The organism is Faunimonas pinastri (genome assembly GCF_900110915.1).
In the GTDB taxonomy this organism is placed as follows: Bacteria; Pseudomonadota; Alphaproteobacteria; order Rhizobiales; family Afifellaceae; genus Faunimonas; species Faunimonas pinastri.
The window spans coordinates 1-83804 of the sequence record NZ_FOFG01000016.1; the positions used below are offsets into that span (position 1 = coordinate 1).

Below are 83804 nucleotides of genomic sequence, written 5' to 3' on the forward strand. Positions count from 1 at the left end.
ACACTCCTCGATCCTGTCCAATAGCCGAGATGAGCCTCCGGATCGGGGGCTGCGGAAGCTTGGGTGCCGCGCAGGCGAGAACCGTAAGGCCCGGGCCGGAGCGCGGTTCGACGGGCTCCACCACGAGACAAACCTCAACACCTTACTCGCCGCAGCACGGCTCGACCTGTAGGCGAAGGTCCAGGGCCTGCTGGCGGAGGTTCATATGCACCCCACGGCAAAGCAACCGCTCTGTGCGACCCGGTGCAACAGTCTATGGTGGACATCGGGATCGGCGGTCGCGGAGGTTCAGGTGCCGCGGAGGCTAAGCCATCGCTCTGAGACCAGCCGGACCAGCTTTCCCGGCCCGAGCCGAACTTAGGGGCGAACCACCACTCCCGGTTCTCCTTTGCCCCTCGTCGTCGATCCATCGCTTCGGCCCGAGCACGCCCGCACGCCTGTGCAGCCATCGCCTCAAGCTCGCGAAATCCTGTCGCCCGTACTGCTATTGCCGCCTCTGATGGGCTACGATCATGCTGAAAGTCGGCGTGTCGACTTTGCCAAGAAAAGCAAGGGACGGAAATGAAGGCACTTGTTCTGGAGCGTGTTCGCGAGCTGTCGTTGAGGGACATCGACTTGCCGCAGGAACTCGGATCCAAGGATCTCAGGATCAAGATCGACACGGTGGGCGTCTGTGGCAGCGACGTCCATTATTATACGCATGGCCGCATAGGGCCCTTCGTGGTGAACGAGCCCATGGTGCTCGGCCACGAAGCTTCCGGCACGGTGACGGAGGTCGGCAGCGCCGTAACGAACTTCGAGGTCGGCGACCGCGTCTGCGTCGAGCCGGGCATTCCTGATCTGGAGTCCCGCGCGTCCAAGCTCGGGCTCTACAATGTCGATCCGAGCGTGAGCTTCTGGGCTACGCCGCCGGTTCACGGTTGCCTGACCGCGTCGGTCGTCCATCCCGCCGCTTTCACCTTCAAGCTGCCGGATAACGTCTCCTTCGCGGAAGGCGCGATGGTGGAGCCCTTCGCCGTCGGCCTGCAGGCGGCGGTCAAGGCGAAGATCGCGCCGGGCGACCTTGGCGTCGTCATCGGCGCCGGTCCGATCGGCATCATGGTGGCGCTTGCGGCCCTTGCCGGCGGTTGCAGCCGCGTGATCGTGGCGGATCTCGTGACGGAGAAACTGCAACAGGCGGCGCGTTATGCCGGCGTCATCCCGGTGAACATCCGCGAGAAGCCGCTGAAGGAGGCGGTTGCGGAGGCGAGCGACGATTGGGGCGCCGACGTGATCTTCGAGGCAAGCGGCAGCGCGCGCGCTTATGAAGGTATCTTCGACCTCGTGCGGCCGGGCGGCTGCCTGGTGCTGGTCGGCCTGCCGGTGGAGCCGGTGCCGTTCGACGTGTCGTCCGCGACGACTAAGGAAGTGCGGATCGAGACGGTGTTCCGCTACGCCAATGTCTTCGATCGTGCGCTTGCGATGATCGCTTCGGGTAAGGTCGACCTGAAGCCACTGATCAGCGAGACCTTCGCCTTCGACGACAGCATCGGGGCCTTTGAGCGCGCCGCGGAGGGACGCCCCGGCGACGTGAAGCTGCAGATCAAGCTCTAGAACAGGGGGTGGCCGGCCTCTGAAGGCCGGCTCACTCTCGCGCCGGCGAGCTTACCGGGGCCAGGGCGTCTCGCGGACCGGGGTTAGCGGTCCCTTGCCGGAGAACCATGTGATCAGATTGTCGACGACCAGCTGGCCCATGGCGCGGCGCGTTTCCGCCGAGGCCGAGCCGATATGCGGCAGCAGGACCACATGCTCCATCGCGATCAGTTCGGCCGGTACCTCTGGCTCGTGCTCGTAGACATCGAGGCCCGCGCCGAGAATGGTCTTGTCGGCAAGCGCCCGGATCAGCGACTGTTCGTCCACGACGCTGCCACGCGCCACGTTGATCAGCACGCCCTCAGGTCCGAGCGCGGCGAGCACCTCGGCGTTCACAAGATGCGTCGTCTCCACGCCACCAGGTGTCACCACGACCAGCACATCCACGGCAGCCGCCATCGCCACGAGGTCGCTATAGAAGCGGAAATCCACGTCGGCCTTGCGGGTGCGGCCGAAATAGGAAATCTCGACGCCGAAGGGCACGAGGCGGTTTGCGATGGCCTTGCCGATGCGGCCGAGGCCCATGATGCCGATCTTACGGTTGCGCAGCGTCGGCGAAAGGGCGAAGGGGCGCTCCGTCCATTTGCCCGCGCGAAGATAGCGATCGGCCTGCGGGATCTGGCGGAGCGTCGCGAGCAGCAGGCCGATGGTGAGATCGGCGACCTCGTCGCTCAGAACGTCAGGCGTGTGCGTGACCATCACGCCACGCCGGGCCGCTTCGGCAGCGTCGATATTGTCGTAGCCGACGCCGAAATTTGCAACGATCTCGAGATTGGGCAGGCGATCGAGGAACGCGCCGTCGATCTGAGTATGGCCGCCGCCGGTCGCGATGCCGCGAATGCTCGGCCCGATATCTCTGATGAAAGCGTCCCGGTCGGCGGCTTCCCAGGGGCGGTGCGCAGTGAAGGCATGATCGAGCTGATCCATGACATGCGGCAGCATGGGGCCGGTAATCAGCACATTGGTGTTCTTGTCGAGCATGGTTCCTCCCCGGTATTGCCCTGCGACTTCTAATCCGGCCTACCGGCTGCCGCTACCCCCGTCCTGAGCTTCCGAACGCGGCGGGTAGGGATGCGCGACCCCATGGATATCCTCCACCGTGCACGCGCCATCTTCTGTCGAAACGTAGTTCGGGCCGACCGGCACCTTGCCGTGGCCGCCCGGGATATCGAGCACGTAGGTCGGCTGGCAGAGCCCGGAGAAGCGACCCCGGAGCGCGCGCATGACCGCCTGTCCCTCGTCGATCGTGGTGCGGAAGTGCGACGTGCCGGGCGCGAGGTCGCCATGGTGGAGGTAATAGGGCTTCACCCGGTTCTCCACGAAGCGGCGCATCAGGAGGCCGAGCACCGCCGGGTCGTCGTTGACCCCGCGAAGCAGCACGGACTGGCTGAGCAGCGGGATGCCGGCATCGGCAAGCGTGGCGAGGGCGGCGCAGGCGGGAGGTGTCAGCTCGCGCGGATGATTTGAATGAACCACGACATAGATTGCCTTGCCCGCGATCCGCAGTGCTGAGGCCATCGCGGCGTCCACGCGGTCGGGAGTGACCACGGGAACGCGGCTGTGCCAGCGCACGACCTTCACGTGCTCGATGGTCGCCAGCCTTTCGCCCAGCTCCGCGATCCGGCGCGGGCTCAGGATCAGCGGATCGCCCCCGGTGATGACGACCTCCCAGATCTCCGGCCGGGCCGCGACATAGGCCAAAGCTTCATCCAGCGTCTCGTCGGAGAGCATCGTCGGCTGGCTCGGGCCGACCATCTCGCGACGGAAGCAGAAGCGGCAATAGACCGGGCAGACATGGACGAGCTTCAGGAGCACGCGATCGGGATAACGATGGACCAGGCCGGGAACCGGGCTATGCGGATGGTCGCCGATGGGGTCGTCGCGCTCCTCCGGCAGATGGTGGAGCTCGGCGGCGTCCGGCACGAACTGGCGGGCAATGGGATCGCCCGGATCGGCGGCGTCGATGAGATCGGCCATGGCCGGGCTGATGGACACGGCATAGCGCGCGGCGACGGCCTCCAGCGCCGGCAGCCGCTCGGGCGCGACGAGGCCGGCTTTCGCCAGATGGGCCGGGCGGCGAAGGGTCCGTCCCGTCACGTCGAACGGCCCGGCATCGCGTGGGAAGGAGTGGCGAGCGGTGTCCAGATCACCTGCTCGATGCGCGCGGCCCCGGTCGCCAGCATGACCAGGCGGTCTAGCCCGAGCGCGATACCGCTCGCCGGCGGCATGGTGGCGAGCGCCTGGAGAAAATCCTCGTCCAGCGGATAGCGCTCGCCGTAGATCCTCTGCTTTTCCGCCATGTCCGCCTCGAAGCGTCTGCGCTGCTCGGCCGCATCGGTCAGTTCGCCGAAGCCGTTCGCCAGTTCCACGCCGCAGGCATAGAGCTCGAACCGTTCCGACAGGCGCGGATCGCACCGTTTGCGACGGGCCAGCGCCGCCTCGCTCGCGGGGTAGTCGAGCAGGATCGTCGGCCGGCCGAAACCGAGATGCGGTTCGATCCGGTCGGAAAGGATACGGCTGAAGATGTCCGACCAGGTGTCGTCGGCAGCCGTGCGGATGCCGATCGCGGCGGCCGCTTCTGCCAGCCGCCCCGGTTCGGGGGCCGCGTCGGCGTGGGCGGGAAGCGTTGCCATCAGGTCGAGCCCGGCGAAGCGGGAGAAGGCCTCCGGCACGGGCAGGCGCTCCGGCTCGGCGAAGGGATCGGCCTCCCGCCCTCGAAAGCGGAAAACGTCGGCGCCCGCCGCTTGCGCCGCCAGCCGCATCAGCGCGGCGCAATCCTCCATCAGCCGATGGTAGGGCTCGCCGGCGCGATACCATTCCAGCATGCTGAATTCCGGATGGTGCAGGGCGCTCTGCTCGCGGTTGCGGAAAACATGCGCCAGCGTGAAGATCCGCTCCTCGCCTGCCGCCAGAAGCTTCTTGCAGGCGAATTCCGGGGACGTGTGGAGATAGAAGGGCGTGCGCGACGCATCGGGGCCGATGAGGTCGGCCTGGAAGGCATGAAGATGCGTTTCGTTGCCGGGCGAAACCTGCAGGGCCGCGGTCTCCACCTCGATGAAGTCCTCGTCCATGAAGAAGCCACGGAGCGCGTTGACGATCCGGTTGCGCGCCAGAAGGAAAGGGCGGCGGTCGGCATGAATATCGCGATGCCACCAGGGTGAAACAGAGGCCATGTCTTCTATCTCTTTACGCGTCGCGCCCTGCAAGAAGGCTGGTCATTCCGCCCGATATCACTATGGTGCGCCCAAACTGCCGGCGGTCCGGGCCGGCTCACAGACATATCGCTTATTGAGGTCAAGACGTGAAGGTTATCGCGAGCTCCATTCGCAAGGGAAACATCCTTGAGCTGGATGGCCAGCTTTTCACCGTTTTGACGGCGGAAAGCTTCTTCCCCGGCAAGGGCACCCCCACGACGCAGGTCGAAATGCGCCGGCTGTCCGACGGCGTGAAGACCGTGCAGCGCTACAAGACCACCGAGCAGGTCGAACGCGCCTATGTCGAGGAGCAGGAATACACCTACCTTTATCAGGATGGTGAAGCCTATGTCTTCATGAACCCGGAAAGCTTCGACCAGATTCCGGTGACCGGCGACGTGCTGGGCGACCAGGCGGTGTACCTGCAGGAAGGCATGGCCTGCCATATCTCCGTCTTCGAAGGCGTCGCCGTGGCGATCGAGCTGCCGCAGCGCGTCACCCTGGAAGTGACGGAGACGGAGCCCACCATGAAGGGGCAGACGGCGTCCTCCTCCTACAAGCCGGCGATCCTCTCCAACGGCGTCCGTTCCGCCGTTCCGCCGCATATCGCGACCGGCACGCGCGTCGTCGTCATGACGTCGGATGGTTCCTACGTCGAGCGCGCCAAGGACTGAGGCGCTCCTTCCCCGGGTTTTTGACAAGGCCGCTCCATTCGGGGCGGCCTTTTGCGTTTGGGCGATCAGCTTTCCGCTGTGTCGCGGGTCAGGCGGCGGAAACTGCTGGCCGTCGCGCCGCCCAGAGCGAGCGCCACGCCCAGCCAGAGCGCGACCTGTGTCTGGTTGTGCGTAAAGAGCCCGAAGATTCCGGCGACCAGCGCCGCGCCGACGGATTGCCCCACGAGGCGTCCCGTTGATTGCAGGCCACTGGCGCCACCGCTGCGGTTGCGCGGCGCGCTGGAAATGATCGCCTTGTTGTTCGGCGACTGGAAAAGGCCAAAGCCGAAGCCGGTCAGCGCCAGCCGCCAGACGATGTCCAGTGTGCTGGGATGCGCCGGCAGCAGCGCCGTCGCGGCAAGGCCGGCGGCCATGAAGGCGAGGCCGATGCCGCCGAGCTTGCCCGGCTCGAACCGGTCGGCGAGACGGCCGGCGATCGGCGCCATCATGGCGGTGGCCAGCGGCCACGGCGTCATCAGCAGGCCGGTCTGCGTGTCCGTCTTTCCCAGGACGTCCTGAAAGAAGAAGGGCAGGGAGACGAAAGCCAGCATCTGAGCGGAGAAGGAGCAGAAGGACGTCGCCATGGAGAGCGCGAAGATCGGCCGGCGCAGGAGATCCACCGGCAGCATAGGCGCTGGAAGGGAAAGCTGACGGCGAACGAAGACGATGCCGATCAGGATCGCCGCGCCGAGTTCCGCCAGCGGTATGGTGAGATCCTGATGATGGCTTAGCCCGTCGATGCCGATGATCAGCAGTCCGAAGGTGAGCGCATTGAGGATCGCGCTCTTCCAGTCGAAGCGATGACTGGAAAGGGGCGTCCGCGGCAGGGTCTTCGCGGCGATGATCAGCGCGAGGATGCCAAGCGGCACGTTGACCAGGAAGAGCCATTCCCAATGCGCGACGGACAGGATCGCCGCGGCGACGCTGGGCCCGGCCGCCGACGAGACGCCAACCACCAGTGCGGTGTAGCCCACGCCTTGCCCGAGCAGTCGCTGCGGGAAGATGAAGCGGACCAGCGCGATGTTGACGCTCATGATGCCGGCCGCGCCGAAGCCCTGCAGCACGCGCGCGAGGATCAGGAAGGTCAGCGAGGTGGAATTGGCGCAGAGGAACGATGCGAGGGTGAAGATCGCCAGGCCCGACCAGTAGATCCGCTTGTAGCCGAGGATTTCGCCCAGCGACGAAAGCGGCAGCAGCGAGACCGTGACCGCGAGCTGGTAGGCATTCAGAACCCAGATCACCTCCGACGAGTTGATCTGCAGGTCCTTGGCTATGGAGGGCAGGGCGACGTTGACGATCGCCCCGTCCAGCACAGCCATGGTCAGGGCGATACCGATCGTGAGGAAGGCGAGACCGCGCTGCGGATTGGGAATGCCGTCTTGCATGAACTTGCTTTTCGTCGGGAGGAACGGGGCGGGCCGAAGATGCCAGGCACGCCGGCAGGTATATCGGTAGCGCCCCCTTTGTACAGACGCGAATGACGGAGCTGCGAGCGGCTTTTCGTCCCGCAGCTGTCCTCTACCGCCTCAATTTTGCATAGCAGCAATCCGCCCATGAGCTTGCTGCGCTGCAACGGAAAATCTATACATGGGGCTCGCCCTTATAGGGCGTTTCCTCCCTAGACTTAGGGCCGCCGGTGCAAACCGTGCGGCCTCTTTTTTTGTCTGTCGTTCAGGCGCGCCGTGTCTGATTGCCGGGCGGGATGACGGGCTTCAGGCCGGAGGTTCAGGCTCGCGTCGTCCGTCCTGCTCACGGTCGCGGCGGTGCGGCGGCATCGGAAGGCCGGGGGAGCACGCCCCGCCGCTGCGGTGGCGCTCCTGCGAAATACCCCTGGCGCCGACCCGGTCAAATGCACGAGAGCGCCCGGCCAGCATGTTCCGCCGCGTCAGTCGACCGTGTCTTCCGCGTTGCTGGCGATCGCCTCCGCCTGGCGGCGGGTCGCGGTCCGGCTCTTCTTCTGCTGCTTGTGGCCGCTGATGTCGGCACCCGCATTGCGGGGGAACTTGAGGTTCCAGTAGGTCGCCAGCAGAGAAATGGCCGTCACGGTCAGGAAGGCCGCGGAGAAATCGGATGGCACCGGGCGGGGATGATCGTTGACAAGCGTGGAAAGGTGAAGCGCGGTCGCCGCGACGCAGATGCCGAAGGACAGCATCAGCTGCTGGAACGTCGTGTAGAAGCTCGTCGCCGAGCTTATCCTGGAGGCCGGGATCTCGTCATAGGCGACGGTGTTGTAGGCCGTGAACTGGAACGACATGAAGAAGCCGCTGACCAGCAGCACCGCGAAAATGACCGAGGACGGCCAGTCCGGCCGGAAGGCGGCGCAGACGGCGTAGCAGAGGCTGGCGATCACGCCGTTCACCACCAGCGATATCCGGAACCCCATCCGCCTCAGGATGATCGGAGCCATGGCCTTCATGCTCATGGAGCCCATGGCGGTGGCAAAGGTTATGAGGCCGCTTTCCGCGGCGGAGCGACCGAAGCCGATCTGCATCATCAGGGGCAGGAGGAAAGGATGCGCACCCTGCGTGATGCGGGTGAGCGAGCCGCCGATCACCGAAAGATTGAAGGTGCGAATCCGCATCAGCGAAAGATCGAGGATGGGCTCCGGGTGTCGCCGTGCGTGCAGCACGTAGAGGATGCCGCTGACGAGGCCGACGCCGATCAGGATCGCGATGTCGGGGCCGCCGCCGTCACGGCTTCCCATCTCGAAGCCGAAGAGCAGCGAGCCCAGCGATACGCCAGAGAGCACGAGACCCAGGAAATCGAAGCGGCCCGGCTTTTCCTCGCGGATGTCCCCGATGAATATCGAAACCAGCGTGATGCCCAGAACGCCGATCGGGACGTTGATGTAGAAAATCCAGCGCCAGTCGAGATAGCTGACGATCAGGCCGCCGACCGGCGGACCAATGATCGGGCCGATAAGGGCCGGAACGAGCAGCCAGGACATGGCGGAGATCATGTCGGACCGCGCCACGCTTCGCAGCAGCACGAGGCGGCCGACCGGCATCATCATGGCGCCGCCGAGCCCCTGAAGGAATCGCGCGAAGACCAGGAAGCCCAGGCTCGGAGCCTGCCCGCACAGGATCGAACCCAGCGTGAAGATGGCGATCGCGATGCGGAAGACGTTCTTGGCGCCGAACCGGTCGGCGATCTTGCCGCTGGCGGGAATGAAGACGGCGAGGCTGAGGAGGTAGGAGGTGAGCGCCACGCTCATATGGGCGGCTGTCACGCCGAAGTCCCGCGCCATGGTGGGCAGGGCCGTCGCGAGCACCGTGGCGTCGAGTTGTTCCATGAACATGGCGCTGGCGATGATCAGCGCGACGGTGCGGAAATTAGACTTTTGTGCAGGCGCTGCGACGGCGCTGAAGACTTGCTCGGACATGATCACCAGCCGCTTCCACGTCGATCGCCGGCGCGGGAGACGAAACGAACGAGGTCGGTCCGGGAGGGCCGATCAATAAGGGGACAGAACCGATATAGGGTGCTTCGTACCTGCGGCAAAGCGCATATCGCACAGGCCTGTCATGTCTTTGCCGGGGGTTCTCCGGCCTCGGTGGCGTGGGCCGGCACGAGAATGGCCCGGAAGCGGCCGTCTCGTCGCAGGAGGTGCCAGAGCGTGCCCGTCAGATGCAGGGCGAGAAGGGCTAGAAGCACGCGCGTCAAGATCACGTGAAGCGTTGCGGCCGTTGGTGAGTGACCGGCCGCCCCGGTGCCGAACACCGGCAGCAGCAGCACGGTGAAGGCCAATCCGCGTTGCGTCCAGCGCGCCAGAGTTTCGCGAGGCGTTCCCGAGGTGGGGCCACCCTCCAGAGAACGGCCGCGCATCTGGAAGAGCAGCATGGCCGCAAGGAAGAACAGCGTGATGCCGCTTACCATGTGAAGCGCTTCCTTCAACTGCTCGCCGAAGGGGATGATGGGGTCGCCCTGGCCGGAAAAGGCCTGCCACAGGAGGCGCATGGAGGCTCGCGTAAACCATTGCACGAGAAGCAGCGCGGCGATGGACCAGTGAAGCGCGATCTCGGCTCCGCTGTAGCCGCGGCCGGACGAGCGCGGCGGGCATTGGCCGGTCAGGCGCATCTCGGCGTCTCCGCGACATGGAAAAGCCGGCGCCTCGTGGAAGCGCCGGCCGGTTCGGGTGGCTCCGCCCGGTCCGGGCGGAGCATGTGTCGGTCCTCAGGCATGCGCCGGGTTGTTGCCCGGTTCCGCCGGAGGCGCTGGCGGGGAGGGCGGCGCCGTCGGCTTGCGTCGGCGGGCGAGCCGTCCGCGGATCAGCACGAAGAACAGCGGCACGTAGAAGATGCCGAGCGTCGTTGCCGCCAGCATGCCGCCGATGACGCCGATGCCGATGTCGTTCTGGCTGCCCGAACCCGCGCCGGTGCTGATCGCAAGCGGCAGCACGCCGAGGATGAAGGCAAGCGAGGTCATCACGATCGGACGCAGGCGCAGGCGTGCGGCCTCCATCGCCGCATCCACGACGCTCTTGCCCTTTTCCTGCTCGTCCTTGGCGAATTCCACGATCAGGATCGCGTTCTTCGCGGCAAGGCCGATGGTCGTGAGCAGACCGATCTGGAAGTAGACGTCGTTGGAAAGGCCGAACACGGTCGCCGCGACGAGTGCGCCCACGACGCCCAGCGGCACGACGAGCATGACCGAGAACGGAATGGACCAGCTCTCGTAGAGCGCCGCGAGGCAGAGGAAGATGACCAGCAGCGAGATCGCGTAGAGGGCAGGTGCCTGGCTGCCGGACAGCCGTTCCTGATAGGACAGGCCCGTCCATTCATGGCCGAAGCCGGCGGGCAACTGGCCCATCAGCTTCTCGATCTCGTTCATCGCATCGCCGGAACTCACGCCCGGTGCCGCCTGGCCCTGGATCTCGACCGCGGAGATGCCGTTATAGCGCTCCAGCCGCGGCGAACCGTAGGTCCACTTGGTGTTGATGATGGCCGAGAGCGGCACCATGCTGTCGCTGGAGTTGCGAACGTACCACTTGTTAAGGTCTTCCGGGTTCATGCGCGACGTCGCATCGCCCTGCACATAGACCTTCTTCACCCGGCCGCGATCGGTGAAATCGTTGACGTAGCTGCCGGCCCAGGCCGTGGACAGGGTGGCGTTCACGTCGGAGAGCGACAGTCCGAGAGCGCCCGCCTTGGCCTGGTCGATATCGACCTGGAACTGCGGCGTGTCGTCCTGACCGCCCGGACGGACGCCGGCCAGCATCGGGTCCTTCGCCGCCAGCCCGAGGAGCTGATTGCGCACTTCCATCAGCTTCTCATGCCCTGCACCGTTCTGGTCCTGCAGGTAGAAGTCGAAGCCGTTGGAATTGCCGAGGCCCTGCACGGCGGGCGGGGCGAGAGCGAAGATCTGCGCCGTCCTGATCTGCGAGAAGGCACCCATGGCGCGGGCGGCAATGGCCTGCGCCTTCTGGTTGGGTTGCTTGCGGACGCTCCAGTCCTTCAGCTTCACGAAGGCGAGGCCGACATTCTGGCCTGTACCGCCGAAGCTGAAACCCGCCACGGAGAAGACGGCGTCGACGTTATCCTTTTCCTTGTTCAGGTAGTAGTCGCGGACCTGGTCGATTACCTTCAGCGTCTGCTGCTGGGTGGAGCCGACCGGCAGCTGGATCTGCGTCATCAGGATGCCCTGGTCTTCCTCGGGGAGGAAGGAGGTGGGCAGACGGACGAACAGGAAACCCAGCACCACGACCAGGATCACGTAGAGAAGGCCGAAGCGCCAGGGCCTGCGGATGATCCCGCCGACGCCGCTGTGGTAGCCGCGGTTCGTCGCCTCGAAGCCGCGGTTGAACCAGCCGAGGGGGCCCCGATGCGTCATGTGCTCGCTGCCCGACTTCAGCAGCGTGGCGCAGAGCGCCGGCGTGAAGATCAGGGCGACGATGACGGACAGCGCCATCGCGGAAACGATGGTGAGGGAGAACTGTCGGTAGATGACGCCGACGGAGCCGCCGAAGAAGGCCATCGGCACGAACACGGCGGAAAGCACGAGGGCGATGCCGATCAGCGCGCCGGTGATTTCCTCCATGGATTTCGCGGTGGCTTCCTTGGGCGACAGCCCTTCCTCGCCCATCACGCGCTCGACGTTTTCTACGACCACGATGGCATCGTCGACGAGCAGGCCGATCGCCAGCACCATGCCGAACATCGTCAGCGTGTTGATGGAGAAGCCGGCCGCCGACAGGATGCCGAAGGTGCCGAGCAGCACCACGGGCACCGCGATCGTCGGGATCAAGGTGGCGCGCAGGTTCTGCAGGAACAGGTACATGACGAGGAAGACAAGCACGATGGCTTCCGCCAGCGTCTTCACCACTTCCTCGATCGAGAGCTTCACGAAAGGCGTCGTGTCGTAGGGATAGACGACCGTCAGACCCTTCGGAAACGACTTCGAAAGGGTCTGGATCTCGGTCTTGACCGCGTCGGCCGTATCCAGCGCGTTGGCGCCGGTGGCGAGGTTCACGGCGAGACCCGTTGCGGGCTTGCCGTTGAACTCGGCCGTGGCGTCATAACTCTCCGCGCCGATCTCGATGCGGGCAACGTCGCGCAGATAGACCGAGGAACCGTTGCTGGCCGTGCGCAGGAAAATACCGCCGAACTGATCCACCGTCTGCAGACGGCTCTGCGCCGTGATGGTGGCGTTCAGCATCTGCTCCTTGGTGGAGGGCGTGCCACCGAGCTGGCCGGCGGAGACCTGCGTGTTCTGCGCTTCCACCGCCGACGTGATGTCGCTCGGCATCAGCCCGTATTTCTCCAGCTTCATCGGGTCGAGCCAGATGCGCATGGCATACTGGGCGCCGAAGACGCGGAGATCGCCCACGCCCTCCACGCGGCTCACCGGATCCTGGATATTGCTGGCGATGTAGTCGGCGAGGTCGGTGGCATCCATGCTGCCGTCCTCGGAAACGAAGCCGGCCACCATCAGGAAGGCGGAGGAGGACTTCGTGACCGTGACGCCCTGCTGCTGCACCGACTGGGGCAGGAGGCTTGTCGCCAGCTGCAGCTTGTTCTGCACCTGCACCTGAGCGATGTCCGCGTCGGCGGCGCTGCTGAAGGTCAGCGTGATGCTGACGCTGCCGCTGGAATCGCTGGTTGACGACATGTACTGAAGGTTGTCGAGGCCCTTCATGTTCTGCTCGATCACCTGGGTGACCGAGGTTTCAACGGTCGCCGCGGACGCGCCGGGATAGGTCGCGCTGATGCGCACGGTCGGCGGAGCGATCGTCGGATATTGCGCGATCGGGAGACGGAGGATGGACAGCGCACCCGCCAGCATGATCACAATCGCGATCACCCAGGCGAAGATCGGCCTGTCTAGAAAGTAACGGACCATGGAGTGGCTTAGCCCTTCGAGGCTGCGGGAGGCTGCGAAGCCCCGGGCTTGGAATCGGTGGAATCGGTGGCGTTGTCGGCTGCCACTTCCTGTGCCTGAACGGTGTCGCCCGACCTGACCTTCTGCAGGCCTTCCACGATGACGCGGTCACCGTCCTTGGCGCCGCTGTCGACCAGCCAGTTGGTGCCGATCGTGCGGCTTACCCGGATGGTCCGCTGCTCGACTTTGTTGTCGGCGGTGACGAAGAGGGCGGTGGCCAGGCCACGCGGATTTCGGGAAACGCCACGCTGCGGAATGAGCAGCCCCTTGTCGTTCACGCCTTCCTGCACGATGCCGCGCACGAACATGCCGGGCAGCAGGATGCGGTCGGGATTGGCGAAGGTCGCGCGAAGCGAAACGGTGCCGGTGCTCTCGCCGACGGTGACGTCGGTGAAGCGCAGCGTACCTTCCTGATTGTAAAGCGTGCCGTCGTCCAGCCGGAGCTGGGCCTTCACGTCATCGTTCTGGCGCTGGAGCTGGCCGCTCTCGAATTCGCGGCGCAGGCGCAGGATCTCGCTCGCCGACTGCGTCACGTCCACATAGATCGGATCGAGCGCCTGGATGGTCGCCAGCGCCGTGGTCTGGTTGGCGGTCACCAATGCGCCCTGCGTCAGCGATGAGGTGCCGATGCGGCCGGAGATCGGGGCGGTGATCTTGGTGTAGTTCAGGCTGATGCGCGCCGTTTCCAGATTGGCCTTGGCGGCGGCGACGTCGGCATTCGCCTGCTCGGCGGCGGCGGACGCGTCCTCGATCGTCTGCTGGCTGACGGCGTTGGTCGTGAGCTGCTTGTAGCGGTTCGACTTGGTCTGCGCGCTGGAGAAGACAGCCTGCGCCTTCTGCTGCGCCGCCTCGGCGCTGTCGAAGGCCGCCTGATAGCTGGACGGGTCGATCTGATACAGAACGTCGCCTTCCTTCACCTCAGAGCCTTCCTCGAAGAGGCGCTTCTGGATGATGCCGTTCACCTGCGGGCGAACCTCGGCGATCAGGCTGGGGGACACCCGGCCGGGCAGTTCGGTCGTGATCTGCACGCGCTGCGGATGAATGGTGACGACGCCGACCTGCTGCGTATGCGCTTGCTGCTGGCCGCCGGCCTGCTGGTCCTTCTTCTGGCAGGCCGCGAGCGACGTGGCGAGGAGCAGGGCGGCAGCACTCCAGACGGCTGACCTTTTCAACGACATCATGTAGGTGGCTCTCCGGGCCCGAGCGTGTGTCCCGATTATCGCAGCAACCCGGAGGTTCGTACGAGGGAAAACTCGGCGGCTGTTTAACAGGAAACGATCTCGTTTCCTTTAATAGTGGTCTGCGCTATCTTTGCAACCGGCAAGCTCAAGAGCCGCCGCTCACAAGCGCGTGCGATACAATAGAAAAATACGACATGGTGGGGAAATGACAAATCCGGATGACGATCCGGCTTCACGGAGCCGGCGTCCACGGCTTTCCGATGAAGAACGGGTCGGTCAGCTCACCGCCGCGGCGCAGGTCGTCTTTGCCGCCAAGGGCTATGGCGAGAGCACCATGGAGGATATCGCGCGCGAGGCCGGGATGGCCAAGAAGACGCTTTATCGATTTTTCGCCACCAAGGGCGCCGTTCTTTCCGCCCTTCTGGAATGCAAGAATCCGGCGGGCAAGGGGCCCGACCTCAGTGAACATGGGGCAGACGGCGAGAGCCGGCTTACCGCCCACCTCTCCGACATCATGAACGTGGTGTTCTCTCCCTCCAACGTCACCCTGCTGCGCGCCCTGATCGGCGACGCGCATATCGAGCCGGAGGGCAGCGACGCCTTCGCCCGAACGATTCTGGAGCCCGGCCCGCTGGATCTCATCCGGCTCCTGGAATTCATCGCCGAGCGCGAGTGCTGGCAGATCGCCGATCCGCGCGAGGCGGCGGACCAGCTGCTTGCGCTCGCATTCGGCGGGCTGCACTTCCGCCTTCTGTTCTCCGACCGGTTCAGGTCGGAAATCCCTGCCGCGAAAGCGCGCCTGCCGCGGATCGTGGCGACCTTCGCCCGCATGTATCGGCGCGGCTGAGCGGTTCACGCCATTTTGGGCCGCGATCGGCCGATCGCTCGAAAGGGCCCCTTACGTCGCCACGGGTTTTCTGCGAGTCTGGCGATCGGCCAAATCGGAGGAAACCATGAAGTCCCGTCTCGTGGCGGCAACGTTCGCCTTGCTTTTCGTGAGCGCCTCGCTCGGCGCCGGCACGGCCGGTGCGCAAACATCGCCGGTCACCAGCCGCCCGGCTCCGATCATGGGAATGCAGACATCCCAGGGCACCGATAATGACAGGACGACCCGGGACAGCTTCATCAGCGGCGACGGCAGCGTGAAGCGCATGGCCGCTGCGGCCCTCCGTCCGACCGAGCGCGGGACGGTCCATCTCGCCCACACGATGGACGGCCAGGACGACAGCGAACTCGGCCGATAGGCCGCGCCCCCTTCTGGTAAAGGGCCGGGCGACACGGCTCGGCCCTTCGCTTTAACTCGGATCAGGCCCCGGAATCAGGCGGTTCCGGTCAGGCGGTCCGGGTAGCGCGGTCCTGCTGTCCCGCTTCGGCGGCAAGGGAATCGCGGATTTCCGCCAGCAATTCGTAAGAACGCAGCCGCTTGGCATGGTCGTAGATCGGCGCGGTGACCATGATTTCGTCCGCCGCCGTCTCCCGGATAAAGGCGGACAGGCCGCGCTTCACCGTTTCCGGCGACCCCACGAAGGCACAGGTCAGCATGCGCGAGGCCTGCGCCTTTTCCGACGGTGACCAATAGCTCTCGATATCGTCGATCGGTGGCTGCAGCTGGCTGCGTGCGCCGCGGAAAAGGTTGGCGAACTGCTGCTGGGCGCTGGTGAAGAGATAGCGCGCTTCCTCGTCCGTCTCGGCGACGGTGACGTTGGCGCCGACCATCGCATGGGGCTTGGAAAGCTGCTCGGAGGCCTCGAACCGCTCGCGGTAGACCTCCAGCGCCTGATACAGGGCGTCTGGCGCGAAATGCGAGGCAAACGCATAGGGCAGGCCGAGCATGGCCGCGAGTTGCGCGCCGAAGAGGCTGGAGCCGAGGATCCAGAGCGGCACGTTCGAGCCGCCGCCAGGCACCGCCTGCAGTGTCTGGCCGGGCTGAACCTCGCCCAGGAAGGCCTGCAGTTCCAGCACGTCCTGGGGGAAATTGTCGGCCGTCGCGGGGTCGCGGCGCAGCGCGCGGAGCGTGCGCTGGTCCGTGCCGGGAGCGCGACCGAGACCGAGATCGATACGACCGGGATATAGCGCTTCCAGCGTGCCGAACTGCTCCGCGATCGTCATTGGAGCGTGGTTTGGCAGCATGATGCCGCCGGAACCGACGCGGATGGTCTTAGTGCCCTCAGCGACATAGCCGATCGCCACCGACGTCGCGGCGCTGGCGATGCCCGGCATGTTGTGATGCTCGGCCAGCCAGAACCGGTTGTAGCCCCATTTCTCCGCATGCTGCGCCAGATCGCGCGCATGATGCAGCGCGTCGGCTGGCTTGGCGCCCTGCACGATAAAGGCAAGGTCGAGGATGGAGAACGGGATCATGTAAGCCTCCGGCCATGCCCCTCGATGATCTCCGCAAGGAGGTCTGTATCTCGGGGCAGGTTACAGTTCGTAACCATCTGGGATGGTCAGCCGGGCTTTGCAATAGCCTCCAGGAACAAGCGCGAAACTCAACCCTTCACCGCGCCGGAGGTGAGGCCCGCCACGATATGCTTCTGCGCCGCGAAGAAGACGATGATCGTCGGCAGGATCGTCAGCGTCACGAAGGCGAGGATCATGTTCCAAGCGCTCGTATATTCGCCCTGATAGAGCATGATGCCGAGCGGCCAGGGATACTTGCTCTCGCTGTTGAGCAGGATCAGCGGCAGCAGGTAGTTGTTCCAGCTGGTGACGAAGGTAACGATGCCGACGGTGGCGAGGATCGGCCGGGACAGCGGCAACGTGATCGACCAGAAAAATCGGATGTAGCTGCAGCCGTCCATCAGCGCCGCATCCAGAAGTTCCTCGGGGATCTGCTTGAAGAAATTTCGGAAGAGCAGGATGCTCATGCCGAGCCCGAAGGCCACCTGCGGCAGCGCCACGCCCCAATAGGTGTCGAGCAGGCCGAGATCGCGGATCTTGATGAAGAGCGGCAGGATCGCGGTCGCCGCCGGAAACATCAGGCCGAGCAGGAAATAGCTGAGCAGGAACTCCGAGCCGAAGAACTTCACCTGCGCGAAGACGAAGGCCGCCATGGAGGCCACCGCCAGCGTCAGCACCACCGTCATGCAGGCGATGATCAGCGAATTCAGCTGCATCTGCCAGTAACGGCCGCTGGCGAGGATCTGGCCGTAAGCGTCGAAGTTCCAGTGCCGGGGCAGGCCGAACGGATCGGTGCGGAGTTCGCCGACGCTCTTGAAGCCACCAAGCGCCGTGGCGACCAGCGGGATCAGGACGATGCCCGCCATCAGGATCAGCACGCCATAGACATAGATCGGGCGGAGGTTGAAGGGGCGGCGCGACGTGTTAACGCTACTCATTGCGCATGAACGCCTTCTTGTAGCCGAACGCGAAGATCACGCAGATCAGGAACAGGGTGACGCCGACCGCGCTGCCGAAGCCGATCCGCATGCGGGTGATCCCGTAGGAATAAAGATAGGTCACCATGGTCTGCGTGGAGTCGGAGGGGCCGCCCCGCGTCATCGGCATGATCAGGTCGAAAAGCTGCATCGAGCCGATGACGGAGAAGAACACCGTCAGCACGATGGTGGGTTTCAGCAGCGGCAGCGTGATGCGCCGGAACATCTGGCCCCGCGTCGCCCCGTCGATCTCCGCCGCCTCGTAATAGGAGCGGTCGATCGATTGCAGCCCGGCGATATAGAGCATCATGTGAAAGCCGAAATACTTCCAGACGATGACGACGATGATCGCGTACATCGCGAGATTGCGGTCGGCGAGGAGGTAGACCGACTGAAAGCCAAGCCCGTGCGCCAGCGATGCGACGAGGCCGTAATCGCCGTCATAGACGAACCGCCAGATCATGCCCGCCGCGATTTCCGCCAGGACGTAGGGCAGGAAGAAGATCATGCGGAAGGCAACCGCGCCGCGAATGCGCTGGGCCAGCAGCGTCGCGAGCCAGAGCGCCAGCGGCAGCTGCACCACGAGCGAAACGACGATGATGAGGACGTTGTTGGTGAGCGCCGTTCGGAACGCGTGCTGCTTCAGAAGCAGCAGGTAGTTCCGCATCCCCACGAAATGGTCGGGCCTGCCGTAGCCGTTCCAGTCAAAGAAGGAATACCAGCCGGCCTGAAGGATCGGGATTACCACGAACAGGGTGAAGAGCAGCAAGGCCGGCGGCAGGAAGAGCACAAGCACCGTCCAGTTGCTGCCGATCCTGCCCTGCCGCGCGGAAAGCGACCGCCCGCCTAGCGTCCCCTGCTTGATTGTTTTCGGAACCGCGTCGCTGAAGGCCATTCGCCTGCTCCAAGCCGAACCGGATGAACGGCGGACGGTGCGGCCGTCCGCCACGATCGGAGATCGTTCGCGCGATCAGTGCTCCATCGCCCAGGCGTCCTGCACGGCCTGGGCGGCTTCCTTCGGCGTGGTCGCGCCGGAAGCGAGGTCTGTCGTGACGTCGTTGACCACGCGGCCGACATTGGGACCGAGGAACTGGTCGTAGAAGATCTGGTGATAGGTGGAGTGGGTGAGGTCGTCGGCGATCTTCTTGTAGATCGGGTTCTGCATCTCGTCCGACGCGCCCTTCATCACCGGGATGAAGAAGCCATGGTTGGCCATGTATCTCTCATGGTCGAGCGTGACGAAGAACTTCAGGAAATCCACGGTTTCGGGCGGGGCGTTCTTCGTGACGAGCCAGCCGTTGACGCCGCCAAGCGTATCCGTGGGCTTGCCCGCTCCGTTCTTGACGGCCGGGAACTCCATCATGCCGAGATCGGCATCGGAGATGCCCTTGCCATTGGCCGCGCCAGACTTCTGGCTGGTGTAGAGCCAGTCGCCCATCAGCTCCATCGCGCCCTTGCCGTCGCCAAACTGGCCGTAGGCGTCGGGGGCGGTGGCGCCGAGATAACCGGGCTGGAAGGGCTGCAGGTCGGTCAGTTGCTTCATCATCTCGCCTGCCTTGACGAAGGTCTGGCTGGCGAAGCCGTCGCCCTTGCCGGCCATGGCGTCCTTGAAGGCCTGCTCGCCGCCGATGCGCAGCGCCAGGTCGGACCAGTAGAAATGCAGCGGCCACTTGTCGGCCCCGCCGGCGATGATCGGGGTGATGCCGGCCGCCTTGATCTTCTTCACCGCCGCGAGGAAATCGTCCCAGGTCTTGATGGTGGTGGGATCGACGCCGGCCTTCTGCATCAGCGGCTTGTTGTAGAAGAACGCGACTTCCGAGGCGAGGTGAGGGATGCCCCACTGCTTGCCGTCGCGATTGAAGGCGGTCCAGAAGGTCGGGTTGAACTGGTCGGAATAGCTCTTGTCGACGTCGGCCGTGATGTCCTTGATCACGCCGGCCTTGATCTGCTCGTCGAGAACGCCGCCGCCCCAGGAATAGATGATGTCGGGCGCGGACTTGGACTGCAGCAGCGTGGTGAGCTTGGCCTTGTAGGCCTCGTTCTCCAGGTACTGCATGTCGATCTTCACGCCGGGATGAGCCTTCTCGTACTCATCCGCCACCTGCCGCCAGTAGGCGACGATAGGCGGGTTTTGCTCCAGATGCAGCCAGTGGACCGTGGTATCCGCCAGCGCCGCCGTGGAAACCATCAACGTTCCGGCCAGCATTCCGGCGATCGCGCCGACATGGGCCAGCGTGCGAACGGCGCGTCGGCGCCCCAAGCTCTTCAGCATGCGTTCCTCCCGGGCAGCCGCATCGAGGCAGCTTTATTTTTGTATGCGGATTTAAGCTGTCCCTAAGTTTCCGGCCTGTCAAGCTGGGCAGATCCGGCTTCTTCGCTGCGTGTGCGCTATCGCGGTGCAGCAATCCACCGGATTCGGAGGAAATTTCGGCAGGCGATCCGTGGCCGCATCCGGCGCTTGACAGAGGCCGCATCCGGCGAATTTATTACGTGGCCGGGATTAATGATCCTGCCCGGCAGCCAGCAGGTTCCTGAATGAAGACGGCCGACCCCGAACTGATGCGGGCGATCAATCGCTTCCACGTGCTGGATACGATCAGGCGGCATGGGCCGATCGCGCGGGTCGAGATCTCGGAGCGGACGGAGCTCAGCGCGACCACCGTCTCGCAGATCACCGGCCTGCTGATCGAGGAGGGCCTGATCGCGCCCCGGCAGGTGGGCGATATCAGGAGCACGGCGCGGGGCCGCCCCCGTGTGATGCTGGAGCTCAACCCGGACGCGGCGCGTGTGGTCGGCGTGAAGATCGGCGCGCATCGCATCGTCGCGGTCGTCACGAACTTCCTGGGCGACGTGCTGGCGAGCCTCACCTTGCCCGTGCGGGTGGAAAGGCAGCCCCCCGGCGTCGTCGCCGACCTGGTGGAAGACGCGATCCGGCGTTGCGTCGCCGATGCGAGGCTGTCGCTCAAGGAGATCAACAGCGTCTGCGTCAGCCTGCCCGGCGTGGTGGAGCATGGCAGCGGCCTGATCCGCTACAGCCCTGTGCTGCGCAAGTCGCCGACGGGGTTGCGCGATGCGCTGCTGGCCCGCCTCGACCTTCCCGTGCTGATCGAGAGCGACGCCAATGCGGTGACCGTCGCCGAGCACTGGTTCCGCCTCTGTCGCGACCTCGACAACTTCCTCGTCGTCACGCTGGAGCAGTCGATCGGCCTCGGCGTCATGCATGAAGGACAGATCTATCGCGGCGCGCGCGGCATCAGCTTCAATCTCGGCGACCTCGTGACCTCGTCGCCCGGCAGCGCCGCCATCTCGCGGCTGGCCGATTTCGCCGCCGAGCCCGCCATCCTCGCGTCCTGCGGCGAGGACCCGCAACTGATCGACGCCGCACGGCTCGGTCGCGGCCTCGCGCATCTGATGGGGAAGGGCGGCGTGCTGGAAGCGGAGCGCCCGTCCTACCGGCAGGCGGCGGCGACGGCGGGCCGTGCCATCGGGCTCGCGGTCGCCAATCTCGTCACGCTCTTCGCGCCGCCTCGCGTGGTGCTGGTCGGCAGCAGCCTGGCGCTCGGCGAGGATCTCGTCGGCAGCCTGCGGCAGGCCCTGGCGCGCGCCGTGCCGCCTTACCTTTCCGACGTGACGGAGCTCGTCACGGACGACATGGACGACAGCGCCTGGGCGCGGGGCGCTGCGGCGACCGCGCTTCGGGAACTCTACGGCGCCCCTTGGGGCACCACAGGACCCGCCAGAGGTCCGGCCCCCATCAATCATCAGGAGGAAACCGCCCCATGGACAGGGTCGCGATTGGAATAATCGGCTGCGGCAACATTTCGGGTGCCTATCTCAAGGCCGCGCAGGGCTTTCCCGTGCTCGATATCCGGGCCGTCGCCGACGCGATGCCGCAGGCGGCAGAGGCGAGGGCCGCCGAGTTCGGGCTGAAGGCGACCGGCGTCGACGAGCTTCTGGCCGATCCCGCGATCGAGATCGTGCTGAACCTGACCGTCCCGAAGGCCCATGTCGAAGTCGGCCTGCGGGCGGTCGAGGCGGGCAAGCACGTCTATTCCGAAAAGCCGCTCGGCATCGCGCTTGCCGATGCGCGCCGGCTGGTTGAGCGGGCGAAACAAAAGGGCGTCCGCGTCGGCTGCGCGCCCGATACCTTTCTCGGCGGCTCGCACCAGACGGCGCGTCGGCTGGTGGACGAGGGGGCGATCGGCCAGCCTGTCGGCGGCACTGCGACCTTCATGTGCCCCGGCCACGAGCGCTGGCACCCCAATCCCGCCTTCTATTACGAGGAAGGCGGCGGTCCCATGCTCGACATGGGACCTTATTACATCACCGATCTCGTCAACCTGCTGGGGCCGGTGTCGCGTGTCGCCGGCCTTGCCACCACGCCGCGCCGCGAGCGGGAGATCGCCAGCGAGCCGAAGCGCGGCGAGCGCATCCCGGTTCATGTGCCGACGCATGTGACCGGGCTGATGGAATTCGCCAACGGCGCGGCCGTGCAGATCGGCATGAGCTTCGATGTCGCCGGCCACAAGCATGTGCCGCTTGAGCTCTACGGCACCGAGGGGACGCTGATCGTGCCGGATCCGAACTATTTCGGCGGCCAGATCCAGGAGATGAAGAAGGGCGGCGAGTGGACGGATGTCGCGACCCACATGCCCTATGCCGACGGCAATTACCGCAGCATCGGGCTCGCCGACATGGCGCACGCGATCCGTGGGCATCGCCCGCATCGCGCCAATGGCGACCTCGCGCTGCATGTGCTGGAGGTCATGGAAGCCTTCGGTCGCTCCTCCGAAGAGGGGCGCCACATCGCCATCGAAAGCCGCCCCGAGCGGCCGGAAGCACTGGGCCGCAATCTCGTCGACGGCCGCCTCGGCTGAGCCGCCGCTCAAATCAAGGGAGGAAAGCATGCAGCAGGAAGCGTTGATCGTCTGGGGCGGCTGGAGCGGGCACGAGCCCGAGCAGGGCGCCCGCGTCGTGGAAGGCATGCTGAAGGAGGCGGGCTTCAAGGTCTATGTGGAGAACACGACGGAGGCCTTCGCGGATCCCGCCATCCAGGACATGAGCCTAATCGTCCCGATCTACACGATGTCGAAGATCGAAAAGGAGGAGGTGGCGATGCTCACCAAGGCCGTGGAAGGCGGCGTCGGTCTCGCCGGCTGGCACGGCGGCATGGGCGACGCCTTCCGCGAGGCGGTGGACTACCAGTTCATGGTCGGCGGCCAATGGGTCGCGCATCCCGGCAACATCATCGATTATCGCGTGGACGTGACCCGGCCCTACGACCCGATCATGCGGGGCGTCCAGAGCTTCCCCTACCATTCCGAGCAATATTACATGCATGTCGACCCCTCCAACGAGGTGCTCGCCACGACGCGGTTTTCCGGCGAGCATGCCTGGTGGATCGACGGGGTGGTAATGCCGGTGGTGTGGAAACGGAAGCACGGCAAGGGCCGCGTCTTCTATTCCTCGCTGGGCCACGTGGCGTCCGAGTTCGACGTGCCGGAAATGCGTACGATCTTCCAGCGCGGCATGCTCTGGGCGGCGCGCAGGCCGGAAGAGCAGGGCGAAACGGCGCGGGCCGCCGAGACCGTTCCGGCTGCCTGAACCCCGGCGTCGGCGGTGCGCGGCCTAGTAGCTGCCGGCCGCCGCCGTCCCGCCGCCGACAATGGCGATGCCGTTGCTGGTGCCGATGCGGGTGGCCCCGGCCTCGATCATGCCAAGCGCATCGTCGCGGTTGCGCACGCCGCCGGAAGCCTTCACGCCGGCGCGGTCACCGACGGTCCGCCGCATCAGGGCGATATCCTGCGCGGTCGCGCCGGACTTGCCGAAGCCGGTGGAGGTCTTCACGAAATCGGCTCCGGCTTCGACGGAGAGCCGGCACGCCGTTTCCTTTTCCGCAACGGTCAGGAGGCAGGTTTCAAAGATCACCTTGAGCACGCGCTCGCCGCACGCCTGCTTCACCGCCGCGATATCGGCGCGCACGCGGTCGAGGTCGCCGTCCTTGAGGCCGCCGATGTCGAGCACCATGTCGATCTCGTCCGCGCCGGAGGCGATCGCGTCCCGCGTTTCCGCCACTTTCGCGACCGTGCTCATGGCGCCCAGCGGAAAGCCGATCACCACGCAGGTCTTCACGGCAGAGCCCTGCAGCCGTTCCGCGACTGCCCTGGCATGCACGCCGTTGACGCAGACGGAGAAGAAGCCGTGCTCGACGGCTTCGTCGCAGACGCGGAGAATGTCGGCGCGAAGCGCGTCGGGCTTGAGAAGCGTGTGATCGATGAAGCGGGCGAGAGCGCCCGCGCCGGGTGAAATCTTCTGGAGCATTCGGGTCCCTGGGGATCGCTGACGCGGCACGGATCGGTGCTGCGCCGGACCGATCTACAGGTTCCCTCGCTGACAGCCAACCTGAATGGTGCAGTGCGGGATAAGGCCGCGCGACAAAGGTCGGCGCGGCAAACTTCGGCGGTCAGCGCGTGCGGTTTGTCGTCTGCGCGATGGCGTTAAGGCCGCGAAGCGCCTCGGTGGAATAGCCGGTCTTGGCGACGGCCATGAAGATCTTCTGGGCGTCGCGGTAGCGGCCGAGATGATAATAGGACCAGCCGCGCACCATCAGGAGATCGTTCTGCTCGGGCGCGTACTGGGCGCGGTTCTGCAGCGCGATGATCGCCTCGTTGTAGCGTCCGTCCTGGTAAGCCGACAGCGCGCGCTGCGTGATGATCGCGACGGAAAGCTCGGTCCCGCGGTTGCCCTGCAGCGGCACGGCGGAGGCCGCGACGGCGGCTTCGCTGGTCAGGCCCTTGCGGAGGTAAGCCAAGCTCTTGCCGTAGGCGGCGTCCTGCGCCGTCTGGCCGCTGCCGGTGCGCATCGCCACGTCGAAGGCCGCGATCGCCTCCATCGGTCGGCTGAGCTGCATCAGGCACCAGCCCTGCGTCAGCGCCGCCTGGGCGGAAAGCTTGCCGGATTCCGCGCTGACGGAGCCGCACTGGCCGCCGGAAGGCGTGGCGGCGCCGGTCTGCTGAGGTTCGGGAGCGACCGTTGCCTGGGCGGAAGCCTGCTGGACGGGTTCGCGACGCGCCGGGCGACGCTCGACCGCGACCTCGTGGGCCGTTTCCAGAGACGGAGCGGCGGCGGAGGACGAGGGGGCGGAGGACGAGGGGGCGGATGCGCCCCGGCGACCGCGCGGGGCGGGCGTAGCCTGCGGCGCGAGCGCGGCGATGCGCGGCGACGTAGCCCCCCATTGCCGGATCATCGCGTCGAGCTTGGCCGTGTCCCGCCGCTGCTGCGCGCAGAGCGCCAGGCCGTAGGCGGAGGGCTCATCGTCCGGCTTCCATCCCAGAGCCGTGGTGAACCAGACTTCCGCGGTTGCCACCTGGTTGCCGTTATAGGCGTACCAGCCGAGCGCCTGCGCTCCCTGCGCATCCTTCTGCTGCACGACGAAGGGCGCCATGTGCGCCAATGTCTCGGCGTTCAGCGCAACCGGCGGATCGGCGGTCAGCAGTGCCGTGATCACGTCGGCATAAGCCTTGCGATTATCGTCGGAGCGGTCGTGCCATTCATAGGCGACCGGCTCGGCTTCCTGCGCACGACCCAGCGCGGTGAGGCTGCGGACATAGCCTTCCGCCGCCTTGGGGCTGTCGTTGCGTTCGCGCGCCAGCTTGAAGAAGTCCAGCGCATCCTGCGGCTGGTTGTGGCGATAGAGATACCAGCCGGCGAGCAGCGCGTCGTCGGCGCTCTGGCCGTCGCGGGCGAGACGCTCCACCCGCTTCACATCGTCGGCGGAGACGGTGATGGAGGGATCTTCGGCCGCCTTGCCGACCCGACGGCGGGCGAGATCGTCGCGGATCGCCTCGAATTCACCCTGGCCGTTGGCGTCCTTGTGTTCGTACTGCAGAAGTCCGTTGACCATGTCGTCGGGCAGCAGCGCGAGAGCCTTCTGCATGGTGGCGAGTCGCTCGGGCGGATTGGGGCAGCTCTTCAGGATGTAGATATAGGCGTCGCGCGCCCGGTCGTTGCGGTTGGTGCGCGAGAAGGCTTCCGCCACGCGCCAGAGCGTGTCGACGTCGGCGCAGGTGAGAAGCGCCGGGTTCTGGCTGGCCAGCGTGATGACCGAGCCCCATTGACCGGCATCGGCGGAGTTCGCGATGCGCTGGCGGGCTTCCGCCGCGTCGAGCCGAGCGATCAGGTCCGCCGGCGGCTTCCAGTTGGGATCGGCCGCACTGCGAGCCGCGATGGCGCTGCGCACGTCGCCGTATTTGCCGGCGGCGTAGAGCTTCCACATGCGGTCCAGCTCGGGGTCGCCCACCTGGGCCGGCTCGTTGAAGTTCGTCGGCGGCACCCAGTTGGGATAAAGCGCGCGCAGGCGCGCGATTTCGGCCCGCAGCCGCTTCTGGTCGCCTTGCTGGGCGAAATAGCGCAGGGCGGTTTCGTCGACCTTGGGCCCCCCCGCATTCTGGGCGGCGTTGCCGGCAGGCGATGAGGCGAGATTGCCGTTGGCGGCGGGCGCAGTCGCCGGGGCGGTCGGCGCAGGGGACGTCGTGGAAGCAGCGGCCTGGAGAGTGGAGGGGGAGGCGCCGGGCAGCGCGCCCTGCGCTTCCGCATAGCCGAAAATCGGCGCTGCCGGCCGATGGGTCGCCTCGGGGCTGTGCGTCAGCACCTGCTGCGCCACCGCCAGAGCCGAAGCCCCCATCGCTGCCGCCAGCAATGTCGCCTTCAGAGACATTGTGGATAGGCTTGCCCGACCAGCCCCAGGCTAAGCAGCTGAAGCGTGGACGGGTAATAATTGGTGGGTTGGAACTGGCGCAGATCGTCGGGGATGCGCGTGCCGTTCAGGGCGCACGCCATCAGCGCCGGGAGAATGCGGTATCCCGGATCCGTCAACATGGCGGCGGTCTTCCCCGTCTGGAGATTGACCACTGCCGGCGTTCCGGAATTTACCTGCATCCAGTTCCGTCCAATGGCAGACAACCTCTGCGAATCCGCTGATCCGCTCCGCAAGAGGTAAAGAGGTATCCTTAACGAATTGTAACCGAACTGGATGGGGAAGCCACTGGCGGGGGCGGGTGATCCCCCTTTGAGGGATATCCACTCGGATGGCATCGCGGTCGGTCCGAAGCGGGATTTCCCAATCAAATCAAGGCCGGAGGCCGAAAGCGCGGCCCAATCCGTGTCCGGATCGAGCTCCGCGAGGACCGGCAGCGCCTCGAACACCCAGTAAGAAAGGTTAACGACGGGGCCGTCGGCCCGCTCCTGGGGCGTAAACCCTTCCACGCCGGGCAGAAGGATCGTGCGGCCGCCGATCTTGCGCACGACGTTCTTGCCGATCGCCTTCGCCAGCGTCTGCGCCGCCTGAAGGTAGCGCTGATCGCCCCAGGCCCTTCCGGCGAGCGCCAGCGAGTAGGCGATCAGGATGTCGCCGTCGCTGGCGTCGTTCACGTCGGTCACGTGCGGCGTCTTCGAAGGCTCCCAGCGCCAGGCGGCGAGGCCGTCGTCCCGGATCATCAGTTCGGTGAGGGTGAACGTCCAGATCCGCTCAAAGGCGACCCGGTCACCGGCGGAGAACGCCAGCAGCAAGCCATAGCCCTGGCCTTCGCTGTGGCTGATGCCGCCATTCGCATCGTCGACGATGCGGCCGCTCTGGTCCACGAAATGGGACTGGTAGGACTGCCAGTCGGCCGGGCTCACCGTGCCGGCCGGCGAAATCGACGCTGCCGAAGCAAGGGGAGAGACCACAGCCATCACCAATGTCGCGAGAAGAAAGCTGAGGCGAAATCGCATGTCGGTGTCCTGATTAAGTGCGCCTGCCCATCAGTTTCAGCAGCGCCGCCGTCGAGATTCCCAACACCACGCAGAATCCGGCGAGCACGAGAGCATAGGCCACGATGTTCATGGAAAGCCAGTTTGCGGCGATCAGGCGGAGATTGCTGAAGCCGAGGGGCTGCGTCGGCAGGAAGATGTACGAGGCGACGGGCAGCACGTCCACGCGCCGGGTGGAGGTGCGGTAGGCGGTGAGGCGGCCGCCGACCTGCGACCAGAGATCCGGCGCGGTGATCTCGGCGAGGCCGCCGACGAGCTGTTCCTGCGTGCCGGCCGTGATCAGTGTCCACGGCACGGTCCGGTCGGGATTGAGACCCTGCGCGATGACGAGCGTCGTCTGCGGCGAGGGCTGGAACGGCACGATCGGCGGAGCGCCGAGCCGCAGCGACGAGGCCGAGATGTCGAAGGTCTGCTTGAACCAGTTCTCGAAGCGCGTGATGCTGCCGATGATCGCCCCGCCATTCACCTGGCCTTGCCAGCGCGCCAGGATATCGGCGTTGCTGGTGCCGGAAAGGGCGCCTTGGTTGGCGGCGGTCTGCCCGTTGCCCTGCTCCTGGCGATTGCGGAAATCCTGCAGGACGGAATCGTAGGGTCGGGCTTCCGGCGAATTCGGCACCGAGGCGGGCGCAGCCGGCCACGACGCGCGGGCGCTTTCCGCAACGCCGGCGACGGGCAGGATGCCCTGCGGCAGCTGGCCGGCCGAGCCGAGGAAGATGGCGGGGCGGTTGCCGACCGCATTGGCACCCACGGAGCTGTCGACCGAGAGCACGCGGCCGGCGTCATGCGCCATGCGCGCAAGCAGGGTCGCCGCCGCCGAGTAGCTCGGAAGATCGTGCCGACCGAGCACCAGCGCGATGGAGGACGCGGTGAGATTGTAGGGAAAGGCGGTGCCGGAAAGGCCGGAGAGGTCCGGCGTACGGCCGATGCGCGCGAAGTTCGGCATGTCGAGCGAGGTCGTGTTGAACAGCACGAAGCGGCTGTCGCCGGGCAACGTCGCGCCCGGCGCGCATTCCTCGTCGGATTGCGTGCGCAGGATCGCCTCGATCGCGATCTGGTTCAGGCCGGGCTTGAAGTTGCGCAGCGGCACCTTGACGGGGAAGTGCCGGAAAATGCCCCCGCCACTGGAGGTGATCGGTACGGTGGAGGCGATCTGCCCGTTCACGTAGATGTCGACATGGCTGCCCGGCAGCACCGCGGCCGTATAGGCCGCGTCCAGGTGGACAAGCGTGATGCCGTAGGCCTGCGCGTAGAAATCGGAGGGAACGCCCACCGCGAACTCCGTCCGGAAGCGGCGACCGGAGAATTCCTGCGTCGGCACTTCCACGTCCGCCAGGCTGACGCTGCCCTTCTGGGCGATGAACGGCGCATCCGGCGCCTGATAGGGAGCCGTGTCCAAGGCGTTGCGCGGCGCGCCGATGGGGCGCGAAACGCCGGCCGCGAGCTGTTCGATGCCCGCGTCGATGTCGGACCAGTTCGGCCCCGATATCACCAGCGCTTGTCCGCCGAGGCGCGGCTCGTCGACATAGCCGATAAAGGAGTGGGCGCTGGCTTCGGCCGGAGGCGAGGACAGCAGGTTGCCGATCTCCGTCCCGGTGCCGACGACGACGTTCAGCGTGCCGGGTCCGCCGGGCGCCGGGAGAGTGCCGGTCACGACCACCACGGGATGCGGAAAGCGGGCCCGCAGCGATATGGCCTGCACGGTGCGAAGCAGGCGGTCACCGACCACGGGCTGCTCGCCGCTCGGCGCGATGATGCGCACCGTGGTGATGCCGTCGGCATCCATGCCCACGGCTGGGAGGTCGTCCAGCGTCCGCAGCGTCTGGGTGCGGCCGCCGTTCAGGACCAGTCCCGTGCTCTTGGGGTCGATGTCGGTCCACAGATCGTAGGTGGAGGGGACGGTGCAGTCGGTCCGGTGGCGCTGCGTCGCCTGAAGGCGGACCGTGTTCGGGCCGGAGCGCAGCACGTTGCTGCCGACATGCGCGGTCAGCTTGGAAATCCCGTTGCCGGACGCCAGCGGCGTGTCGAGCACCTGCACGTCGTTGATCAGGACCTGGAGGCGGGAGGCCTCCGGCATGTCGAAGATGGCATTCTGGTAGCCGATATTCAGGTCGGCGCCCTGTGCCGCCTCGTCGCCGGTCAGGAACACAGACCAGGCTCGGGAAGCGGTCTCGCCGTTCAGCCGCAGCTTGGGATCGGGCAGGATGAAACGGTTGATCGCAGTGGCCGAACCGGGGGCGCCGGTCCGGGCCGGCACCGCGTTTCCAGCCGGCGCGTTCGGACGTGGCGGGACCGCCGATTGCATCGGGATCGCCGACGGGGCAGGGGGCGTGCCGGTCGCCGTCGGGAATGAGGGCTGCGGCGCGGCGGGCGTCGGCTGCGCCTGCGGCGCAAGATTGAACGGCTGCGCGGCGGTGCTGTTCGGCGCGAGCTGGAACGGTGCGGAGGGCGCCGCCATCTGTCCGCCGGACTGGGCTTGCGCCGGGGCCTGAGAGGGAGCCGGAGAAGAGGATGGGGCCGCTGAGAAGGGCGGCGTGGCCGGCGTTGAGGAAGGCGACGGCTGGAAGGGCGGCGTGGCCGGTGTCGCGGAGGGCGACGCCTGGAAAGGCGGTGTCGCGGAGGGGGCCGCCGCCGGAGGGGCAGTCGTCGATGGCGCGATCGGGGCCGGCGCGGACTGCTCCTCCGGCGTCATGTCGAAGGGCGTCGCCGTCTGTGCCGTCGCCGTGCCGCCGATCGGAGCCGCGAGCGTGCCGGTGAGGGCAAGCAGAAGCGCGGCGACCCTGGGTCCGCGTCCTGCAGGGAAAGTCGAGCGCATCATTTGCCGGCAGTCGCCGCCGAAAGAGCCGGGCTTTGCGCCGGCTTGGGGCGGCGGAACAGGTAGGAGAGCCCGCGCCCGGTCTGGTAGATCGATGTGGTCAGGAACCACCAGGTGCCGCGCAGGACGCCCACATTGGTGCGCCGCGCCTCCTGGATCTTGGTCCACTGGTCGGCATTCGCGAAGACCAGGTCGGCGATCAGCTGGCGGTGCTGCGGCGTCGTCGGCATGAACTGGCAACCCAGGATCAGCCCGCCTTCCTCGTTGAAGGTATTGCGGATCACCATGGGCAGCGTCTTCACCTCCAGCGAAGAAAGGGGCTCGAAGGTGATGGACGCCGCGGCGCCCTTGACGACGTTCTGCAGATGGCCGACGGCCCGGACGCGCGCGCCGCCGATGGATACGTTCTCCACCATGGCCGGGATGGTCTGCTCGCCGAAATGGAAGCTGCACCGGCGCTGCACGTCCACGCGGTGGGACAGGCGGCGCGTGCTGCGCTCGGAAACCACGCCCAGCGAGCAGCCCGCCATGATCAGGTTCAGGATGTTCCAGGCGCCGACGACGATGGTGACATCGGCCTTGTAGGGCTGCTCGATGATCCGCCACACGGTCGCGGCGACGCCGACCAGCAGCACCGCGAAGATGATATAGAACGGCTTGCCGATCTCCGAGATGCGATCCTCGGCCAGCGACTCGCCCTTGGCCGTCACGTTGAAGGTCGGCTTGCGCGGGTTCGCGACCACCGAGAGGAGGGCCGGGAAGAGATAGACCGACTGGATGAACTCGTAGAGCTCCGACACCCAGGGCCAGCGGAACCGGCCGTAGAGGTAGTTCTGCATCAAGAGGTTCACGATCATATACGAGAAGGTATAGGCCATGAACTCGGCGCCGGAGGCCGTGAAGATTTCCAGCGAGAAGAAGAGGTAGAAAAGCGGCGCGATGAGGAACATCAGGCGCGGCAGCGGGAACAGCCAGAACAGCGTGCTCGACATGTAGCAGAGCCGCTGCCAGAGGTTCAGGCCGCGCTTTCCCGGGGGGAAGCGGAAGCGCAGGATCTGCATCATGCCCTGTGCCCAGCGGGTGCGCTGGCCGATGAACGACGCGAAGGTGTCGGGCTGCAGGCCGGCGATCAGCGGCTTGTCGACGTAAAGCGAGTGCCAGCCGCTGGAATGCAGCTCGAGCGCGGTCTCGCAATCCTCGGTGATGCTGATGCCGCTGAAGCCGTTGGTCTGCTCCAGCGCCTCGCGCCGCAGCAATGCCGCGGAGCCGCAGAAGAACGAAGCGTCCCACTTGTCGAGCCCGCGCTGGATCAGGCCGTAGAACATCTCGTTCTCCGACGGCATGAACTCGAAAGTCTGAAGGTTGCGCTCCAGCGGGTCGGGATTGATGAAGAAGTGCGGCGTCTGCACCAGGAAGAGCTTGGGATCCTGGGCGAAATAGCCGATCGTCTCCTGCAGGAAGCTGCGGGCGGGCGAATGGTCGGCGTCGAACACCACCACGATGGAGCCGTGCGAATGGTTCAGGCCGTTATTGAGATTGCCGGCCTTGGCGTGTTCGTTGCGGGCGCGCGTCAGGTAGGTGACGCCCAGTTCCTCGGCCAGCGCCGTCAACTCGGCCCGGCGTTCCTGCGCGGCCACCGCCGTCGCCACGTCCGGTGAGTTGCACTTCTGGTCCGAGCCGCCGTCGTCGAGGAGCCAGACCTTGAACTTGTCGGTCGGGTAATCCATCGCCTTGGCCGCCGCCAGCGTCATCGTCAGGAGCTCGGCATCCTCGTTGTAGGTGGGCACGAAGATATCGACGAAGGGAATGTTCTCGGGGTCGATCGGCGGCGCGACGCGCTTCGGCAGCGGGCTGGACACGACGAAGAGGCTGACGAACAGCATGAAGACGCTGTACATCTCGCCGCAATAGAGCATGAAGCCCGGAATGAAGTTCGCCGGCTCGTTCAGCGGCGGCAGCGTGCTGGTCGTGCGCCAGTAGACGTAGCGAAGGACGATGGCGGTGCCGAGGGCCAGCGCGATCAGCCGGAAATTGCCTTCCGGCTTCATCATCTTGAGGATGATCATCGTGGCGACCACGAGGATGCCGATGATCAGGTGGGCCTGCAGGTTGATCGGCAGGGTGATGATCAGCATCACTGCGGCGGCAGCGAGTGCCCAGAGCAATACCAGCGCTGCCTTCTTCATCCGTTCAGCCCCTAGTGAGCCTGGGCCAGAGCGGCACAGGAAACACGCGATATTCGAGACGGTGAATAGGACCGGATTAGCTTAACGGTCGGTGTTTAACTGAAATCACGATCGGTTTTGGTATCGAAATTCTTATTGGCCCCCCACATTGGAGGGGGGAAGAGGTACAACGGGATAATTCTGCCCGGCCGGCGCGCGGCCCGTCAATGCGGGGGAGGGTGCGGCAGATGCGGCAGGCGCGGCGGTTCTGGGCGCCGTTGCCCGCGGCGCTGTCGTCCTGGGTGCTGTCGTCCTGGATACGGACGGCCGAGCCGGGGCCGCGGCGGTGGCCACCGGCGCCATCGAAGCGGGGACCATCGCGGCCGGAGTCGGCGGCAGCGGTGCGGCGAACATGTCGGCAGCCGGAGCGCCGACACCGGCAGGCGCGATCGGCGTCGGAGCTGCCGGCATGATCGGCGGATAATTGCCATGCATGGTGCCGGGAGCGGGTGCCGCCGCCTGCGGCATCACCGAGCCCGTCGTGGGCGGCACCGGCACGATCGGCGCCTGCATCGCCGGCGCCGGCGCGCCGGGTCCCATGGGCGTCATCATGCCGGGGGACGGCGTCATCGTCTTGGGGTCCGGCGTGGGCTCGGCGGGTTGCGGCCGCGCGCGCCGCACCGGCTGCTCGTCGCCATGCACCGTGTTGGCCGGCAGGCGGATCGTGGAGGTCGGCATTCCGGGCGCGGGCTTGGCCGTCGGGTAGACGCTGGCGCCGGCCACGCCGAGTTCGGGCGCGGGCGGCAGCGGCGAACCGTAGGGGTTCCAGGTCGGCGACAGGAAATAGGCGTTGATGCTGTAGCCGTACATCAATTGCAGCAGCGAGATTTCCGTGGCGCCCGGCTCGCAAAGCCGCACGCGCACGGCGACCGAGCCCTGGCTGGTGAAGGAGCCGGTCACCGAGCCCACGCGCTGCCAGGCGAACATGCAGAGTTCACCGCCGCCCGGCTGGCCCAGCGCATAGCCGAACGGGCCGTACTGGTTCTGCACGTAGTTCGGCGACTTCGTCATCGCCACGTTGGGCAGCAGGCGCCGCATTTCCTTGCTGATCGAGGACGGCGACAGCCGGTCGTCGGTGGCGACGTTCTCCGCGCTGGTACGCTGCGCCACCGGGCCGAACACCGTCACCTCGATGACGTTCTGTCCGGGAAAGCGGGAGCGGGTGGTCAGCGCGATTTCCTGCGTCAGCGCATTCGCGTTGCGGCGCTCGATCACGCCGACGATGCCCGGACCTCCCGGGGGCGGGGAAATATAAGCCTGGGCCGGCTGGATCTCGATGGCCTGATGGGCGATCTCCGGGTCCTGCGCACCGGAGGCGCAAGCTCCGAGCAGGCCGGCGGCGACCGCGACCGGCAGAAGGCGGCTCGCAGCGGAAAGGCGGCTCGGCGAGAAGTTCTTCCGTGTCATTCGAGCCGTCTGCTCCGGCGCTTTCTTGTTCTCACCCGGAAATCTGCACAAGGCCGGGACTCACGAAGCGAATCCCGCTTCGAATCAGTTCCCCAGATAAGCGCTGCTGCGGCATCAAAAATCAACTCGCATGCTGCCGTCGGCGATTGGGCGTTGCAGATGCACCACAGGTTGAGAGAAGTTGATTTTGCGACGGTTCTTCTTGGCGCCGGCGGAGGCTGATCTGTCGCGCCTTCGGCGTCCGCTCACCGGCGATGCCGTCTGCCGGCCTCAAGATGGGAGCGGAACAATCGCCATTTGTTGAAGCGGTTCTCCGTCGCACGTTTATCCATCTCATTGACTTTAGAACCGCTCGAAAATACGGCTTAATAGATTGCGGGCTACGGGGCCCGCTCCTGCCTTCGAAGGAGGGTATTCATGAATATGGAACTCTCGCGGCGCAGCTTCTTGAAAGTTGCGGGTGCGGGCGTTGCAGGAACGACTCTCGGGTCGATGGGCTTCGGCGATGCCGAAGCGGCGGTTGCGGCGCATGTGCGTCCGTTCAAGCTCGCAACCACGACCGAGACACGCAACACCTGTACTTACTGCTCGGTTGCCTGTGGCATCCTGATTTACTCCAAGGGCGACGTCCGCAAGGGCGAAACCGCCGTCATCACTCATATCGAGGGCGATGCGGATCACCCGACGAACCGCGGCACGCTCTGCCCCAAGGGCGCGGCGCTCAAGGACTTCGTCCACGCCCCGACGCGCCTGAAGTATCCGATGATCCGCAAGGCGGGCACGGACAAGTTCGAGCGCGCTTCCTGGGATCAGGCGCTGGATCGCATCGCCCGTCTCATGAAGGACGACCGCGACGCGAACTTCATCGCGAAGAACGAGAAGGGCGTCCCGGTCAACCGCTGGACGACCGTCGGCTTCCTCGCCGCTTCCGCAACCTCCAACGAGACCGCTTACGCGACCTACAAGGTCGTGCGCAGCGCAGGTATCGTAGCATTCGATAATCAGGCGCGCGTCTGACACGGCCCCACGGTGTCCAGTTTGGGCCCAACATTTGGCCGTGGCGCGATGACGAACGCCTGGACCGACATCAAGAACAGCGATCTTGTTGTCGTGATGGGCGGCAATGCCGCAGAAGCGCATCCTTGCGGATTTAAATGGGTCACGGAGGCGAAAGCCCACCGCGGCGCGAAGCTTATCGTCGTGGATCCGCGTTACACGCGCACCGCGTCGGTGGCGGACTATTATGCTCCGATCCGGCAGGGCACGGACATCGCGTTCCTCAATGGCGTGATCAAGTACTGCATCGACAACGACAAGGTGCAGTGGGAGTACACGAAGAACTTCACGAACGCCGCCTACATCGTGAAGGACGGCTTCGGATATAAAGACGGCCTGTTCACCGGCTACGACGAGACCAAACGCGACTACGACCGGTCGTCGTGGGACTACGTCATCGGTGACGATGGGTTCGCGGTGGTCGATATGACGCTGCAGCATCCGCGCTGCGTCTGGAACCTGCTGAAAGAGCACGTCTCGATCTATACGCCCGAGATGGTGGAGAGAATCTGCGGCACGCCCAAGGATAAATTCCTGAAGGTGGCCGAGATGATGGCCGAGTGCTCCTCGCCGACCAAGAACATGACGTCGATGTACGCGCTCGGCTGGACGCAGCATTCCAGCGGTTCGCAGAACATCCGCACCATGGCGATGCTCCAGCTCATCCTGGGCAATATCGGCGTGCGCGGCGGCGGCATGAACGCGCTTCGCGGGCATTCCAACATCCAGGGCCTGACCGATATCGGTCTGCTGTCGCACCTCCTTCCGGGCTATCTCAATATCCCGACCGAAAAGGAAGTCGACTTCCCGACCTATATGAGCACGCGCGGCTTCAAGCCTCTCCGGCCGGGCCAGACGAGCTATTGGCAGAACTACAAGAAGTTCTTCGTGAGCTTCCAGAAGGCGATGTGGGGTGCTGCGGCGACGCCGGAGAACAACTTCGCCTACGACTATCTGCCCAAGCTCGACGTGCCGGCCTACGACGTGCTCCGCATCTTCGAGATGATGGATGAGGGCAAGGTCAACGGCTACTTCTGCCAGGGCTTCAACCCTGTGCTGGCCTTCCCCAACCGGGGCAAGATCACGCGGTCTCTGTCCAAGCTGAAGTGGCTGGTCACCATGGACCCGCTGGAGACGGAAACGTCTCACTTCTGGGAGAACCACGGCGACTACAACGACGTCGACACGGCTTCCATCCAGACGGAAGTGATCCAGCTGCCGACCACCTGCTTTGCGGAAGAGGAGGGTTCGCTCACCAATTCCGGCCGGTGGATCCAGTGGCATTGGCCGGCGGGTTCGCCTCCGGGCGAAGCGCAGCACGACAACTGGATCATGGGGCAGATCTTCCTGCGGATGCGCGAACTCTACCGCAAGGAAGGCGGCGCGTTCCCGGATCCGATTCTGAACCTGTCGTGGGACTACGCCAACCCGCAGGAGCCGACCGCCGAGGAACTCGCCAAGGAGATCAACGGCCGGGCGATCACGCAGCTCACCGATCCCACCGACCCGACAAAGGTGCAGGTCGAGGCCGGCAAGCTGCTCGTGAACTTCTCGCAGCTTCGCGATGACGGCTCCACCTCGTCGGGCTGCTGGATCTATTCCGGCTGCTGGAACGAGCACGGCAACAACATGGCCCGCCGCGACAACCACGATCCGGACGACACCGGCGCGTACCTCAACTGGACCTTTGCCTGGCCGCTCAACCGCCGCACGCTCTATAACCGGGCTTCGGCGGACATGAACGGCAAGCCTTGGGATCCGGCCCGCAAGATCATCGAGTGGGACGGCTCCAAGTGGTCGGGCTACGACGTGCCGGATATCGCTCCGACCGCGAAGCCGCAGGATGTCGGGCCGTTCATCATGAACCAGGAAGGCGTTTCCCGCCTGTTCGCCCGGGGCCTGATGCGTGATGGGCCGTTCCCGGCGCATTACGAGCCGTTCGAAACGCCGATCCCCAACGTGCTCAACCCGAAGATCCGCGGCAATCCGGTTGCCCGCGTGTTCCAGAATGATGTGAAGCAGTTCGGCACGGCCGACGAGTTCCCCTATGCGGCGACCTCGTACCGGCTCACCGAGCACTTCCATTACTGGACCAAGCACAACCCGGTGAACGCGGCGCTCCAGCCCGAATTCTTTGTCGAGATCTCCGAAGAACTCGCCAAGGAAAAGGGCATCGAGCTGGGCGGCTGGGTTCGCGTCTGGTCCAAGCGCGGGTCGATCAAGGCGAAGGCCGTGGTCACCAAGCGCATCCGGCCGCTGATGTGCGACGGCAAGGCCGTCCATGTGGTGGGCATTCCGCTGCACTGGGGCTTCATGGGCGCGGCGAAGAAGGGCTTCGGCCCGAACTCGCTCACCCCGTTCGTCGGTGACGCCAATATCGAGACGCCGGAATACAAGGCGTTCCTCGTCAACATCGAGCCGACCACGGCGCCGGTGGGGGTCTGAAATGATGGATAGTCCTCGCACGGCGGTCAGCAATCCGCCAATCCAGCCGATGGACAGCAACCTGGGCGAGCGCGATCTCATTCGTCGCTCGGCCACGGCCAGCCTGCCCAAGCCGGAACGTCAGCTGACGCCCGTCGCCAAGCTGATCGACGTCTCCAAGTGCATCGGCTGCAAGGCGTGCCAGTCCGCCTGCATCGAGTGGAACGACACGCATCCCGCCGTCGGCGAGAACGTGGGCGTCTACACCAACCCGCATGATCTCTCCGAGAACATGTTCACGCTGATGCGGTTCACCGAGTGGGTGAATCCCGAGACCGACAATCTGGAGTGGCTGATCCGCAAGGACGGCTGCATGCACTGCTCCGACCCGGGCTGTCTCAAGGCCTGCCCGGCCCCCGGCGCGATCGTGCAGTACTCCAACGGCATCGTGGATTTCGTCCATGAGAACTGCATCGGCTGCGGATATTGCGTGAAGGGTTGCCCCTTCAACATCCCCCGCATCTCCAAGACGGACCGGCGCGCCTACAAGTGCACGCTCTGCTCCGACCGCGTCGCGGTCGGGCAGGGGCCGGCCTGTGCCAAGGCATGTCCGACCCAGGCCATCGTCTTCGGCACCAAGGAGGACATGAAGAAGCACGCGGACGAGCGCATCGCCGACCTCAAGTCGCGCGGCTACGCCAATGCGGGCCTCTACGATCCTCCCGGCGTCGGCGGGACGCATGTGATGTATGTGCTGCATCACAACGACAAGCCGCATATCTATGCCGACCTGCCGGACCAGCCGAAGATCTCGGCCGTCGTCCAGTCCTGGAAGGGCGTCACAAAATATGCCGGTCTCGCGGTGATGGGGCTGGCGGCTGCCGGCAGCATCCTGCACGGTATCCTCGGCAAGCCGAACCGGGTGACGGATGAGGATGAGGAAGGCGCGGAGAAGCTGACGTCCAATCCGTCCGCGACTGATCCGGGTGCCGACGGCCACCGTCCGGAGGAACGCGTCTGATGAAAGCCGAACGCGTACAGCCCGGCGATGCGATCCATCCCGGCAATCCGATCACGGTGAACCGATATGGTCCGGCCGCTCGGGCGAACCACTGGATCACGGCGGTGTCGCTGATCCTGCTGGCTCTCTCGGGCCTCGCCCTCTTCCACCCTTCGCTGTTCTTCCTGACCGGCCTCTTCGGAGGCGGCCAGAACACGCGGGCTTGGCACCCCTATATCGGGGTGGTTCTCTTCGTCAGCTTTTTCATCTTCTTCGCGCAGCTCTGGCGGGCCAACCTGCCCACCAGGACCGATGTGCAATGGCTGTCTCATGCCAAGGACATCATCGGCGGGCACGATGAAAAGCTGCCGGAAGTCGGCAAGTACAATGCGGGCCAGAAGTTCATCTTCTGGGCGATGGCGGGGCTGATCCTGCTCCTGATCGTCACCGGTGTGATTATCTGGGACCAGTATTTCGGCGCGGCGACGGCGGTGCAGACCAAGCGGTACGCGGTGCTGATCCATTCCATCTGCGCAGTGCTGATCATCTGCGTCTTCATCCTGCACGTCTATGCCGGCATCTGGACGCGGGGTACGATCCGCGCCATGACGCGGGGAACGGTGACCGGCGGCTGGGCATACCGGCACCATCGCAAGTGGCTCCGCGACCTGGCGGGCCGGGGCCGGCAAACGCCCGCAGAATGAGCCGCCCGCCGGCGACCGGCGCGGCATGACAAACGACAGGGGCGTGGCCGGTCCGGCCCGCCCACCGAGGTAAGATGTCCGATACCCATACGATTCAGCCCGATCCGTCCGCGATCGGGGGGGTGCCCAAGGCACCCTTCGCTTTGCTTCCCGACGCCTCGCGCCTGTTCGCGCGCCGTGCGGAACGCTTCGACGGCCTGGCACCAGGCAGCGACCTTGCTGCCTATCTCCATTTCCTGGCGGAGATCAGCCGCGCGCAGTCCGACATCGCGAACGACCTGCCACCTGCCGAGCCTATCCTGGCCGAGGTGACCGAACGGTCGCGAACCGGGCAGATGCCGCCGATCGACCGCTCTTCGGTGTCCGGCGGACAGGTCCGCGCCACGCTGCGCGCCCTCTTCGAGAAGGCGGACGCGATCGAGAAGCCCGAACAAGCCGCCACGGCGCTCGCCGCTCTCCGGCAGGCCGACGACGCGACGCTCGACACGCTGATCCGCGACGCGCTGTCCGACGCCATTCCGGTGGAAACGCTGGCCGCGAACCTCTTCGTCTCCGCCGGTCTGCAGGTCCACATGGCGCGCTGGGCCGGCGGTGCCGATGCCACCCGTCTGGTGCCCGTCAGCGTCGGCGTCTGCCCCGTCTGCGGCGGCAAGCCTATCGCTTCGATGGTGGTCGGCGTGATGGGAGCGGAAGGCGCGCGCTATTGCGTCTGCTCCTGCTGCGCCACGCAGTGGAACGAAGTGCGCGTGAAATGCGTGACCTGCGGCTCCACCAAGGGGGTGGGCTACCGTTCCGTTGCCGAGGACGACCGCGACGCGACCGTGAAGGCCGAGGTCTGCGACGAGTGCGGCAGCTACGTGAAGATCCTCTACGCGAACAAGAACCCGTCGCTCGATCCCGTCGCGGATGACGTGGCGAGCCTTGGCCTCGACCTCCTGATGCGCGACACGGAATACCGCCGCGCGGCGTTGAATCCCTATCTCCTGGGCTACTGATCCGGTGCGCTGGATCGAGCACCTGGGGCGGGTCGCGCGCGAGGCGGCAAGCCGGGTCACCTCCGCCGCGAGCCGAAGGGAAGACCCCGCCGCCGACGATCCCATGGCGCAGGCGGTGGAGGCGTCCAGGCGCGGCGATTACCAGACGGCCCTCGCGCTGTGGGAGCCCATGGCGCGGGCGGGCCATGCGCGCGCGCAAAGCAATATCGGCGCCTGTTTCGCGGAGGGGCTCGGCGTCGAGCAGGACTTCAAGCTGGCTCTGGGTTGGCTGACCGTGGCGGCCGAGGCCGGCGATCCGGTCGGCCAACGCAATCTCGCCGCCCTTTATTTCCGCGGCGACGGCGTCGAGGCCGACGATGCCCGGGCCGAGCAGCTCTACCGGGCCGCCGCCTCGCAGGGCGACGGGCCGGCGCAGGACATGCTGAGCTGGATGCTGCTGGAAGGCGAAGCCACGCCGGGGCGCATCGACGAAGCCCGCCACTGGGCGCTTTCCGCCGCCGATGCCGGCATTGCCAGCGCCATGACGCGCCTCGGCATGATGCATCACAACGCAATCGGCTTCGATCGGGATCCGGTCCGGGCGGCCCATTGGTGGCGGCAGGCGGCGCTCGGCGGCGATGCCGACGGGCAGGCCATGCTCGGCGCGTCGCTGCATCTCGGCAACGGCATCGGTCGCGACGGCCGCGAAGCGTTGACGTGGCTCCTGCGGGCGCAGGCCGGCGGTAGCTCGCTCGCCGCGCCGTTCCTCGAACCCGTCCGCAACACGCTGACGCCCGGGGATATTGCGACCGCCGAACAGGAAGCGACGCTTCCGCCGGCCCTCTCCGCGAGGGGACGCGCGGCATGATCGTCGGCACCGCCGGGCATATCGATCACGGCAAGACCTCGCTGGTGAAGGCGCTTTCCGGGGTCGATACGGACCGGCTGAAGGAAGAGAAGGCGCGCGGGATCACGATCGACCTCGGCTTCGCCTATGTGCCGGCGGGGGAGGGGCATGTCCTCGGCTTCGTCGATGTGCCGGGCCACGAGCGCTTCGTGCACACCATGCTGGCCGGCGCCAGCGGCATAGACATGGCGCTCCTGGTGGTTGCGGCCGATGACGGGCCGATGCCGCAGACGTCGGAGCACCTGGCCATCCTCGATCTGCTTGGCGTCGAGCGCGGCATCGTCGCGCTGAGCAAGGCGGACCTCGTTTCCCCCGAGCGGCTCGCCGAGGTGACGGCGGAGATCGACACGCTGCTGGAGCCGACAGGACTCGCAGGTTCGCCCGTCGTCCCGGTTTCCACGCTGACCGGAGAAGGCGTCGCGGAACTCAAGGCTCGTCTGATCCAGGCCGAACAGGATTTCGTTCGGGCGCGGACCGGGGGCCGTTTCCGTCTTGCCGTCGATCGTTGCTTCACTCTGCAAGGCGCTGGAACCGTGGTCACCGGGACGGTGCTCTCCGGCGCGGTTTCCGTGGGCGACCGCGTGCTGGTGAGCCCGTCGGCGCTGCCGGCGCGCGTCCGGTCGATCCACGCGCAGAACCGGCCGGCCGAGCGCGGCGTGGCGGGGCAGCGTTGCGCCCTCAATCTCGTCGGCGAGGCGATTTCCAAGGAGGCGATCCATCGCGGCGATGTCGTGCTGGATCCCGCCTTGCACGCGCCGACCGATCGTATCGACGCCGACCTTCGCGTGTTGCCGTCCGAGCGCAAGGCGATCGGGCACTGGTTCCCGGTTCGCCTGCACCACCACGCGGCGGAAGTCGGTGCGCGGATCGCGCTCCTGGGCGAGCATTCCGTGCGTCCGGGAGGCACGGGCCGCGTCCAGCTCGTGCTGGACACACCGATCGCCGCGACGGTGGGCGACCGTTACGTCATTCGCGACGTGTCCGCGCAGCGCACGATCGGCGGCGGACGTCTTCTGGATCTCCGGCCGCCGGCCCGCAAGCGCCGTACGGCCGAACGCCTCGCTCAACTCGATGCGCTGACCGCCACCGATCCCGCCGCCGCGTTGTCGGCTTTGCTCGATATCGCGCCGTTCTGGGTGGACGTGACCACCTTCATGCGCGACCGCGCGCTCTCGGAGGAGCAGTCCGCGACGCTGCTGGCGGCGGTCGCGCCGCAAACGCTTCCCGGCGACGGACGCGTCATCGCGCTTTCGCCCGCGCAATGGCAGCGCTTCTCCGCAACGGCCACGGAAACGCTTGAGCGCTTCCACGCCGAGGCGCCGGACGTGCAGGGGCTCGGCCGCGAGAAGCTGCGCAGCCTTGCCGATCCCAAATTGCCGCCCGATGGGGTGGCCGCCGCGCTGCAGATGCTGGCGCGGGCGGGCCTCGTTTCGATCGAGGGCGCCTTCGTGCGTCTGCCGACCCACGAGGTGCGGCTGACGGAGGCAGACGAGGAAATCTGGCGCGAGCTTTTCGGCCATCTCGGCGATGGCGAGCGCTTCCGGCCGCCCCGGGTGCGCGACCTTGCCGGGCTGCTGGCTGTTCCGGAGGGCAATGTCCGCCGCGTGCTGAAACTTTGCGCGCGCCTCGGCCGCGTGGACGAGATCGCGCACGACCACTTCTTCCTGCGCGCCACCACGCGCGAGATGGTGGGCATCGCGATGGATGTCGCGGGAAAGACCCGGGAAGGGCAGTTCAACGCGGCGCTCTTTCGCGACCGCATGAACAATGGCCGCAAGGTCGCGATCCAGATCCTGGAATTCTTCGACCATGCCGGGCTGACGCTCCGCCGGGGCGATCTCCGTCGCCTGAACCCGCAAGCGCTGGATCTCTTCGGAGCAACCGAGGCCGTCGGCATCGAGCGATCCGCCCTGCCGCACGGGCAGGAAACAACGAGGCCCGACCCATGAGTGCCCCCGCCGAAACCGATTTCGACGACTGGCTGATCGAAACCTTCGACAATACCGGCTCGTTCACGGTGCTGATTGTGCTGCTGGGTATCGGAGAAACCGAGGTCGCGTTGCTGCGCTCGGCCTATCTTCACGTGATCGGCAACGATCCGCGCTGGGCCGACATGGTTGCGATGTTTTCCGGTGCGGGCGTCGAGTGGAACGGCGCCGTCTTCTTCCGTGCGGGGGAGGAGGGACTGGTGGAGGACGGGGAAGCGAAGCGCCGCCTGGCGTCGCTCGTCCGGCACCTCCACGAAGACCGGACGATCATTCGAGATGGCGAGTTCTTCAATCGCGACGGACTGCGGCTTTCGCTGGAGGAGCGGGTCACGCACTGAGCGCGACCCGGAATTCGGCGATACGGCTCAGCAGCCGGAGTTCTGGGCGGGCTTCGGCTGCGATTGCGTAGGGTCGAGGCCCGTCGCTGTTTCCGCGTGGGCGTTCGGGGAGTCCGCGCTCGCGCCGGAAGGCGTCGTGCCGATGAACGAGCCGCCCGTGCCACCGCTCCAGCCGGTCGATCCGGCATTGCCCGGTTTCGTGCCCGAGTCGGCGCTTTGGGAAGGCTGCGTCGCCGGCTCGGTCGCCTTAGCCTGTCCGCAGGCGCTCGGCTTCTTCAGCGACTGGTCCGAAACAGGCTGTTGCGCGAAAGCGCACGTCGCCGCGGTAAGGGCCGTCATGAACACCAATGTACCGATCCGCAGACGCATCTGAGTTCCTTTCGTTTGAGAAGGGAACGTGGCCTCCGCGCGCGGGTTCCGCGCGCATGTGTAGGCCGGGGGCGGTGCGCGGCGATCCGGTAGCGGAATGCGGAAAGGCCGCCCCGGGGGCGGCCTTTCGGTGAGAGTTGTCGCCCGAAAGCGCGGGAAGGAAGCTACCAGCGGTAGCTGGCCTTGAGGTAGGCCGTGCGCCGGTCGCCGTAGCTGCACACCGTGGCGCTGCTGCAGGCGGAAACATACTTCTTGTCGAGGATGTTGTTGACGTTGAGCGCGATGCCCCACTTGTCACGCTGGTAGCGGATCGCCGCGTCGAACAGCGTGGCGTCGGGCACTTCCAGCGTGTTGGCCGTATCGGCGTAGGACTTGCCGATGTAGCGCACGCCGCCGCCGAAGCTCACGCCCTCGAAGCGGCCCTTCTGCAGGGTGTAGTCGAGCCAGAGTGAAGCCAGCGTATCCGGGACGACCGTGGGCCGCTTGCCGATGATGGACGCATCCGGATCGTCGGTGACTTCCAGGTCGTAGGCCGTGATCGAGGCGATCGCCTTCAGCCCGTTGGTCAACTGGGCGACGCCCTCCGCTTCCACGCCGCGCGAACGCACTTCGCCGATCTGCACGGTGTTCAGGATGTTGTTGGGGTCGGTCGTCTGGGTATTGGTGCGGGTCAGGTTGAACGCCGAGACCGTGATCGAGCTCTTCGAGCCCGGTGCCTGGTACTTCAGGCCGGCCTCGTACTCGTCCGCCTCCTCAGGCTTGTAGGCCTGGCCGTAATAGTTGGTGCCGATTACCGTATTGAACGCATGCGAGACGCTGACATACGGCGTCAGGCCGTTGTCGAAGAGGTAGGCAAGCCCGGCGCGGCCGCTGAAAGCTCCGTCGTCATTGCTGTAGCCGGTGCCGGTCAGGCGGTTGTCGACATCGGTCCAGAGATGGTCGTATCGGCCGCTCAGCGTCAGGAGCCATTTGTCGAGCTTGACCTGGTCCTGCACGTAGGTGCCGAGTTGCTGAAGCTCGTAGCGAGTCTTCAGGTAGGGCGTCGTGGAGAAGGCGTCGGAGCTGTACTGCGGATCCGCCGCGCTGATCGACGTGCCGAGGCCCGATCCCTGCTTGTCGTCCAGGTGGTAGTTCCGATAGTCGAGCCCGAAGAGCAGCTTGTGGGTCAGCGGACCGGTCGCGAAATCGACCTGCGCCTGGGTGTCGGCGGTGAGGAAGTTGACCTCCGGCGTCGTGCGGAAGGCATAGCGGCCGAGCTGGTACGTATTGGTCGGGTCGGTGAGATCGGAATTGACGTAGCCGTAGGGCGCCAGTTCCTGCTCGACGATCTTGAGGTGCGAATAGCGAAGGTTCTGCCGCACCGTCCAGTTGCCGTCGAACTTGTGCTCGAACTCGTAGCCGATCATCTCCTGCTGGCGATAGAACTTGTCGTAGTTCTTCTCGCTATAGAAGAAGTCGCTGGCGATCCGGCCAAAAGGTGCGCGCTTCACCGTGCCGTAATAGGGCAGGAAGCCGCTCGGATGATTGACGTCGTCATGCTCGTAGGAGCCGAGCAGCGTCAGCGTGGTGCTGTCGTTCGGGCGGAAGGTGACGGCAGGCGCGATATAGCCGCGGAAATCGTCGGCCTTGTCGGTCTGCGTGCCGCCGCCATGGATGAGGCCGGTCAGGCGATAGGACCAGACGCCGTTCGGATCGGCCTTTCCACCCATGTCGAAAGCGCCATAGGCGTTGCCGTTGGAATTCACGCCGGTCTCGACGTAGTGCAGCGGCTCCGTGGTCGGGTGCTTGCTGACGAGGTTGATCAGCCCGCCCGGCGAGCTGCCGCCGTAGAGCACGGAAGCGGGGCCGCGCAGCACTTCGATGCGATCGAGGCCGAAGGGTTCGTTCTTGAAGCCGGCAAAGGCGTAGCCATATTCCGCCAGCCCATCGCGGAAGAGGCTGTCCTGACCAACCTGGAAGCCGCGAATGAAGAGCCATTCGGTGCGGGGATCCGGCCCGTAGGTCTGGGCGCGGACGCCGGCGGTGTAACGCAGGGCCTCGTCCAGCGACTGGGCCTGCCGGTCCTCGATCTCTTCGCGGCCGAGCACGGCGATGGACTGCGGCACTTCCCGGATCGGCGTGTCGGTCTTGGTCGCGACCGCGCTCTGGCTGGCGACATAGCCGGGCACCGGACCCTTGGCCGTCTCTCCGGAGCCCTGCACCTCCACCGTGCTGAGCTGGATCGTGTCGCCACCGGCCGCCGCCGTGTTGGCGTCGGCGGTGTCCTGGGCCCAGCCGGTGGCGGGGATCGTCAGCAGCGCTGCTCCGGACAGAAGGGCCAAACCGAGGCGGGGTGAAGCTCTCATTTTTTCAAAACTCCCAGGCGACACCGACCCTCTCTTTGGAGCGAGTCTAAACCTGAACAAATACATCAAGTTTTCGGATAGTGGGGTCTGGAGGCTTCGACAAGGTGGCGCGAAAGGTTGCCGGGAACTGTTGCCGGAATCACACTCTCCGGAAACGGGACGTCCCGGTCGCGGGCCGATCGTCCGCGAGATCGTCGTTGGCTGACCCGACCCTGGTTGGGTCGGGGCTGCGATTTGCCGCGCCGTTTCGAGGCATTTCGGCTGGAAAGGGCAGCCATCAGGCTTAGGTTAAAGGGTTCAACAACGGAGGAACCGGGTGAACCTGCCACTCACGCTTGCCAATCTCGCCGGCACCGTAGCGCTGCTTCTGTGGGGCGTGCACATGGTGCAAACGGGTGTGCAGCGTGCGTTCGGCGCGCGCCTCGGACAATTCCTGGCAAAGGCGACGAAGAACCGCCTCGCCGCCTTCCTGGCTGGCATGGGCGTCACCGCCATCCTGCAGAGCAGCACGGCGACGGGCCTGATGGTTACAGGCTTCGCCGCGCAGGGGCTGGTCGATCTCGTGCCGTCGCTGGCCGTCATGCTGGGTGCCAATGTCGGCTCGACGCTGATCGTGCAGGTTCTTTCCTTCAATGTCAGCGAGATCGCGCCGGTGCTGGTGCTGATCGGCGTGCTGATGTTTCGCCGGGGGACTGCCGGCACGCACGATCTCGGCCGTGTCTTTATCGGACTCGGGCTGATCCTGATGGCGCTCGGCCAGTTCCTGCAGCTGATCGAGCCCTACGAGGACCTGCCGAGCCTCCGCATGCTGCTGGGCGCCGTGGCCTCGCAGCCGCTGCTCGACGTCGTGCTGGCGGCGGGGCTCACCTGGGCGGCGCATTCCAGCGTGGCGGTGGTGATCCTCGTCATGTCCTTCGCGGCCAAGGGTGTCGTTCCGCCCGAGGCAGCCTTCGCGCTGGTGCTCGGCGCCAATCTCGGCACGGCGATCAATCCGGTGCTGGAAGGAGCGGCCGGCAACGATCCGGCGGCGCGCCGCCTGCCGCTGGGCAACCTGCTGAACCGCTGCGTGGGCGTGGCGCTGGCGCTTCTCCTGCTGCCCACGATCTCGCGGTGGATGGTGAGGATCGAGCCGGATGACGCACGCTCGGTCGCCGACTTCCACACCGCGTTCAACGTCGTGCTGGCGGTGGTTTTCCTGCCGATGCTCCGGCCCTACGCACGAATCCTCCGGCGCTGGTTGCCGTCGCGCGTCGATGCTGCCGATCCGGCGAAACCGATCTATCTAGACGCGTCGGCCCGCGACGTGCCGTTCCTGGCCCTCGGCGCCGCCGCCCGCGAGGCGTTGCGGCTCGTCGATATCCTTGAAACCATGCTGCAGGGCTTTCGCGACGCCATCGACAAGCCCGACCGTCGCCAGATCACCGAGGCCAAGCAGGTCGACGACATCCTCGACAGGCTGAACAGCGCCATCAAGCGCTATCTCGTCTCGCTCGACGTGGAGGCACTGGGCGAGGAGGACCTTGCCCGGCTGAACCAGATCCTCGTCTTCTCCACCAACATGGAGCAGGCGGGGGATATCGTGGATCGCCATCTCCTCGGCTTCGCCAGCCGCAAGCTGGAGCGGGGCCTGTCCTCGTCGCGCGAGAGCCGCGAGGAACTCCTGGCCATCGTCGATCGGCTGCTCTCCAACCTGCGGGCCGCCGCCACCGTCTTCATGACCGACGACACGCGCGCGGCTCGCCTCCTGGCCGACGAGAAGCGGGCTTTCCGGCAGATCGAGGCCAGGGCAACAAAGGCGCATTTCGATCAGCTGAAGTCCGGCAACGACGGGAACGTCGAGGCGAGCACGCTGCATCTCGATCTCATGCGCGACCTGAAGCAGGTCAACGCGCACCTCGTGGCCTCCGCCGCCTATCCGGTGCTGGAGCGCCACGGCGATCTGCTGCCCAGCCGGCTGAAAAAGACCTAGTCGGCGGGACAATTCACCGCTCATCAAGGGAAGGGGTGCGAACGTCACGAAAGTGTCATAAAGGCTAGTCGCCCAAAGACGCCCGGAGGGGTTGGATGAACTGGTTCCGCAAACTGCTGCCGAAAGAGGATCGCTTCTTCACGCTTTTCGAGCAGCATGCCCGGACGGCCACCGAAGCTGCGAAGACCCTTGAGGCCCTGCTTGCCGGCGGCGAGGAAGTGCCCCAGCGCTGCCGCGAGATCGCGACGATCGAGCACAAGGCCGACGATATCACCCGCGAGGTGATCCTGGCGATCCGCGCGAGCTTCATCACCCCGTTCGATCGGGGTGACATCAAGGACCTGATCTCGCGGATGGACGACGCTGTCGACCAGATGCACCAGACGGCCAAGGCGATCACGCTGTTCAAGACGCGGGAGTTCGAGCCGGAAATGCGGGAGATGGGCGCGGCCATCGTCGCCTGCGCCCGCCTGCTGGAAGAGGTGATGCCGCTGCTCTCCGCGCTCAGCCGCAATGCCGCGCCGATCAGCGACCTCTGCCTGCGGATCTCCACCCTGGAGGGGCAGGCCGACGATGTTTACGACCGCGGCATGAAGGCGCTCTTCAAGGACGGCATGCCGGACGCGATGAACTACATCGTGCGCAGCCAGATCTACGATCACCTGGAGGAGGTGATCGACCATTTCGAAGACATCGCCGACCAGATCCAGGGCATCGTTGTCGAGCATGTCTGAGCGCGGAGCCCACGCCGCATGAGCCTGACCGCCAGCATGCTGCCCATCATCGCGCTGATCGCCATCGCGCTGCTGTTCGATTTCCTGAACGGGCTGCACGATGCCGCGAACTCCATCGCCACCGTGGTGTCCACCCGCGTGCTGCCACCCAAGGCCGCCGTGTTCTGGGCGGCCTTCTTCAATTTCGTGGCCTTCCTCGTCTTCGGCCTGCATGTTGCGGATACGCTGGGCACCGGCATCGTCAGCATGGGCGTCCTGGACAGCTATGTGCTTTTCGGCGCGCTGATGGGGGCGATCGCGTGGAACCTGCTCACCTGGTGGGCGGGCATTCCTTCCTCCAGCTCCCACGCGCTTGTCGGCGGCCTGCTGGGCGCCGGCATCGCCAAGGCCGGGTTCAGCGCGATCGTCTGGAACGGCGTGCTCAAGACCATCGGCGCCATCGTGCTGTCGCCGGCGCTGGGCTTCTTCCTGGCGCTGCTGCTCGTTCTGGTGGTGACGTGGATCGTGGCGCGCCGGACCCCTTTCGCGGTGGACCGCAGCTTCCGCGTCCTGCAGTTCATCTCCGCCGCCCTGTATTCCCTCGGCCACGGCGGCAACGACGCGCAGAAGACGATGGGCATCATCGCGGGCCTGCTCTATGCCGGCGGCTTCCTCACCGGCCCCTTCCACGTGCCGCTCTGGGTGGTGCTCGCCTGTCAGTCGGCGATGGCTTGCGGCACGCTGTTCGGCGGCTGGCGCATCGTTCGCACCATGGGATCGCGCATCACCGACCTCAACCCGATGCAGGGTTTCTGCGCGGAGATCGGCGGCGCGATCACGCTGTTCCTCGCGACCTATCTGGGCATCCCCGTTTCCACCACGCATACGATCACCGGCGCGATCGTGGCTGTCGGCGCGGCGCGGCGCACGCGCGCGGTGCGCTGGAACGTCGCCAGCAGCATCGTCGTGGCCTGGGTGGTCACCATCCCCGCCGCTGGTCTGGTCGGCGCCCTGTTCTACGCAGTCGCCCGGCTCTTCGCGTAAACGTCCAAGCGGGGCTGGTCTTTGCCCTACGCCTCGCGGGCCAAGGTGTCGCCTTGGCCCGCACGGTTTCATCGCCTAAGTGTTTCCGACCGTCCTTCCGGGCGGATCCTTGCAGTGTGACGGGCCGAACCACGGAATGTCGGAAACCTCGTTGGAGCGCGCGCGCGCCGGAAAGACCGGTCGGCCTTCCCGCCAGACGTCGCTGGAGCTGACGCAGCGGATTCTGGATGTCGCGACCGCGATGTTCCTGGAATGCGGCTATGGCGCCTCCAGCGTCGACACGCTGGCGGCCGTCGCGTGCATTTCCAAGCGCACCTTCTACGCTCGTTTTCCCTCCAAGGCGGATCTCTTCGAGGCGGTGATCGTCCGCTACATCAACGATCGGCTGTCCGGTTTCGAGAGCGAGATCGTTGCCTGCGACGACCTGCGCCAGACGCTGACGGACATCGCGACCGGGCTCCTGAAACGGACGCTGACGCCCGAAACCATCGCGCTCGATCGCATGATCACGGGGGAGGTGAAGCAGTTCCCGGAACTCGCCCGCACCCTCTACGACCACGGTGTCGTTCGCGTCGCCGGGGCGGTGGGGCGGGTCATCGAACAGGCGATCGGGCGGGGCGAGATCGCGGGCGGGGAGGTGGATTTCCTCGCCATCTCCTTCATCGACCTCACTGTCGGCCCGGCACTCCGTCGTGCCAGCCTCGGTCTCGAACCGGCGATCTTCAGCGACAAGAACGAGGTGCATGTCCGCAAGGCGGTCGACCTCTTCCTCAATGGCTGCCGCCGGCAGAGCGGCGAGCCCTGACGCGCGGCGGCGGAAACGATCGCTGGCGGCTTTCAACAATCGAGCGGGATGACAGACGAGTGGACGTGACCGGTAGCCATGGTGTCGGGGAGGACGCGCGCGCCGCGCTGCTGGAACTCCTCGTCTGGCGGCGAGACGTGCGGCGCTTCAGGACGGACCCGCTGCCATCGGGCGCATTCGAGCGGCTGGTCGAGACCGCCTGCCTCGCGCCCTCCGTCGGGTTGAGCCAGCCTTGGCGTTTCGTGCTGGTGGAAGCGCCGGAAAGGCGCCGTGCCGTCCGCGCTTCATTCGAGGCGTGCAATGCGGAAGCCTTGTCCCGCCAGAGCGGCGAGCGCGCGGCGCTTTATGCCGGGCTGAAGCTCGCCGGCCTGGACGAGGCACCGATCCAGTTCGCCGTCTTTGCCGACCGCGCCACGAGCCAGGGTCACGGCCTCGGCCGCATGACCATGCCGGAAACAATCGATTATTCCGCCGTGATGGCGCTCTACACGCTCTGGCTCGCCGCGCGAACGGAGGGGATTGGCCTTGGCTGGGTCTCCATCCTCGACCCGGTGGCGGTTGCCGCCGCGCTCGACGTGCCGGCCGGCTGGAGCTTCATCGGCTATTTCTGCCTGGGCTACCCCGTCGAGGAAACCGACGTCCCCACGCTGGAGCGGGACGGCTGGGAACGGCGCTGCGATCCCCGGGCCGTACTCGTCCGGCGCTGATGGGACGGGTCAGTCCTTCGGCAGGATCAGCCTGGTGTCGCCGGGTTCGTGCCCCTGCAGAACGCTGGTCTCCTGCTCCGTCCGGAAGAGGGTCCATGCCGCGATGAAGAGCGCCGCGATCAGCGGCCCGATCACGAAGCCGTTGATGCCGAGCAGCGACATGCCGCCGACCGTGGAGATCAGCACGACATAGTCGGGCAGCTTGGTTTCCTTGCCGACCAGCGGCGGCCGCAGCAGATTGTCGACGAGGCCGATCACAGCGACGCCCACGAAGATCAGGATGATGCCCTTGATGTAGGATCCCGTGACCAGCAGGTAGAGGGCGACGGGCGCCCAGACGACGGCCGCGCCGATGGCCGGCAACAGCGACAGGAACGCCATCAGCACGCCCCAGAGCAGGGCTCCCTCGATGCCGATCAGCCAGAAGGTGACCCCGCCGATCACGCCCTGGACGACGGCGATGATGACGTTGCCCTTGACGGTTGCCCGGACGACGGCGGCGAACTTGCCGAGAAGCTGGTTGGTGTACTCGTGGCTGAGCGGCATCGAAGCGCGAATCGCGCGGCTGATCCTGCGCCCGTCGCGAAACAGGAAGAACAGCAGATAGAGCATGATGCCGAAGCTCACCACGAACTGAAGCGTGTTCTGTCCGATGCTGAGCGCACGTCCCGCGACGAGCTGGCTTGCCTGCATGGCAGCGGAGGAGAGCTTCTCGCGCACGATGCCGAGATCGACGCCGGCATCGTTCATCCAGCCCTTGATGGATTCGGGAATCGCGGCCTGGAAGCGGGTGAAGTACTCGCCGAAATCGATGTTTCGATCGTGCACCTTCTGCACCACCGTGACGCCTTCCTGGACCAGCGAGGTCATCAGCACCGCGACCGGAATGATCGCCAGAAGGATGCAGACGAGCACGCTGAGGAGCGCCGCCACGTTGGCCCTTCGCGGAAGACGGTTTTCCAGCGCGCGATGCATCGGCTGAAAGATGATCGCCAGGATCACAGCCCACAGGACGGCGCTGTAATAGGGCAGCAGCAGCCAGCCGAATGCGACGGTGATGACCGCCAACAGCAGAAAGAACGCCTTGCGCTGGACCGGAATGTTCATGGTTCTCCTTGCGACGACCTGCAAACAGCGCGCGTGCCACCATGTTCCATCGGACGACGTTTCGATCAACCGAATGAATCACGAACAATGTCGCAGGGGCGCCCGACGGTCGATCCGTCGCCGGGCGCTCGGCCTAATGGTCAGAGGTCGTTTTTCTCGTCCGGCAGTTCGTGACCGCGGCGCTGGAGAATGCGATCCGCGACGGGGACCATCCCGAAGGGCACCAGAAGCACGGAAGTGCCCGCGATGGCACGCGAGCCGGTGACCAGCCAGAGGCCGGAGCAGATGATCGTGGACAAGAGGGCGACGAGCATCACGCCCCTGGCAATATAACCCATCGGGTTCTCCCGGTTTTCACCGGGCGCAGATGGCCGACCTGCGACAATCTGTCAAGCGTGCCTGTCGCGGGCTCGATGGGAGAAGGGCTTTAGACCGCCGGTCGCGGGATCGGCGGTCTTTCCTGACCGACCGTCGCCGTCTCAGGCGCGGTCAGTCTTGTTGCTCACCGGCGGTGCAGGCCGGCCCCGCAATCGCCCGAAACATGGCCGGCGGAAGAGCCCGGTCGGTCGAGCGCCTGGGCGAGCTGCTGGCGCAGATCCTCAAGATGATTGAGTGCCAGTCGTTCCTTCGCGGTCTTCGAGGCCACGGCCAGACTATGTCTTCGCACTGCGTTGAGCTGGTCGAGATTCGTCTTCAGCATGAAAAAACCTCCCCGATAGGCGGCATGGGGATAAGCTTTCTTGTCGTTTGCCGCACAGGTTCAATTCGTGAGGAGCCAGCTTGTTCCTCTTGTATGAGGCGGCGTCCCCGATTGCGGTTTATTCTCCCGGCTGAGGTCGGGTGAGTGCTTCGCGCCCGGAGGCGCTGTCCCGCCCGACCATTCTCTCCGTCCTGAGGAAATCATGTCCATCGACCCGCAGCAACAGAAACCCCCGCCGATCGAGCCGACGATCCGCACCATCGCCATGCCGGCCGACACCAATCCGGCGGGAGACATCTTCGGCGGCTGGCTGTTGGCGCAGATGGATTTCGCCGCCGGTGCGGCCGCCGCGCGCCGGGCACGTGGGCGCTGCGCCACGATCGCCATCGACGCGATGACGTTTCTGCGGCCGGTGCTGGTGGGTGACGAGGTGAGTTTCTACGCGGAAATCGTCAAGGTCGGGCGAACCTCGATGCACATCAGGGTCAAGGCCTGGCGTCGCGACCGCGAAAGCGAGGAAACGGAACAGGTGACGGAGGGTACGTTCACCTTCGTGGCGATCGATTCCAGCGGGCGACCTCGTCCGATCGAGTCGGAAGGCGGGAATAACTGACGATCCAGCCGGCGGGTTCTCCCGCCGGCGATGTCAGGTGGATCAGATCCACTGCGAGGCTTGCGCCTCGTCCGGCACCTTGCCCTGCGGCGTCATGCCGTCGACCACGTGGGGCAGCATGCGGGAGAGCTCGGAGAGAACTTCCTGGTGAGGCACGCCGGTCTGGCGCGAAAGTTCGTCCACCGTGTCGCTGCCCAGCGCGTCGTTCAGCTGTGCAGGTTCGAGCTGACGGTTCTCGCCGTTGCCGATCCAGGAATTCGCCACGTCGCCATGGCCGCTCTGCTGCAGTTGCTGAAGCAGGCCGCCGAGACCGCCGGCAATGACGGGACCGGACATGCCGCCGGAACCGTTCAGCACCTGGCCTAGGATGCTGCCCAATCCGCCACCGCCACCGCCACCCAGCGCGCCGCCCAAACCTCCGCCAAGCCCGCCGCCGGGCTGCGCCGAGGCGCCCTGATTGCCGAGACCGCCGAGCAGGCCCCCCAAACCGCCGAGACCGCCCTGGCCGCCTGCCGCGCGTGCGGCGAACATGGCCAGCAGCAGCTTGACGAGCTGGGAGGACATGCCGCTCCCACCGGCCTGGCCCGGAGCCTGGGCCTGGCCCTGAGCCTGGCTTTGCCCTGCCGTGTCATAGCCGGTGCTCTGGCCGAGCCCGGAGCGGTTCAGCGCGGAGCCGATGACGTCGTCGAGAAAACCCATCTGCGTTCCCCTTCAAAAGAAAAAGGGCCCGCCTCGAAAGGCGGACCCGCTTTGTGCCGTTACGATCAGCGCTTGGTGCGGCCATCCGTGTCGATGATGGAATTGCCGCGCTCGTCCTCGACCTCCACCTCGGTGTGACGAACCGTGTCGGATACGGTCTGCGTCCGCTGGCCGACTTCCTTGTTGATGACGAGTTCCTCGCGAACCCGCGCATCCTTGGCGATCACGGCCTCTTCGGCGCGCTCTTCAACCTCGATGGTGCGATCCTTGAAGAGCTGCTCGTCGCCGGTGAGCGCGCGGTCGACCGCACGGCGCTCGACGCTGACGCGTTCGTCGCGCAGGGAGACTTCCTCGTTGACGGGCGTTTCCACGACGTAAGAGCGGACGCGGACGCGACCGTGGCTGACGTCGCGCTTGCCGACGCGGAGCTCTTCCTCGACGATCGGGATCACTTCCTCGCGGCCCGTCGCCAGCGTATCGGAGCCGTACGCGGCGACCGTATCGGAAGAAGCGTAGCCGGCGACCGTGTCGGACGCGTAGCCGCCGGTCAGCGACGAAGCGGTGCCCGTGGTGCCGACCGCGGCCAGCGTGTCGCTGCCGAGCGTGTCGCCGGAACCGGTGTAGCCGGTGCTGGTGCCGGGCAGGCGGCCCGTCTCATAGGCGCCGGGGGTCGTGTCCGACCAGCCTTCCGAGCGCCACGACTGGGCGCGCTCGTCGATATCGACGCTGCCTTCGTCGTCCAGAATGTCGAGCGCCCGCTCGTAATCGGCGTCGGTGGTGGCGACGGAGACGACGTAGCCGCCGCGGCGCAGACCCTCGCTGTAGGTGCGGGTGTCTTCCTCCGGCAGGAACAGATCCTTCAGGGATTCCCAGAAGCCACGATCTTCATCGGCGGCGCGGGTGGTCGTGCCCGTTGCGCCGCTTTCGTTGCCGGCAATCAGGCGTACGCTGGTGAAACCCTCCGAACGGAGCTTGCTGACCGCATCGTTGGCGTGGTCGCGGGAATCGAAATAGGCCGTAACCGTCCGGCTGCCGCCGCTGCTTGCTTCATACGTCATGGCTGGTCTCCTCGTTTGATTGTGTTGGTCGAACCTGGCGAAAGGCTTGCCGCATCGTCGCCGTTCTGTTCGTCGCCTGCCGTCCGTTCCACCGTCGCCGTCTGCCTGCGCAAGGTAACGGGCACATGGACTTCTTCTCTGGTGGCAACCCGACGGATGTGCAGCTCTTCCTTCAGGACGAGCCGCTTCTCCACGAAAAGGACTTCTTCCAGGATGGGCACGATGGTGACGTCGCCCTCCGTCCGCAGGGACGGGGCCTCAGTCACGACCCTGTCGATAGCCACGCGCGTGACCTCGACTTCTTCCCCATGCAGAACCGCACTCGCGATGTCGTCGAAGGACTCGACCCGGGTTTCCACCCGGACCTTGCCTGAAACCACTTCGCGGGCTTCGACATGTGCCTCCTCTTCAAGAAGAGGCACGACAAGATCCTGTCCCTCCGGCGAGCCGCCGGTCGGGTCGTTGGGTTGCTGCATGTTTACCTTTCCGTCGCCGCAGCCAAACGTCGGAAACGAAGGCCGGTTCCGTTATTTCGCAGTCGAACAAAATGTTCTTGGGTGCGGGCCGGAAAAACTCTGGTCCGGCAATCAAAACGCGAAAGTTGCCGAAATATGTCAGTATTGGGGCGGGACTGTTTCGGGTGTTTGTTCGCTCCGAGCGAGGGAACTGTCGGCTCGGGGCGGAGTGGTGCCGCGAGCGGTTTGCCGCGAGGAAAGTTTGCCTGCTACATTCCTGTTCGCGGGGCAGGTGGAAATTTCCTGCTTTGTGCTAGAAACGTCGCTGACGGATAATGCACCTCGGCGGCAGTGTGCTGCGGCTGGAAAGCAACCTGGTGGAGAGCCCTGATTTGTCTGATTCGGCTTTGTCTGATGCAACCGGCAACGAACCCGCCGAGGCACCGACACAGGGACGGCCGGACGTGGCCGTCTGCATGCTGGATCGGGACGGCTTCGTCGTCAGCTGGAGCAAGGGCGGCCAGCGCTTCACGGAGCAGGATCCCGACGGGATCGTCGGTCAGCCCTTTTCCGCTCTTTTCGCCGAGCGCGACCGGCAGGCGGGACTCCCGGGGACGATCCTGCAAAAGGCGCGTGAGAGCCACTTCGAAGGGGAAGTCTTGCAGCAGCGCCCGGAAGGCGAGGGTTTTCGGGTTCGACTGACGGTCGAATCGACCCGCAGCGCCGGCGGGGATGTCCTCGGCTTCGTCGTCGTCAGCCAGGATCTGACCGCCGGGGCGGCTATCCAGGAATCGCTGCGCCAGAACGAGGAGCAGTTCCGCCGGCTGGTGCAGAGCGTCACCGACTACGCCATCTACATGCTGGACCCCGAGGGTTACGTCAGCAACTGGAATTCCGGCGCCCAGCGCATCAAGGGCTATGCGCCCGAGGAAATCGTGGGGGAGCATTTCTCCCGCTTTTATACCGACGAGGATCGCAAGAACCGGCTGCCCTGGCAGGGTCTTGCCACCGCGGCGGAAGCCGGGCGCTTCGAGAAGGAAGGCTGGCGGGTGCGCAAGGACGGCTCGCGCTTCTGGGCGCATGTCGTCATCGACCCGATCCGCGACGACGACGGCAACCTCCTGGGGTTCGCCAAGGTCACCCGCGACATCACAGAGCGCATGGAAGCGCAGCGCGCGCTGGAAAAGGCGCGTGAGGCTTTCTTCCAGTCGCAGAAGATGGAGGCGCTGGGGCAGCTCACCGGCGGTGTCGCGCACGATTTCAACAATCTGCTCGCGGCCGTGCTGGGCAGCCTCGAGCTTCTGAAGAAGCACATGCCCGAGGAGCCCCGCGCGACGCGGCTCGTCAACAACGCCATCCAGGCGGCCGAGCGCGGCGCGACGCTGACGCAGCGCATGCTCGCCTTTGCGCGACGGCAGGAACTGAGCCTGGAGGCCGTCGAGATCGACGCGCTGGTGAAAGGCATGATCGAACTCCTGGAGCGTTCGCTCGGTCCCTCCGTCACGATCCGCGCCAACCTCCCCTCCGGGCCGCTTTTCGGCAAGGCCGATGCCAACCAGCTGGAACTTGCGATCCTGAACCTCGGGGTAAATGCCCGCGACGCCATGCCGGATGGCGGCCTGATCGATATCGACGTGCGCGAGGAAGAGGGTGCCGGCGTGCCCGACGCGCTCAAACCCGGCCGTTACATCTGCATCTCGGTGGCCGATACGGGCGAGGGGATGGACGAGGCGACGCTGGCGCGCGCGACGGAACCGTTCTTCACCACCAAGGGCATCGGCAAGGGCACCGGCCTTGGGCTTTCCATGGTGCATGGCATGGTTGAACAGTCCGGCGGCAGGCTGATCCTGAGGAGCGACAAGGGCAGGGGGACGACCGCCGAGCTCTGGATACCGCGCTGGAGCGAGGGCGCACCCGGGCAGGGACAGGTCGATCGGGCGCTCGCGGTGGAGGTGGCGACGAAGCCCTGCACCGTGCTGGCGGTGGACGATGACGGCCTGGTGCTGCTGAACACCACGGCCATGCTGGAGAATCTCGGCCACACCGTCTTGCCGGCGAGTTCCGGCCGGCAGGCGCTGAACATCCTGAACGAGCGGGGAAATGTCGATCTGGTGATCACCGATCACGCCATGCCCAGGATGACGGGCAGCGAACTTGCCAGCGAGATCCGCGCTCGCTCGCCGGAACTGCCGATCATTCTGACGACAGGCTACGCGGAGCTGCCCAAGGGAGCCAATCTGCGGCTGCCGAAGCTGATGAAGCCCTTCAGCGAGGCCGCTCTCGCCCGCGCCATCGCTGACGTCATGAACGAACGCCCCGCAGCCGCCGCCCCCAACTGACGGGGCGCGCGCTTTATTTCAGGGCGTGCGTGATCAGACCCGACAGATCCTCCGGCCTGCGGCCGGCGAAGTTGGCATATTCCACCAGCACGGCCTCGTGCGTCATGAGGAATTCCAGCACGCCCGGCAGGAAGGCCGGAAGCGTCGCCGCCTGCCGGATATGCTCCGGCGTCAGCCCGCTTTCGGAAAGGAACAGCTCAAGGAGCTGCGGGTCGGCCGCCAGATAGGTGAGGACCTCGACCGCCAGCGCCTCGGCTTCCGGGCCGAAGCCCCTCGGCCGGGGTAAGCCGGTCGTCCGGGCCTCTCCGCCGTCGCCGGACTGAGGGAGGACATCGTCATAGCCGGAGCCTGACGGAACCTCCTCGCCGTCCAACTCGGGCGGCAGGTCGCCGGTGCGGAAAAGCACCTCCGGCTCGTCCCAGCTTTCGCCTTCCATGCTGCCGGTCAGGCCGAGGGCAACGGCGCCTGCCTTGCGGGCGCCGAGCCTTTCGGCCGTGGCGATGGCAGCTTCCGCCGTCGGGTGCGTCTTCTGCGGATCGGCGACGAGCCTTCCGCCCTCGCGGCGGAAGGTCTGGCTGATGAAGAGGGTCGTCTCGCTCATGAGCCCTGTCTAGGACGCGCGCGGCACTCCCGTCCACTTCCGGATGAGGGAAGCGGAGCGCTCATATTGCACGACCGCGTGGAAGGGTTCGCCCAGCACGGATGCGGCCCGCCAGGGCCAGCGCGGATCGGCAAGCAGCGCCCGGGCGACCGCCACCATGTCCGCCCGTCCATCGGCGATGATGCTCTCGGCCAGCTTCGGGTCGTCGATCATGCCGACCGCGCGCGTGACGATGCCCGCCTCGCGCTTGATCTTCTCGGCGAATTCGACCTGATAGAGCGGGCCGACCGGAATTTTGGCGTCCGGCGTGTTGCCCGCGGTGGATGCGTCGATATAGGCGACGCCCTCGGCCTTCAGGGCCTTCGACACAGCCACGGATTCCTCCGGCGTGAAGCCGCCGTCGACCCATTCCGTCGCGGAGAGCCGCGCGCCCACCATGAAGGACGGCGACACGGCGGCGCGGATCGCCCGGGCGATCTCCACGATCAGCCGCATCCGGTTTTCCAGCGAGCCGCCCCACCGGTCGGTGCGATGGTTGGAGAGCGGCGACAGGAATTCGTGAATGAGGTAGCCATGGGCACCGTGGATTTCCGCGAACTCGAAGCCGGCGCGTTCCGCCCGGCGCGCGGCCTCGGCGAACCGGCCGATCAGTCGCTCGATCCCGGCCTCGTCCAGCGCCTCCGGCACGTGCCAGCCCGGCGCGAACGGCAGCGCGGAGGGCGCGACCGTCTGCCACGCGTCCTGTTCGGCGGAAAGCGGGCCGCCGCCTTCCCACGGACGCTGGGTCGAAGCCTTGCGTCCGGCATGGGCAAGCTGCACGCCGAAACGGGCGCCGGGCGCTGCCACGCGGCGCGCCGCGGCGAGCGTGCGCTGCACCGTCGCCTCGTTCTCATCGCAGTAGAGACCGAGATCGCCATAAGTGATGCGGCCGCGCCGCTCCACCGCTGTCGCCTCGACCGTGATCATGCCCGCGCCGGACATCGCGAGGTTCATCCAATGCTGAAGGTGCCAGTCGGTCGCCGAGCCATCGGCGGCGGAATACTGGCACATGGGCGCCACGGCGATGCGATTGGGAAAAGACAGGCCGCCGACATCGATCGGCGAGAAAAGAGCGGAAGGCATTGAGGCTCCAGGCGTCTGAGGCGCGCCAGGATCGGCGCTGCCCATGCGGAAGAATGGTCGGACCGGCAGGCCGGCTGGCCTGATCTGGACTGCTCCGGCCGGGAGGGCAAGCCGGTGCGCCCATCCGACGCGTCCCGCTGGAGCGAGCCAGTGGCTAGCGGCGCAGGCGGGACTTCAGTGCCCAGAGACCGGGATTGAGCAGCGCGTGCAGGAAATGCAGGCGCTGAAAATAGCCGTTGATCGAAACCCGCGGCAGCCCGTGCCGGGTGCCGGTCGCCGCGATGAAGCCGGGCCGTGTGGTGAAGGAGGCGAGGAAGCCGGCTTCGGCCGCCAACTGCGCCTCGCGCTCGCCCGCCGCCCCCACCGAGCCATAGGGGAACGCGATGGCGATGGGCCGCGCGCCCGTCTTTGCCTCGATCCGGTCGGCGCTGACCACCATCTCCCGCGTCGCTTCCTCCCGCGACAGCCGGGCGAGCGTCGGATGCGTCAGCGTATGCGCGCCGATGGTGCAGAGCGGATCGGCGGCGATCTCGCGGATCTCGTCCCAGGTCATGACGAGGCTGCGGACCAGAGCGCCGAGATCGACGCGATGGCGCGCGGCAAGGTCGATGATCGCGCGGCGGCGTTCCCCTTCAGGCAGGTTCATCAGCCAGCCGCTCCAGGCGCGAAAGGCAGCGTTCTTTTCCGGCAGGCTCCGGGACGGCATCTCGCCGGCAGGCGCTTCGCCCGGAACGGGCACGGCATCCGCCTTGGCGATCACCGCTTCGGCGGCTTCCCACCAGAGCGGCGCTTCCGCATCGGCGTCCGCGAAGCCTGTACAGACAAAGATCGTGAACGGCGCCCGATGGCGGCGGAAGACCGGCCAGGCATGAACCATGTTGTCGCGAAAGCCGTCGTCCAGCGTGATGGCGATCCGCCGCGCGGCGGGCGCGGCGGGGCGGGTGATAATCTCCTCGACGGAGACGAACTGCCAGCCTCTTGCCTTGAAGTCGCCGATGAAGCGGTCGAGAAATTCCGGGGTGATCTCCAGCAGCGTCTGCGGCGCGAAGCTGCCGGCCGGAGGCGCCGGGCGGACATGATGCAGCGTCACCACGAAGTCGCTGCTGCCGGGTATCTTCAGCCAGCGATGCGCCCGGACCAGGCCGAGGCCCGTCAGTGCAAGCCAGAAGAGGCGGTGACGCGTTTCCATTCTTCCCCGAGCGATCCGACGGCAGACAATATGCACGAACGATAGCGCCTGCGCGATTTCCCTTCGATTAAGATTACAACCCTCCGCTGGTTGCTTTGTCGCCGGATTCGCCGCAACTCTTCGGCAGGATAGCAGCTTGTCCTTCGGGGAGGGGGCGATATGCCGTCGGCAGCCCGAGCCGGAGTGACAGGCCCTGAACACGATCGAAGCAGCAAGGGTGACCTCGTCGCCGGGAGCGCTGATCCTTGGCGGTGCGCTGGGAAGCCTTGGCGCGATCCGCAGCCTTGGCCGAAAGGGCGTTCCGGTCGCCTACGTCACCCATGACAACCGGCTGCCGAAATTCTCCCGATATGTCCGGCTCTTCTCCGAATGGCCGGGTCCGGAGTATCCTGACGCACTCGAGGCGCTGCTGGGCCTCGCGGAACGCCATGGCCTGAAAGGCTGGGTCGTGCTCGCCGGCGCGGACGCGGAGATGCGCTTCCTGTCGCAGAACCGGGAGCGATTGTCGGCCGTCTTCCGGGTGCCGACGCCCTCCTGGGACGTGGTCCGCTGGGCCTATGACAAGCACCTGACCTACGATCGCGCCGCGGAAATCGGCATCGGCTACCCCCGCAGCTTCTATCCCCGAAGCCGCGCCGAGCTGGACGGCATCGAGTGCCGCTTTCCGGTGATCCTGAAGCCGACCCGGCGCGAGGCGCGCAATGCCTTCACGCTGGCCAAGGCCTGGCGCGCCAACGATCCGAAGGCGCTTCGTTCGCTCTATTCGCGCGCGGTGGAACTGGTCGGGGCTGACGCCATCGTCATGCAGGAGATGATCCCCGGCGGTGGTGAGGCGCAGTTCTCCTATGCCGCGCTCTGGCAGGACGGCGAGGCGCTCGCCTCCATGGTGGCGGTGCGGACGCGGCAATATCCCATGGAGTTCGGCTATACGAGCAGCCTCGTGCGCTCGGTCGAAAACGTCGACGTGGAGGAGGCGGCTAAGCGGTTTCTCCGCTCGCTCGACTTCAGCGGACTGGTGGAGATCGAGTTCAAGTACGACGCCCGCGACGACACGTACAATATCCTCGACGTGAATGCCCGGATCTGGAACTGGATCTCGCTGGGCGACGCGGTCGGGATCGATTTCGCCTATCTCGCCTGGCGCCAGGCCATGGACCTGCCGGTAGAGCCGGTCCGCGCCGAAGGGGATGCCGTCTGGCTCCACGCGTCGCGCGACGTGGCGGCCGCGCTGCAGGAACGTGGGGCCGGTCTTCTGACGTGGAAGAGCTACCGGCGGAGCCTCGCCGGCAAGCGCGCGTTCGGCGTCTTCGCCGCGGACGATCCGCTGCCGGCGATCGTGGAAAACCCGATGCTGGCCGTCCGGCTTCTCACCCGTCGCGTGCCGATCATGCTCGGCACGCTGCTTCGCCGGGGCGAGCAGGATGATGAGGATGCTCCGAAGGCGGACAAGCGCGCCCCCGGAGCATAGATATCAGCTGTCCTGAACTTCGACGGCGGCAAGCGTCATCATGTTGAGGACGCCGCGCGCCGTCACGGACGGTGTCAGGATGTGGGCGGGCTTGGCCGGCCCGAGCAGGATCGGACCCACGTGCAGCGCGTCGTCCATGACGCGGATCAGGTTCAGCGCGATGTTCGCCGCATCGAGCGACGGGAAGACCAGCAGGTTGGCGTCGCCCGTGAGGCGGCTGGACGGCATCACCCGTTCGCGAAGCTCGGTGGAAAGCGCCGAATCGCCCTGCATCTCGCCATCCACCTCAAGATCCGGCGCGATCCTGGAGAGGATCTTCACGGCTTCGCGCATCTTGCGGGCGCCTTCCGTATCCAGCGAGCCGAAGTTGGAGCTGGAGAGCAGTGCCGCACGCGGCTTGATGCCGAAGCGCGAAACGTGCCGCGCCGCCTGAACGGTGGTTTCCGCGATTTCCTCCGCGGTCGGGTTCTCCGTCACATGCGTGTCCGTCAGGAAGACGGTGCCGTAGGAGGAGAGGAGCAGGGAAAGACCGGCGAAGTGGCGGACGTTGTCGGCGGGGCCGATCACGTTGCGGATGTCTCGGAGATGCCGCTCGTAACGCCCTTCCAGCCCGCAGATCAGCGCGTCGGCTTCGTTGCGGCGGACGGCCAGCGCCGCAATCACGGTGGTGTTGGTGCGAACGGCCGTGCGTGCCGCCTCGGGGGTGACGCCGCGCCTTCCGACGAGGGCGAAATAATCGTCCACGTATTGCCGGTAGCGCGGATCCTCCAGGGGGTTCACCACCTCGAAATCGCGATCAGGGCGGATCTTCAGGCCGAAGCGCTCCGCCCGGCTTTCGATCACCTGCGGGCGGCCGATCAGGATCGGCACGGCAAGATCGTCCTCCAGAGCGATCTGCGTGGCGCGCAGCACGCGCTCGTCCTCGCCCTCGGCGAAGATGACGCGGCGCTTGGAGCTCTTCGCCGCCGAGACGATCGGCTTCATGACGAGGCCGGAGCGGAAAACGAAGCGGCTGAGCCCGTCGAGATACGCCTCGAAATCGGTGATCGGCCGGGTCGCCACGCCGCAATCCATCGCCGCCTGCGCCACTGCCGGCGCGATGCGCAGGATCAAACGCTGATCGAACGGCGTCGGGATCAGGTAATCCGGCCCGAAGGTATTGGCGACGCCGCCATAGGCCTTCGCCACGATTTCGGAGGGTTCCTCACGCGCCAGCGCTGCGATGGCGTGGACGGCCGCCATCTTCATTTCCTCGGTGATCTGGGTCGCCCCGACATCCAGCGCTCCGCGGAAGATGTAGGGGAAGCAGATGACGTTGTTGACCTGGTTGGGGAAGTCGGAGCGCCCGGTGCAGATCAGCGCGTCCGGTCGCGCTTCCTGCGCGTCCTTCGGCATGATCTCGGGATTGGGGTTGGCGAGCGCCATGATCAGCGGGCGCGGGCCCATGCGCTTCACCATCTCGGGCTTCAGCACGTTGGCGGCGGACAGGCCGAGGAAGACATCGGCTCCCTCGATGACCTCGGCCAGCGTCCGCAGCTCCGTTTCCTGCGCATAAACCGACTTCCAGCGGTCCATGGACGCTTCGCGGCCCTTGTAGGCGACGCCATCGATGTCGGTGATCCAGATGTTCTCGCGCTTGACGCCGAGAAGCACCAGCAGGTTGAGGCAGGCGAGGGCGGCGGCGCCCGCGCCCGAGGTCACGACCTTGATGTCCTCGATCTTCTTGTCGGCGAGTTCCAGCCCGTTCAGGATGGCGGCGCCGACGATGATGGCCGTGCCGTGCTGGTCGTCGTGAAAGACCGGAATGCCCATCCGGGCGCGCAGCTGCGCCTCGATCTCGAAACATTCCGGCGCCTTGATGTCCTCAAGGTTGATGCCGCCGAACGTGGGCTCCAGCGCGGCGACGACATTGACGACGCGGTCGATTTCCGTTTCCGCGATCTCGATGTCGAAGACGTCGACGTTAGCGAACTTCTTGAAGAGGACCGCCTTGCCCTCCATCACCGGCTTGGAGGCCAGCGGTCCGATATTGCCCAGGCCGAGCACTGCGGTGCCGTTGCTGACGACCGCGACGAGGTTGCCCCTCGCGGTCAGGTCCAGCGCGGCGCCGGGATCGGCGGCGATCACGCGGCAGGGTTCGGCGACGCCGGGCGAATAGGCCATGGCGAGGTCACGCTGGTTGGCAAGCGGCTTGGTGGGCTGGATCTCGAGCTTACCCGGCCGGGGATAGCGATGATAGAACATCGCGCTCTCGTTGATCGAGAGGCCGTCGGGATCGTTTCGCTCGGACATTCTGCTGTTTCCTCATTCGCGAAGCACGATATCTGCGGGTTCCGCTTCGCTCTTCCCTGGACCTAAACCCGGTCGGAATCGTGTCGCAACGATTTTCCGCTCGATCGGCGCATTGTTCGTCGGGAAATGATCTGAAGGATTGAGGAACATCTCTCGGGGGCCGGCGTTTTCCCCCCGACAAAAACAGGAGGGCGTTATGCGCTTTAAGATCTTGGGTGCCGTTGCAATTACCGCTGTTCTCGCCGTTCCGGGCGCGGCCCTCGCCGCTTCGGGCACGACAACGGGCGTTGTAGGCGGCGCCGCGACCGGCGCGGTCGTGGGCGGCCCGGTGGGCGCGGTTGTCGGCGGTGTGGCCGGCGGCGTCGTGGGCCATCGGGTGGACGAGCGCAATCACCGCCGTGTCGTGCACAAGAAGCGCGTGATTCATCGCCGGGGCGCCACCTCGACGACCACGACGACGACGACCCGCTGAGACGATTTCATCGAGGGTTGAGCGAGGGGCGGCCGAAAGGCTGCCCCTTTTGCGTTTGGCGTCGCCTCGAATGTTTCCCGATGCCGCGAAGTTGAGGGCTTGTGCCCCGGCGCCCGAGGATCGTTTCCCGGGTCACGGAGTTCTGCTGACGACGGATTCCGCGGATGCGGGATGCGTCGAATTCACCGTCGAACTCAGCGGAACAACACGATGACTCCGGACGAACGCACGCTTCTCGGAAACTTCCTGCAGGATCTTCAGCAGACGCGGAACGTTGCCAAGGATTCCGAGGCCGATCGCATGATCTCGCAGGCCGTGCAGAGCAACTCGGACGCGGTTTACCTGCTCGTCCAGCACTCGATTCTGGCGGATCAGGCGCTTCGCGTAGCCCAGAATCGAATCGCCGACCTGGAAGCCCAGACGCGCAGCGGCTCCAATGGCGGCGGAAGCTTTCTCGGAGGCGGCAATCCCGGGAGCAGCCCGGCCGGCGGACGGCCCAATCCCTGGGGCGGCTCCCGCGACAACGGCTACGATCAGGCGCGTAATCCCGCTCCCGGTTACAGCCAGAACTCGCAGGACGGGGGATACGGGCAACCCGCGAGCCAGGCTTATCAGCCGCAGCAGAGTCGGTTCGGCGGCTTCTTCCAGAACGCGGCGGCCACGGCTGCGGGCGTCGCGGGTGGCGCGTTCCTGGCGCAGGGCCTTTCCAACATCTTCGGCGGCGGCCATGGAGGCTTCGGCGGGCTCGGTGGCATGGCCGGATTCGGCGGTGCGGGGCTGAACGCGCAGCCGAACGTCGAAAACGTCACCATCAATGAATATGGCGACCAGAATTCCGGCGCCGATTACGATCAGGGTGTCAGCGACGCCAGCTACAGCGACGATTTCGGCGATGATGGCTTCGACGACGGCAGCGGGTTCGCCTGAGTGGCAAACGAATAGCCGAACTCGGTTTCGACGTTCTCGATCAGAGCCGACAGCAACGCGGAAAGAATTGCCAGGGGTTCGGTCCTGCCGTTTCCCTGGCTGGAGCGCCGCTCGCGCGCCGAGGCGATCCAGACGCGGCAGCCTTGCGCGTCCGGCATATAGGATTGCCAGCTCCAGCCGGGAAGCGACTTCGCCAACTCGGCGAGCACGATCTCCGTGCTTTCCGTGATGGCGGGGGCAATGCGCCAGCCTTCCTCGCCATCGATGAAATAGCGGCCTTCCAGATGCGTCAGGATAGAGCCGGGCTTGCCGCTCAAGGCGAGGCAGAGTTCTGCATCAAGTATTCGACTCGGGGCGGAGGACTGTTGAACGCGCTGACGAAGATCGCGCAGGAGCCGTGGCATGAAGGGACTCCAATGTCCAACGAGAGTAAGGCGGCCCAACCTCTGGCCTCAACCTTGGGCACAGGTAGGAATAGCCGAGGCATTGTTGGCCTGCAACCAAGGCTTGTCATTTCGGCTGAAACTCACCCGGAATTTTGTTTCCGCAGGTCAGCTTCTTTGCTTTGGCGCAAACGAACTCGCCGCACCGCTGCTTTGGCAATACTCCGGGCAGTATCGTGCGCCGAGACCCACAACCATTGCGTCCGTGCGGCGGCCCGGTCGGGACTGACGATCAGGGTTCGGTAATGCTCGCGGGAGGCGAGGCTCGCCTCCGGCTTCCACAGCAGTTCCAGGATCCGGCTGTCGGCATCGCAGACGGGGTCCACCCGGTTCACCGACGCATCCTCGCACCAGCGGTCGGAAGCCTTCAGCAGGATGTGCTTGCCCGGCGAGAATCGCGCCAGCTCCTCGTCGAATGCGATTTTCCAGGGAATGGCCAACCCGCCCGTCTCCAGCCGGATCAGGCATGCGGCGGGCCGGTCGCCGGCCCACAGGGTGTCGAGGGAGACGAGACCGGCAGCGGCTCCGCCTCGCACGACCTCGGCGGCGAAGCGGAGGATCGCGGGATCCTGCGCCATGGCGGTGCCGTTGCGGCCTTTCCAGCCGAATTGCTCCAACGCCGCGAAGATCCGGAACGCTTCTTCAGCGTCCGCAACGGAGGTCGCGGTGGTGAGCCGGACCGTCCCCTCGCGGTCGAGCGTACGAAGCTGCTGGTTCAGCTTCTTGCGCCTTTTGCGCGGCACCAGCGCCACGCTCGCAACTTGCCGGTTTTGCGCGGTGAAGTTCAGCACTGGCCGCATTCGGTCCGCGGTGCCGAGCAGGGTGGCGTTCCCGCCTGCCGTCGCCTTGCGGAGCGCGTCGGCAAATGCACCGGCGACCGGAAGTTCGGGAATGGCGAGCGACCGCAGCCCAGCCGTTCCGATGCCGTCGATGAGGTCGGAGACGACTGCCTGCCCCTGTTCCCTGTCAACCAGCGGGGTACCCAGTGGCGCGAAGGGGTGCGTCCAGACAGAAGCCCAACGGAGTGGCGCGATCGAAGCTCGCTGCACGACCGGAGCGAAGAAGCTCAGCCGCTCGCGCGAGCCGATCAAGGCGAGGGAAACGTGGCCGTTGCCGAGCGCCTCGATGGCGGGTCCGAGAAACTCCGGCATGAAAAACGGGTTGGGCGCCAGCGCTCGGGCGGCGAGGTCATGGACCGCGGCGGCGTAGGCGGGCAGGCTGGTGGCCGGCTGGAGACGCAGCCCGGCGCTACCCGCCGGACAGGTCCTCGATACGGTCGTGGTTGCATTCTGCGCCATGCCGCGAGTGCCAGCCTTGCTCCTGTCGGTTCCTTCAAAGTGGGATTAATGTTTCCGTTCGCAACACAAAGGTTCGGCAACCGGACGTTAACCCTACGCCGGAGGCGGGACGCAGGGCGGACTGCCTCGACGGGCGCAACGAGAAAGAGCGGAGGAATCGTTCATGGAAGCAAGCCGGCGGCTTGATCTGCGCGGCCTGAAATGCCCGCTTCCCGTGCTGAAGACGGGCCGAGCGGTCCGCGACCTGCCGGCGGGCAGCCGCATCGAGGTGCTCGCCACCGATCCGATGGCGGCGATCGACATTCCGCATTTCTGCCGCGAGCAGGGCCACCGGTTGCTGGAACAGACGCGGGAAGCGGATCATCTCCGCTTCCTCATCGCGGTAGGCGAGGGCGCTGCCTTCAGTCCGCCTTCGCGGGATGGCGAGGCTTCGGCTTGACCGGAGCCTTGGGCTTGGCGACCGGCTTCCGCGCCGCGGCATCCTTCTTGCCTGGAGCCGCCCTGGATTCGCTCTTGCCGCTGTTGGCCAGCGTCTTCACCGGGCCGCGCGTCGGCTTCGGCGTGTTGTTCAGCACCGAGCGGCCCTTCTTTGTCGGGCCGAGCTTGCCCACATCCACCGGCAGGCCGGCGACATCGCCGGATTCCATCAGTGCCTTGCCCTGGATCGACTGGGCCTGAAGCGAGCGGGCCGGGGCCTTGGCGCTGATGGCCGGCGTCGTCGCTTCGGTGGCGGGAGCCGCCGTCGTGCCTTCGATGGAAACGGGGATCGAGGCGAACTGGCCACGCGGCCCGAGCTTGAAGCGGGGCAGGGCCGCTTCGCTCTGCGGCATCTGGCCGTTATTGGCGACCTCGTCGGCGGTTTCCAGCACGGTTTCGGACGGCGTCGTGCCCTTCTTGCCGGAGCAGATGATCTCGCTCATATCCACGGGCGTCGTATAGTTCATGCCCGAGGAGACGGTTTGCAGCGTCGTGGAGGTCAGCGGCAGGGCATTGCTTCCGTTCAGGGCCTCTTCCAGGAGCCCGGCGGCTTCCTCGGCGCGCGCAAGGCCGCCGCTGGCCCCGAATACGACCGCCATGGCCTCGTGGCCGTTGCGACGGGCCGTGCCGATCAGGTTGAAGCCGGAGGCGCAGATGAAGCCCGTTTTCATGCCGGTCGCGCCGGGATAGCGCTCCACCAGCAAATTGACGTTGTGGATCGTGCGCTTGCCGAACTGGATCGACGGAATGGAGAAATAGCCCCGGTACTGCGGGTACATCAGCGCGATGGCGCGCGTCAGTACCGCCATGTCGCGGGCCGTGGTGTAGTTATTGGGATCCGGCAGGCCGTTCGGGGTCGCGAAATGCGTCCGCGTCATGCCGAGGCGCTGCGCCTCCTCGTTCATTCGGGCGACGAACTGTTCCTCGCTGCCGCCGACGGATTCCGCGATGGCCACCGCCATGTCGTTGGCCGACTTGACCAGCATCATCTTCAGCGCGTTGTCGAGCGTCAGCTTGGTGCCGGGCTTGAAGCCCATCTTGCTCGGCGGCTGCGCGGAAGCGTTGGCCGACATGACGACCGGCGAATCCCGCGTAACCTCGTGGCGTTGCAGGGCCTCGAACACGACCAGCGTCGTCATCAGCTTGGTGGTGGAGGCTGGATACCAGGGCCGGTTCGCATCGTGCTCGGCGTAGATCCGGCCGGAAACCAGGTCTGCGAGGATGTAGGGACCTACGAAACTGTCCTGGGCGGCAGCGGAGCCGATCCCCGACACGGCCGACAGGAAGAGTACGGCGGCGGCAGAAACGCGGCGCCATCCGGAAACAGCAGGGAAAGGCAAGCAGGACCCCTTTAAGGTAAGGCAGTTCTGATACCTCATTCGGAGGAGTTTTTGCAGACGTGTTTGTCTGCGTCCCATCCGCGCGGCCAGGCCCCGATTTCCGCCAGCAGCTTGCCGGCGTTTTCTTTCACGTTCGTTGCACGAGCGGTGAAGATCCGGCCCCGCGCATTGCCAGAGCCGTTGTCGGACGGGTAGCTTGCGCCTCAATGGAGCAAGTCATGCCTGTCATCAATCGTTTTGCCGAACTGCACAGAGAGATCACGGAATGGCGGCGGGAATTCCACCGTCGCCCCGAGCTTCTCTATGATGTGCAGGGTACGGCGGCCGAAGTGGCGGCGAAGCTGCGGGAATTCGGCTGCGACGAGGTGGTGGAGGGCGTGGGCCGCACCGGCGTCGTGGCGGCGATCCGGGGCGATCGGACGAATTCCGACCGGGTGATCGGCCTGCGCGCCGACATGGACGCCCTGCCGATCACCGAGATGACGAACAAGCCCTGGGCCTCCACCGTGCCGGGCAAGATGCACGCCTGCGGCCACGACGGCCACACCGCGATGCTGCTCGGCGCGGCGAAATACCTGGCGGAGACCCGCCGCTTCGGCGGCACGGCGGTGCTGATCTTCCAGCCGGCCGAGGAGGGCGGGGCCGGCGCCCGCACCATGATGCAGGACGGCCTGATCGAGCGCTTCGGGATCCAGGAAGTCTACGCCATGCATAACTGGCCGGGCCTGCCTGTCGGTCATTTCGCGACGCGCAGCGGGGCGATCATGGCCTCGGCGGACCAGTTTACCATCGAGATCGCCGGGCGCGGCGGCCATGCGGCCAAGCCGCACGAGACGGTCGACCCCGTGGTCGTGGCGACCCACATCGTGCAGGCGCTGCAGACGATCGTCGCCCGCAACCTCGATCCGCTGAAAAGCGCCGTCATCTCCGTGACGACGATCCACGCCGGCGAGGCCTTCAACGTGATCCCGCCCAAGGTGACGATGACGGGCACGGCCCGCGCGCTGGATCCCCTAGTGCGCGACCTCGTCGAGCGGCGCATGCATGAAATGGTGCCGGGGCTGGCGGAAGCCTTCGGCGCCACCGGGACGCTGAACTATCGCCGCGGCGATCCGGTGACGGTGAACCATCCCGAACAGACCGAAATGGCCATCGCCGTGGCCTCCGAGATCGCCGGTCGGGACAATGTGCTGGAGACGCCGCCCAGCATGGCGGGCGAGGACTTCGCCTACATGCTGGAAGCGCGGCCGGGTGCGATGGTGTTTATCGGCAACGGCGATTCCGCCGGCCTGCACCATCCCGAATACGATTTCACCGACGCCGCCATCCCCTTCGGCTCGTCCTTCTGGGTGCGGATGATCGAGACGCTGATGCCGGCCGCCCAGGGCATCGCAGATGGGGGCGCCGCGCGTCCCGCCGCCGGCTGGCGGTGATGGAACCCGGTCGGAACCTGATCAGTCCCGGCTCAAGGCGCGCGGATCGATGCTTTTCTGCATGAAGACGCGCCGATAGCCGTGTTCCTCGGCCCGGTGCGTCTCGCGGTAGCCAAGGCGCGCGTAGAGGGCGATATTCTCCGTCATCGCCTCGTTGGTGTAGAGCCTGATCGTATCCAGGGAGAGGGCCTTTGCCGTCTCTTCGGCGAAATCCAGCAGCGCCCGGCCGTAGCCGCGTCCCTGAGCATCCGGATGCACGGCGATGTTGTCGAGGAGCATGGTTTGCCGTTCCGGAACGAGCACGACGAAGCCCATCACGCGCCTTTCGCATTCAAGGACCGAGACCAGCTTTCGGTCGATCAGCCCGGCATAGTCTGCGGTGACGGGTCCCGGCTCGCGACCGATGCGGGCCGTGTAGATGGCATAGGCCGCCACGGCGATGTCCGTGATCGCCGCAACGTCACCTCTGGTGGCGAGGCGAAGGCCGGCGATGCTCGGCACCGAAGTCACGCGAGCGGCCGGTTGGTCCGGCCGCTCGCTTCGCGTTGGAAAGGCGTCAAACCCGCTTCAGGCCGCGCACGTCGCGGACGGCCCCACGGGCGGCGCTGGTGGTCATCGCGGCATAGGCCTGCAGGGCCGCCGAAATGCGGCGGTTGCGGCCGATCGGCGTCCAGGCGTCGTCGCCCTTGGCTTCCATCTCGGTCCGTCGGCGGGAAAGCTCGGCGTCCGGCACATCGAGCCGGATGATCCGGTTCGGGATATCGATGACGATGAGATCGCCTTCCTCCACCAGCGCGATGGCGCCGCCTTCCGCCGCTTCCGGCGAGACGTGGCCGATGGAAAGACCCGACGTGCCGCCGGAGAAGCGGCCGTCGGTGACGAGCGCGCAGGCTTTGCCCAGGCCCTTCGACTTGATGTAGCTCGTGGGGTACAGCATTTCCTGCATGCCGGGGCCGCCGCGCGGGCCTTCATAGCGGATCAGCACCACGTCGCCAGCGCCGACCTTGCCGCCCAGAATGCCTTCGACGGCGCTATCCTGGCTTTCGAAGATGCGGGCCGGACCGGTGAACTTGAGGATGCTTTCGTCCACGCCTGCCGTCTTCACGATGCAGCCGTCTTCCGCGATGTTGCCGTAGAGCACGGCGAGTCCGCCATCCCTTGAGAAGGCGTGGTCGATATCGCGGATGACGCCATGCTCGCGGTCACGGTCGAGATCGGGATAGCGCCGGTCCTGGCTGAAGGCGACGACGGTCGGAATGCCGCCCGGCGAAGCGCGATAGAAATTCTGCGCCAGTTCGCTGTTGGTGCGGCTGATGTCCCAGCGGTCGATGGCGTGGCCGATGCTTTCGCTGTGCACGCAAGGCAGGTCGCGGTGAAGCAGGCCGCCGCGGTCCAGCTGGCCGAGAATGGCCATGATGCCGCCGGCGCGGTGCACGTCTTCCATGTGGACGTCCGACTTGGCCGGCGCGACCTTGCAGAGGCAGGGCACCTTGCGCGACAGCTGGTCGATATCCGTCATCGTGAAGGGCACTTCCGCTTCCTGCGCGGCGGCGAGCAGATGCAGCACGGTGTTGGTCGAGCCGCCCATGGCGATATCCAGCGTCATGGCGTTCTGGAACGCCTCGAACGTCACGATGGAGCGCGGCAGCACGGTCGCGTCGTCCTGCTCGTAGTAGCGACGGGCGAGATCGACGATGAGGTGGCCGGCTTCCACGAAGAGGCGCTTGCGGTCGGCATGGGTGGCGACGATGGAGCCGTTGCCGGGCAGCGACAGGCCGAGCGCTTCCGTCAGGCAGTTCATGGAATTTGCCGTGAACATGCCGGAGCAGGAGCCGCAGGTTGGGCAGGCCGACCGCTCGATGGCGAGGACTTCCTCGTCGCTGATGCTCTCGTCCGCGGCCGCGACCATGGCATCGACGAGGTCGAGCGACCGGATCTTCTCGCCGAACTTGACCTTGCCGGCCTCCATCGGGCCGCCGGAGACGAACACGACGGGGATGTTGAGCCGCATGGCCGCCATCAGCATGCCGGGCGTGATCTTGTCGCAGTTGGAAATGCAGACCATGGCGTCCGCGCAATGCGCGTTGACCATGTATTCCACGCTGTCGGCGATGATCTCGCGCGACGGCAGGCTGTAGAGCATGCCGTCATGACCCATGGCGATGCCGTCATCGACGGCGATCGTGTTGAATTCCTTCGCGACGCCGCCCGCCTTCTCGATCTCGCGCGCGACCATCTGGCCGAGATCCTTGAGATGGACGTGCCCGGGTACGAACTGAGTGAAGGAGTTTACGACCGCGATAATCGGCTTCCCGAAGTCGGCATCGGTCATCCCGGTGGCGCGCCAGAGGCCGCGAGCACCGGCCATGTTGCGGCCGTGGGTCGTCGTACGCGATCGATAAGCAGGCATGTCGTTGTCCTTGGGTAACCCGGGCGAGCGCGGTTATGCCCGCTTGATGTCCTGCCCGGGGTTCGGCGCCTCCCGGCGCGAACGCGCCACATAAGTCATTTCGCGGCTGTTTGGTAGGGGAAACTGGTTCGACCGCCCCGCGCGATCGTGCAACGCAGGGCACATCCGCGCCTTTGACGGTGGACGGCACCGTTCGGCAGCCTTACGTAATGGAGGACGACAGCGTCGCCATGTCGCCTGCCGCCATTTCATGCAACGATCGAGCGACACCATGCTCCAGAATGCGCGCGGCCGGCCCGTCACGACCGAGGAAGAGATAGAGCGTTTCGAGGATCTGCCGAGCGACGCGCTGATCCCGGACGAGGACGACGGGCCGGGCGGTTATCTCCAGCGCGGCACGCCGGCCTATCGCCGGGCCAATCTGGCCTTGTTCGCCGCCGGCTTCTCCACCTTCGCGCTGATGTATTGCGTGCAGCCGCTGATGCCCGTCTTTTCCGAGAACCTCGGTATCAGCCCCGCGGCCGCCAGCCTGTCGCTCTCCGTTACCACCGGCGTGCTCGCCTTCGCCATGCTGCTGGCCGGCTCGATCTCGGAAGCGCGCGGGCGCAAGAACCTCATGACGGTTTCCCTCCTGGCGGCCGGCGTGCTCACGCTGCTGGCCGCCTTTGCGCCGAACTGGGGCAGCTTCCTTGTCATTCGCGCGCTGGAGGGGCTGGCGCTCAGCGGCGTTCCCGCCATCGCCATGGCCTATCTCGCCGAGGAAGTGCAGCCGGAAGGACTGGGCGCCGCGATGGGACTCTATGTCGGCGGCACGGCTTTCGGCGGCATGGCCGGCCGTGTGCTGACGGGCCTGATGGTGGATGCCAGCGGCTCCTGGCGCGTCGCCATCGGCGGCATCGGCATTCTCGGGCTGATCGCGGCGCTGGCCTTCTGGCGCCTGCTGCCGCCCTCGCGCCATTTCGTGGCGAAGCGGGGCAGGGGGCTCTCGCCTTTCGTGACGTCGTTCGCCGGGCTCTTTCGCGACGCGGGGCTTCCCTGGCTCTTCCTCAGCGGCTTTATCCTGATGGGAGCGTTCGTCACCGTCTACAACTACACGGGCTATCGGCTGATGGCGCCGGAGTTCGGGCTCGGTCAGGCGGAAGTCGGCGCGATCTTCCTGATCTATCTCCTCGGCATTCCGTCCTCGGCATGGTTCGGCGTGCTCGGTGGCAGGATCGGTCGCGGGCCGACGCTGATCGCAGCCGTCGTCCTGATGCTCGCCGGGCTGGGACTGACCACGGCGCATGGCCTTGTCCCGGTGGTGCTCGGCATCGCGGTCTTCACGATCGGCTTCTTCGGCGGCCATTCGCTGGCCAGCGGCTGGGTCGGCGCGCGCGGCAGCGCCTCCCGGGCACAGGCGTCGTCGCTTTACCTGTTCTCTTATTATGCCGGCTCCAGCCTGATCGGGGCCTATGGCGGCACGCTGTGGTCGGCCGATGGCTGGCGCGGCGTCGCCACGCTGGTGGGTATCGTGTTGCTGGTGGGGTTTGGCGGGGCGATACGGCTCGCGCTCCTGAAGCGCGAGCCGCCTAAGTTCGCCTGAGCTTAGCGCTGGACGAAGATCTGCTGCGTCTCGGCGTAGCGCGCACCGGCGACCGCCGTTTCCGGCACGGCACGGTCGATCGCGGCGACCTCGTCTTGCGTCAGCCTGATATCGGCAGCCGCGGCGTTCTCTTCCAGATAGGCGATGCGCTTGGTGCCGGGGATCGGGATGATGTCCTCGCCCTGATGCAGGAGCCAGGCGAGCGCCAACTGGCCGGAGGTTGCGCCACGCGCATCCGCAAGCTGCTTCAGCGTTTCCACCAGGGACAGGTTCTTTTTCAGGTTGTCGTCGCTGAACCGGGGAAGATTGCTGCGGAAATCGTCACTTCCGAAGCCTGAACGGTCGGTGACCGCACCGGTCAGGAAGCCGCGGCCGAGCGGGCTGAACGGCACGAGCGCAATGCCCAGTTCGCGCAGGGTCGGCAGCACCTCCGGCTCCGGATCGCGCGTCCAAAGGGAATATTCGCTCTGCACGGCGGCGATCGGATGCACCGCGTGGGCGCGGCGGATCATCTCGGCAGGAGCTTCGGAAAGCCCGAGATGGAGCACCTTGCCCTCGCGGACCAGCTCGGACATCGCTCCGACGGTCTCTTCGATCGGCACGGCCGGATCGACGCGATGCTGGTAGAAGAGGTCGATGTGATCCGTGCCGAACCGCTTCAGCGAAGCTTCGGCCACCGCCTTCACGTTTTCCGGACGGCTGTTGAGGCCGGCGATACGGCTCAGCCCCGAAGCTTCCGTTTCCGGCAGGATGCGGAAGCCGAACTTCGTGGCGAGCACGACCTGATCGCGACGGTCGCGGAAGGCGCGGCCAAGCAGTTCCTCATTGAGGTAGGGGCCATAAACCTCCGCGGTATCGAAGAAGTTGATGCCGAGTTCCAGCGCGCGGTGCAGGGTTGCGAACGAGGTCGCCTCGTCGGAGGCGGTGCCGTAGGCCCAGCTCATCCCCATGCATCCAAGCCCGATCGCGGAAACCTCGGGGCCGTTGCGGCCCAATTTGCGCATCTGCATATGATTCTCCTGATTGTCGCCGGAAGATGCGGCAGATCCCTTGATCTGATAAGCAGGGTAATCCTGTACGGTCTGGTGAGCGAAATTCAGCAATGGCCAGAGGCGACCTTTCCGACCTCGAGGTGCTCGCGACGGTGGCGGGGCATCGGAGCTTCCGCCGCGCGGCCGCCGAACTCGGCGTTTCCGCCTCCGCCCTCAGCCACGCGGTGAGCGGGCTGGAGGAGCGCATGGGGGTTCGCCTTCTGAACCGGACGACCCGGAGCGTCGCGCCGACGGAAGCGGGCGAGCGGCTGATCGCGCGGCTGGCTCCTGCGTTTTCCGAAATCCGCTCGGCGATCGCCGACGCGCGCTCCTCCATGGGCCGGCCCGCCGGTGCGCTGCGCCTGACCGTGCCGACGTCCGCCGCCCAGCTTCTCCTCGGTCCGCTGCTGGCGCGCTTTCTCCAGGCTTTCCCCGAGATCGAGATGGAGGTGTCGGCCGATAACTCTCTGATCGATGCCGTCGCCGCCGGTTTCGACGCGGGCATCCGTTTCGGCGAAAGGCTGCAGCAGGACATGGTCGCCGTCCGCATCGGCCCGGACCAGCGCATGCTGGTGGTCGGCGCGCCCGCTTACCTCGCGCGGCGCGGCACGCCCGAGCGGCCGCATGATCTCGCCGGGCACAATTGCCTGCGGCAACGGCTGCCCAGCGGCGGCATCTATCGGTGGGAGCTGGAGAAAGAGGGCGAACCGACGGAGTTCGAGCCGGCGGGATCCTTCACCACCAACGATCATATCGTGTTGAAGCGCATGGCGGTGGACGGCTTCGGCCTGACCTTCATGTTCGAGGGACATGTGGCCGACGAGATCCGGGACGGGCGGCTCGTGCCGGTGCTGGAGGACTGGTGCCCCGCCTTTCCGGGCTTCTTCCTCTATTATCCGAGCCGCCGCCACATGCCCGCAACCCTGCGCGCCTTCATCGACTTCTTGAAGGCCGAAGTCTTCTGAAGCCCCTGTCCGGCGGGGACGCCGTGTCGCAGAGCATCGCGCCATGCTTGGGGAACCGAATGAGGGTTCGTGTCCTTGAAGCTCGCATCCCACCCGCGTAAATGCGCAAAGATCCCAGGAGACATCCATGTCGAACGACAATCAGGCACCCGTCTGGTTCATCACCGGCTGCTCGACGGGCTTCGGCCGTGAACTCGCCCGCCTCGTGCTGGAGCGTGGCTGGAAGGCGGTCGTCACCGCCCGTGACGCAAGCAAGGTGCAGGACCTGACGGAGGGTCACGAAGGCAACGCGCGCGCGATCGCGCTCGACGTGACCGACCCCGCGCAGATCAAGAAGGCCGTCAGCGAGGCCGAGCAGGCTTTCGGCGGCATCGACGTCCTCGTCAACAATGCCGGCTACGGCTACATGGCGGCCGTCGAAGAAGGCGAGGAGGACGAGATCCGCGCCATGTTCGAAACCAACTTCTTCGGTCTCGCGGCGACCATCCGCGCCGTCCTGCCCGGCATGCGCAAGCGGAAGCGCGGCACCATCGTCAACATCTCCTCCGTCGGCGGCCTCGTCGGCTTCCCCGGCTCCGGCTATTACGCCGCCACCAAGTTCGCGGTGGAGGGGCTTTCCGATTCGCTCTCCAAGGAACTGGCGCCGCTCGGCCTCAAGGTGCTGGTCGTGGAGCCCGGCCCGTTCCGCACCGACTGGGCCGGCCGCTCGCTGAAGCAGTCCAAGACCTTTATCGACGATTACGAACAGACGTCCGGCTCGCGCCGCAAGCAGACCGCCGGCTACAGCGGCCAGCAGCCGGGCGATCCCGTGCGCGCGGCGGAAGCCATGATCAAGGCCGTGGAAGCGGAAAACCCGCCGCTGCACCTCGTGCTCGGCAAGCCCGGCCTGGAGAACGTCCGCAAGAAGCTCGATGCGCTGATCAACGACATCGACACCTGGGAGGAAACCACGCTGGGCGCCGACTTCCCCGACGCTCAGTAACGGCCGGCTCCCTCCTCAGGCGAAAGCCTTCACGGGAAAGCCGGGGGAGGGACGAAGCCGCCGAACGCTTCTTCCAGAAGTTCGGCAAAGCGGATCGGCGTCCGGTCTTCCATATATGGGCCGATGATCTGGACGCCGATCGGCAGGCCCTCAGGGCCGAGCCCGGTCGGCGCGACGCTGGCGGGCAGGCCCGGCGCGGTCGCAAGCCCCGACCAGACGGACTGGTCGATATAGTCGGCCTCCTCGCCGTCGATGACGATGCGTCGCTCCGCCTTCGGCTCCGTCGGCTCGAACTTCCGGTAAGCCGGGGTGGAGAACGGCGGGCAGAGCACCACGTCGAACGCTTCGAAAAGCTTTGCCCATCGGTGGCGCAGTCGCGCTCGCGCCTCGTTCGCGTCGATCCATTCGTGATGGCGCATCAGCGTGCCGCGCAGGCGGCAGGCGCGCAGCGAATGGTCATCGCCATCCAGCGACGCGACCTCAGCCTCCATCTCCCGATAGAATTGCGGAGGCCGCCCGGCCGAAAGCGCGGAAGCGAGCAGCGTGGCGTAAAGGCGCGCGGCTTCACCAAGATCGGGCAGGAGATCGCTTTTCCGCCGCACCGTCGCGCCCGCTCGCTCAAGCTTTGAGGCAAGTTGGTCCAGCGCATCGCGGACGGAGGGATCGGTCGGGAACAGCGGATGCTGGTCGATCACCAGCACGCGAAAATCGCCGATCGCCTCGTGCCGCGCCGGCGGTAGCTCAAAGCGGAACGCACCGGCATGTTCGGCATCCGGCCCGGCCAGCATGTCGAGCGCCAGGGCGAGATCGCCGGCGGTGCGCGCCAGCGGCCCCGGCACGGAAAGGTCGAGGCGCGCGACACGGCCGAGCGCATGGCCGCCATGGGCGACCAGCGGGAAGCTCGGCTGATGACCGAACAGGCCGCAGAAATGCGCGGGCACGCGGATGGAGCCGCCGATATCGGAGCCGATCTCCAGGGAGACGAAGCCCGCGGCCAGCGCCGCCGCAGCCCCGCCGGAAGAGCCGCCCGCCGTGCGATCGAGATCGTAGGGGTTGGAAGTCGCGCCGAAGAGCGGATTGACGCTCTGCCAGTCGTCGAGGAATTCCGAAACGTTGGTCTTGCCGAGAATGATCGCCCCGGCCGCGCGCAATCGCGCCACGGGATCGGCATCCCGCCGGGCAATGGAATCCCGGAAGGCCGGAACGCCCCACGTCGTCGGCAGGCCTTCCACGTCGAAGGATTCCTTGATGGTGATGGGCAGTCCGGTAAGCGGACGACGCTCTCCGCGCGCCAATGCCGCGTCTGCCGCATCGGCCGCGTTCCGCGCCCGCTCGAAATCGCGGACCACCACCGCGTTCAGCCGGCCATCCAGCGCCTCGATACGGGCAATGGACGCCTCCAGCAATTCGCGGGCGGACATCTCGCGGTTTGCGAGACTGCGGGAAAGCGCCCGCGCGCTTCGATAGGCGAGTTGATCGTGAGACATTGCCGCAGGTTCCAGGCCGAGCGGCCAGAGGTCCACCAGAGCGGCCGGGCGATCAAGCCCGAACATTATGCAGGCAGGGCATCAGGCGGACCAACCGCGATTTTTCGGAGAGTGGTGCGGGTGGTCGGGGTCGAACCGACACTCCTTGCGGAACCGGATTTTGAGAGACCCCAGATGCCCTATCCTTTGTGTATCCGGGGGTATCCGTTTTCCCGATAACCGACTGTCAGTACTAGCTTTTTTCGGATATCGAGTCACCCATACCTAACCGGATGTACGCCACGGTTGGCTTTCTAGGTGCACCTATATTGCACCTGAAATCCGACCTCATCGGAGGTTAGGAATGCCCAAAATCAAACTCACCAAGACCGCTGTAGACGCAGCAACCCCGCAGGAGCGCGATTACGAACTCCGCGATACGACGATACCCGGCTTCCTTGTCAAGGTCACCCCGGGCGGCCGCAAGATTTTCATGGTGGCCTATGTCGCCCATAATGGGCAGCGCCGAAAGCCCGCTATCGGCCGCTATGGCGAGATCACCGTCGAGCAGGCACGCGGGATCGCGCAAGACTGGCTGGCCGAGGTTCGCCGCGGCGTCGATCCCAGCGCCGAGCGGGCCACCGCCCGGCAGGCGCCCACGGTCAAAGAACTCTTCGACCGGTTCATCACCGACTACTCGGAGAGCCGCAACAAGCCTTCCACCGTCGAGTCGAACCGCGGTTACGGCAAACGCTACATCATCCCGGTGCTCGGCCAACTGAAGGTGCCCGACGTCACCCGCGCCGACATCTCGGACCTGATGAAGAAGATGTCGAAGAAGCCAACTAACGCAAATCGCGTCCTCGCGGCCGTGCGGAAAATGTTCAACATGGCCGAGGTCTGGGGCATGCGCCCCGACGGGTCCAACCCCTGCCGCCACGTCCCGAAGTTTCCGGAACGGGGAAAGACCCGTCTGATCACCGACAGCGAGATGAAGAAGCTCTTCGCCTACCTCGCGCGCGCCGAGGCCGAGGGTCTTGAGCATCCCTTCATCCTCCTCGCGGTCCGGCTGCAGTTCGAATTCGCAGCGCGCATGTCGGAGATCCTCCAACTCGAATGGTCGTGGGTCGACTACGACAATCGGCGTGTCGTCTGGCCCGACAGCAAGACCGGCGGCATGTCCAAACCCATGAGCGCTGAAGCTCAGCGGCTCTTCGAGACCGCGCCGCTGCTTGAGGAATCGCCTTTCGTCTGCCCGTCCGTCTTCGATCCCAACCTGCCGATGTCGAAGCACACCTATTATCAGGGCTGGCGGCGCATCCTTGAGCGTGCGGGGCTCCCGCATATCGGTACGCACGGCATTCGGCATCGCTCGGCGACCGACATCGCCAACTCCGGCATCCCGGTGAAGGTCGGCATGGCGCTCACCGCCCACAAGACGGTGACCATGTTCATGAAATACGTCCACACCGAGGACGATCCGGTACGGGCGGCGGCGGAAGCGGTGAACCAGCGACGGCAGGCTCTGCTTGGCGGTCACTCGGCGAGCCCGCCTCCCGCGCCGATGCCGGCGCCGATTGTGGACGTGCCTTCGGTGGCGCCCGAGGTCGAGGTTATCGAGCCGGTGTTGACCGCGACCGGCAAGCCCCTCGGCTACGAGGACGGCCAATACGATTCGCGCACCAAGCTCGGAAACTATCGGCCGTTCCGTCATCGCTCCGGGGAAAACCGCGCCGTCCCTCCTGGCACCAAGCGCGACGAGCCGAAGGAGGCGAGCCATGCGTAAGGACGCCAACCAGCAGCGCCGCTGGCCTACGGGGGACATCCTGCGTCGCGCCCGGTTTGTCGATGACGCTGGACCGATCCGGTTCGTCGATACCGAGGCTGCGGCCCGCTACCTCGCTCTCGAAGCGCACACGCTCGAATGCTACCGCTCGCTCGGCGGCGGGCCCATCTTCCATAAGTTCGGAAAATGGGTCCGATACGCGGTCGACGATCTCGATGCCTGGGCCGAAAGTTGCCGTCGCGTGACCACGGCGTCACCGGCCGCTCCGCGCGTCCTTCCCATTGACCTCGAATAGCTTGGAGGCTATATGACTTGGGAAGTCAGATTGCATTCGGCCTTCGAGGACGAGGTTCTGGCCTTCGAGCGTGACGTCCGTATCGCACTGGTCGCCGCCGCCAAGCTGCTCGCCGATTTCGGTCCCCAGCTTGGCCGGCCCCACGCCGACACACTCAAGGGGTCGAGGCACTCAAATATGAAGGAGCTGAGGTTCGAGGCGGCTGACGGCGAATGGCGAGCAGCTTTCGCCTTCGACCCTGAGAGAAACGCGATCATTCTCGTGGCCGGCGACAAGTCCGGCGGAAGCCAGAAACGCTTCTACAGGAGCCTGATCGCAAAAGCGGATTTACGGTTTTCCGACCATCTGGACAATCTGAAATCCGCAAGGAAGGGAAAGTAAGATGGCACGGAGCCTGAACGAATTCATCGCTGAACTCCCTGCGGATGAGCAGGCGGAGATTGAGGCCCGCTACCAGGTCCTCAAGCAGGAAGTCGAAGGCCTGCGCGAACTGCGTCAGATCGCGGGCAAGGCGCAGGCCGACATCGCGACCGCACTGAACATCAAGCAGCCTTCCGTCTCGAAGATCGAGAAGCAGGCGGACATGTATCTCTCGACGCTGCGGAGCTACGTCGAGGCGATCGGCGGGAAGCTGGAACTGATCGTGAAACTGCCGACTCGCCCGGCATTCACAATCCAGCATCTCGGCGACGTGGCGGGCTCAGACGAGAGACCGACGCGGAGTGTTGCGCGGCGCAGGTCCGCCTAGTGGTAAACGTTCTCAAGGCCCGGGAAAGGACTGGGGCGCTTGTCTGGGGGGAAGCGTTGGTTTGCCGACCGCTGGCTCCACCTTACTCCAAAAAGCTTTCAACGTTATATCGAGCCGTTTGTTGGAAGCGGCGCAATGTACTTCTCTCTACTTCCAGAGATAGCAATCTTGAAGCTAAGGTTATCGTCGAAGGCGTTGAGGCGATCGTCGGTGTTCAGGGCGGCGTGTAACCTCACTCCATTTACAAACTGCGCGTCGAGGGGTTCAGCTAAGACGCTGCGCGCGCAGCTTCATCCGACCTGTTCGACTTGGAGCGTCCCGGGCGCCAGCGGCTTGATGAGCGACTTCGCCGATATTGAGGGGTCGAGCCAATCGACCCAGGCGTCGCGTTCGAGGATAACGATTTGCCGATCGTGGTAGGGCGCCATGTCAGGACCCGGCCCCATGGAAAGCATGGTGAAGGCTTCGCCGACGTCAGTGGTCTCCCGCCAAATGCCGGCAATGCAGAAGATCGGCTCGTCCCGCTTCGTGAAAAGCCATTTGTCCTTGCGTTTCTTTCCTTTCTCGGTCGGTTCGCTGAATTCGTAGAATCCGTCCGCGACGATCAAACAGCGGTTCGTGGTGAACTCGCGTCCGTCGGACCGAAAGTTATAGACCGGCTTTTTGCTCGGACCCGGCCAGCTCCAACGCCGCTGAACGAGGTCGCCTTCCCCGCGAACGCCTTCGACCGTGCGGATGATCGGCGCCACGTCGGTGATCTTGATGTCCTCACGCACCTCGATGTTCGGCGTGCCCTCGCCAAACCGGATCTTGATCTTCAGATCGGCGAAGTCCTCTACGATCGAGGCGACATCTACCTTCAGGCGATAGTCATTGCACATAAGACCTCCGGTTCCACCGCTCTTATACGGTACCCATGAGCGCAACGACATTCGGTTCCGAAGACTCGTTCCGCCAACGGCGTCTGAGATCCGGCGTGACAGAGACGAGAGCCCCACTTGGGCCTCCGCCCAATCACCGCAACCCGCGTGAAGTTGCCGTGCCGGCCGAGTCTTCATCCACTAGGCTATGCCGGAATGCGTGCGCCCATCCATCTCAAGCGTGATAGCTCACGCCTTTTCCGCAACGCGTTTGCATACATGCATGAAGGCGCTCACGATTATGATCCAAGTTGACGCGCATCCAACGAATTCGCTGGAAGCAATTATGCGAAGCGTTCTTGCTCTGGCTGCGCTGTTGTGGCCTGCCCCCATTAGGTGGCCCGGTTGGAATCTAATGCATGGTGGGCTTTGACGTGCTCCCCGAGTTTGGACCGCCCGGCTGGAGGATTTCCGGGGGTGTGACGTGCTCCCCGAGTTTGGACCGCCCGGCTGGAGGATTTCCGGGGGTGCTGCTCAGGCTGTCGCACCGTCTCCTGAGCGTTTCATCAGCTCGA

The 83804-nt window shown here is 65.8% G+C and carries 71 protein-coding genes; 33 read left to right on the top strand and 38 right to left on the bottom strand.

Annotated features, from left to right (window positions below):
- Positions 1-561: 561 nt before the first annotated feature.
- The gene (locus tag BMY25_RS17230) at positions 562-1593 is read left to right on the top strand and encodes an NAD(P)-dependent alcohol dehydrogenase (RefSeq protein WP_092498859.1); all 1032 of its coding nucleotides are present in this window, start codon (positions 562-564) and stop codon (positions 1591-1593) included.
- Between the two features lie 51 nt (positions 1594-1644).
- Here the strand turns inward: BMY25_RS17230 and BMY25_RS17235 are convergent, their stop codons facing one another.
- Genes BMY25_RS17235 through epmA form a run of 3 tightly spaced genes read right to left on the bottom strand, consistent with a single transcriptional unit; the run spans position 1645 to position 4805 of the window.
- Entirely contained in the window at positions 1645-2613 is a 969-nt protein-coding gene (locus tag BMY25_RS17235; RefSeq protein ID WP_092498861.1) for a 2-hydroxyacid dehydrogenase, read from the bottom strand.
- Between the two features lie 39 nt (positions 2614-2652).
- Complete coding sequence (locus BMY25_RS17240) at positions 2653-3729, bottom strand: lysine-2,3-aminomutase-like protein (protein ID WP_092498863.1); 1077 nt, start codon at positions 3727-3729, stop codon at positions 2653-2655.
- A complete protein-coding gene (gene epmA / locus BMY25_RS17245) occupies positions 3726-4805 on the bottom strand; it encodes an EF-P lysine aminoacylase EpmA (protein WP_092498865.1) in 1080 nt (359 codons plus the stop codon). The genes BMY25_RS17240 and epmA overlap by 4 nt, the downstream gene beginning before the upstream one ends.
- 128 nt (positions 4806-4933) lie before the next feature.
- On the opposite strand from epmA, the gene efp reads away from it, so the two are divergent.
- Positions 4934-5500, top strand: a complete 567-nt coding sequence (gene efp / locus BMY25_RS17250; protein WP_092498867.1) for an elongation factor P — start codon at positions 4934-4936, stop codon at positions 5498-5500.
- A gap of 65 nt (positions 5501-5565) precedes the next feature.
- Here the strand turns inward: efp and BMY25_RS17255 are convergent, their stop codons facing one another.
- The 5 genes from BMY25_RS17255 to BMY25_RS17275 all read right to left on the bottom strand — a co-directional run bounded on the left by BMY25_RS17255 (position 5566) and on the right by BMY25_RS17275 (position 14097).
- Positions 5566-6924 (bottom strand): MFS transporter, encoded by a 1359-nt coding sequence (locus BMY25_RS17255; protein ID WP_092498869.1) that lies wholly within the window; start codon positions 6922-6924, stop codon positions 5566-5568.
- Between the two features lie 500 nt (positions 6925-7424).
- Positions 7425-8921 (bottom strand): DHA2 family efflux MFS transporter permease subunit, encoded by a 1497-nt coding sequence (locus BMY25_RS17260; RefSeq protein ID WP_092498871.1) that lies wholly within the window; start codon positions 8919-8921, stop codon positions 7425-7427.
- A 140-nt stretch (positions 8922-9061) separates the two neighbouring features.
- Positions 9062-9616: a cytochrome b/b6 domain-containing protein gene (locus BMY25_RS17265; protein ID WP_092498873.1), complete on the bottom strand. Its 555-nt coding sequence runs from the start codon at positions 9614-9616 to the stop codon at positions 9062-9064.
- A gap of 96 nt (positions 9617-9712) precedes the next feature.
- Positions 9713-12877, bottom strand: coding sequence for an efflux RND transporter permease subunit (locus BMY25_RS17270; protein WP_092498875.1), 3165 nt, complete (start codon positions 12875-12877; stop codon positions 9713-9715).
- Between the two features lie 8 nt (positions 12878-12885).
- The gene (locus tag BMY25_RS17275) at positions 12886-14097 is read right to left on the bottom strand and encodes an efflux RND transporter periplasmic adaptor subunit (RefSeq protein WP_304529035.1); all 1212 of its coding nucleotides are present in this window, start codon (positions 14095-14097) and stop codon (positions 12886-12888) included.
- 205 nt (positions 14098-14302) lie between these two features.
- On the opposite strand from BMY25_RS17275, the gene BMY25_RS17280 reads away from it, so the two are divergent.
- Both BMY25_RS17280 and BMY25_RS17285 read left to right on the top strand, forming a co-directional pair.
- Positions 14303-14944 carry a TetR/AcrR family transcriptional regulator gene (locus BMY25_RS17280; protein ID WP_092498877.1) on the top strand — a complete coding sequence of 214 codons (642 nt, stop codon included), beginning with the start codon at positions 14303-14305 and terminating at the stop codon, positions 14942-14944.
- Between the two features lie 106 nt (positions 14945-15050).
- Positions 15051-15341: a hypothetical protein gene (locus BMY25_RS17285; RefSeq protein WP_092498879.1), complete on the top strand. Its 291-nt coding sequence runs from the start codon at positions 15051-15053 to the stop codon at positions 15339-15341.
- 88 nt (positions 15342-15429) lie between these two features.
- On the opposite strand, the gene BMY25_RS17290 is transcribed toward BMY25_RS17285, so the two are convergent.
- The 4 genes from BMY25_RS17290 to BMY25_RS17305 all read right to left on the bottom strand — a co-directional run bounded on the left by BMY25_RS17290 (position 15430) and on the right by BMY25_RS17305 (position 19746).
- The gene (locus BMY25_RS17290) at positions 15430-16458 is read right to left on the bottom strand and encodes an LLM class flavin-dependent oxidoreductase (RefSeq protein ID WP_092498881.1); all 1029 of its coding nucleotides are present in this window, start codon (positions 16456-16458) and stop codon (positions 15430-15432) included.
- A 128-nt stretch (positions 16459-16586) separates the two neighbouring features.
- Positions 16587-17435: a carbohydrate ABC transporter permease gene (locus tag BMY25_RS17295; RefSeq protein WP_092498883.1), complete on the bottom strand. Its 849-nt coding sequence runs from the start codon at positions 17433-17435 to the stop codon at positions 16587-16589.
- Complete coding sequence (locus BMY25_RS17300) at positions 17428-18369, bottom strand: carbohydrate ABC transporter permease (protein ID WP_092498885.1); 942 nt, start codon at positions 18367-18369, stop codon at positions 17428-17430. Before BMY25_RS17300 ends, BMY25_RS17295 begins: the two co-directional genes overlap by 8 nt.
- 75 nt (positions 18370-18444) lie before the next feature.
- Positions 18445-19746: an ABC transporter substrate-binding protein gene (locus tag BMY25_RS17305; RefSeq protein WP_092498887.1), complete on the bottom strand. Its 1302-nt coding sequence runs from the start codon at positions 19744-19746 to the stop codon at positions 18445-18447.
- A 263-nt stretch (positions 19747-20009) separates the two neighbouring features.
- Here BMY25_RS17305 and BMY25_RS17310 point away from each other — a divergent pair, with 263 nt between their 5' ends.
- Genes BMY25_RS17310 through BMY25_RS17320 form a run of 3 tightly spaced genes read left to right on the top strand, consistent with a single transcriptional unit; the run spans position 20010 to position 23078 of the window.
- Entirely contained in the window at positions 20010-21278 is a 1269-nt protein-coding gene (locus tag BMY25_RS17310; RefSeq protein ID WP_092498889.1) for an ROK family transcriptional regulator, read from the top strand.
- The gene (locus tag BMY25_RS17315; protein ID WP_092498891.1) at positions 21254-22351 is read left to right on the top strand and encodes a Gfo/Idh/MocA family protein; all 1098 of its coding nucleotides are present in this window, start codon (positions 21254-21256) and stop codon (positions 22349-22351) included. Before BMY25_RS17310 ends, BMY25_RS17315 begins: the two co-directional genes overlap by 25 nt.
- Before the next feature lie 28 nt (positions 22352-22379).
- The gene (locus tag BMY25_RS17320) at positions 22380-23078 is read left to right on the top strand and encodes a ThuA domain-containing protein (RefSeq protein ID WP_092498893.1); all 699 of its coding nucleotides are present in this window, start codon (positions 22380-22382) and stop codon (positions 23076-23078) included.
- Positions 23079-23102: 24 nt separating this feature from the next.
- On the opposite strand, the gene deoC is transcribed toward BMY25_RS17320, so the two are convergent.
- The 6 genes from deoC to bcsN form a co-directional block, all read right to left on the bottom strand.
- Positions 23103-23795: a deoxyribose-phosphate aldolase gene (gene deoC, locus BMY25_RS17325; protein WP_092498895.1), complete on the bottom strand. Its 693-nt coding sequence runs from the start codon at positions 23793-23795 to the stop codon at positions 23103-23105.
- A 142-nt stretch (positions 23796-23937) separates the two neighbouring features.
- Positions 23938-26190 (bottom strand): hypothetical protein, encoded by a 2253-nt coding sequence (locus BMY25_RS17330; protein ID WP_143062036.1) that lies wholly within the window; start codon positions 26188-26190, stop codon positions 23938-23940.
- Positions 26181-27245: a family 8 glycosyl hydrolase gene (locus BMY25_RS17335; RefSeq protein ID WP_092498899.1), complete on the bottom strand. Its 1065-nt coding sequence runs from the start codon at positions 27243-27245 to the stop codon at positions 26181-26183. Before BMY25_RS17335 ends, BMY25_RS17330 begins: the two co-directional genes overlap by 10 nt.
- Positions 27246-27258: 13 nt before the next feature.
- Positions 27259-30099 (bottom strand): cellulose biosynthesis cyclic di-GMP-binding regulatory protein BcsB, encoded by a 2841-nt coding sequence (locus BMY25_RS17340; protein ID WP_092498901.1) that lies wholly within the window; start codon positions 30097-30099, stop codon positions 27259-27261.
- Positions 30096-32282, bottom strand: coding sequence for a UDP-forming cellulose synthase catalytic subunit (gene bcsA / locus BMY25_RS17345; protein WP_092498903.1), 2187 nt, complete (start codon positions 32280-32282; stop codon positions 30096-30098). The genes BMY25_RS17340 and bcsA overlap by 4 nt, the downstream gene beginning before the upstream one ends.
- Before the next feature lie 132 nt (positions 32283-32414).
- A complete protein-coding gene (gene bcsN / locus BMY25_RS17350) occupies positions 32415-33728 on the bottom strand; it encodes a cellulose biosynthesis protein BcsN (protein WP_092498905.1) in 1314 nt (437 codons plus the stop codon).
- A gap of 417 nt (positions 33729-34145) precedes the next feature.
- Between bcsN and fdnG the strand changes: the two genes are divergently transcribed.
- The 7 genes from fdnG to BMY25_RS17390 all read left to right on the top strand — a co-directional run bounded on the left by fdnG (position 34146) and on the right by BMY25_RS17390 (position 43119).
- Positions 34146-37229: a formate dehydrogenase-N subunit alpha gene (gene fdnG, locus BMY25_RS17360; protein WP_143062037.1), complete on the top strand. Its 3084-nt coding sequence runs from the start codon at positions 34146-34148 to the stop codon at positions 37227-37229.
- A gap of 1 nt (position 37230) precedes the next feature.
- Positions 37231-38229 carry a formate dehydrogenase subunit beta gene (gene fdxH, locus BMY25_RS17365; RefSeq protein WP_092498911.1) on the top strand — a complete coding sequence of 333 codons (999 nt, stop codon included), beginning with the start codon at positions 37231-37233 and terminating at the stop codon, positions 38227-38229.
- Positions 38229-38912 carry a formate dehydrogenase subunit gamma gene (locus tag BMY25_RS17370; protein ID WP_092498913.1) on the top strand — a complete coding sequence of 228 codons (684 nt, stop codon included), beginning with the start codon at positions 38229-38231 and terminating at the stop codon, positions 38910-38912. Before fdxH ends, BMY25_RS17370 begins: the two co-directional genes overlap by 1 nt.
- Before the next feature lie 74 nt (positions 38913-38986).
- Positions 38987-39907, top strand: coding sequence for a formate dehydrogenase accessory protein FdhE (gene fdhE / locus BMY25_RS17375; RefSeq protein WP_092498915.1), 921 nt, complete (start codon positions 38987-38989; stop codon positions 39905-39907).
- A gap of 4 nt (positions 39908-39911) precedes the next feature.
- Complete coding sequence (locus BMY25_RS17380) at positions 39912-40754, top strand: tetratricopeptide repeat protein (protein WP_428976983.1); 843 nt, start codon at positions 39912-39914, stop codon at positions 40752-40754.
- On the top strand, positions 40751-42742 hold the full coding sequence (selB, locus tag BMY25_RS17385; protein ID WP_092498917.1) for a selenocysteine-specific translation elongation factor: 1992 nt from the start codon (positions 40751-40753) through the stop codon (positions 42740-42742). The genes BMY25_RS17380 and selB overlap by 4 nt, the downstream gene beginning before the upstream one ends.
- Complete coding sequence (locus BMY25_RS17390; RefSeq protein WP_092498919.1) at positions 42739-43119, top strand: hypothetical protein; 381 nt, start codon at positions 42739-42741, stop codon at positions 43117-43119. Before selB ends, BMY25_RS17390 begins: the two co-directional genes overlap by 4 nt.
- A gap of 27 nt (positions 43120-43146) precedes the next feature.
- Here BMY25_RS17390 and BMY25_RS17395 read toward each other — a convergent pair whose 3' ends face one another.
- The gene (locus BMY25_RS17395; RefSeq protein ID WP_092498921.1) at positions 43147-43488 is read right to left on the bottom strand and encodes a hypothetical protein; all 342 of its coding nucleotides are present in this window, start codon (positions 43486-43488) and stop codon (positions 43147-43149) included.
- A 164-nt stretch (positions 43489-43652) separates the two neighbouring features.
- A complete protein-coding gene (locus BMY25_RS17400; RefSeq protein ID WP_092498923.1) occupies positions 43653-45833 on the bottom strand; it encodes a TonB-dependent siderophore receptor in 2181 nt (726 codons plus the stop codon).
- A 316-nt stretch (positions 45834-46149) separates the two neighbouring features.
- Between BMY25_RS17400 and BMY25_RS17405 the strand changes: the two genes are divergently transcribed.
- The 5 genes from BMY25_RS17405 to bluB all read left to right on the top strand — a co-directional run bounded on the left by BMY25_RS17405 (position 46150) and on the right by bluB (position 51071).
- The gene (locus BMY25_RS17405; protein WP_092498925.1) at positions 46150-47802 is read left to right on the top strand and encodes a Na/Pi cotransporter family protein; all 1653 of its coding nucleotides are present in this window, start codon (positions 46150-46152) and stop codon (positions 47800-47802) included.
- 95 nt (positions 47803-47897) lie between these two features.
- Entirely contained in the window at positions 47898-48536 is a 639-nt protein-coding gene (locus tag BMY25_RS17410) for a DUF47 domain-containing protein (RefSeq protein WP_092498927.1), read from the top strand.
- Between the two features lie 18 nt (positions 48537-48554).
- Positions 48555-49559, top strand: coding sequence for an inorganic phosphate transporter (locus BMY25_RS17415; RefSeq protein WP_092498929.1), 1005 nt, complete (start codon positions 48555-48557; stop codon positions 49557-49559).
- Positions 49560-49695: 136 nt separating this feature from the next.
- Positions 49696-50364, top strand: coding sequence for a TetR/AcrR family transcriptional regulator (locus tag BMY25_RS20905; RefSeq protein WP_177176917.1), 669 nt, complete (start codon positions 49696-49698; stop codon positions 50362-50364).
- Positions 50365-50429: 65 nt separating this feature from the next.
- On the top strand, positions 50430-51071 hold the full coding sequence (gene bluB / locus BMY25_RS20910; protein WP_177176925.1) for a 5,6-dimethylbenzimidazole synthase: 642 nt from the start codon (positions 50430-50432) through the stop codon (positions 51069-51071).
- Between the two features lie 9 nt (positions 51072-51080).
- Here bluB and BMY25_RS17425 read toward each other — a convergent pair whose 3' ends face one another.
- The 3 genes from BMY25_RS17425 to BMY25_RS17435 all read right to left on the bottom strand — a co-directional run bounded on the left by BMY25_RS17425 (position 51081) and on the right by BMY25_RS17435 (position 52878).
- Positions 51081-52178, bottom strand: a complete 1098-nt coding sequence (locus BMY25_RS17425) for an AI-2E family transporter (RefSeq protein ID WP_092498931.1) — start codon at positions 52176-52178, stop codon at positions 51081-51083.
- Between the two features lie 140 nt (positions 52179-52318).
- Entirely contained in the window at positions 52319-52516 is a 198-nt protein-coding gene (locus BMY25_RS17430; RefSeq protein WP_092498933.1) for a hypothetical protein, read from the bottom strand.
- A gap of 164 nt (positions 52517-52680) precedes the next feature.
- Positions 52681-52878: a hypothetical protein gene (locus BMY25_RS17435; RefSeq protein WP_092498935.1), complete on the bottom strand. Its 198-nt coding sequence runs from the start codon at positions 52876-52878 to the stop codon at positions 52681-52683.
- Between the two features lie 202 nt (positions 52879-53080).
- Between BMY25_RS17435 and BMY25_RS17440 the strand changes: the two genes are divergently transcribed.
- A complete protein-coding gene (locus BMY25_RS17440) occupies positions 53081-53491 on the top strand; it encodes an acyl-CoA thioesterase (RefSeq protein WP_092498937.1) in 411 nt (136 codons plus the stop codon).
- Between the two features lie 42 nt (positions 53492-53533).
- Here the strand turns inward: BMY25_RS17440 and BMY25_RS17445 are convergent, their stop codons facing one another.
- The 3 genes from BMY25_RS17445 to BMY25_RS17455 form a co-directional block, all read right to left on the bottom strand.
- Positions 53534-54190 carry a YidB family protein gene (locus tag BMY25_RS17445; protein WP_143062038.1) on the bottom strand — a complete coding sequence of 219 codons (657 nt, stop codon included), beginning with the start codon at positions 54188-54190 and terminating at the stop codon, positions 53534-53536.
- A 65-nt stretch (positions 54191-54255) separates the two neighbouring features.
- Positions 54256-55248: a YsnF/AvaK domain-containing protein gene (locus BMY25_RS17450; RefSeq protein ID WP_092498939.1), complete on the bottom strand. Its 993-nt coding sequence runs from the start codon at positions 55246-55248 to the stop codon at positions 54256-54258.
- Positions 55245-55724 (bottom strand): YsnF/AvaK domain-containing protein, encoded by a 480-nt coding sequence (locus BMY25_RS17455; RefSeq protein WP_092498941.1) that lies wholly within the window; start codon positions 55722-55724, stop codon positions 55245-55247. The genes BMY25_RS17450 and BMY25_RS17455 overlap by 4 nt, the downstream gene beginning before the upstream one ends.
- A 386-nt stretch (positions 55725-56110) precedes the next feature.
- On the opposite strand from BMY25_RS17455, the gene BMY25_RS17460 reads away from it, so the two are divergent.
- The gene (locus tag BMY25_RS17460; RefSeq protein WP_177176918.1) at positions 56111-58042 is read left to right on the top strand and encodes a hybrid sensor histidine kinase/response regulator; all 1932 of its coding nucleotides are present in this window, start codon (positions 56111-56113) and stop codon (positions 58040-58042) included.
- A 13-nt stretch (positions 58043-58055) separates the two neighbouring features.
- On the opposite strand, the gene BMY25_RS17465 is transcribed toward BMY25_RS17460, so the two are convergent.
- The 3 genes from BMY25_RS17465 to BMY25_RS17475 form a co-directional block, all read right to left on the bottom strand.
- Positions 58056-58643: a DUF3572 domain-containing protein gene (locus tag BMY25_RS17465; protein WP_238858397.1), complete on the bottom strand. Its 588-nt coding sequence runs from the start codon at positions 58641-58643 to the stop codon at positions 58056-58058.
- A 9-nt stretch (positions 58644-58652) separates the two neighbouring features.
- A complete protein-coding gene (locus tag BMY25_RS17470; RefSeq protein ID WP_092498945.1) occupies positions 58653-59765 on the bottom strand; it encodes an NADH:flavin oxidoreductase/NADH oxidase in 1113 nt (370 codons plus the stop codon).
- 154 nt (positions 59766-59919) lie between these two features.
- Positions 59920-60954, bottom strand: coding sequence for a polysaccharide deacetylase family protein (locus BMY25_RS17475; protein WP_092498947.1), 1035 nt, complete (start codon positions 60952-60954; stop codon positions 59920-59922).
- Positions 60955-61171: 217 nt separating this feature from the next.
- Here BMY25_RS17475 and BMY25_RS17480 point away from each other — a divergent pair, with 217 nt between their 5' ends.
- The gene (locus BMY25_RS17480; RefSeq protein ID WP_092498949.1) at positions 61172-62422 is read left to right on the top strand and encodes a carboxylate--amine ligase; all 1251 of its coding nucleotides are present in this window, start codon (positions 61172-61174) and stop codon (positions 62420-62422) included.
- 3 nt (positions 62423-62425) lie between these two features.
- Here BMY25_RS17480 and BMY25_RS17485 read toward each other — a convergent pair whose 3' ends face one another.
- Complete coding sequence (locus tag BMY25_RS17485) at positions 62426-64714, bottom strand: NADP-dependent malic enzyme (protein ID WP_092498951.1); 2289 nt, start codon at positions 64712-64714, stop codon at positions 62426-62428.
- Between the two features lie 196 nt (positions 64715-64910).
- On the opposite strand from BMY25_RS17485, the gene BMY25_RS20915 reads away from it, so the two are divergent.
- Positions 64911-65186, top strand: coding sequence for a glycine zipper 2TM domain-containing protein (locus BMY25_RS20915; RefSeq protein WP_092498953.1), 276 nt, complete (start codon positions 64911-64913; stop codon positions 65184-65186).
- A 210-nt stretch (positions 65187-65396) separates the two neighbouring features.
- Positions 65397-66113, top strand: a complete 717-nt coding sequence (locus tag BMY25_RS17495; RefSeq protein WP_177176919.1) for a DUF2076 domain-containing protein — start codon at positions 65397-65399, stop codon at positions 66111-66113.
- Here BMY25_RS17495 and BMY25_RS17500 read toward each other — a convergent pair.
- The gene (locus tag BMY25_RS17500) at positions 66059-66430 is read right to left on the bottom strand and encodes a hypothetical protein (protein ID WP_092498957.1); all 372 of its coding nucleotides are present in this window, start codon (positions 66428-66430) and stop codon (positions 66059-66061) included. The genes BMY25_RS17495 and BMY25_RS17500 overlap by 55 nt on opposite strands.
- A 209-nt stretch (positions 66431-66639) precedes the next feature.
- Entirely contained in the window at positions 66640-67854 is a 1215-nt protein-coding gene (locus tag BMY25_RS17505; RefSeq protein ID WP_092498966.1) for a GNAT family N-acetyltransferase, read from the bottom strand.
- Positions 67855-68017: 163 nt separating this feature from the next.
- Here BMY25_RS17505 and BMY25_RS17510 point away from each other — a divergent pair, with 163 nt between their 5' ends.
- Positions 68018-68293 carry a sulfurtransferase TusA family protein gene (locus tag BMY25_RS17510; RefSeq protein ID WP_092498969.1) on the top strand — a complete coding sequence of 92 codons (276 nt, stop codon included), beginning with the start codon at positions 68018-68020 and terminating at the stop codon, positions 68291-68293.
- Here the strand turns inward: BMY25_RS17510 and BMY25_RS17515 are convergent.
- Entirely contained in the window at positions 68256-69671 is a 1416-nt protein-coding gene (locus BMY25_RS17515; RefSeq protein ID WP_177176920.1) for a D-alanyl-D-alanine carboxypeptidase family protein, read from the bottom strand. The two genes, BMY25_RS17510 and BMY25_RS17515, sit on opposite strands and share 38 nt — an antisense overlap.
- A gap of 218 nt (positions 69672-69889) precedes the next feature.
- On the opposite strand from BMY25_RS17515, the gene BMY25_RS17520 reads away from it, so the two are divergent.
- Complete coding sequence (locus BMY25_RS17520; RefSeq protein WP_092499020.1) at positions 69890-71104, top strand: M20 aminoacylase family protein; 1215 nt, start codon at positions 69890-69892, stop codon at positions 71102-71104.
- A gap of 21 nt (positions 71105-71125) precedes the next feature.
- Here BMY25_RS17520 and BMY25_RS17525 read toward each other — a convergent pair whose 3' ends face one another.
- Together BMY25_RS17525 and ilvD are read right to left on the bottom strand one after the other, a co-directional pair.
- A complete protein-coding gene (locus BMY25_RS17525; RefSeq protein WP_238858398.1) occupies positions 71126-71614 on the bottom strand; it encodes a GNAT family N-acetyltransferase in 489 nt (162 codons plus the stop codon).
- Between the two features lie 46 nt (positions 71615-71660).
- Complete coding sequence (gene ilvD, locus BMY25_RS17530) at positions 71661-73514, bottom strand: dihydroxy-acid dehydratase (RefSeq protein WP_092498975.1); 1854 nt, start codon at positions 73512-73514, stop codon at positions 71661-71663.
- Positions 73515-73785: 271 nt separating this feature from the next.
- Between ilvD and BMY25_RS17535 the strand changes: the two genes are divergently transcribed.
- Positions 73786-75096 (top strand): MFS transporter, encoded by a 1311-nt coding sequence (locus BMY25_RS17535; RefSeq protein ID WP_092498977.1) that lies wholly within the window; start codon positions 73786-73788, stop codon positions 75094-75096.
- Positions 75097-75098: 2 nt separating this feature from the next.
- Here the strand turns inward: BMY25_RS17535 and BMY25_RS17540 are convergent, their stop codons facing one another.
- Positions 75099-76106: an aldo/keto reductase gene (locus BMY25_RS17540; protein WP_092499021.1), complete on the bottom strand. Its 1008-nt coding sequence runs from the start codon at positions 76104-76106 to the stop codon at positions 75099-75101.
- Positions 76107-76198: 92 nt separating this feature from the next.
- On the opposite strand from BMY25_RS17540, the gene BMY25_RS17545 reads away from it, so the two are divergent.
- A complete protein-coding gene (locus BMY25_RS17545; protein ID WP_092498983.1) occupies positions 76199-77092 on the top strand; it encodes a LysR family transcriptional regulator in 894 nt (297 codons plus the stop codon).
- 127 nt (positions 77093-77219) lie between these two features.
- The gene (locus tag BMY25_RS17550; RefSeq protein WP_092498986.1) at positions 77220-78074 is read left to right on the top strand and encodes an oxidoreductase; all 855 of its coding nucleotides are present in this window, start codon (positions 77220-77222) and stop codon (positions 78072-78074) included.
- Between the two features lie 29 nt (positions 78075-78103).
- Here the strand turns inward: BMY25_RS17550 and BMY25_RS17555 are convergent, their stop codons facing one another.
- A complete protein-coding gene (locus BMY25_RS17555) occupies positions 78104-79561 on the bottom strand; it encodes an amidase (protein WP_092499022.1) in 1458 nt (485 codons plus the stop codon).
- A gap of 343 nt (positions 79562-79904) precedes the next feature.
- Here BMY25_RS17555 and BMY25_RS17560 point away from each other — a divergent pair, with 343 nt between their 5' ends.
- Genes BMY25_RS17560 through BMY25_RS17575 form a run of 4 tightly spaced genes read left to right on the top strand, consistent with a single transcriptional unit; the run spans position 79905 to position 82369 of the window.
- On the top strand, positions 79905-81326 hold the full coding sequence (locus tag BMY25_RS17560) for a tyrosine-type recombinase/integrase (protein ID WP_092498988.1): 1422 nt from the start codon (positions 79905-79907) through the stop codon (positions 81324-81326).
- Positions 81319-81621, top strand: a complete 303-nt coding sequence (locus BMY25_RS17565; RefSeq protein ID WP_092499002.1) for a MerR family transcriptional regulator — start codon at positions 81319-81321, stop codon at positions 81619-81621. Before BMY25_RS17560 ends, BMY25_RS17565 begins: the two co-directional genes overlap by 8 nt.
- Before the next feature lie 12 nt (positions 81622-81633).
- Positions 81634-82002 (top strand): type II toxin-antitoxin system RelE/ParE family toxin, encoded by a 369-nt coding sequence (locus BMY25_RS17570; RefSeq protein ID WP_092499004.1) that lies wholly within the window; start codon positions 81634-81636, stop codon positions 82000-82002.
- Between the two features lies 1 nt (position 82003).
- On the top strand, positions 82004-82369 hold the full coding sequence (locus BMY25_RS17575; RefSeq protein WP_177176921.1) for an XRE family transcriptional regulator: 366 nt from the start codon (positions 82004-82006) through the stop codon (positions 82367-82369).
- Between the two features lie 290 nt (positions 82370-82659).
- Here BMY25_RS17575 and BMY25_RS17580 read toward each other — a convergent pair whose 3' ends face one another.
- Positions 82660-83250, bottom strand: coding sequence for an SOS response-associated peptidase (locus tag BMY25_RS17580; protein ID WP_092499006.1), 591 nt, complete (start codon positions 83248-83250; stop codon positions 82660-82662).
- Between the last annotated feature and the right edge of the window lie 554 nt (positions 83251-83804).

Excerpts from the sequence above, each read along its gene's own strand:
- BMY25_RS17230 (WP_092498859.1), top strand. The coding sequence starts at position 562 with ATGAAGGCACTTGTTCTGGAGCGTGTTCGCGAGCTGTCGTTGAGGGAC.
- BMY25_RS17235 (WP_092498861.1), bottom strand. The coding sequence starts at position 2,613 with ATGCTCGACAAGAACACCAATGTGCTGATTACCGGCCCCATGCTGCCG.
- epmA (WP_092498865.1), bottom strand. The coding sequence starts at position 4,805 with ATGGCCTCTGTTTCACCCTGGTGGCATCGCGATATTCATGCCGACCGC.
- BMY25_RS17255 (WP_092498869.1), bottom strand. The coding sequence starts at position 6,924 with ATGCAAGACGGCATTCCCAATCCGCAGCGCGGTCTCGCCTTCCTCACG.
- BMY25_RS17260 (WP_092498871.1), bottom strand. The coding sequence starts at position 8,921 with ATGTCCGAGCAAGTCTTCAGCGCCGTCGCAGCGCCTGCACAAAAGTCT.
- BMY25_RS17265 (WP_092498873.1), bottom strand. The coding sequence starts at position 9,616 with ATGCGCCTGACCGGCCAATGCCCGCCGCGCTCGTCCGGCCGCGGCTAC.
- BMY25_RS17270 (WP_092498875.1), bottom strand. The coding sequence starts at position 12,877 with ATGGTCCGTTACTTTCTAGACAGGCCGATCTTCGCCTGGGTGATCGCG.
- BMY25_RS17275 (WP_304529035.1), bottom strand. The coding sequence starts at position 14,097 with ATGATGTCGTTGAAAAGGTCAGCCGTCTGGAGTGCTGCCGCCCTGCTC.
- BMY25_RS17280 (WP_092498877.1), top strand. The coding sequence starts at position 14,303 with ATGACAAATCCGGATGACGATCCGGCTTCACGGAGCCGGCGTCCACGG.
- BMY25_RS17285 (WP_092498879.1), top strand. The coding sequence starts at position 15,051 with ATGAAGTCCCGTCTCGTGGCGGCAACGTTCGCCTTGCTTTTCGTGAGC.
- BMY25_RS17290 (WP_092498881.1), bottom strand. The coding sequence starts at position 16,458 with ATGATCCCGTTCTCCATCCTCGACCTTGCCTTTATCGTGCAGGGCGCC.
- BMY25_RS17295 (WP_092498883.1), bottom strand. The coding sequence starts at position 17,435 with ATGAGTAGCGTTAACACGTCGCGCCGCCCCTTCAACCTCCGCCCGATC.
- BMY25_RS17300 (WP_092498885.1), bottom strand. The coding sequence starts at position 18,369 with ATGGCCTTCAGCGACGCGGTTCCGAAAACAATCAAGCAGGGGACGCTA.
- BMY25_RS17305 (WP_092498887.1), bottom strand. The coding sequence starts at position 19,746 with ATGCTGAAGAGCTTGGGGCGCCGACGCGCCGTTCGCACGCTGGCCCAT.
- BMY25_RS17310 (WP_092498889.1), top strand. The coding sequence starts at position 20,010 with ATGAAGACGGCCGACCCCGAACTGATGCGGGCGATCAATCGCTTCCAC.
- BMY25_RS17315 (WP_092498891.1), top strand. The coding sequence starts at position 21,254 with ATGGACAGGGTCGCGATTGGAATAATCGGCTGCGGCAACATTTCGGGT.
- BMY25_RS17320 (WP_092498893.1), top strand. The coding sequence starts at position 22,380 with ATGCAGCAGGAAGCGTTGATCGTCTGGGGCGGCTGGAGCGGGCACGAG.
- deoC (WP_092498895.1), bottom strand. The coding sequence starts at position 23,795 with ATGCTCCAGAAGATTTCACCCGGCGCGGGCGCTCTCGCCCGCTTCATC.
- BMY25_RS17330 (WP_143062036.1), bottom strand. The coding sequence starts at position 26,190 with ATGTCTCTGAAGGCGACATTGCTGGCGGCAGCGATGGGGGCTTCGGCT.
- BMY25_RS17335 (WP_092498899.1), bottom strand. The coding sequence starts at position 27,245 with ATGCGATTTCGCCTCAGCTTTCTTCTCGCGACATTGGTGATGGCTGTG.
- BMY25_RS17340 (WP_092498901.1), bottom strand. The coding sequence starts at position 30,099 with ATGATGCGCTCGACTTTCCCTGCAGGACGCGGACCCAGGGTCGCCGCG.
- bcsA (WP_092498903.1), bottom strand. The coding sequence starts at position 32,282 with ATGAAGAAGGCAGCGCTGGTATTGCTCTGGGCACTCGCTGCCGCCGCA.
- bcsN (WP_092498905.1), bottom strand. The coding sequence starts at position 33,728 with ATGACACGGAAGAACTTCTCGCCGAGCCGCCTTTCCGCTGCGAGCCGC.
- fdxH (WP_092498911.1), top strand. The coding sequence starts at position 37,231 with ATGATGGATAGTCCTCGCACGGCGGTCAGCAATCCGCCAATCCAGCCG.
- BMY25_RS17370 (WP_092498913.1), top strand. The coding sequence starts at position 38,229 with ATGAAAGCCGAACGCGTACAGCCCGGCGATGCGATCCATCCCGGCAAT.
- fdhE (WP_092498915.1), top strand. The coding sequence starts at position 38,987 with ATGTCCGATACCCATACGATTCAGCCCGATCCGTCCGCGATCGGGGGG.
- selB (WP_092498917.1), top strand. The coding sequence starts at position 40,751 with ATGATCGTCGGCACCGCCGGGCATATCGATCACGGCAAGACCTCGCTG.
- BMY25_RS17390 (WP_092498919.1), top strand. The coding sequence starts at position 42,739 with ATGAGTGCCCCCGCCGAAACCGATTTCGACGACTGGCTGATCGAAACC.
- BMY25_RS17395 (WP_092498921.1), bottom strand. The coding sequence starts at position 43,488 with ATGCGTCTGCGGATCGGTACATTGGTGTTCATGACGGCCCTTACCGCG.
- BMY25_RS17400 (WP_092498923.1), bottom strand. The coding sequence starts at position 45,833 with ATGAGAGCTTCACCCCGCCTCGGTTTGGCCCTTCTGTCCGGAGCAGCG.
- BMY25_RS17410 (WP_092498927.1), top strand. The coding sequence starts at position 47,898 with ATGAACTGGTTCCGCAAACTGCTGCCGAAAGAGGATCGCTTCTTCACG.
- BMY25_RS17415 (WP_092498929.1), top strand. The coding sequence starts at position 48,555 with ATGAGCCTGACCGCCAGCATGCTGCCCATCATCGCGCTGATCGCCATC.
- BMY25_RS20905 (WP_177176917.1), top strand. The coding sequence starts at position 49,696 with ATGTCGGAAACCTCGTTGGAGCGCGCGCGCGCCGGAAAGACCGGTCGG.
- BMY25_RS17425 (WP_092498931.1), bottom strand. The coding sequence starts at position 52,178 with ATGAACATTCCGGTCCAGCGCAAGGCGTTCTTTCTGCTGTTGGCGGTC.
- BMY25_RS17430 (WP_092498933.1), bottom strand. The coding sequence starts at position 52,516 with ATGGGTTATATTGCCAGGGGCGTGATGCTCGTCGCCCTCTTGTCCACG.
- BMY25_RS17435 (WP_092498935.1), bottom strand. The coding sequence starts at position 52,878 with ATGCTGAAGACGAATCTCGACCAGCTCAACGCAGTGCGAAGACATAGT.
- BMY25_RS17440 (WP_092498937.1), top strand. The coding sequence starts at position 53,081 with ATGTCCATCGACCCGCAGCAACAGAAACCCCCGCCGATCGAGCCGACG.
- BMY25_RS17445 (WP_143062038.1), bottom strand. The coding sequence starts at position 54,190 with ATGGGTTTTCTCGACGACGTCATCGGCTCCGCGCTGAACCGCTCCGGG.
- BMY25_RS17450 (WP_092498939.1), bottom strand. The coding sequence starts at position 55,248 with ATGACGTATGAAGCAAGCAGCGGCGGCAGCCGGACGGTTACGGCCTAT.
- BMY25_RS17455 (WP_092498941.1), bottom strand. The coding sequence starts at position 55,724 with ATGCAGCAACCCAACGACCCGACCGGCGGCTCGCCGGAGGGACAGGAT.
- BMY25_RS17465 (WP_238858397.1), bottom strand. The coding sequence starts at position 58,643 with ATGAGCGAGACGACCCTCTTCATCAGCCAGACCTTCCGCCGCGAGGGC.
- BMY25_RS17470 (WP_092498945.1), bottom strand. The coding sequence starts at position 59,765 with ATGCCTTCCGCTCTTTTCTCGCCGATCGATGTCGGCGGCCTGTCTTTT.
- BMY25_RS17475 (WP_092498947.1), bottom strand. The coding sequence starts at position 60,954 with ATGGAAACGCGTCACCGCCTCTTCTGGCTTGCACTGACGGGCCTCGGC.
- BMY25_RS17485 (WP_092498951.1), bottom strand. The coding sequence starts at position 64,714 with ATGTCCGAGCGAAACGATCCCGACGGCCTCTCGATCAACGAGAGCGCG.
- BMY25_RS20915 (WP_092498953.1), top strand. The coding sequence starts at position 64,911 with ATGCGCTTTAAGATCTTGGGTGCCGTTGCAATTACCGCTGTTCTCGCC.
- BMY25_RS17495 (WP_177176919.1), top strand. The coding sequence starts at position 65,397 with ATGACTCCGGACGAACGCACGCTTCTCGGAAACTTCCTGCAGGATCTT.
- BMY25_RS17505 (WP_092498966.1), bottom strand. The coding sequence starts at position 67,854 with ATGGCGCAGAATGCAACCACGACCGTATCGAGGACCTGTCCGGCGGGT.
- BMY25_RS17510 (WP_092498969.1), top strand. The coding sequence starts at position 68,018 with ATGGAAGCAAGCCGGCGGCTTGATCTGCGCGGCCTGAAATGCCCGCTT.
- BMY25_RS17520 (WP_092499020.1), top strand. The coding sequence starts at position 69,890 with ATGCCTGTCATCAATCGTTTTGCCGAACTGCACAGAGAGATCACGGAA.
- ilvD (WP_092498975.1), bottom strand. The coding sequence starts at position 73,514 with ATGCCTGCTTATCGATCGCGTACGACGACCCACGGCCGCAACATGGCC.
- BMY25_RS17535 (WP_092498977.1), top strand. The coding sequence starts at position 73,786 with ATGCTCCAGAATGCGCGCGGCCGGCCCGTCACGACCGAGGAAGAGATA.
- BMY25_RS17540 (WP_092499021.1), bottom strand. The coding sequence starts at position 76,106 with ATGCAGATGCGCAAATTGGGCCGCAACGGCCCCGAGGTTTCCGCGATC.
- BMY25_RS17545 (WP_092498983.1), top strand. The coding sequence starts at position 76,199 with ATGGCCAGAGGCGACCTTTCCGACCTCGAGGTGCTCGCGACGGTGGCG.
- BMY25_RS17550 (WP_092498986.1), top strand. The coding sequence starts at position 77,220 with ATGTCGAACGACAATCAGGCACCCGTCTGGTTCATCACCGGCTGCTCG.
- BMY25_RS17555 (WP_092499022.1), bottom strand. The coding sequence starts at position 79,561 with ATGTCTCACGATCAACTCGCCTATCGAAGCGCGCGGGCGCTTTCCCGC.
- BMY25_RS17560 (WP_092498988.1), top strand. The coding sequence starts at position 79,905 with ATGCCCAAAATCAAACTCACCAAGACCGCTGTAGACGCAGCAACCCCG.
- BMY25_RS17565 (WP_092499002.1), top strand. The coding sequence starts at position 81,319 with ATGCGTAAGGACGCCAACCAGCAGCGCCGCTGGCCTACGGGGGACATC.
- BMY25_RS17570 (WP_092499004.1), top strand. The coding sequence starts at position 81,634 with ATGACTTGGGAAGTCAGATTGCATTCGGCCTTCGAGGACGAGGTTCTG.
- BMY25_RS17575 (WP_177176921.1), top strand. The coding sequence starts at position 82,004 with ATGGCACGGAGCCTGAACGAATTCATCGCTGAACTCCCTGCGGATGAG.
- BMY25_RS17580 (WP_092499006.1), bottom strand. The coding sequence starts at position 83,250 with ATGTGCAATGACTATCGCCTGAAGGTAGATGTCGCCTCGATCGTAGAG.